General features: G+C 54.2%; 106 protein-coding genes (1 of these 106 cut by a window edge). 22 read left to right on the forward strand and 84 right to left on the reverse strand.

The window, feature by feature from the left end:
- Window positions 1-862 precede the first annotated feature (862 nt).
- The 4 genes from CKW37_RS21140 to CKW37_RS33740 all read left to right on the forward strand — a co-directional run bounded on the left by CKW37_RS21140 (window position 863) and on the right by CKW37_RS33740 (window position 4,548).
- Window positions 863-1,669 carry a ParA family protein gene (locus CKW37_RS21140; RefSeq protein WP_095158107.1) on the forward strand — a complete coding sequence of 269 codons (807 nt, stop codon included), beginning with the start codon at window positions 863-865 and terminating at the stop codon, window positions 1,667-1,669.
- Entirely contained in the window at window positions 1,669-2,634 is a 966-nt protein-coding gene (locus CKW37_RS21145; RefSeq protein WP_095158109.1) for a ParB/RepB/Spo0J family partition protein, read from the forward strand. Before CKW37_RS21140 ends, CKW37_RS21145 begins: the two co-directional genes overlap by 1 nt.
- 11 nt (window positions 2,635-2,645) lie before the next feature.
- Entirely contained in the window at window positions 2,646-3,761 is a 1,116-nt protein-coding gene (gene trfA, locus CKW37_RS21150) for a plasmid replication initiator TrfA (protein ID WP_095158111.1), read from the forward strand.
- A gap of 679 nt (window positions 3,762-4,440) precedes the next feature.
- Window positions 4,441-4,548, forward strand: a complete 108-nt coding sequence (locus tag CKW37_RS33740) for a hypothetical protein (RefSeq protein ID WP_371864321.1) — start codon at window positions 4,441-4,443, stop codon at window positions 4,546-4,548.
- Window positions 4,549-6,044: 1,496 nt separating this feature from the next.
- Here the strand turns inward: CKW37_RS33740 and CKW37_RS21155 are convergent.
- Window positions 6,045-6,530 (reverse strand): hypothetical protein, encoded by a 486-nt coding sequence (locus CKW37_RS21155; protein ID WP_095158113.1) that lies wholly within the window; start codon window positions 6,528-6,530, stop codon window positions 6,045-6,047.
- Window positions 6,523-7,446, reverse strand: a complete 924-nt coding sequence (locus CKW37_RS21160; RefSeq protein ID WP_095158115.1) for a hypothetical protein — start codon at window positions 7,444-7,446, stop codon at window positions 6,523-6,525. The genes CKW37_RS21155 and CKW37_RS21160 overlap by 8 nt, the downstream gene beginning before the upstream one ends.
- 721 nt (window positions 7,447-8,167) lie before the next feature.
- Between CKW37_RS21160 and CKW37_RS21165 the strand changes: the two genes are divergently transcribed.
- Together CKW37_RS21165 and CKW37_RS21170 are read left to right on the forward strand one after the other, a co-directional pair.
- Window positions 8,168-9,142 (forward strand): DNA replication terminus site-binding protein, encoded by a 975-nt coding sequence (locus CKW37_RS21165; RefSeq protein ID WP_177454458.1) that lies wholly within the window; start codon window positions 8,168-8,170, stop codon window positions 9,140-9,142.
- Window positions 9,143-9,200: 58 nt separating this feature from the next.
- On the forward strand, window positions 9,201-9,950 hold the full coding sequence (locus CKW37_RS21170) for a hypothetical protein (RefSeq protein WP_095158117.1): 750 nt from the start codon (window positions 9,201-9,203) through the stop codon (window positions 9,948-9,950).
- A gap of 126 nt (window positions 9,951-10,076) precedes the next feature.
- Here the strand turns inward: CKW37_RS21170 and CKW37_RS21175 are convergent, their stop codons facing one another.
- Genes CKW37_RS21175 through CKW37_RS21190 form a run of 4 tightly spaced genes read right to left on the reverse strand, consistent with a single transcriptional unit; the run spans window position 10,077 to window position 16,485 of the window.
- Window positions 10,077-13,739 (reverse strand): conjugal transfer protein TraG N-terminal domain-containing protein, encoded by a 3,663-nt coding sequence (locus CKW37_RS21175; protein ID WP_095158119.1) that lies wholly within the window; start codon window positions 13,737-13,739, stop codon window positions 10,077-10,079.
- Window positions 13,739-15,169 (reverse strand): conjugal transfer protein TraH, encoded by a 1,431-nt coding sequence (locus CKW37_RS21180; protein ID WP_256587819.1) that lies wholly within the window; start codon window positions 15,167-15,169, stop codon window positions 13,739-13,741. Before CKW37_RS21180 ends, CKW37_RS21175 begins: the two co-directional genes overlap by 1 nt.
- Window positions 15,150-16,190, reverse strand: a complete 1,041-nt coding sequence (gene traF, locus CKW37_RS21185; protein WP_095158123.1) for a conjugal transfer protein TraF — start codon at window positions 16,188-16,190, stop codon at window positions 15,150-15,152. Before traF ends, CKW37_RS21180 begins: the two co-directional genes overlap by 20 nt.
- Window position 16,191: 1 nt before the next feature.
- Window positions 16,192-16,485 carry a hypothetical protein gene (locus CKW37_RS21190; RefSeq protein ID WP_095158125.1) on the reverse strand — a complete coding sequence of 98 codons (294 nt, stop codon included), beginning with the start codon at window positions 16,483-16,485 and terminating at the stop codon, window positions 16,192-16,194.
- A 342-nt stretch (window positions 16,486-16,827) separates the two neighbouring features.
- Here CKW37_RS21190 and CKW37_RS21195 point away from each other — a divergent pair, with 342 nt between their 5' ends.
- Window positions 16,828-18,129 (forward strand): tyrosine-type recombinase/integrase, encoded by a 1,302-nt coding sequence (locus CKW37_RS21195; protein WP_095158127.1) that lies wholly within the window; start codon window positions 16,828-16,830, stop codon window positions 18,127-18,129.
- A 260-nt stretch (window positions 18,130-18,389) separates the two neighbouring features.
- Here CKW37_RS21195 and CKW37_RS21200 read toward each other — a convergent pair whose 3' ends face one another.
- From CKW37_RS21200 to CKW37_RS21355, 34 genes are all read right to left on the reverse strand, one after another.
- Window positions 18,390-18,788, reverse strand: coding sequence for a hypothetical protein (locus CKW37_RS21200; RefSeq protein ID WP_095158129.1), 399 nt, complete (start codon window positions 18,786-18,788; stop codon window positions 18,390-18,392).
- A 20-nt stretch (window positions 18,789-18,808) separates the two neighbouring features.
- A complete protein-coding gene (locus CKW37_RS21205; protein WP_095158131.1) occupies window positions 18,809-19,534 on the reverse strand; it encodes a hypothetical protein in 726 nt (241 codons plus the stop codon).
- Window positions 19,535-19,942: 408 nt separating this feature from the next.
- Window positions 19,943-21,070: a toprim domain-containing protein gene (locus CKW37_RS21215; protein ID WP_095158135.1), complete on the reverse strand. Its 1,128-nt coding sequence runs from the start codon at window positions 21,068-21,070 to the stop codon at window positions 19,943-19,945.
- Window positions 21,071-21,206: 136 nt separating this feature from the next.
- The gene (locus CKW37_RS21220) at window positions 21,207-21,995 is read right to left on the reverse strand and encodes a hypothetical protein (RefSeq protein ID WP_095158137.1); all 789 of its coding nucleotides are present in this window, start codon (window positions 21,993-21,995) and stop codon (window positions 21,207-21,209) included.
- A gap of 69 nt (window positions 21,996-22,064) precedes the next feature.
- Window positions 22,065-22,361, reverse strand: coding sequence for a hypothetical protein (locus CKW37_RS21225; RefSeq protein ID WP_095158386.1), 297 nt, complete (start codon window positions 22,359-22,361; stop codon window positions 22,065-22,067).
- A 38-nt stretch (window positions 22,362-22,399) separates the two neighbouring features.
- On the reverse strand, window positions 22,400-22,555 hold the full coding sequence (locus CKW37_RS32810) for a hypothetical protein (RefSeq protein WP_159985285.1): 156 nt from the start codon (window positions 22,553-22,555) through the stop codon (window positions 22,400-22,402).
- A 517-nt stretch (window positions 22,556-23,072) separates the two neighbouring features.
- The gene (locus CKW37_RS21230) at window positions 23,073-23,444 is read right to left on the reverse strand and encodes a hypothetical protein (protein WP_095158140.1); all 372 of its coding nucleotides are present in this window, start codon (window positions 23,442-23,444) and stop codon (window positions 23,073-23,075) included.
- Window positions 23,445-23,547: 103 nt separating this feature from the next.
- Window positions 23,548-23,865, reverse strand: a complete 318-nt coding sequence (locus tag CKW37_RS21235; protein ID WP_095158387.1) for a hypothetical protein — start codon at window positions 23,863-23,865, stop codon at window positions 23,548-23,550.
- 243 nt (window positions 23,866-24,108) lie between these two features.
- Complete coding sequence (locus CKW37_RS32815; RefSeq protein WP_159985287.1) at window positions 24,109-24,252, reverse strand: hypothetical protein; 144 nt, start codon at window positions 24,250-24,252, stop codon at window positions 24,109-24,111.
- A 63-nt stretch (window positions 24,253-24,315) separates the two neighbouring features.
- Window positions 24,316-24,492 carry a hypothetical protein gene (locus CKW37_RS32820; RefSeq protein WP_159985289.1) on the reverse strand — a complete coding sequence of 59 codons (177 nt, stop codon included), beginning with the start codon at window positions 24,490-24,492 and terminating at the stop codon, window positions 24,316-24,318.
- Window positions 24,476-24,769: a hypothetical protein gene (locus CKW37_RS21240; RefSeq protein ID WP_095158142.1), complete on the reverse strand. Its 294-nt coding sequence runs from the start codon at window positions 24,767-24,769 to the stop codon at window positions 24,476-24,478. The genes CKW37_RS32820 and CKW37_RS21240 overlap by 17 nt, the downstream gene beginning before the upstream one ends.
- Before the next feature lie 105 nt (window positions 24,770-24,874).
- A complete protein-coding gene (locus CKW37_RS21245; protein ID WP_095158144.1) occupies window positions 24,875-25,141 on the reverse strand; it encodes a hypothetical protein in 267 nt (88 codons plus the stop codon).
- 344 nt (window positions 25,142-25,485) lie between these two features.
- Complete coding sequence (locus CKW37_RS21250) at window positions 25,486-26,181, reverse strand: hypothetical protein (protein ID WP_095158146.1); 696 nt, start codon at window positions 26,179-26,181, stop codon at window positions 25,486-25,488.
- A 112-nt stretch (window positions 26,182-26,293) separates the two neighbouring features.
- Entirely contained in the window at window positions 26,294-27,178 is an 885-nt protein-coding gene (locus CKW37_RS21255) for a DNA adenine modification methylase (protein ID WP_095158148.1), read from the reverse strand.
- Window positions 27,168-27,407: a hypothetical protein gene (locus tag CKW37_RS21260; protein ID WP_095158150.1), complete on the reverse strand. Its 240-nt coding sequence runs from the start codon at window positions 27,405-27,407 to the stop codon at window positions 27,168-27,170. Before CKW37_RS21260 ends, CKW37_RS21255 begins: the two co-directional genes overlap by 11 nt.
- Window positions 27,408-28,071: 664 nt before the next feature.
- Window positions 28,072-29,613, reverse strand: a complete 1,542-nt coding sequence (locus CKW37_RS21270) for a DNA cytosine methyltransferase (protein ID WP_095158155.1) — start codon at window positions 29,611-29,613, stop codon at window positions 28,072-28,074.
- Between the two features lie 204 nt (window positions 29,614-29,817).
- Window positions 29,818-30,363: a hypothetical protein gene (locus CKW37_RS21275; RefSeq protein ID WP_095158157.1), complete on the reverse strand. Its 546-nt coding sequence runs from the start codon at window positions 30,361-30,363 to the stop codon at window positions 29,818-29,820.
- 58 nt (window positions 30,364-30,421) lie between these two features.
- On the reverse strand, window positions 30,422-31,102 hold the full coding sequence (locus CKW37_RS21280) for a hypothetical protein (RefSeq protein WP_095158159.1): 681 nt from the start codon (window positions 31,100-31,102) through the stop codon (window positions 30,422-30,424).
- Between the two features lie 178 nt (window positions 31,103-31,280).
- Window positions 31,281-31,634 carry a hypothetical protein gene (locus CKW37_RS32545; protein WP_143502067.1) on the reverse strand — a complete coding sequence of 118 codons (354 nt, stop codon included), beginning with the start codon at window positions 31,632-31,634 and terminating at the stop codon, window positions 31,281-31,283.
- A gap of 470 nt (window positions 31,635-32,104) precedes the next feature.
- Window positions 32,105-32,599: an NADAR family protein gene (locus tag CKW37_RS21285; protein WP_095158161.1), complete on the reverse strand. Its 495-nt coding sequence runs from the start codon at window positions 32,597-32,599 to the stop codon at window positions 32,105-32,107.
- A gap of 243 nt (window positions 32,600-32,842) precedes the next feature.
- Window positions 32,843-33,316: a hypothetical protein gene (locus CKW37_RS21290; protein WP_095158163.1), complete on the reverse strand. Its 474-nt coding sequence runs from the start codon at window positions 33,314-33,316 to the stop codon at window positions 32,843-32,845.
- Window positions 33,317-33,809: 493 nt separating this feature from the next.
- Entirely contained in the window at window positions 33,810-34,235 is a 426-nt protein-coding gene (locus CKW37_RS21295) for a hypothetical protein (protein WP_095158165.1), read from the reverse strand.
- A 113-nt stretch (window positions 34,236-34,348) separates the two neighbouring features.
- A complete protein-coding gene (locus tag CKW37_RS21300; RefSeq protein WP_095158167.1) occupies window positions 34,349-35,275 on the reverse strand; it encodes a hypothetical protein in 927 nt (308 codons plus the stop codon).
- Window positions 35,276-35,471: 196 nt separating this feature from the next.
- Window positions 35,472-36,299, reverse strand: coding sequence for a hypothetical protein (locus CKW37_RS21305; protein WP_095158169.1), 828 nt, complete (start codon window positions 36,297-36,299; stop codon window positions 35,472-35,474).
- Window positions 36,300-36,426: 127 nt separating this feature from the next.
- Window positions 36,427-36,849: a hypothetical protein gene (locus CKW37_RS21310; protein WP_095158171.1), complete on the reverse strand. Its 423-nt coding sequence runs from the start codon at window positions 36,847-36,849 to the stop codon at window positions 36,427-36,429.
- 72 nt (window positions 36,850-36,921) lie between these two features.
- Window positions 36,922-38,742 (reverse strand): VWA domain-containing protein, encoded by a 1,821-nt coding sequence (locus CKW37_RS21315; RefSeq protein WP_095158173.1) that lies wholly within the window; start codon window positions 38,740-38,742, stop codon window positions 36,922-36,924.
- Window positions 38,743-38,813: 71 nt separating this feature from the next.
- Window positions 38,814-40,055, reverse strand: a complete 1,242-nt coding sequence (locus tag CKW37_RS21320) for a DUF3150 domain-containing protein (protein WP_095158174.1) — start codon at window positions 40,053-40,055, stop codon at window positions 38,814-38,816.
- Window positions 40,056-40,332: 277 nt separating this feature from the next.
- The gene (locus tag CKW37_RS21325; RefSeq protein WP_095158176.1) at window positions 40,333-40,773 is read right to left on the reverse strand and encodes a hypothetical protein; all 441 of its coding nucleotides are present in this window, start codon (window positions 40,771-40,773) and stop codon (window positions 40,333-40,335) included.
- A 2-nt stretch (window positions 40,774-40,775) separates the two neighbouring features.
- Window positions 40,776-41,801, reverse strand: coding sequence for an AAA family ATPase (locus CKW37_RS21330; RefSeq protein WP_095158177.1), 1,026 nt, complete (start codon window positions 41,799-41,801; stop codon window positions 40,776-40,778).
- 201 nt (window positions 41,802-42,002) lie between these two features.
- Complete coding sequence (locus tag CKW37_RS21335; RefSeq protein ID WP_095158179.1) at window positions 42,003-43,019, reverse strand: lambda-exonuclease family protein; 1,017 nt, start codon at window positions 43,017-43,019, stop codon at window positions 42,003-42,005.
- Window positions 43,020-43,086: 67 nt separating this feature from the next.
- Window positions 43,087-44,262, reverse strand: a complete 1,176-nt coding sequence (locus tag CKW37_RS21340; protein ID WP_095158181.1) for a RecT family recombinase — start codon at window positions 44,260-44,262, stop codon at window positions 43,087-43,089.
- Between the two features lie 97 nt (window positions 44,263-44,359).
- Window positions 44,360-44,848, reverse strand: coding sequence for a single-stranded DNA-binding protein (locus tag CKW37_RS21345; protein ID WP_095158183.1), 489 nt, complete (start codon window positions 44,846-44,848; stop codon window positions 44,360-44,362).
- A 229-nt stretch (window positions 44,849-45,077) separates the two neighbouring features.
- Entirely contained in the window at window positions 45,078-45,269 is a 192-nt protein-coding gene (locus CKW37_RS21350; RefSeq protein WP_095158185.1) for a hypothetical protein, read from the reverse strand.
- Between the two features lie 115 nt (window positions 45,270-45,384).
- A complete protein-coding gene (locus tag CKW37_RS21355) occupies window positions 45,385-45,690 on the reverse strand; it encodes a hypothetical protein (RefSeq protein ID WP_095158187.1) in 306 nt (101 codons plus the stop codon).
- A gap of 440 nt (window positions 45,691-46,130) precedes the next feature.
- Between CKW37_RS21355 and CKW37_RS21360 the strand changes: the two genes are divergently transcribed.
- On the forward strand, window positions 46,131-46,784 hold the full coding sequence (locus tag CKW37_RS21360) for a hypothetical protein (RefSeq protein WP_095158189.1): 654 nt from the start codon (window positions 46,131-46,133) through the stop codon (window positions 46,782-46,784).
- A 50-nt stretch (window positions 46,785-46,834) separates the two neighbouring features.
- On the opposite strand, the gene traN is transcribed toward CKW37_RS21360, so the two are convergent.
- The 20 genes from traN to mobH form a co-directional block, all read right to left on the reverse strand.
- On the reverse strand, window positions 46,835-50,182 hold the full coding sequence (gene traN, locus CKW37_RS21365) for a conjugal transfer protein TraN (RefSeq protein WP_095158191.1): 3,348 nt from the start codon (window positions 50,180-50,182) through the stop codon (window positions 46,835-46,837).
- Window positions 50,183-50,190: 8 nt separating this feature from the next.
- Window positions 50,191-51,234: a TraU family protein gene (locus CKW37_RS21370; protein ID WP_177454459.1), complete on the reverse strand. Its 1,044-nt coding sequence runs from the start codon at window positions 51,232-51,234 to the stop codon at window positions 50,191-50,193.
- A complete protein-coding gene (locus tag CKW37_RS21375; RefSeq protein WP_095158192.1) occupies window positions 51,231-51,935 on the reverse strand; it encodes an EAL domain-containing protein in 705 nt (234 codons plus the stop codon). The genes CKW37_RS21370 and CKW37_RS21375 overlap by 4 nt, the downstream gene beginning before the upstream one ends.
- Window positions 51,932-53,083, reverse strand: coding sequence for a TrbC family F-type conjugative pilus assembly protein (locus CKW37_RS21380; RefSeq protein ID WP_095158194.1), 1,152 nt, complete (start codon window positions 53,081-53,083; stop codon window positions 51,932-51,934). The genes CKW37_RS21375 and CKW37_RS21380 overlap by 4 nt, the downstream gene beginning before the upstream one ends.
- Window positions 53,077-53,568 (reverse strand): S26 family signal peptidase, encoded by a 492-nt coding sequence (locus CKW37_RS21385; RefSeq protein WP_095158196.1) that lies wholly within the window; start codon window positions 53,566-53,568, stop codon window positions 53,077-53,079. Before CKW37_RS21385 ends, CKW37_RS21380 begins: the two co-directional genes overlap by 7 nt.
- Window positions 53,561-53,881, reverse strand: coding sequence for a hypothetical protein (locus CKW37_RS21390; RefSeq protein ID WP_143502069.1), 321 nt, complete (start codon window positions 53,879-53,881; stop codon window positions 53,561-53,563). Before CKW37_RS21390 ends, CKW37_RS21385 begins: the two co-directional genes overlap by 8 nt.
- Window positions 53,878-56,280 (reverse strand): type IV secretion system protein TraC, encoded by a 2,403-nt coding sequence (traC, locus tag CKW37_RS21395; RefSeq protein ID WP_095158199.1) that lies wholly within the window; start codon window positions 56,278-56,280, stop codon window positions 53,878-53,880. The genes CKW37_RS21390 and traC overlap by 4 nt, the downstream gene beginning before the upstream one ends.
- Entirely contained in the window at window positions 56,281-56,970 is a 690-nt protein-coding gene (locus CKW37_RS21400) for a DsbC family protein (protein WP_177454460.1), read from the reverse strand.
- A gap of 113 nt (window positions 56,971-57,083) precedes the next feature.
- The gene (locus CKW37_RS21405) at window positions 57,084-63,866 is read right to left on the reverse strand and encodes an Ig-like domain-containing protein (RefSeq protein ID WP_256587820.1); all 6,783 of its coding nucleotides are present in this window, start codon (window positions 63,864-63,866) and stop codon (window positions 57,084-57,086) included.
- A 69-nt stretch (window positions 63,867-63,935) separates the two neighbouring features.
- Window positions 63,936-64,277 (reverse strand): TraA family conjugative transfer protein, encoded by a 342-nt coding sequence (traA, locus tag CKW37_RS21410; RefSeq protein ID WP_218241334.1) that lies wholly within the window; start codon window positions 64,275-64,277, stop codon window positions 63,936-63,938.
- A gap of 36 nt (window positions 64,278-64,313) precedes the next feature.
- Window positions 64,314-64,838 (reverse strand): type IV conjugative transfer system lipoprotein TraV, encoded by a 525-nt coding sequence (gene traV / locus CKW37_RS21415; protein WP_095158201.1) that lies wholly within the window; start codon window positions 64,836-64,838, stop codon window positions 64,314-64,316.
- A 57-nt stretch (window positions 64,839-64,895) separates the two neighbouring features.
- Window positions 64,896-66,263 (reverse strand): TraB/VirB10 family protein, encoded by a 1,368-nt coding sequence (locus tag CKW37_RS21420; protein WP_256587821.1) that lies wholly within the window; start codon window positions 66,261-66,263, stop codon window positions 64,896-64,898.
- A gap of 9 nt (window positions 66,264-66,272) precedes the next feature.
- On the reverse strand, window positions 66,273-67,421 hold the full coding sequence (locus tag CKW37_RS21425) for a type-F conjugative transfer system secretin TraK (protein WP_095158203.1): 1,149 nt from the start codon (window positions 67,419-67,421) through the stop codon (window positions 66,273-66,275).
- On the reverse strand, window positions 67,411-68,046 hold the full coding sequence (locus CKW37_RS21430) for a TraE/TraK family type IV conjugative transfer system protein (protein WP_095158205.1): 636 nt from the start codon (window positions 68,044-68,046) through the stop codon (window positions 67,411-67,413). Before CKW37_RS21430 ends, CKW37_RS21425 begins: the two co-directional genes overlap by 11 nt.
- A 7-nt stretch (window positions 68,047-68,053) precedes the next feature.
- Complete coding sequence (traL, locus tag CKW37_RS21435; RefSeq protein ID WP_095158206.1) at window positions 68,054-68,335, reverse strand: type IV conjugative transfer system protein TraL; 282 nt, start codon at window positions 68,333-68,335, stop codon at window positions 68,054-68,056.
- A complete protein-coding gene (locus CKW37_RS21440) occupies window positions 68,336-69,148 on the reverse strand; it encodes a thioredoxin domain-containing protein (protein ID WP_095158208.1) in 813 nt (270 codons plus the stop codon). It abuts the gene before it with no gap.
- 121 nt (window positions 69,149-69,269) lie between these two features.
- Entirely contained in the window at window positions 69,270-69,923 is a 654-nt protein-coding gene (locus CKW37_RS21445) for a DUF4400 domain-containing protein (RefSeq protein WP_095158210.1), read from the reverse strand.
- 1 nt (window position 69,924) lies between these two features.
- The gene (locus CKW37_RS21450; RefSeq protein ID WP_095158212.1) at window positions 69,925-70,329 is read right to left on the reverse strand and encodes a hypothetical protein; all 405 of its coding nucleotides are present in this window, start codon (window positions 70,327-70,329) and stop codon (window positions 69,925-69,927) included.
- 32 nt (window positions 70,330-70,361) lie between these two features.
- The gene (traD, locus tag CKW37_RS21455) at window positions 70,362-72,233 is read right to left on the reverse strand and encodes a conjugative transfer system coupling protein TraD (RefSeq protein ID WP_095158214.1); all 1,872 of its coding nucleotides are present in this window, start codon (window positions 72,231-72,233) and stop codon (window positions 70,362-70,364) included.
- Window positions 72,234-72,238: 5 nt separating this feature from the next.
- Entirely contained in the window at window positions 72,239-75,916 is a 3,678-nt protein-coding gene (gene mobH, locus CKW37_RS21460; protein ID WP_159985291.1) for a MobH family relaxase, read from the reverse strand.
- 140 nt (window positions 75,917-76,056) lie between these two features.
- Here mobH and CKW37_RS21465 point away from each other — a divergent pair, with 140 nt between their 5' ends.
- Window positions 76,057-76,584 carry a hypothetical protein gene (locus tag CKW37_RS21465; protein ID WP_095158218.1) on the forward strand — a complete coding sequence of 176 codons (528 nt, stop codon included), beginning with the start codon at window positions 76,057-76,059 and terminating at the stop codon, window positions 76,582-76,584.
- A gap of 594 nt (window positions 76,585-77,178) precedes the next feature.
- Window positions 77,179-78,393 carry a hypothetical protein gene (locus CKW37_RS21475; protein WP_256587822.1) on the forward strand — a complete coding sequence of 405 codons (1,215 nt, stop codon included), beginning with the start codon at window positions 77,179-77,181 and terminating at the stop codon, window positions 78,391-78,393.
- Window positions 78,394-78,456: 63 nt separating this feature from the next.
- Here the strand turns inward: CKW37_RS21475 and CKW37_RS32550 are convergent, their stop codons facing one another.
- A complete protein-coding gene (locus tag CKW37_RS32550) occupies window positions 78,457-78,945 on the reverse strand; it encodes a PD-(D/E)XK nuclease family protein (RefSeq protein WP_143502071.1) in 489 nt (162 codons plus the stop codon).
- A 447-nt stretch (window positions 78,946-79,392) separates the two neighbouring features.
- Here CKW37_RS32550 and topA point away from each other — a divergent pair, with 447 nt between their 5' ends.
- The 3 genes from topA (at window position 79,393) to CKW37_RS21500 (ending at window position 84,142) form a co-directional block, all read left to right on the forward strand.
- Window positions 79,393-81,516 (forward strand): type I DNA topoisomerase, encoded by a 2,124-nt coding sequence (gene topA, locus CKW37_RS21485; protein WP_095158226.1) that lies wholly within the window; start codon window positions 79,393-79,395, stop codon window positions 81,514-81,516.
- A 90-nt stretch (window positions 81,517-81,606) separates the two neighbouring features.
- Window positions 81,607-82,173 (forward strand): hypothetical protein, encoded by a 567-nt coding sequence (locus CKW37_RS21490; RefSeq protein ID WP_177454461.1) that lies wholly within the window; start codon window positions 81,607-81,609, stop codon window positions 82,171-82,173.
- Between the two features lie 166 nt (window positions 82,174-82,339).
- Window positions 82,340-84,142, forward strand: a complete 1,803-nt coding sequence (locus CKW37_RS21500; RefSeq protein ID WP_256587823.1) for an ATP-binding protein — start codon at window positions 82,340-82,342, stop codon at window positions 84,140-84,142.
- A gap of 761 nt (window positions 84,143-84,903) precedes the next feature.
- On the opposite strand, the gene CKW37_RS21510 is transcribed toward CKW37_RS21500, so the two are convergent.
- Entirely contained in the window at window positions 84,904-85,431 is a 528-nt protein-coding gene (locus CKW37_RS21510; protein WP_095158234.1) for a hypothetical protein, read from the reverse strand.
- A gap of 191 nt (window positions 85,432-85,622) precedes the next feature.
- The gene (locus tag CKW37_RS21515) at window positions 85,623-86,510 is read right to left on the reverse strand and encodes a hypothetical protein (RefSeq protein ID WP_095158235.1); all 888 of its coding nucleotides are present in this window, start codon (window positions 86,508-86,510) and stop codon (window positions 85,623-85,625) included.
- A 174-nt stretch (window positions 86,511-86,684) separates the two neighbouring features.
- On the opposite strand from CKW37_RS21515, the gene CKW37_RS21520 reads away from it, so the two are divergent.
- Entirely contained in the window at window positions 86,685-88,154 is a 1,470-nt protein-coding gene (locus CKW37_RS21520; RefSeq protein ID WP_095158237.1) for a 3'-5' exonuclease, read from the forward strand.
- 11 nt (window positions 88,155-88,165) lie between these two features.
- Here CKW37_RS21520 and CKW37_RS21525 read toward each other — a convergent pair whose 3' ends face one another.
- The 7 genes from CKW37_RS21525 to CKW37_RS21555 all read right to left on the reverse strand — a co-directional run bounded on the left by CKW37_RS21525 (window position 88,166) and on the right by CKW37_RS21555 (window position 93,709).
- Complete coding sequence (locus tag CKW37_RS21525; RefSeq protein ID WP_095158239.1) at window positions 88,166-88,732, reverse strand: hypothetical protein; 567 nt, start codon at window positions 88,730-88,732, stop codon at window positions 88,166-88,168.
- A 125-nt stretch (window positions 88,733-88,857) separates the two neighbouring features.
- Entirely contained in the window at window positions 88,858-89,766 is a 909-nt protein-coding gene (locus tag CKW37_RS21530; protein ID WP_095158241.1) for a DsbA family protein, read from the reverse strand.
- Window positions 89,767-89,855: 89 nt separating this feature from the next.
- Window positions 89,856-90,458: a hypothetical protein gene (locus tag CKW37_RS21535; protein WP_095158243.1), complete on the reverse strand. Its 603-nt coding sequence runs from the start codon at window positions 90,456-90,458 to the stop codon at window positions 89,856-89,858.
- Between the two features lie 110 nt (window positions 90,459-90,568).
- Entirely contained in the window at window positions 90,569-90,976 is a 408-nt protein-coding gene (locus CKW37_RS21540; RefSeq protein WP_143502073.1) for a TraR/DksA family transcriptional regulator, read from the reverse strand.
- Between the two features lie 274 nt (window positions 90,977-91,250).
- Window positions 91,251-92,171 carry a hypothetical protein gene (locus CKW37_RS21545; protein WP_095158247.1) on the reverse strand — a complete coding sequence of 307 codons (921 nt, stop codon included), beginning with the start codon at window positions 92,169-92,171 and terminating at the stop codon, window positions 91,251-91,253.
- A 273-nt stretch (window positions 92,172-92,444) separates the two neighbouring features.
- On the reverse strand, window positions 92,445-92,798 hold the full coding sequence (locus tag CKW37_RS32555; protein ID WP_143502075.1) for a hypothetical protein: 354 nt from the start codon (window positions 92,796-92,798) through the stop codon (window positions 92,445-92,447).
- A gap of 485 nt (window positions 92,799-93,283) precedes the next feature.
- Window positions 93,284-93,709, reverse strand: coding sequence for a hypothetical protein (locus tag CKW37_RS21555; RefSeq protein WP_143502077.1), 426 nt, complete (start codon window positions 93,707-93,709; stop codon window positions 93,284-93,286).
- 258 nt (window positions 93,710-93,967) lie between these two features.
- Here CKW37_RS21555 and CKW37_RS21560 point away from each other — a divergent pair, with 258 nt between their 5' ends.
- Window positions 93,968-94,342 (forward strand): histone-like nucleoid-structuring protein, MvaT/MvaU family, encoded by a 375-nt coding sequence (locus CKW37_RS21560; protein WP_095158255.1) that lies wholly within the window; start codon window positions 93,968-93,970, stop codon window positions 94,340-94,342.
- 746 nt (window positions 94,343-95,088) lie between these two features.
- Here CKW37_RS21560 and CKW37_RS21565 read toward each other — a convergent pair.
- Window positions 95,089-95,904, reverse strand: coding sequence for a hypothetical protein (locus CKW37_RS21565; RefSeq protein ID WP_095158257.1), 816 nt, complete (start codon window positions 95,902-95,904; stop codon window positions 95,089-95,091).
- Between the two features lie 198 nt (window positions 95,905-96,102).
- Between CKW37_RS21565 and CKW37_RS21570 the strand changes: the two genes are divergently transcribed.
- From CKW37_RS21570 to CKW37_RS21585, 4 genes are all read left to right on the forward strand, one after another.
- The gene (locus tag CKW37_RS21570) at window positions 96,103-96,630 is read left to right on the forward strand and encodes a hypothetical protein (RefSeq protein WP_095158259.1); all 528 of its coding nucleotides are present in this window, start codon (window positions 96,103-96,105) and stop codon (window positions 96,628-96,630) included.
- Window positions 96,631-96,743: 113 nt separating this feature from the next.
- Window positions 96,744-97,025, forward strand: a complete 282-nt coding sequence (locus CKW37_RS21575; protein WP_095158261.1) for a hypothetical protein — start codon at window positions 96,744-96,746, stop codon at window positions 97,023-97,025.
- Between the two features lie 135 nt (window positions 97,026-97,160).
- Window positions 97,161-97,622: a hypothetical protein gene (locus tag CKW37_RS21580; protein WP_095158262.1), complete on the forward strand. Its 462-nt coding sequence runs from the start codon at window positions 97,161-97,163 to the stop codon at window positions 97,620-97,622.
- Between the two features lie 68 nt (window positions 97,623-97,690).
- Window positions 97,691-97,984 (forward strand): hypothetical protein, encoded by a 294-nt coding sequence (locus tag CKW37_RS21585; protein WP_095158264.1) that lies wholly within the window; start codon window positions 97,691-97,693, stop codon window positions 97,982-97,984.
- Between the two features lie 503 nt (window positions 97,985-98,487).
- Here CKW37_RS21585 and CKW37_RS21595 read toward each other — a convergent pair.
- From CKW37_RS21595 to CKW37_RS32560, 12 genes are all read right to left on the reverse strand, one after another.
- Window positions 98,488-98,892 (reverse strand): hypothetical protein, encoded by a 405-nt coding sequence (locus tag CKW37_RS21595; RefSeq protein ID WP_095158268.1) that lies wholly within the window; start codon window positions 98,890-98,892, stop codon window positions 98,488-98,490.
- 228 nt (window positions 98,893-99,120) lie between these two features.
- Window positions 99,121-99,438, reverse strand: a complete 318-nt coding sequence (locus CKW37_RS21600; RefSeq protein WP_095158270.1) for a hypothetical protein — start codon at window positions 99,436-99,438, stop codon at window positions 99,121-99,123.
- 12 nt (window positions 99,439-99,450) lie between these two features.
- Complete coding sequence (locus CKW37_RS21605) at window positions 99,451-100,935, reverse strand: ATP-binding protein (protein WP_095158272.1); 1,485 nt, start codon at window positions 100,933-100,935, stop codon at window positions 99,451-99,453.
- A 194-nt stretch (window positions 100,936-101,129) separates the two neighbouring features.
- Entirely contained in the window at window positions 101,130-101,609 is a 480-nt protein-coding gene (locus CKW37_RS21610) for a hypothetical protein (RefSeq protein ID WP_095158274.1), read from the reverse strand.
- Between the two features lie 122 nt (window positions 101,610-101,731).
- Window positions 101,732-102,805 carry a helix-turn-helix domain-containing protein gene (locus tag CKW37_RS21615; protein ID WP_143502079.1) on the reverse strand — a complete coding sequence of 358 codons (1,074 nt, stop codon included), beginning with the start codon at window positions 102,803-102,805 and terminating at the stop codon, window positions 101,732-101,734.
- Window positions 102,806-103,011: 206 nt separating this feature from the next.
- Complete coding sequence (locus CKW37_RS21620; RefSeq protein WP_143502081.1) at window positions 103,012-103,698, reverse strand: hypothetical protein; 687 nt, start codon at window positions 103,696-103,698, stop codon at window positions 103,012-103,014.
- A gap of 232 nt (window positions 103,699-103,930) precedes the next feature.
- Window positions 103,931-104,476 (reverse strand): hypothetical protein, encoded by a 546-nt coding sequence (locus CKW37_RS21625; protein ID WP_095158280.1) that lies wholly within the window; start codon window positions 104,474-104,476, stop codon window positions 103,931-103,933.
- Between the two features lie 1,086 nt (window positions 104,477-105,562).
- Complete coding sequence (locus tag CKW37_RS21635; RefSeq protein ID WP_095158284.1) at window positions 105,563-105,955, reverse strand: hypothetical protein; 393 nt, start codon at window positions 105,953-105,955, stop codon at window positions 105,563-105,565.
- Window positions 105,956-106,467: 512 nt separating this feature from the next.
- Window positions 106,468-107,106 carry a hypothetical protein gene (locus tag CKW37_RS21640; RefSeq protein WP_095158286.1) on the reverse strand — a complete coding sequence of 213 codons (639 nt, stop codon included), beginning with the start codon at window positions 107,104-107,106 and terminating at the stop codon, window positions 106,468-106,470.
- A gap of 434 nt (window positions 107,107-107,540) precedes the next feature.
- On the reverse strand, window positions 107,541-109,586 hold the full coding sequence (locus CKW37_RS21645) for a tandem-95 repeat protein (RefSeq protein WP_159985295.1): 2,046 nt from the start codon (window positions 109,584-109,586) through the stop codon (window positions 107,541-107,543).
- 430 nt (window positions 109,587-110,016) lie between these two features.
- Window positions 110,017-111,300 (reverse strand): OprD family porin, encoded by a 1,284-nt coding sequence (locus CKW37_RS21650; RefSeq protein WP_095158289.1) that lies wholly within the window; start codon window positions 111,298-111,300, stop codon window positions 110,017-110,019.
- Window positions 111,301-111,856: 556 nt separating this feature from the next.
- A complete protein-coding gene (locus CKW37_RS32560) occupies window positions 111,857-112,075 on the reverse strand; it encodes a hypothetical protein (RefSeq protein ID WP_143502083.1) in 219 nt (72 codons plus the stop codon).
- A 401-nt stretch (window positions 112,076-112,476) separates the two neighbouring features.
- On the opposite strand from CKW37_RS32560, the gene CKW37_RS21655 reads away from it, so the two are divergent.
- Window positions 112,477-113,583 (forward strand): DUF1173 family protein, encoded by a 1,107-nt coding sequence (locus CKW37_RS21655; RefSeq protein WP_095158291.1) that lies wholly within the window; start codon window positions 112,477-112,479, stop codon window positions 113,581-113,583.
- A 42-nt stretch (window positions 113,584-113,625) separates the two neighbouring features.
- On the opposite strand, the gene CKW37_RS21660 is transcribed toward CKW37_RS21655, so the two are convergent.
- Window positions 113,626-114,168, reverse strand: a complete 543-nt coding sequence (locus CKW37_RS21660; RefSeq protein WP_095158292.1) for a dual specificity protein phosphatase family protein — start codon at window positions 114,166-114,168, stop codon at window positions 113,626-113,628.
- A 272-nt stretch (window positions 114,169-114,440) separates the two neighbouring features.
- Here CKW37_RS21660 and CKW37_RS21665 point away from each other — a divergent pair, with 272 nt between their 5' ends.
- Both CKW37_RS21665 and yejK read left to right on the forward strand, forming a co-directional pair.
- Complete coding sequence (locus CKW37_RS21665) at window positions 114,441-114,791, forward strand: hypothetical protein (protein WP_177454462.1); 351 nt, start codon at window positions 114,441-114,443, stop codon at window positions 114,789-114,791.
- Window positions 114,792-114,975: 184 nt separating this feature from the next.
- On the forward strand, window positions 114,976-115,343 hold the 5' portion of the coding sequence (gene yejK / locus CKW37_RS21670; RefSeq protein WP_095158293.1) for a nucleoid-associated protein YejK. Its footprint extends 634 nt past the window's final position; the window shows 368 of its 1,002 coding nt (coding positions 1-368); the start codon lies at window positions 114,976-114,978; the stop codon falls past the right edge of the window.

Raw genomic sequence — 115,343 nt, forward strand, 5'->3', positions numbered from 1 at the left:
CTGGGGGCCGTCCATCTCAGCAAGAGGGTATCGACGGGGTCGGCGGGGAGGGCACGTGCAGCTCCCATTCCCATCGTGGGAATACCCTGGCAGCGCCAGGTCAATAATGCTGGATGGTGGGCCGGGCCGGCTGCTCGATGAGGCCATCGATACCGGAACAGGCCGCGGCCATCGCCGGCAGCCCTGGGGGCCGTCCATCTCAGCAAGAGGGTATCGACGGGGTCGGCGGGGAGGGCACGTGCAGCTCCCATTCCCATCGTGGGAATACCCTGGCAGCGCCAGGTCAATAATGCTGGATGGTGGGCCGGGCAGGCTGCTCGATGAGGCCATCGATACCGGAACAGGCCGCGGCCATCGCCGGCAGCCCTGGAGGCCGTTCATCTCAGCAAGAGGGCATCGACGGGGTCGGCGGGGAGGGCACGTGCAGCTCCCATTCCCATCGTGGGAATACCCTGGCAGCGCCAGGTCAATAATGCTGGATGGTGGGCCGGGCAGGCTGCTCGATGAGGCCATCGATACCGGAACAGGCCGCGGCCATCGCCGGCAGCCCTGGAGGCCGTTCATCTCAGCAAGAGGGCATCGACGGGGTCGACGGGGAGGGCACGTGCAGCTCCCATTCCCATCGTGGGAATGCCCTGGTAACAGCGCGTCACCGATGATAAATGGCCCGTAACGATCATCTCCGGGGCAAAACCACACGTGACAAGAGAATTTCGCGGCTACACTCCAAGAATTTACGGATCAGTCTAAAAACGAAACACCCAAAAAAAGACAAAATTTCAAGGTAGGCGCCTCTTGAATATTGCATAATAGAAAAATGATGTATGACAGGTGTGAACCTGGACCTCTTAAGGAGCAAGCAATGGCACAACGTGTCGTTAAAACGAAGATTATCGCCATCGCCAACCACAAGGGCGGCGTAACGAAGACAACCACCTCGATCAACCTCTGTGACAACCTGGCTCAACTTAATGAGCGCAACACAGTCGTTCTGATCGATATGGACCCCCAGGCAAATGCCTCAAAGCATATCGGCCTAGACCACCCGGCGAAAATCACGTTTAACCTTGCAGAACTTCTGGTGAATCCTACCGCCGATCTCAAAGCATTTCTGTACGAAGATACCCAAATTGAAGGAGTGACCTTGATCTATGGCTCACTCAGCCTTGAGACCGTTCCAGATATTATTAAGCAAGAAGACCCTCGCCCTAACGAGGTCCTCAAAGCACGAATTGCTCCGCTAGTTGGTGTAGTTGACTACATTATTTTGGACTGCCCACCAAATCTTGGCTTGCTGACAATGAACGCTCTAGCCGCAGCGACTCATTACATCATCCCAGTGGAGTCAGGGGCTGCTTATGGTTTGTATGGGCTCGCTGATCTTCAAGAAAGGATCAATCGAATCAAGAAAATCAATCCAGAGTTAAGTTTTCTGGGAGCCCTATTAGTCAAACATGATTCGCGTCTCACACTTTGCCAGGACAATGAGCGCGACGCGATCAGCATGTTTGGAACTGTGGTCCCGGTGAGGATTTCCCAGACAAGCAAAGTCAATCAATCGATTGCAATCAGCAGAAGCTTGCGCATGCTAGATCGAAACAACAAAGTGACGAAACAGTATGTAGAACTTGCAGCTTACGTGGCCGAAGCGACAGGAGGGTCTAAATAATGACGGGAGCAATTGCGCCTTCAAAGCCGACGCGAAAAACTAGCACCAAAAACCCTGAGGCTAGAGTGAAGCGCCCATCGTTAACAGATCAGCTTACGGGATCACTTAGTGCCAACCTGACGCTCCACCGACAAAACATCGAAGAGGCCTCAGTAGTTGAAGCAGAAAGCTGGATAGCACGACCAATCGACGTATCCCTTATCGACCCAAATCCATACCAACCACGCAAAGTCTTTGATGGTATCGATGAGCTGGCACAGCTCATCGATGAGCAAGGGTTGATTAACCCTATCGAAGTACGACCAGCTGCTGATAATCGCTATCAGCTCGTTTCAGGCGAGTGCCGACTAAGAGCTCATAAAAAGCTTGGCAAAACTCGCATCATGGCTCACGTGGTCAACATTACCGATCGCGAAAGCTCACAAAGAGCAATCGGTGAGAATAAGGGCCGCACAGACTTAACTGACTACGAAAACGCTTGGGGAATGATTCGACATCGGAGACTTTTCGGCAGCACAAGCACCACCCATGAAGAATTCTCGATGACCTCGTCAACATACTACCGGTTCATGGCGTTTGAGAACTTGCCAGAAGCGGTAAATACCCTGCTGGATAAAAAACCTGCTTTAATCACAGCAGCAACTGCAGAGCGAACTGTAAGAATCATCAACGAAAAGGTAAATGCAGGGCATCCTAAGGAATCACTTGAGAAAGCACTAATTACGATTCTTCAAGCTGGTATGTCGAAGGGTGCTCCGATTAGAAATCTTGCGAAATTACTTGAAAAAAAATTCGCAACTGCAAAGTCCTCCTCAGAAAGTAAACAGATTAAATACGGAGAGACAACTCTGGGGCAGTCGAAGCTAACCAAAAAATTCTATGAGGTGAAGCTGGTTCGAGCTGAACTATCAGATGAGCAAATTCGAAAAATTGAAGAATTCCTAGTTAGCCTCAAATCGGCATAGGAGACCCAGGTGTGAAAGACACGAAACCGGATGAGCCAACCAATGGGGATCTCTTCGCCAACCAGATTGGCGAAGTGGAGGGGAGCAGTCCCCCCAAACCAGGCCACGGCCTTAAGGCGGCTCGCCGCCGAGCTGAAGCTGCCAACAAAGCAGCTGAGCTCACGGAAGATTCTTCCATGCCCTTCGGAGCTGACCAAGATGAAAGAAACCGCAGTACTGGTGCACATTCGGCAGGTTCGGCGCCCGACGTGAAAAAAGCGGCCGAACCGACACCAAGGCGTCAGGGTGATGGATTAAAAGCTGCCCAGAAAAGAGCACAAGAAGCACAGGAGAATGCTGAGAAACGGTTGAGCAAATGGGCGGAAGAGCTCAGGGAAGCACCAAACGAAGCGTTACGCTGTGCTCTATTCACAGCAAGAAACCGCAACGTCAAAAGAGAACAGTTGAAAGCGTACGAGGTCTCAAGCTACGGAAACTCGAAGGTATTTTATACCGGTGAAGAGTTGAGGCAGGACGACCTGGATGTGTGGTTGCAGGTGCTTCATCTCGCCCGTCTCCAGGAGCTTGGAACGCCAATTCGTTTCAGTCCAGCTCAGATGAAGAAAGACCTGAAATGGCCATACGGCGTGAAACACACTGCACGGCTTATGACCATTCTCACAAGATTGAAAGCAACAGCAGTTCAGTTTCACTCCGAGCGACTGGCCAAGGGCGTCTTCCTTTCGCTAGTACGGAAATTTGAATACACCGAAGGCTTCGATACGCCTGGTAAGCGGGGTGATGACGAGTGGACGGTTGAACTTGAGCCTGAAATCGCAACGCTGTTCGGTAGTGGGTTCTATAGCACTCGCTTAGAGTGGCAACAGCGCATGGCTTTACCCGGAAACCTTGCCAAGTGGCTGCATGGGTTCTACGCATCTCACAGCGAACCATACGCCCTTCACGCAGAGACCCTTCTAAAGCATGCTGGATCAAAGGTATCCACGCCAGGAAAGGCAAGGCAGATGGTCAAGGAGGCGCTAAACGAACTCGTTACGGTGGGCTTTTTAAAAGAAGCGCATTGCGACCGATCAGGCAAGGTGACGGTCGAAAGAAACAAAGGACTATCCAAAAAAACCGCCACCTAGTTGGCGGTTTTTCACCACAAAAAATGCATCAAGAAAACCATCAATACCGCGATTCGACTGCAGAAGATTGCTTTCAGATCCGCCGCCGGCGGACTTCAGTGACCCAACAATATTTCCAATTTGCCGTTGTATCGACTGCCATTCCCGCCTTTAGATCTTCCTCAATCTAGTACAACAGGTTCCGCGAGCGCTACTGTCTCTGGAGCGCCATGGTGGACGTGGTCATGCCCAGAAGCACAGCGCCGGCAGATCACTGATCGCACCCGTTTTGACTGGCGAACCGGGGAGATCCCTCAGAACCAGATTTTCGTAGCCGTCCTCGGCGAGTCCAGCTACGCATTCGCCGGATCAGTTGGTCGCAAAGATCGCCTGACGGACTGCGCTTGCACGTTAGCTGTATCGCTTTTCTGGGCGCCACATTGCAGATCCTGGTACCGAACTATCGACGCAGTGGCGTGAGTAAGGCTCATCGCTACGAACCCTGTTGTCGCAACTTGCCCGGGCATACGGCGTCGAGATATTGCCTGATGACTCACGAAGAACCAGAGACAAAGCCAAGGTCGAAGACTGCGTCCAGGTCGTTGAACGCTGGATCCTGGCAGTGCGGGCTCGATGGCGAGTACTTCAAAGGCTGCCCAGCTTAGGAGGCTGAGCCCTTGAGGACCTAGACCAGCCGGCGCTGCCAAAGCACACCCTACGTCTACACGAATGGGAAAAGGTACGCGTCCAAGTCGACTACAACGTCGCGGTCGATGGCCACTTCTACTCGGCGCCCGACCATTTGTGAAGCAACTACTCGAGGTGCGGCTCAGGGCCAGCCCCGTCAAGTGCTTACACCCCGAGAATCTGCGCTTACTACAGAGAGGTGGCCACCGCACAAACAGAGCACATGGCCAGGAGTTATCAAGAACAAGCCGGATGGACAACACAGCGCCTAATCACCCTGGCCAGGACAAACCAGGTGCAGTACCGCAGGTGTCATTTACCAACATCCTCGAATACCGCGGCCAGGCATGCAAGCTGACAGATCGCAGAGACGAACGCGAAACGATTCACTTGAGAGCCGCTCGGCTGCGCCACAACGTTTTGCACGGAATTCGTCGACAACCGCAGGCCTCAATGCCAGACAAGGCATTCATATGCCGAACAAAACTCGCCTGCTCGCTACTGCCCCACAAGGCCAGCAGCTTCGGCTACTGCAAGATACCTGCACCTGTCCGCCTGTAGGAGAAACTGGCTTTACCCACTTTAACGATCGCATCGCCAAATCGATGGCCTGTTATGCCAAACCAAATTTATTGATCGTGGACGATCGGAGGCCTGGTGCGCCTTGCCGTGGACCAACGCCTGGCCAACCCAAACTGTTGGATGACAGCTCAACGCTGGTGACCTGCGGAATTTCGGTGGAGGAGGGGGGCGTCCCGCCGGCGAGAAATGGCCTGCACTGGCTGACGTGGGCCTGCCTACTACAGCCAGTGCGGGGGGCCTGGTCGTACTACAGCTCAAGTCGACGCCCAATGTATCAACCAACGATGCAAGATCAAAATCGACACATGATGCCACGCAATGGGAACAAGCTTTGAGGGTCAGTGGTGTCTTCTGAGCATCAAACTGCTACCTGACTTAGGGGTAAATCGGCATGTGCCATGAACTGACTAAGGGGTACGAACAGGTCGAGTGCAAAAACCGTGGAGCTAACCAAGGGGTAAAAAAACAGAAAACCGCAGTAAAAACGCGCTCATAAGGCGCGAAAAAAAACAGCAAAAATTCGTTAAAAAGCGCTACAACGCCTGCTGTAGCACCGTTCAGAACCCTGGAATCAGGGCGAATACACCACTCATAGCTAGCCCAGCACCTTAATATGTCGAACTTTTTTACCCCAAAATCAGTTACGGGGCCTGCCGAGACGCCACAGGAATAGCAACGAGCCTAGAAAGGTATTTTTACCTTGTAAATCAAAGACTTATGGTAGGTTGAGAAAGCTGCCTCAGAGAATACCCCATAGTCAGATAGTTTTACCCCAAAATCAGATAACAGGAAAAAATAGAGAAATCCTTATTAATCAATGACTTATTGGTATTTCATAAGGTTGTTTCGATGGAATAATGAGCGCTTACCTCATGATCAGGTACAGTTACCTCATAGTGAGGTACAGTTACCTCATAATCAGGTAAAAAAACCTCATAGTGAGGTAACAGTCATTAGGCTGAAAGCCTTGTAAAACAAGGCCTTGAGCGATATTGCTAAGCCCCTTAACCGCTTCTAACAGTTGTTTAACCGCTCTTAACCGGCACTGCCCACCTGGGCTTTGTGATGATAGAAGCGGGCTGCAGTAGCACGCAGCATCGTCAGGCACGTGGCAGGGTCGAGACTAACCTGGGCTGACAGAACACGCATTGTCAGGCACCCAAGCTCGAACACTTTGTCCGGTGTGATCGGCACGAGAACCGATCGCTTAGGCGCCTGCATCTTTAGGAACAGCACACCCTTGTCGAGCTGATTCTTCAACGTAAGCGACTTCGACCGCTTTGAGCCGTGGTTTGCCGCTTCGAAGGAGGGCACCAGGCCCATCACCGCACATAGGAATAAGGTTGTCTCCCTTGGAGTCACCTGGAAGATCAGCTTGTCCGCCCAATCGAAGGACTCACCTCCTTTGTTAGCACCGTCAATGCACAGGACCGTTTCACCGGCTGCATTCTTGCCGAGCTCAAATTTCAAAGCACAAGACCCGCCGTAAACATGAAAACCGTCATAGGATGAGTCAGTCATCGTCACCTCCTGAATTGTTCAATGGGACGATCAAACCTAACCGCTCATTGAGTGCCGCAAGTTGGGCTCTATAAACCTCAGCTTCTGCTTGGCCCTGGATGGCCTTTGCTTCGGAAGCACTCAGGTCAACACGCAGCCTGGTTATGTGGAGAAGATCATCATCACGATCACGCTGCAGCTGGAGCAGTTGACCATTCACAATGGCCTCTCGCTCTCGTGAGCCCTGAGCATCACGGCGAGCATCCAGCAACTGACTCTCCTTCTGCACACCGGCTTGCAAAAGCCCTTCAACCCTCTCCCGCAGTGCAATGTTCTCAGCCTCAGCCTTCCCCAGCGCAACCTGGCCATCCTCAAACTTCGCAGATATTGCAGCCGTTGCATCAGCGGCTTTATCAAATTTTTGAGTCAGCTCAAGCAGTGCAGAAGAATCTTTTTCGACGGTCGCCTTCAACCCGTCAACACAAGCCCGCAGCTCAGTTCGGTCTTGCTCCGATTGTTCCAGCAGCTCCTCCAGTTCCTCATTACGTTGCTCGAGACGGCTCACCAAAATTTGTGCGTCCGCCAATGCAACCTGTTGCTGATCAACAGTTCCGCGGAGGGATTCAAGCTCAGCAAGCACAACTGAACGGCTGTCGTGCTCCAGAACGCTACAGAGTTCAAGCAACACCGAGCTCAAGGCAGCTTGAGTCTTCTTCAGGTGCGTGGCGATCAAGTCGTTCGCTCGTGCGGGCAAAATGGATCCACCAGCCTCACCATTCTGAGCAAGCCCATGCTCAGTCCAGAGGCGAAAGAGCCGATCAGAACGACCACTCCCAATCTGCATTCTCAAGGAATAGGCCGTGACAGCCCGACCAGCGGCCTGGATAGCACGACCCGCGGTGAGGACGTCTTCGATCGTGATCGAGGATTCGCGCATGAGCGAACTCCATGAAAAAGGGTGGGGACATTATAGAAACAAACATACAAACATACAAACATACAAACATACATTGAAATGGAGCGAAAGCATGCGAGCCATCCGGTACCGCTCGGCCAGAGAAATAGCGGTAGCCCAATACATGGTCGATCGAGCCACCGGTGGCGCCAGGGCCGCCATAGGGATACCCGACCACAGAAGGTCCGCAGAAATGAAAGCGGGAATACGCGGCACTCGACCTTAGATATGAGGAGACAGGTGATGAACTTTTGATGCGCAGTGAGGTGAGGCCCAGGAGCCAGGGCAACCAACATGACAACGCCACCTGGGCCACCAATGGACGCAGGAAAATGCAATCGACAAAGGGACGACAATCGGGCGAGGAACGCACAGAGAAAGAACACTTTTATACCACCCCTGTGCACAAGGAACTGCATCACGTGCCCATCCTGCGCCATCCCATAACGGCAACCCCCGCTGTGACCGCCTCAGGAGCCCCGCCAGGCATTAAACCCTCAAAAGCAAGGGATGAGTTCACCCCCCACCCTGGTCGACCCGCGCGCAGCGCGATGTAAGGGAAGAGGGAGGTAAAAGGAAGGTAGGTGTATGTGAGGGAGAAGCGGCCAATGGGAAGGTGCGGTTGTATGAGGTAGATCGGTTGGGTACAAATGGCAAAGCCATGCAGGGGTGGTATAATGCGTGCGCAATCAAAGGAGGCCCCATGTACGAACGTATCCAGTATGCATACCAAGCCCTAGCATCTGCCGTAAGGGTGTTCAACGAAGCATGGCCCCCGCTGGTGGTCGATGGTGCTGTCTATCTTGTGCCGCTACTCAACGAGCAGAAGACCCCCGACATACTGCAGGTCGAGGAAGTGACGGGAGCCCGGGCTATCAGCTTGGCCACTGATGCATTTGGCGCCTTTGAACGCGACTTGGGTCAGGCTCCAGGAACCGTGATGCGCTTGCCTGGCTATTTCATCGTGGCCAACTCGGTTCTCGAGCACGTGCTCGCGATCAATACATGCAAGCAGATGCTGGTCGACGCTATAGAGGCGGAGCGCCTCGAGCAGAACCTCACGCCAGAAATGCGGCCGCGGATCATGCGGCGCGCACTCGGTGCCGGGTTCAATACGAACCAGTTGAAGCGCTCCATTCATGCCTTCGACGGAACGACCCGCAAACTTACCTTCACCTGGGCCGGGCATTCACCAGGTAACGAAAGGGTGACCGTCGCGAAAATTCGGGCCCAGCTCCAAGCCAAAGCAGAAATCCGCGCCGGCGCCGAAGACATTCCCCTTGAAAAAACCCCAGAGTATTTCGACCTCAGCTCGATCGTTCACCTGGCGGAGGACCAGGTCCTGATCAAGCACAAAGTAGTAGCCCCCCATCCAAGGTGCATGGTGTGGCTTTCGGGGAGTGCTCGATGGGACGCAATGATCAAGGCCAACCTTCCGGTGTTCGTGTTAGCCGGAGAAACGCCCCCTAAGGTCAGCGGACTCAAATGCTTCGATCGTCAGAAGCGGCGGGCGAAGCGAGTGGATGAGAAATCACGGCAGGAAGTTCTGACAGGGCGGGACATATACCTCCCCACTGAAAAGGTCAGTCCCAACCAGGTTGAGCGTGATGGGGCACAAAATCGGCAAGAAGTCGCGTCGACGTATCGCTTGGCCGGCCAGACCTACACGAACCAGTGAGGGGGTTGCACATTCTGCAGGTGCGGTAGGATGTATTCATCAAAAGGGAGAACACGGGATGAAGATAATCATTCAGGCAGAGGTGAAACGTGCTGAGGCGCTGGTCGAAGGCTACATGGGACTGCCGCCTGAGACGATCACCCTGGACAGCTTTAATACGGATGCCTTGCGGAATGCACCTGACGACTTAGCCAAGGCCCTCAAAGCGCTTAATCGGGTGGCCCGGGCTCAGAACCCTACACAAGAGCATGCTGCCTATGCCGTGAACGTGGTCGACCTCATCGCTGAACTGGCGCAGCGCCCAAAGTTGCCGGCACCGATCCAAAAAATGTGGGAGATAGAGGAGGGCATTCGTGACGCCGGCGCTGCGTGGACGTTCAAGCACCTGGTAACTGTCTCGCTTGCCTTTGCTGGCGTCCTGGTCGGCACGAGTAAGACGCTTCCTCTAGGGTGGGAGCTGTTTGCCTATTTCGCGTTGGTGGTAGTGGTGGCGTCCGGGGCGTTGCACCTTACCCACGGCAAAAATGCAGGCACGCGCGTTCCAATCTACACCGTTGGAGGTTTGAGCATGTTCTGTGTGCTCAACACGGTGTATGGACCAGCGATCGGCTTTCTGGTGCTGTTTGTCGGTGCGACCATCTTCATGGCCGGGTCGGCACTGAGCTTGCTGGGCGCAAACGACAGGGCAGTAAGAAACAATGCACTGCAAGACGACTTTGAAGTTATGCCGATGGAGACTGAGGATTACAATCTGTACAAAGTAACAGTTGGCAATGACATTACCCAGACGATAAAAAATCTGCTGTAAACAAAAACCGGCCTCGAGGCCGGTTTTTTGGTTGGTCGTCAGAAATTGGACAAAAGGTAAAGCCAGAAGGGTCTGAAGGCCTGAGCGCCCCAGGCTAAGCCAGGGGCAGCCTGTTACACAGAAACCTTAATGCCCGATATTGTCGCGTTTACTCGCTTTCAGGATGTCCGAGAGGTGATCGCCAGAACCATTGTCATGTAGACCAGCATCAACAAGCTGTTTATACATGCCATCACTCTGAGCCCTATCCATGTTCGCCGAATCGGCATAATGGTCCCAGCGCTCTTTAGAATTGCCATTAAGAGATCCAGATCTAGCAGCAGCAAACACATCGGATTGAGCTTCATTCAAGCCAAACCGCTGCCCCTCGTGCATAAAGTCATCTCGTGTAGAATGCGCTCCGACCATTTGGTCTACACCGGTGGAGACCGGTCCAAGATTTCCCTGGTGATTCTCTGCAAAGGTTTCCGGTTGATCAAACCGCTCAATTGAGTTGTCGGCCAGGGCCCCTTGGGGTTGATTCAACGCTAGATGTTGCACTTCGGGAATGAAATCTTCTCGTGAAATACGCGGTTCACCCGTTTGGCCTATACCGTTTGAGAAGGAGCTCGATCCCAACTGTTGCCCTTCACCCTTGTTATCTTCTCGTGAGGCACGCGCTCCGACCATTTGGTCCATACCGTTAGAGGGCGACGTTGATGCAAAGTGTTTACCTTCGCGCATGTGGTCTTGCCGTGGAGCACCGGCGCCAACGTCCTGGCCTACACCGTTTGAGACCGATGAAATATTGTCACGCTGATTAACTGTAAGGATGTCCGAGAGGTGGCCGCCAGAGCCATTATCATGCAAACCAGCTTCAACAAGCTGTTTATACATGCCCTCACTCAAATGCTTGTCCATGTTCACCGAGTCGGCATATTGATCCCAGCGGTCTTTTGAATTGTCAGTAAGAGCCCCAGATCTTGCAGCAGCGAACACGTCTGCTTGAGCCTCATTCAACCCCAACTGTTGCCCCTCGTGCATGTAATCATCACGTGAAGCACGCGTGCCAACCATTTGGCCTATGCCATTAGAGGCCGCTGAAAGGATGCCGTAAGATGACTCGCCCTTGTCATTGACTTCTTTACTGCTGTTTCGGATGCGATCGGCGGCCCTGTCGGCTATTGGATCGAGTGCCTGCTTGGCGTATACCTCACCATCGTTTTTAACGATGCCATGATTACGCTCATGCTTCTGGCCGATGTTGGCATTGGTCAAAGCGTCAGCCTTTGCATCCTGGTACTGGGAGTCAAACGCTTCAGCGTTAACTCTGTGACCTGCATTGCCGGTTATCCCCTCGAGATTTCCAACAGATGGCGCTTGGAGGTTTGCGTTTTTATTGTAGTCAACCGTTGTACCAGCTAAGGCGTCGAAGTCATGGTTCTTGGCCAAGGTATACAACGCGGCCGCGGTACTCGCTCGATTAGGGTCAAGCATGGTTGAAGCAAACATTTTCTGGTTTTCTTGATACTCTGGTCCGTACTTATTCATCGCATCGTTTACGACAGCACTCTCGCGGCCTTCATTGATGAGCTTGCCTGCGAGCGAGTCAAGCTTCATGTCCTCCGAATAGCCATAGGAATTGGCCAAGCCGCTGACCTTCTGGTAGGCAGCCTGATCACTAATGGTCTGCTGGGCTGATCGCGAAAGGCTTTCTTGATCAGCGCTCGAAAGTTTTGATTGATCCGAACTTTGGAAGTTCTTGGCGAGAGTAGTGCCATCGGTGCGTTGAAGTGCACTTTTCACAGTCTCTCCAATACCTGAAGACTTCACAGCCGAGAGGGTATCGTTATAAGAGGAGCCATCAGAGCGGGTAGACTGATCAGCTTTGCTTACAGATGCCCCCCCAGTAAGTGCTGCCCCTGCCGAAACTGATCCGTTGGCACCGGAAGGAATGCCGTCAACACCAGCTCCAGCTTTCGCTCCAACATTACCGTTCACACCGCCATTGAGCGAAACCGCAGCAATGGCCGAATCAATGTTACTGGTGCTGTAACCCTGTGCCTGGAGTGCGCTGTACTGCTGCTGGAATGCGGCGTTGTTCTCCAGGCCAAGCGACGATTGAAGCGAATGACCGACATTGGCAGCCTCACCAATGGATTTTGAGTTCTCAAGTGACCGCCCAAGGGTGCTTGTGAGTTGTTGAGAGAAGCTCTGTGAAGATCCTTCTGCCGTCATTCGAGAGCTCTGCACCGTATCACTCAGCATAGAGCCGATGTTGATGTTCCCCCTCTGATTCTCAGATCCGTTGATTCGAACACCTTTGTCGAAGTCACTGGAAGCGTACGGGGTAGTCTGCAGAGCTGCAGAGGGTGTAATGACATCAGGGGCGGCAATCTTCTCGTTGATCGTATCAGAGCCATTCATCCGACTTGCAATGCCCGAAGCTGCAACTGTCGCTCCGGTTACCAGGAACAAGCAGATAGCTGGGATCGAGGAGGCCATCAACCCCGCAACGCCAATAGCCTGCTCCAAGGCTGGCGTCATTTGCTTGAGCATCTCAAACGATACCCCAGTACCACCGGCATCGAACGAGGACGTCTGCAGGATGGCTTCCATCGCACTTGCGGTCGAGGAGATAGAGTAGAGGTTCACAATCGCCAACGCCGGCATCCATAACATCATCCAGACCAGCATCATTAGGTATTTGCCGATCAAGTTGATGCCGAAGCCACCCATGGCGATCAGGAACGCCATCAACGGTGTAATGGCGTAAATGAGACCTTCGAAGAAGGTCATGAAAGGCCGGACGTACTTGGTGAATTGAGTCCCTTCAGCGGCCCATTGCGTGTTCTGTTGGGCCATAGCCTGGCCCATCATCACGCCATATGACCCTTGCAGATCCTCCACTGCCTTCTGGCCTGGTGCCTGCAAGAAGATCGGATAGAGGATGGACGCCATGGTGTAGGCGCGAGCATCGGTCGCAGACATGTTTAGCGCATAGAGCGAGTCACCAATGCGAGAGGTAACTGCATCGGCGTCGACATTCTTTCCTGGGCGTTTAAAACCAGCCGTCGCGATTTCTGCCATTACGCCGTCGGTCGCGGAATCCGTCAGGTTGACCAGAGCTGTATGCGCGTCAGAGCAATTGAGCGTCCGGCCACCAGGTGTTCCATCGAAAATCTGCGTGTAATAAACGCCACTGCTAAAGCGTGATGCCCCGATAGGGTCGTTGGATCGGAACAGATCGGCATATCCGCTCAGGTCAGTCCCGAGGCTCGGCAAGGTGCATTCCCGATAATAATTTGACCAGGAGTTGACAAGATTTTTGTTAGTGCCAAGTCCATTCGTAAACGACGGAATAGACATGAGATTGCCGGTCACAGACCTTACTTTCATCAAGGTCTCAATCGGATCAGCAAACCCATATTTGGTCATTGCCGGAGTCGAAAACGCCTGCTCAAAAATATTTGTGATGTTGTATCCGATATTTGAAACTATAGAGCCAACTACCAGTGGACCAAAAGGCACATTATCGACAACTGCGACCTCACCACTATAGACATCTTCAATTACTGCGCGACCAGATGGGCCGTACAAGGCCAAATAAAGAATGAGACAAACAAGAACCTTCTGGAAGGAGATTGCGGTGTTGTTGAAAACCGCTTGAAAGCCCAACAGCAAGGCTCCAATCAGGAATCCGATTTTAGCAAGGGACTCAACATCACCAGTGCCACAGATCATGGCAACAGAGTTCAAAATCTCTTCTAGGTAAATAGCAGAGCCAGTTGAGTAGATCGTGAATTCCATCAGTTTGGCCTCACCGGGTTCGAACCCATAGTAGAGATGAAGTTAGGTGGCGGCATTATCTGCATCCTGACCTGATAGTCTTTCGCCATGTCGTTTTCGTTGCCATACTTTGAAAGTAAGGCCTGATGCTCAGCCGTTAGGCGTACACGGGCGTCGGAAATAAAGTCTCTGCTGGTTTCACCAAGCTGATCAACCATTTTGCCACTCTGCAGTACATCAGCAGCGGCTGTGATATACGAGTCCGCAAGAGAGTGAGCACCTTCAAGCGCCAACATTCTGGAGTGGGCGCTGACAAATCCTTTCGCCATGTATTCGCTATGCTGTGCAATCCGCTGAATCATTCCTGAGAATCCAGTCTTCTGGAGAGCTGCAATAATCGATACTTCTTCAGCGTTAAAGGTGCCGGCGTTATTTGCCCATTTGTATACAATCCCCGGAGAGTTGGCACTTCCGTTGAATGCCAAAAGTATTTTTTGGGCTAACCCGTCGAAAGCGATTTCCTGGGTTTTCATGGTCATGCAGGTATCTTCATCACCAGAGCAGTCGTAGATAGTGACGGTATCCTGCTTGCGACCTTCAACTACATCTTGAAGGGTGAGAGAGGTTGGCCCAAACCTCTTAGTTACCGGTACCTTGCCTTTACCATCATCGGCGTCTTCAAGGGCAGTGATCAGAACTGTGCCGGTTAAGGACATGATCATTTCATCGGTTTGACGTGAGCCATAGGTGAAGAAGCTTCTCGCGCCGTTTTGTGCCATTGCGCACCACAGGACGTTACCCACATCTTCACATGACTTCGAAAGACCAGCATCACTTTGCTGTTCCTTAGGTGACTTCGAGGTCAGGCTCCCTGGCATAATAGAAGAGAATGCATCGCCTATGCCGCCGGTGACGTTGATATTAGCGGCGCGCATAGTTTCTTTGGAGGTGAACGAGCTGAAGGCGTCGGTCACTAGACCCTGAGCCAATTGGCACGAGTTCGACATCAAGCTGTTGATGTCCTGCATCACCTCTTGAAGGTTCTGAATCACGTTGTGCACTGTTGGCCCCATTGCATTCAACGCAAGTTTGAACGCATAGCCAGAGGCGACACCAACAGCGTTTGAAGCAACAGACCGCAAAGCCTGCACAAATTGCTGCGCATTAATAAACGAAAACGAACCAGCAAACATGTCAATGCCGCCGCATCCAGCTTGGAATGAAGGCGGGCGGAAGTTGACAATCGGGGTATTTGAAATTTTATTACGCACACGCAGTGAGCCGCCCGTAATCACTCCACGAGTTGCAGTTTCATAAGCGCCTGGCTCAGTGGTATTCGACATGGATGTGAACATGGAGTCGAGTTGTGACTGGATGTCGGCGTGCACTCCAAGCGGCGCCATGGCAATGGCAAATGTCAACACCATCGATTTACTGTTCAGTCGCATCATTCACCTCCACGTCAATTGCCTTCCTAGCCAGTTTTGCTTTCATAGTCTCTACAAATTTTTTCGGATCGTTGAGAAGGTCTTCATCAACGCCGTCAGAGTCGTCGATCGAGAGAAGCCCGTTGTCAAAGAACGGTTGAGTACTTGCAAAGGTTTTGTGATCGATAATCTCCGCGTCTCTTGACGCGATTAAAATCCGGTTGAACAACACATCCAGTGTGATTGCACCGTAGCCAACAATGGCGGTTTCCTTTGGAGGCATTGCCAGGGCCAAAGCAGGTGTTTGAAAAACATCTAGCTTTTTTGCTTGGCCATCATCAATGCGATACTCCGGAAACGCATCGTTATCGAGCGGCCCACCATCAATAGAGATTGGGATAATGTTTATCCCTGTTGAGGTGGTCAGAGACTGAAGAACATTCGCCTGCTCGGCACAGAGCATGCAGTTGGACTTGAAGAAGAAGAAGAGACCTACCTTGTCGGCAAGGCCTCGAAGCACCTTGTCCTTATTTGCTGTTACTTCGCGATTCATAGCATTCGCGGCATAGGTAGCTACTGGACGACGGCTATCTTCATCCAGGAAGGGGTCCTTCATGATGGCGCGAGACGAAGCCTCAGAAAACTTCGACGCCTTGTCCATCATCACCCGCTGCAGGTAGTAATAGGCCTGGACGTTTTCATCTGTAGGGTTATCGATCGCCCGATCACGGTACTTAGGTAGGTTCTTCTTGATCCAGGCCACACTGAACACTGCCGGCCCTTTAGGGGCTGTAGGCTCAGCTTTCTCTGGTGGCGCCGGGGGAGGGGGAGGAGGAGGAGGGGGGGGAGGCGGCGGTAGTTCTTTCTTCGGCTCCTCTTCTTCTTTAGGTGGGTCCTTGTACCAGAACCACCCCTCGGCCTTACCCTTGTAGTAGTTGCTGCCGCCAGCAGCGGGCAAAGAAGAGTCTTCTGGTCTGTCGTTAGCACTGGCAATCTGAGCCATGGCCACGAGCGCAATAGTGATGAGGAGAATCGGAGGTCGCATGTCAGTTCCCCTTATCCAGGAAGCTTGCGACGGCATCAGTACGGTATACCCAAAAGCGCCCACACTTTTTTCGCGCAGGGTTGATTGCCTTCACCCACTCGAGGTGCTGGTAGTCGGCAGCTCCGATCTTCTTCCGAAAGTAAATCACTGAATAGTTCAGCTCTTTGGCCACCTCGGTGACGGACATATGGGCGCCATACAGCCGGCTTAACCGCTGATGGGTGGTCTCGTTTTTTTTCTTGGCGCCGCTTCCGGCTTGTGACCGCCGGCCATGGCCCTGCGAGATCTGAAGCATCTCAACTCCACTCATTGAAATCTGATGTTCCAATGCTAGGGCTGAAGCCATTTAAAAGGCGGCCAATCCGGCCCGATCTGGGGGGCAGTAATTGTTACCGCCCGTCGCGATTCGAAAACTGCTTGGACGTGAGCGCTAAAATGTAGGAACGATGAAATCGCGGGTGAGCCTGGAGACTCCACGACTATTCTGTCCGCGAGCCACCGCGATTTGGGCGCCTTGTTATCTGAGGCGGGGGAACTGCTATGTGTAATTTCCGATAATAGGTAGACCCGGATCTTGCACATAGCTTCTTCGTGCGAGAGGATATGGGTCACTTTAATTGGAATTTGGACTGTCTCTATGTCGGCAGGAATCGTAAAGCCATTCCCACTCTTCGACTCCTATCCTGAGTTCCGACAGTTGAACTTCAATGACCTGTCCAAAGAACGTCCGGTTATCCTGGATTTGCTGCGCCAGGCTGACCAGTCCACTGACCCGACTGGCAGCTATCTCGCAGTAAGAGATTTCCTTCATTCGTATGACGGCAACGAGGGGACCTTCAACTCGTACCGTACGCACGTTGAGCGATTACTCCTGTGGTGCATTCTCGTGGCCAAGCAGCCGATTTTGTCCATGCGCAGGACCGATGCTGAGGCTTTCATGGAGTTCTGTTTGAAGCCGCCGGCGCACTGGATTGGCCCAGTCGTGAAATCCCGCTTCGTTCGCGTTGGCGCCCGGAAAAAAGCCCCCACCGATGTCTATGTGATCAACGACGCCTGGCGCCCGTTCAACCTGACCCAGCCAAAGGTCGTTCGCAAATTGGCTGACGAAGCGAACGTGGAAGCTCCCGCACCCACTGCCTATAGGATGTCGAGTGGCTCGGTCGCGCAAGTCTTCGCCGCCTGCCAGAGCTTCTTTCAGTTTTGTACCGACGAGGATCTGGCGGACGCCAACCCCTTCAGGGCAGTCAAACAAAAATCTCGGTTCACACAGCGCAACACGCGAGAAGTGCGTGGGCGATCCTTAACAACGCTGCAATGGGATTTCGTGATTGAGACCGCGGAGCTGATGGCTGACGAAGACCCAGAGCATGAGCGCACCCTATTCATCTTGGTGACCCTGTTCTCGCTGTATCTCCGGATCTCCGACTTGGTGGGCCGTGAAGGCTGGGAGCCGACGATGGGATCCTTTCAAAAGCAAGGTGACGATTGGTGGTTCCATGCCATAAGGAAGGGCAACAAAAAGGACAAAGTCAGTGTACGACACGACTACCTGGCGTACCTGAAGCGCTACAGGGCTACGCTCTCCCTTTCCCCGCTTCCATACCCGGGTGAACAGGCCCCTCTCTTGAGAACTCTTAACGGACGAGCGGGACTGTCTGATCGACATGTACGAGCATTGATCCAAGGCGTGTTCGATCGGGCCGTCGACAGGATGAAGGCCGATGGTCAGCCTGAGGACGAAATCACTAACCTCCGGGCTGCGTCACTACACTGGCTCCGGCATACAAGCGCGACGTTTGATGCAGAGTTTCGAGATATGAAAGACCTGCAGGCGGACCTTGGTCACGAAAGCCTGTCCACAACCCAGGACAACTACTACGACTCCCTGGATGGGAAGCGGGCCTCATCGGTGCGGAATCTCCGCGTCAAAGGGCACTAGCTGCTGCCGGCCGGTGGTGGCGACACTGGTGCCGAGCAGCGCTCACCTGGATCTTGGCCAACGATCGGCGTTACACCCCATGCTCAGCCAATGCCCGCATGCATCGGTAAAAATGCCACACTCTAGGCCTCGAGGGCTTCGACTGTCGCAGGACTGAGGCGACTGCCGGCCGTTCTGGGGCCCAGTGTAGGCTCTGGCAGGATGCTAGGAAACCGAGAGAGGGATGTAGCTGAAAGCCGAGGCGGCTGGGACCTGGCGGCTCAGTCCAAGAGTTCAAGCAATTCTGAACCTAGAAGTTGAAGCCCAGTTTCCATGCTTGTGAACTCTTCAATTCTTCCAATATGACCAGCCTTTTTTTCGTCCAGGCCATCCTGGACACCGATTAACCCAACAGTCAGCGGCAAGCCTCTCTCATCGAACGTGACCTGGCATCTGATCAGGCGGAAGATCAAGCCGTCACGCGACCTCTGCAGGTAGTGGCCTTCACCGAACCCGGCCTCAGTCAGGATACGAAATGAAATCGCCTGCATGACCTTTGGTCGAGCCAAGAGAAAGGGCACCAGCTCGGCTCGGGAAAGATTCTTCGCGTGTTCCAAGCTCACTGGGTCGTCATCTAACAGCGCAAGAAGCTCTGTTTTCATCCGCTTCACAAGCGCCATACCCTGCTCCACAGATTTTTCTATTCGGTTCGCTGGTATACCGTAAGGGCCACTAGGCCCATCCCATCTGATGTTGGTCGGGTAACGATTTGCCAGCCGGATGCGGTACCCAAATACCTCACGCCGACTTGCGACTCACCATACCGCCGGGTCTTGTGGGCCTGCTGCTTGGTTGGAATCACAGGCTCTCTGTCCGCTTCACGAACAATCCGCACAATCCGCGAGAAAACATTGTCGAGCTTGCACCCACCTTTCGTTTCGTCCAGGTATTCCATGACGCTATGGTAGGTCAGAAAGATGCGGCCGAAGGTCGGGTTTTCGACTGAAGGTTGCGGTGGAGGTTTACCATCCCATTTGACGCAGATACCTGGATGCTCCTCTGCAGTCCAACCCTTCCCTTTCTCCACCGAGATGTTATCCAGGCCCAGCAGCTGGGTCCGAAGGGCATAGGCATACTGGTAAAGCTCTTCCTTGGAGCTGGCCACGAGCAAGAGTCGCTTAACAGCGCCGCGGGACACTATGAGCTTCAAGTTGCGGGAGGTACGATTCGATCCAGCGAGCTCCAACCAGATCAGGCAGCACCAGGCCCCATAGAGCTCAACGAAGTCGAGGACATTGGGGCCAAGGTCCTTTGACACGTGGATGTCGATGGTTCGGAAGAACCGATCATCTCCATTGAACTTTACCTGGTAGATCCCAGGCGTGTCGGTGGCGGTTGTGCTGAGCTTGACGACTTTGTATGTCATGTTTCGAATCTCAATAGCGATGCTTGCAGAGTCGCACGTGTTGCTGAACTGCAAGCGTGCGATTCTACCCCACTCCAGACCTTTTCCGTGGCGATAAAAAAAGGGCCGGCAATTAGCCGGCCCTTCTCACTCCTTGTTTGTGGTTGCTTGCGACAATCCTTTCAAGAATGTCGGCGGCCTCCGCCATATAGGGGCCCTCGAAGAGGACGTTGTGTCCATCCTCAAGGGCCCTCGCTTGCGCCAGAATGTAGAGGCGCGATGCCGGTACACGGTACCGACTTACCACCATAAGCCGGTACTCGCCCCTGGACCCATTGAATCCGCCTGGCGGAGAAAATGGGTCCAAGTCACTGGCACCAGGTGTAGTGACAACCTTCACTGGGTCGGCAACAAATGGTGAAGTGCACATCAAGCCGCCCTCCTCGCTTGTGGGAACCCCATTCGACCCAGCTTGAGCAGCACATCGTTCCAGTCGACCGATTTTTCACCCTCTAGCAGCGGAAGAGATGGGGTCAGCAACTGAGCCTGAATCCCCATTTCCCACAGCCGCTTTTTCAGGTTCAAACCTGCTTCCTCACCGCGGCCCGAACGGTCTTTGTCGATCCAGATCCGAACGAGCTTGGTGCTTGGCCCTGGCTCGAAACCTTCCAGCAGCGTCGCGTTAACCAGAGGGTGCACGCGCACGGCAAAGTTGGTTCCAGTCTCGATAGCCCAAGCTGTTTCCAGGCCTTCACAAACGTCGACCACCACTTCATCCCAGCTCCCTATGAAAATGCCACCACCTGTTACAAGCCGGTCGGTAGGGTACATGCACATTTTCTTTGGACTCTGAACCGGTGCCTTCTCACCCTTGGGGGTAAGAAAGTAGCGGTGAAGAGTGATCGGTTTACCCGCTTTAGTCACTTTCGCGACCATGCCCGGGAAGTCACCCTCGAACTCACCATCCTCGTTGTAACTTGCGAGACTTGGATGGTACCGAACCACTTTGTCGACCCCCACACGATCCCAACAGAGGATTTTGCGGCTGGCCAGATACAGTCGGGCCGGTTCAGCATCTGGGTGTGTCAGAGGAAGGCTTGCCTTCCAGAGCTCGTTGAGTCGCTTGCTGTGGTAGAGGTTTGACGCAGCCTCCTTATCAGCGATTTCTTTGCGCCGAGCTTCCAGCGCTTTCTCGTTGGCCCGGTTTACCTTCGCCTGCTGATTTTCATCTGCAGTCGAGTGGATCCCCAAGAAAGCGCCTACTTCAGCAACAGCATCAGCAAAGCCATAACCCTTCAGCCACATGAGCATCTTGAACCCATCGGGAAACGTCCCGCAGGTGTTGCACATGCCGCCGCCAGAATCCTGGAAGTCTTTGCGGAAGAACTTAAAACCATCTCCGCCACGCCCAGCTACCCCATGAACAGGGCACTTGGTGTGTCGGCCAGGCTTCTGAAATGCTCTGTCATCGATCTCAGGGCACAGTTCCTTCAGTATTACATCCCAGCCTCTTAGTTTTGCAGCATTGCGAACCACTTCGGCCTTCAAATTTCTCATGGTGCACCTCCAGGTAAAGCCCGAATCGGGACTTCCCCAAGCCGCCGAAACGGAAGCTTGGGGAAGCCCCGAGCCGGGGGATAGGGTCGCCTAGAGGTACTCCGACCCTGAGGGGTAGAAGCCCCCCAGGGGATGATTAAGCTGCTTGCCGCAACCGCGGCTTCAAAAGTTTCAGGTAGGATTCGCGCGCTTCAGCGATTGCTTCGCGCACCATCTCTCGCGTATCACTGCAGAGCCCGTTGATAGCGGGATCACGGGTTAGCCCGCCAACATTACGCTCAGCCAGAACAGCAATAACATCTCCGTTCTCGCCGAGCATGGCGACCTTCACTTTGACGCAGAAACACTCGATCTCCTCACTCAAGACTTGCTGAATGGTATGGTCGAGATATTCGAGATCAGTATCCGATTCAAAGATGTCGTAATCCTCCTCAGGACATTTAGACACCTCTACACGGAAGTTTTGAGTTTCAAATCTTCGCAGAGAAGATTCTTCTGATACATACGCATCGAGAAGTTTGTAGCCCTGCCTCGCAAGTTCGGCGCCGGTACTGACAACATCGTCGACCAGAGCGGTTACCAAGCGGTGCAAAGCTACTTTCTGAGCTGGCCCACCGAGCTCTTCGGCAGGAGTTAGCTCTACCTGCACTGGATCGATACTCACAGAGGTCGAGCGCTCATGAACGTAGCGACATCCACTGTCTCGGGTGATTTCCAGCGCGTCAGAAAGCGTCAACCCATCCCAAACTGCAGGATGAATCTCAGGGGCCAGCCGCGCCGCAAGTCTCTTAACATCCAGTCTTCCGATGAAGCTTGCACCATCCCCTTGGCAGTAGCCAAGATCGAAACGCACCTCATCGGCGGGGTAGCCTTGCAACACCAGATGGCGTTTCATCAAGGCACCGATTGCATTGTTAATAGACATTATTAGAACTCCATTAGGTTTTGGAGCTCAATACCCCCATGGGGCATGTAAGCCCCGAGAGGGTTTGAATTAGCGAACTTGAATTACGCAGAACTTGGAAAGAAAAACCTCCCAGGCCAGGTGGCCATGAGAAACAACCTTTCCATCATCGACCAAAACCCGGCGCTTACCGGTGAATCCAAGATCGATGGCGTAAACAGTCTTGTCTAAGGCTTTGGGGTAGCGAGCGCTAATACCACGAAGCGCTACATAGTGCCGGAGTGCAAAAGCACGACGGACAACACGTTTTCTGCCCCCGCACCTCAACACAGCTTCAGCCTCAACGCCACGCGTCAACGCTTCAGCTTCGCCCCAGGTGAGATTCATCGTCTCGCGTAGTACCGTTATAAGACGGGTATAGGACCTCATTTCTTTGCCCTATCCTTCTTGACCGGCAAACCGCAGATGTTGCTCATCAAGTCGATAAAACGCTCATCGGAGAGAGCTTCGAAATGGTGGGCAACTCGATTCTCGACATTTGGCTTGACTGGGACTGGCTGGGGCTTCTGAGCATTATTCATGCGCTTGGCTCCCGGCTTGAACAGACAAAGGCGACCGAAGTGTAAAAGTCATGAGTACCTCCAAATAGGAGGTGAGACCCTTACCCCTGACGGGGTAAGTCCCCACCAGGTGGTTTAAGTAGTCACAGTACTTCCGAGGAAGCGTAAGACCTGAGCAGGCGTGAGTTAAAGCACGTCGAACACGAAGTCGACGATGATAATCACGAGATTCAGTAGATCGGACATATTGCACCTCAATTTTTGGATTTTAGTGCAAGGTATCCCCCAACAGGGAGAACCCCTGCAGGGTTGGTTTGCCGAAATGGCATGCTGCTTTAGGTACGCGCAGCTGACGTTATCTCCGAGCGCCACATGGCGTTGGGAAGAATCTTTGCTTGGGAAAACGCAGGCTTTCCAAAACAACCTTCTGATCAACGGTGGCCTGCCGGCCGAGAGGATGCTGTTACCAGCTGAACGAAATATAGCACCACGAATTTTTAGATGGAAGCGGGGAGGAATACCCTCCCCGCCAACTCACCTACGCACGTTTCTGGAGCATTTCGGCACCCATTGCCCGAAGCAGGTCCAGGTGATAGCGACGAAGCTCAGAAGCCGGAATGCTGGTGCACTCCGCCGAGATCAAGTGAACTAACTCAATGAATTCACGAAGATGCGCCGTGGTGGTGATCCCGCGCCCTGTGCTGTTGGCATTCATCTCAAGTTGAGAAACATCTGCGCGACATGCCAGGTAGATGGGACGGTCTCGTTCATCCAGTAGCAGAACGTCTGACACCCCACTGGAACCACCCTCAGGGAAGAGGTTCTTTTTTCGCTGCTCAATAATTTCTTCAAATTGAGAAAGCATGAGCTCCGAATAGTAAGAGTGTTGTTCAACTGCAGAATTTTTCATGAAGCCTCCGACAATGAAGCCGGGGCTATCCCCAATCGGGAATAGCCCCGACCGGGAATGCTGCTTACGCAGCGTTAGGGCACCACAACAGTGGCAACCTTGATTAGCACGACTCCTCGACCGCATCCATCATCGACTGCAAACGCAGCAGAGACAGTGTGCTCAACCAAGCACGTGATTCGGTCGTGGTTCTGACCAGCAAGTTAACCAGTCGACCATGCTCGTTGAGTTCAGCGACATTGGCCACCTTCGCAACTCGCATCTGGCTTTTGACCCAGCGATACTCGTCGCGCTCTGCCGTCGTCAGTAAACTCGCGTCATCGCATTCGAACCCGTTCAAAAGCAGAGCTTCTTTGCGGAAGAAAAGCGCTTGAGCGATTTCATCGAGACCAGCTTTTTGAAGCTGCAGGGAAATGTTCATATGTTGCCTCAGGAAGCTCGAGACAACATCCCCAAACGGGAGTGTGATCCCGATGGGTTGATGGCGATCGCCAAATTTATGCTGCATAGAGTTGCAGCTGACTATCGTCCTGGAACACAGTTCACAGGTGGGATTCGGTTTAAAAAACGCCCTACCGAAGAGAGCTTTTGAAACCGAACTTCCTTGAGCCGCACTACACCGCTGGCGCAGAGATGCCCCTCTTTCGAGGGGCAAGCGCAACGGTTATTGACCTTTACTCGCTTGGTTTCGGGCTTCTTTTACGGCCCCATTGAGTGGGGCAAAGTAGATCGCCGGTGCAGCTTTCGCTGCACTGACAAATTCAGCCGTGAAACCCTGGATGAAGTCCTTCAAAGCTTTGCGAATCATGATCAGCTCCTCACCTCTACATGATCCAAGCATATACCTTGATCGAACATCTCTCAACGCGAATTAGGCCGCTTTTGGGGTGCCGCCGCCAGCATCATTCGCCTGTAGCTTACGCCACTGACTGATGACACCCATGATCGCACCACGAATGGGTGCGAAGTAGATAGCCGGCACCTGGCGAACTGCCTTCACAAATTCCGCAAAAATAATCGCCAGATGTTGCTTAATGGTCTTGTTCATTACGCATCTCCCGGATTGCCGACCACGACGTGATTCCGATGAAGCATAGGAACGTGAGGGCGTCAACCAATAGAATGGTGTGTTCGAGAAACGTCAACACGCTGAGCGTAAACTCCGCAACGTGGTACTCGCGAAGTTTGTGAACTAGCCATCCAAGGAACACCGAAGGTGCAGCAATGATGAGAAAAATTCCGCTACCGACAAGCGTGTGTGCCAGGAAGTGCACTAAAGGTGCATACCAAGGCTTGTCGTGGGGAGTTTTTTGTAGCTTCTCCATTAGGGTCACTCCTGTTTCATGCGGGAGGCCCTATCCCGCAGGGATAGTGGCTCCCCGCGGTTGGTGGATTGCTGAAGTTGAAGTGCTCAGCTGCACCTTTGCTGCTTAGACCTGTTGGATGTCCTGAATGGACTCAACAGGGATTTTGATCCCGTAGTGCTCAGCATCGTGGTACAAAATCGAATTGCGATCGTCGATGAAGCTCAGGTCGTCCACGACCCAGGTGGGACTGCCACCCTCGAGAAGACAAACACGCGTACCTTTGGGAACGGTGACAGTGTTTTTGAGTTTGGAGCCCGAAACACCGAACTCGACCACCAATTCTGCAGCGGTCTTACCAGTGTGGGTGTGTGGGGTTTTATCAGATTTCATGCGCGCTCCTTAGAGCAGTACACCCCAAAACGGGGCATAACTGCCCCAGTTGGGTTTAGTGGGTATTGCCAATGGTGCTGACAGACTGATCAGCTTCAAATCTCCACAAGGTCGCATGACCGAGTAGAAGAATCTTCTTTCGACAAGGATGCCTGTCGGAAAAAGACTCAACAAGAGCAGTAAGCCCAGAACCATGGCCTTGCCCATCGTTTCACCGCTGCACACTGCCATATCCCGAATCTGGATGGAAGCCACCCCGCTTGCATAGGCAAACGGGGTGACTCTCCTACGTTCCTTCCCGGGGGACCGACCACAACTCGGAGCGGCCCTGAAAATGAACCTTTTTAGACGGCGTTGGCGGCTCCCAGACTGGCGTCCAAAAGCTTGCCTTTGTAGTCGATCCAGTTGTTGATCGCTTCACAAAAGTCGAGATCGAAACCTGACTTCGCGCCAAATTCAACCAGCTCTTTCACCAACCCGGATGTACTGCCCTCCTCCACATGGCCACCCAATACAAACAGTTCCTTTGGAATGATGTCGGCCGCGTGGCCTGAAAGCTCTTCGATCACATCACCGTGATTGCCGAATGTGTCTTCGACAATCCTGACCATATCGTGCACCCGCGGGTTGTTCCCTGCGAACGCTTTGCCCTGGTCAGCAAAGATGTGCTGCAGCAGCAGATCGATCAGATCAACGATACCCGGCAGGCCGGCTTCGCAGTCGCGGACAAATAGTCGTGCGTCCACAAAAGCACCATACTCGCACCGTGAAATGATCACCTTGTCATCGATCTCAATGTTGTTGTCGCTCTTGGCGGCGTATATCTCACGCGCCGCTCGGGCGAAGGGATTGGAACTGGACTCGACCCCGAAATGGTTGAGGCAGTCAGCAAACGTCAACCCTGCTTCGACTGCATCCTTGAGGAGATCCAGCGGGGTTCTATCGGTCTGTACCAGGTTTGAATCATTACAACTCGAGTCCATCGCAACGATGCGAGGGCTCATCGATTCATGCCCGGTCAGGGTGAGTTGATTGTTCATGATGTAAGGCTCCTAGATGAGCCAAGCATGCCCCCGTCCGGGGGCATAGCCCGGCAGGGTTTGTGAGTACTTTGTCGCCTTGGACAGGAGTGTCCAGGGATAGCAGGAATGATTACGCAGCTAGGCGGTAGGTGCCAGGTGCAACACGCTCGAAGTAGCGTGCATCCTGAACCACCTGACGAACCTTAGCTTCCCAGTGCTGATTTTCGCGCGTGCCGGCATAGGGGGCGATCAGCTCGTTGATTTCCTTTAAGTGAAGAACTTTTCCTCCCTGAAGAATGCGCCGAATCGCCGCCCTCCAAGTCGTTCCCACCCACGATGCCGCCCGGCGATCGATCTGCCCGAGGAAGAACAAGGACTCTTTGTTCTTCTTGAAGACCAGTAGTTTCTCGTGCGCTATGCGTACGATATTTCCACGGTACTCCCGGCTATCAGAAACACAGTTGTGCTGGATCTTGATGATCTCATCCACCAGTCGGCCGGGCGCAACACGCTCGACCAAGGAGGACAGGTTGAAGTACTGGCCATTACGGCGAAGATTCCCCATGAGGATCCCGTAATGACCATTTCTTTCCATAGCATCGTGGATGTTCATGATCGAGAGTTCCAGGGCTTCAGTGAAGTCCGCCAGCGCCATTCGACTCATGTCCCATCTATTTGGCTCACCCCAAACCTCACCGCTGTAAACCAGCATTGAGGCGTAGGGGGCATGCCACCAGCAGGTATGCGCCTCCTCGCCAAGGAAGCTGCGCATATCGTCAAGCAACAGGTTGGTGCCCTGATGAAGATCGGTCCCTTTGAACCGCAGTGCCATTTCAGCGGCCACGTCGACAGAGGTACCGCCACCGATGCTTGGGTCGAACGCAAGCCCATCCTTTCGGGTGTGATAGGTACCGAAAAAATCTCTAACGATCGCGCCCGTGCAGTTGCCACGGTATCGACTGTCACCCCAGTGCCCGCGCTCCGGATAGCTCACTACAGAATTTTTAAATTTCATGGTGCGACTCCATATCGGAGAGCACCCGGGCCACGTCAGTGGGTTGGACGTCGAAACGCTGAACCCACATTTCCTTGCCATCCACGAGAACAGCTGAGTCGCTCTCAATATCCCAGTCACCTGAGTAGTCGTCTTCCAGGTAAACGACCCTGACAGCGTGACTACTCTCGACAAGGATCTCACCGTCTTTAGTCCGGCGAACGATGACGGTCGGTTTTTCAATATTCATGGTCTAACTCCTGGTTGGAGCGAGGCCAAGCCCCTGAGGGGCTAGAAGCCCCGCGGGGGATTTAGGTTGCTGTGAACCACCAGCTGGTTATCTCACCGCCTTGCATAAGGCAGCGAAGAACTGAATGCTTTCGCAAACGTTGCTTGGGAAAACATTCACATGAAACGGAAGGTCGGTTGACCTGGAAGAAGTGCTGTTTCAACAGCTTGGACATGCGGAACCCGCATCGTGGTGCGTAGCAACTGTACGACAGTACATTATTGCTAGGTAGTGCACCACTTCACCGACACATAATCGCGTCGGTGAAGTGATGTTCAATCAAGCTGCTGCATGTCGATTAGGGCTGAAGACATTTGCGCGCCGCTCGTAGTATTCGAGAAGCGCGTCGAATTCCTCCGATCGCTCGCGAACGCTTACGAAATGCGCGGGAGCTTTCGCCCCCTCATGTCGCAAAAGCTCCAGCGTCTTACCATCGCTGAGCTCCCACAGAAAAATCGTGTTTCCCGGGGTTTTGGCTGTCCCCTTTCGCACGATAGTTCGGGTCCCCATCATACGTGCAGCTTGAACGATAACGTTAGTCATATGGTACCTCCGAGCGTACGGAGGACATGCGCCCCTGACGGGGAACATGCCCGCCAGGGTTGGTTATGTGGCCTGAAACGCTCTATACGAGCGCCAGCGCCTGTTGCTTGCTTGGGACGTACTTTGGTGGCATTTCGGTGGTCGCGTCGACGCCGTTATGACACAGCGGCTCCACGCCACACATTCCCCCGCCACATACCTGTTGGCAGTAGCTATCGATCCCCTCCTCCTCGAGGGCAACATGGTCAGGGTTGATAGCCTGATGGGTCAAAGCACGACCCAAGGCCTTGCCGACCTCCACGAAGACATTGAACACGACAGACTGGCCTATAGCCTCGTGTTGAATGGTCTCGGACATCCCTGCAACCATCGACTCAGGAATGCCTTTCAACCGGGCGTGCTCAACACCCGTGAACAACCGACTCAACTCGGGGTTTTCAGGATGCTGCAGGAACGGTTCGGTGGATCGTCCTTTAAAGTAGCCGCGGCCCAAGGTGCCTACAGTGGCACTTTCAGACGTAACCAACTGCCGTTTAAAGCCCTTACCAGCGGCGATATCACGCTCTTCTTTCGCCGCAAGGTAGTCGTAAGACTTCCACCGAGGCGAATCAAGCGGGATATCCTCGAGGATGTCGCCAACCTTTCTCGGAGAGTGTCTACCCGGGATTGGAAATGAAAAGCTCACCTCCAGACCTCTGGTGACAGCAACCAATACCATCCTCTTCCGGTCCTCGATGGCACCAAACTCGGCACCACCGAACACGGTCTCGTGTAGCTCGTAGCCCAGCGAAGTGAGTACGCTTCGAATGACCACCATCGACGTCGAGTCGAGGTAGTCCGGTACGTTTTCGATGAGACAAATCGCTGGGTTTGACGACTTCACGAAGTCCAGAAAATCAAAGAACAATGTCCCAGCCGTAGAGTGTTCCTCTGCACACTGAAGCTTGTTCTTCGCTTTACCGCTCTTAGATGCCCCGGTGCACGGAATTCCGGCAAAGACGCAGTCCAATTGCGGTACCGCACCAGAAAGAGCCAGGTCGCGGATATCGGAGTTGATAGCGATGGAGTCCTCGGTCCAAAGCTCAGGATTGTTAGCCAGCGAGGCATCTAGGTACGCCGACTCAAGCTCGACGCCGACTTGGATGAACGATGCAACCCCCGCCGCCAGCAGTCCTGTGTGGAGCGCTTTGTCCAGGATGCCGAGACCATGGAACAGCGATCCCCCGGCCAGCGCAGTTTTTGCCGCCAGCTTGCGTTTGATGCGCTCCACACGCTCCTTGATCCTCAAGTCCACCTGCAGAGCGGTAACGACAATCCGACCACTGCGGATGGCAACACGAACCTTTTCGCAGCCTTCGAAGAAGGTCTTGAGCAGATCTGTACGCACCTCCAATAACGGTGATATCACACCATTGCGCTCGCGCTTCGAAACGGTGAAGTCGCCGGCTTGAGCCGACTCGACAGGAAGCGGAACCAGTTCGAGGCGGTTGAGTGCCTTGTCACTGCGAAGCAAATACTTGCTGCCGATTTTGACGCCGGCGTGAAGCAGCTTCTGGCCCTCCAGCCAGAGGCGAGCGATGTCACCTTTTGCTTTACCGATCGTAGTGTTGATAACTGTAGTCATGTGGTACTCCAAGTAGATTGGAGGCACCACCCCCACTGGGGATGATTGCCCCCAGGTGGGTTTGAGTTGCTTGCTGGTTACCACCAGCTGGGTATCTTGGCTCCTCACATGAGGGTCCAAAGAATGCTCGTGACTGAGTCCTGCCAGGCGCCACTCAGAAGCATTCTGAAAGCAGCCAGCCCTATCGGACCGGCCACCCCTGCATCAGATAATCGCCTGGAGGTCAGCCATGAAAGCCGCGGGCCTCATTTCGACATTCAAGCGTTCAACCAGATCGTCCACGTCAGATTCATCGGCAGACGTCAGCTCATCGTCGTTGGTGCAAAGCCGGTGCATATCGTCAGAGCGATTAGCCGCCTCGCACATACCCTGCTCCTTCCAGAAGCGAAGCGCCGCAATGATGGTGTGCAAGTCCTCATAATTTTGAATAAACACCAAGCCCTCTTTAGAGGCTAAAACCGGTTGAGTCGCCTCACTCGTATGCTTGACGACTTCCAGTTTGCCGGTGGCGCCACGCACGATCTCCACCGTGTGCTCTTCAGCGTCATCGACCAGCTCCGCATGTGAGCCATAACGGCTGCCCTGAGAGAGATCTACTTCGAAGCACTCAGGGTCAATCGTTTCGAATCGCATACTGATAATGTCCTGAATTTCACCATTCGTGATGTCAGCAGGGACCTTGACCACCTCCGTATGACAGCCAATGAACATGGTGTCGAGCGAGATGTGAAGCTTGGAATTTGTAGCCATGTCGTATCTCCAAAGTGAGGTACGGGGCATGCCCCATCGGGACAATGCCCCGAATGGGTTAGATCAATTTCGCGACTTGGGAAAACTTGGCCAGGCGATCCACCGAGGGGGTCACATTGCGAACGTTGTTTTCCACGATCCCGTTTTGGTACACCAAGCCTAAGAGACTCTCATCCTGGTAGTAACTGACACTCTGCGGATGGAGCACATCAACAACGGTGACCAATGTCGAAGAGGGCAATCCAAAAAGCTGGACATCAACTGGTGATCCGTCCTTCATGATCATCAACACCTGGGGACGAAGATTCTCGATTGGTGCGTGGTTGCGCACTACAGCTCCGATGTATGAATCACCCACTGGGGTGAGCATACAGGCCGAGGTTCCGAGGTATGACTGGAGGATAGTTTCAAGATCCCCCAGCTTGGCCATCCTCCCCTCCCTGTTCGCCAACCAGTAGGGCTGATCAGCTTCTACCAGGAACATATTGTGGTGGCCGATCAAGACATCACCATCGATGATCTCGCCAAGGAAAGTGAGCTCGTAACTCGCCAGCTTGACTCCGCTTAGCTCGCCTGCGTTGAACTCACTCAAAGCAAGACGGAACCCGTCGAAAAGGTTCTTCGTACCTTGCACAACAGCTGCCATCCACCAATCTTCACCGCCGACGTGAGGCTGGCCGGCGACAAACACGTTGATGACACCATCACCGCTTTGTTGGAAGTATGCGTAAAGTTTCATCATGGAACTCCAGTTGGAAGCGAAGCCATGACCCCAGTGTGGGGTCATGAAGCCCCGCAGTGGGTTAGTAGTGCTGGCGACACCAGCTGGTTTATCCGGAGACCTCAAGGTCGCCGAAGAATGCAGATACAAACGTTTTTTTGAGCACTTCAGGTGGATATGTCGTCAACAGCACGGCTTATCCTTTCTGTCCGAGGACAGTGACGGCACCAAGTCGATTGGCAAGGAAGCCTCTGAAATCGACCAGTGAGAGCCACATGGCTTCAGCAATCCAAATTTCTCTTTCTAGCTCGTTCTCTACGAACTCAGCGATGCGGCGTTCCTCATCAAGCATGTCCTGTTTGGTCATACCAAAGGACTGTTGAATTGGTTCGCAACAAAAGCCGCAAGTACAAACACCACGACTGCTCGAACCGGAGCAAACCGCCACAATTCCGGCGCAAAAAATGCAGTCGCAGGTAGACATTTGCTGCTCCCCTCGGTAGCTGCTGTTGAAAGCAAAATCGGAATGATGTTGGGTTTGACGATTCATGGTTTTCTCCAGATTGGAGTGGAACCATTCCCCACAGGGGATAGGCCCCGCAGGTTATGTTGGAAGCAATCAGCACAGACTGACCAGGGTGACACACGCAGATGTCAATTCGCTGCGAGTGTATTGATCGAGAGTACGATGCATAGAAAATGCTCGATTGGTTCGAGCGAGAGCCCAAGCGCATGAACACGCCGGGGTATAGGAATTGCTGGCATACCAGCTTTTTTTTACCGAGCAGCACACGCGACTGGGTAACTGTCCGGGATTTTGCCTCGGACAACTGCGGCGTGCAACCTTGACATTCTGCCCGACTCCGCCGACGAGCAACTTACACCCTCCGCCAAGGTTGGACACAAAGCCCCTCCATAAGGAGGGGCCCGTATCTCGCTGCCACAAACAGGCCGGCGAGAAGAACCACTGCTGTTGCGCTGGCCATGAAATGCTCAAGGGATTCAGCCTATCACAGCAGTTTATGCTGATGCGCCGGCATGCAGTTTGGCCCGCACATCTGTCAGTGCAATACCAAGCAGGTTCAAACCTTTCCACTGGCTGGGATCAAGGACTCGCGGGTCGTGCTCCGCAAGACCGACTCCCCAAATGCAATCATATGGACTCGCCTCGACCAACACCGTGTTGCCAGTAGCCAAGAGAGCATCGCGTAAGACTAAGCTCTGACTGAACTTTGCGTAACAGCCACGGGCGACAATTCGCCCCCTGCGCTCACTCCATGCATCATCGTCGTAACCAACCACGCAACGACCGAGCGCCTTTTGATCCCGGGGATGAGTAGCGGCCATGATTTTGCTTGCCGTCAACTCGTCCCCAAATAGCTTCGCTTTGCAAAACATCATCATTTGCTCAACACAGTTGAAGCGCACACCTTTGACCTCAAAATCTGAAATATACCAGTTTGAAAACTGATCCTTTGCAGAAAAGAAAATTGTCATGTTTCCTTTGGTGAGCATCTGGCTAACTCCTGTATGAAGCGGGGTCAATCCCAAGCGTGACGGACCCCGCATGGGATTAAGTTGGTGAAGACCTGAATTGCGGTCGGCAGAACTGACAGTGCTGGTGGAGCACCTGGCAATGAGCCGCTAGAGGGCTAACGAGGCATGAGCCTTCAGCGTAAAGCATGGGCTACACATAGAGCGGTGATCGAAGCCCCCGACCGCGTCCCCTCCCGCGGGAATATCGGGCCGACGGATGGGTTAGTGAACAACGGTCGGGTCGATTGCACAGTCTTCAGGAATGCCGGCAAGCGCGCGGATTTCAGCGAAGTCGTGCAGGCGAACCCAGCCTTTGGTTCTGTCGTACGCAGCCCCCACGTAGACGTGGAAATGCTCCGGTATGTGACCGGCGTACTTTTCCGGCTGGCTCAGCATGGTCTTCACCTGCTTGTGCCAATCGTCGAAGCGCAACCGATTGAAAGTGGCCACAAATTCTTTTGTGAGCTTGGAAGATTCGCCGTGGGTCACATAGCCAAGCTGGCCGTTTTCCCACCGTTCAAAATCCAGCTCGCTCATGTTGCAGTGCGCTGGATAAGCCTCCCTGGAAGCTCGAACCGTGACACGAAATTCACTGCCCTCGAAAAAGCAGTCGTACTCCTGCTTCCCGTGGTACGAGAGGCGCCAGGCCACACGCGCCCGAAAGGCTGGATTGTGGGGTTCTGTCGAAATAGTCATGGGTCGTCTCCAGTGATGCGAACCCACGCCCGAGCGGGGATGGTGCCCGCAAGGGTTTTGAAAGGCCGAAGCCTGTGCTGCAAGTGCAGCTGCTTTCCTCTCCAACTCATGCTGGGAAGGGAAATCACATTCGACAGGGGTCTGTTGAATGTGATCTCGGAATTACCATCCCTGGCATGGCCAAGGATGGTCGTCTCATTTGTGAACGCTAACGCCTCGCGGATTTGTACGCGGCAATAGCATCTAACGCAGCGGGATCATCAGGTAGCAGCGCCACCCAAACCAGCCTGTTGTAGCGGTCGAGCTCGGCACGATCGACGAGCAGCACTCTGGTCGAATGAGGGCTCACAAAAACCGAGAGCTGCCCCACAAAGCTGATCGGGGCTGGCGAGTTTGTTCCTGGATGCATATTGACTCCCATACCTCATGGTGCACCACTCTGGGGATGCACTTGAGGGGATAGATTGATCGAAGAAGCACATCAAGCAGCTGCTTACACAACGCCACCTGCCCTTACCCATCCCTGGCCCTGCTCATATCGAACTGGGACAATCTCTGGATACGGTTGAATAGACGGATCATCTTCCGAAATGACGCCAAACCGCTCTGGCTGGCTGCGTAAGCGCTGCACGCGCTCGGCATGCAACTTACTGCGCCATTGGTTGAATGCGGCCACAAGGACCTCATGAGGCGCCGTACGATCCATCAGCGTTACGGTGTTCGTACGCCCCACTACATCCCGCTCATACTCCTCATCGGACAAGCCGCTGAAGAGGTCTCGTTTGCCGCTGTACGAATCATCCCCGACTTCGATCTGGAAATACTCGCCGTCGACCCACACGTCGTGAACCCAGACACCGTTGTAGCGAAGTCGCTGGGCAAACTTGATCTGAGTGCTAGAGGTGATTTTCGTTTTCATTGTACTGACTCCAGTTAGTGCGCGGGGTCAGCCCCAGACGGGGCTCGCCCCGCATGGGTTGTTAGCAGATGGCTTTGGTACCGGCTCGGCCGTAAAGCACCGGGCCTACCCCGTTACTGAGGTGCACAAGCAGTGCGAACGAAGCGATCGACGATTTCGCTTTGCTCCGCGGCACTGTGTGCATGAAATCGCAGGTCCCAGTGAGTCGCCGCGTACTTCCGTACCACGGACAAGTCACCGATGTAGATAGCGCAGGCCGGCAACTTTACCGATAAAGTAATTTCGCCACCGCTGTCATCCTGCAGATCGCGGGTTTCCAGTTTCAGGTTCTCCGGAACCAACTTGAGGTCTCGAAGTAAGCGCTCGGCGCCGTCATACGTCGCTTCATCCGGAATGCCGTACTTACGTGCATCAGGGTGAGCTACATGCATCAGACGAACCGGTGCACCTGGAAGCTGTCCTCGATCAACCAAAACTCGCTTCCCACTTGCAAGCACCGCCCCGCCGTACTGAGGACCGTCCTGGATGTCGAGACTTTCGATTTCGATGAGCACCTCCACTGTGCAGCCCGTGAGAGGCACTTCGCCCTCTTCAGGAATCACGTCGTATGTAACCAGTGCCGACTCCAAATCATCCAGGACAGAACCCATGGGCTGGCCAGATCGGCTCAGGAGTACAGCTTGTGTGGCATGGTCGACAATGTCTGATACAGCTGCTGCAGCCAGAGGCAACGACCGTTGAGCATATGGGTCACCATGACGATCAAAGATCGACAGGGAAACTTCAACCGACGGCGGATTGGCTGTGGCCCAATCATCACGAAACGCGTTCGCCAGCTCCGAGAGTGCTTGCACCTTCTCTGCGTCGACGACGGTCGACTCACCACAACACCCTGTGGCGTCGGCGGAGTTAATCAGATCAACAGCCCGATTGAGGAACTCATGGAGGGCGTCTGGCAGTCTTTTCAGTGAGCCTGGAACAGTGATCCCATGAGCTTCTGCAGACGTATAGAGGGATTGCAGGTTCTGGGTAATGAGCATGGTTCTATCTCCAAATCGGAGTGAGGCCATACCCCCCGAATGGGGTATGAAGCCCCACTGGGTTGTGTGTGTGCTGAGAAATCAGCTCAAGTGCGCCGGATCACTCCGGTGCCATGAATCTGTACAAGATAGGGCTTGCCCCTATCGTGTAGAGACTCAGGCCAAGGCCGCCCGAAGGCGGCCCTGGATGAGTGTATTACGCTTGTGGTTTGTCAGCCCCACGTGAAAGGACGCGTGCAACCCAGGTGTTTCGACGCACCGTCTTTTTCTCGATTACGATCGAATTGTCAGGCTGCTTCACTTTCACCTCCACCTCGACCGGCTGCTTACCAATACACTTCAGAAGGACACGATCGCCCTTCTTGACCTTGTGTTGGTTAATGGCTCGCTCGAGATCGATGCCCCAGACATACTCATTCCGGCCAAGCCGCACCAGGTACGACAATGACTGGTCTTTATCGAACTTGTAGTGGTAGCGTCCGAGCTGCGACACAACCCCTTCCTTCGCCCGGGACCAATCGATGTTGGTGTCGTCGGCTAGAACCTCCGCCGGCAACTCCGCAGCACTGGCGCCCATGGAAAAATCACTGTAATCCCCAGGAGGAACCTCCTCGAAGGAGGGACCCGACTGTAGCCCGTCCATACCATCAAGGTATGGAGTAGGCTCCAGGCCGTAATCACCGCAGTCGCTGATTGACGCCAAAGGCGCATCGTCGAACACGTGATGACTTGCGTGTGTCTCCATCTCCCTGGCGGGGTGGAGTTGCACACGTGGCGCTGGTGGCATCTCGTAATTGCATACTGGTTCAAACAACTGAGCTGGGAAAGATCGAATCGACTCATTCCCGGCCTGCCTGAACACTGCTAAACGCTCGAGGAATTCGCTCCGCCGTTCCCGTTCAAAGTGCTCCAAGCTTGCGGCCTGGTTCACGATGTCGTGCTTTGTACGAGGGCCTTCCGATGCCCGGTATGGGAACAGCTCAACCATTGGTTGAGCGATTTTACGTTCTGTGTGATAGCGCATGTTGCCTCCAGCATGTGAGGGAGGCACCACCCGCTAGGGAGGTACCGCCCCAGCGGTTTAATTTTCTCGAACACCAGGTTGTATCAGCCCCGGCGATCATGATCTCCCCATGTAGGGGAGAGATTTGTTATGCAGCAACCTGCAGTTGACCAAGCACCCCTTGCCGGCGGCATAGATCGATCAAGCTCTCACGGAACCTGTCGCAGTCGACACCAGCTGCGCTGATGCACACCTTGAACGAGAACGGCGAAAGCACTTCACTCATGACCCATGCCCAGCGATCCTTCTGAGTGCTGGGTGAGGCACGCTTGTCTAAGAAGACACTGCAGGCCTCATACAGCAACTTTTCCCTGAGAACGTCGATATCGTCATCGGTCCACACAACAGGCCCAAGCTCTTCCTCCGGTAAAGCCAGGAGGTCGAATATTGAAAACTGTTGAACCTCGCCGGCGCTGATCGATGGTTGACGACGCGCACGGCGGACTTTCTTGCAGAGATTTTCAGGAAGCTCAGCGTGAGAGAGTTCAGCGAACGACATGGCTAATTGCATTGGTATACCTCCAGGTGGAAGGAGGTACGCCACCCCTAGGGGGTGAGATACCCCCTGTGGGTTGATTCCGCGTTATGCGGCTTTTGTTAGAACCTGTTGGACCAGGCTGTTCAACGCGTTGCGCAATTCAGCCAGGTCACTCAAGAACTTCCATTTGTCGGCGCCAAAGATCTGCTGGAGACTCGCCTTGTTCGCAGTCCCGAAGGCAATTGCGAACACATCGATACCAGTAGCCTTGCAGCGATCGACCATAGCTTTTGCTTGCTCCGGGCTATCAGGATCGCCATCGGTGATCACGATCATCACCTTGCGCTCCCCTTTTGCCTTGAGCAGATCACCAGCAGCAGGCCAAATAGCGTTCGCCAAAGGCGTAGTGCCAGTTTCGGTCAGGCCAAATCGCCCCTCCTGAATTGCACTCATCAATCTCTGGTCGTGCCGTTTCAATATCCCCACCGCGGTGCCACGACCATCATTGCGAGGAAAAACCATCGCGCCGGTTGAGACGCCTGGGATGCCTTCCAATGCGGTCAGAATCGCCAGGGTTGCCTCTTCAGCAACTTGCATTGCCGTCTTTGCCCTCTGGGTAGCAGAGCCAGGTCCCTTTGGAGTCCCGGAAACTTTCGTCCCCATTGATCCAGAGCCGTCGAGTAGCAGTTCGATTGCAGCGTTTGTCCGTTGCACAGGTTCTTGTCGCCGGAAGATCCGGTTTTCCCCAACCCGAACCTGAGCTAAGCGAGACGAATCGATCTTGCTCCCCGTACGACGCAAGCTTACGCGTGCATCGCGCGACCCTTGGATCAGTCCGTTAAGCACCTGGCGCAGCCCCATGGAAGCCAGCTGTCCGTTGTTAACGACGACCGAACCCAGCAGGCTGGATCCCATCGCGCCCTTCACTACCGAAGCAGGTGTAGGCGTTGTACGGTCAATGGCCGTTTTGATCAGTTTTGCTGCTTCGCTGCCAAGGTCCGAATGGGCATCAGCGAGCTCCGCATCAGACGCAGAAAGAACCTTCTGCTTCAAACCATCGCTCGGACCCTTACCTGCCGTAGTTCCAGCGGACTGAGGATCACCACCACCCGAGTCATCGGGATCGGAGTGACCACCACTGCCGGAGCCTGCATCAGGATTAGAGGTATCAGTACCGCCGGTGTTTCCATCGGGGGAACTGTCATCTGAACCATTGGCTGGTGAGCTTTGGGACTGATCACCCTGGCCGGGAGAGCTATCCCCTTGACCAGGATCTGGTGTTTGCTGACTTGGGTTCTGACTATGTTGGTCTTCCGGCTCCTCCTCATCCAGAACATTCAGGATGCGGTGAGTCAGTTGATAAACAGCTTCAGTATCAGGAAGACCTATCACCTGGCTGAGCAAACCAAAAATTTTGGTGCTGCGGCCGGGACCAAAAACCTCACGCATTTTGTGCATGAGGTTGTCGGCTTCTCGCTGGATTGGCTGATTAAGCAGTTTCGCCCGCCCAACCATCAAGCAGCCATTGAGCAGAAGGACCGCTTCAGAAAATCCAGAAAGATCGTGGTCACCACCCAGGACTTCCTTGGCCATCACTGATAGCGGTTGGATCGTGGAGTAGTGATCCAACATCATCCGTTTCTCGATACGAACATCTTCAAGCATGTTCATGAAGCGGACCACAAACGGCTGTTCGAGAGCCGCCTTGTCATAAACCGACGAGTCGGAGTACTTGATGTGCGCCGATTCGTGAGCCGTGAAGCCCAGTGCAACATTGAGCATTACCGGCGACGGTTCAAGCATCGGCATGTAGATGATGTTGTCCTTTGTGCACGGCTGATCACCGCCCCAAACAACTTTTACGCCCAAGTCATCGCAGTAATAGCGCGCGATGATCGGGAACGCATTGTGAAGAGAATTTTTCATGGTACTGCCTCCAGGTAATTTTGGAGACACACCAACCCCGACGGGGCTGATGTGCCCCCGAGGGGTTGGTATTACATGCAGAACTGGATACCGCCATCTTGCTGCTGAACCACTGGCGCCACAAAGTGGGCCACGGGCAAAGCGCTAGTTACAGCAACGGGCTCAGGTTGAACTGCATTGGACTGGATTTGGTTCGCCAACTCCGACAACTCACCAATGCTCATCTCGCCCTCGAGGGCGCTATCAGTCATCAGATCATTTAGGGTGACACCAGGATCGGTCTGTAGGAGATCCGCGGAACCAGAGCTTGCCAGCACGCTTGCGCTAGCCAGGTCAAACGCTGTTTCGTCATCATCGATCAGCTCCGGCTCCGTCGACGTGGCTGCAACCTGACGGGGCAGCTCCACATCCACAACTTGCTGAACCGAAACCTGCGACGAAGACTGGACGTCAATTGCAGTCTTCGAGAAGACCTCAGCCATTCTGAGAATTTTGGTCTCGTCGGACAGGTTCATGATCAATGCCATCAGATCTTGAAACTGCGAACCCTCGTAAGGACCATTTTTCGGCAGCTTACCGATCACGGACATCATGTAATCGGCTACGTCTTGAACCTTGGGATTCAAGAATGCCAGCGAGCTGAGCTTCTTGTGCATCTTGAGCATGGCACTGACAGCCTTACGGCTAACCGAACCTTTGCCAACGAAGCTGTTATCAAGAAGATCTCCAGCTGCATCGGCAATTTCCCGGAACAGCTGCCCCGACAACCCCTGTACCTCATTCTCCAACCCCTTGGACAGGGCGGCATCTGACGCATCAGGAACCACTCGGCAGAGGGTAAAGCGAAAGCCCAGGCGTTGTTCCACGACAGCTTTTGGGGTAATGGCATTCTCGATCGCTTTACGCCATTGAGCATTACCGTTCCATTTGTCCATCCAGTCTTTGCAGATCTGATCGTACTTACCGATGAAGGTCTGTATTTGCTGCATGAACAACTGGCGGATTTCCTCCAGCTCGGCTGCAACCGCTGGTGCCACATCATTGGGTAGGCCATAGCCGCCCATGAAGCGAACACCGTTGGATTCAAGCAATCGAATCGCACGACGCTTTAGCCGATCGAACTCTTTGATCTCATCCGGATCAGTGATCCGCTTGCTGCCCAAGGAAGCAAGCTCCGAAGGTGGCAAGTTGAGATCCAAGCCCAGGTCCTCTGCGCGCAATTTCTTGCGGCCAGACCAGATACTTACATTCAAATCCACCAACAAAAGCTTGCTGAGGATTTGAGTTTCTTGAACGAGATTAGAATTTTGCATGACGCACCTCCGGGTTGAGGAGGCGGTCTGCCCCTATGGGGAAGGACGCCCCCAATGGGTTTAGTTAAAAATGCTGCGGATTTAAGTGAGCAGCTATCACTTCTCACAGGTCGCTCACATGAGCAACACTGAGAACCTGTTTTGCTATAGGCGAACTATAGCAAAACAGGCTCGAAGGCGGGAGCCAGTGGCCCCCGCGATCTCACCAATCAAAAAATCCAAGTTGGGCTCCATATTAGGACGGAGCCCGCCCCTAGCGGGACAAGCCCCATTAGGGTTAGAGACAGAATGACCCAGCCTCAAAAGCGTTCGCAAGAGAAGTTAGGTCCAAGGGTTTTGGCAGCACGTCCAGGCTTATCAAGATTTCGACCCCTGACTTGTACTGCTCAGGGTCCAACGAACGCTGGAGGAAAGCATCGCATTCCTTAGCGTTGTCCAGGGCGATGAAATCACCGCTTCCACTAGCAACGTGTATCAGCGGTGCAGGGGTTTTAACCGCACCAAGGTTGACACACACAGCCGCCAACAAAAGACACTTTTCAAAGTCCTCTGTAGGTTCCAGTTCGCCTGAAGCGAGCGGTCTTTCGAAATGCTCGGCCAGTGATTGGAGTGACGCAGAAAGCCCCAACGAGGCAGCTGCAGAGTCAAGACTCTGCAGTGCCTGGCGGATGGGCTCCCGCTCTGCCTCTGCAACAGCACAGGAGAAGAAGATGCTCATAGTTATGCCAGCACCGGGTCTGCGCCCCAAGCGGCTCCAAACGCGTCTTTGGCAATGGTATGAACCACCACTCGCATCGCTTTATCTGCACGGTTGGTAAGTGCTTCACGCAACGCTTGCCCCATCGTAGAGGGGAAGGCTACTTGAGCATTTTTGTTGCTGCTGTAAGTAGCACCAATACGTGCCCAACGCAGCAGGGAGCGCGTGGAGAACGTAATAGTCAGGCCAGGCTGACCAGGCTTCAGTTCCATCTCGGGGTTGCCAATGTATTGCTTGCGCACATCGTTGGCGATGTCGACCATTTTTTCAAGGATGACCTTGTCTACCTTCGGCATCGTTGAAGTCATGATCAACATCTCTTCCTGCTTGCTCAAGTAAGGAACCTCAAGCATCCGGTACCGGTCCCAAGTCGCAATATTCTGCGCCATGGTACCGCCGTGCAGGCCATGCTCATCACCCTGACCACGGGTGTTACTCGTAATGACCGCGCGGAAGTTTGGGTGAGGGTAGATGACTTCGCCGCCGTTCTCTGCGAGCACCAACGCACCACCTTCAAGCACCGCGTTAAGGCCTGCAAACACCGCTGGATCGAGAACATCAGCTTCGTCCAAGACGAATATTGCACCCTCCCGCATTGCTTTGGCCAAAGGGCCATAGCGGAACACGGTCCGCTGATCACCAGTAGCTAAATCACACTCAAGTCCAATGGACCCTACCAACTCCGGGATTTCCATCCTTGAGTGAGCACTCACCTTACGAAACGGCCAGTTAAGCCTGGCCGCAATCTGCTCGAGCAAGGAAGTCTTACCAGAACCGGTAGGACCTACGAGCGACAGAGCATCGCCACCTGGTGAGTAGAGAAAGTTCATTACCGGCATCCGCAGGTGAGTGCGGAAGAAGTAATGAGGATTGAGCGATGGAACAAGGTCCATCAAGTCGTGATCTGGAGGGAAGCCGGGAGCCATTACGCTTGCCTCGCTTCCAACAGTGCCAAACACGCTCATTGGGACAATTTCTTGAAAATTCATGGTGCAACTCCAGTAAGAAGAGGCACCACTCCCCTTCTGGGGAATGGATGCCCCAGAGGGTTTAAGGTTTGCTGTTAGAACGAACAGCTGCGTTATCGCTCCATGCCGCATGGCGAGGAACAAATCCAGAAAGCTCTGGTAAGGGCTGGCTTACCGCAGTTTTCTTGAGAGAGAAACCGAGGGCCGACTGGCCCCCGATTTCTATATGCAAAATGCCTGAGTACCTCCGTCCAGGTCAACTGTTTCGGCCTCGAAAAGGTGCGCTAATGTCGCATCCGAAAGTGGCGTTTCAGAATCTATCGTCATTCGAGAACGCTCAGACGCTGCTGCGCGAAACGCTCCCAAAAGACTCTCTGGGTAGTCCGGGTGAAGACTCGCAAAAAGATCCTTCCACCGCACATTACCCGCCTGCTGGTACCGGCAGATTCGAACGCCCTCCGCCTCAGCAAGCATGTGATCCCCCATGAGGGAAACAAGGCCTTTCTGAACGCCTTCCTTCTGCGACTTCAACAACTTCAACTCGGCCTCCAGCTCACTGACACGACGGTCAATTCTCCGGGCCTCGGCTGCATGCTTGACCCAATCCGCAAGCACTTCACCCTCGGGGATGAAGAAATCGCGTAAGGGATCCTTTTCTGGCTCTGTATCAGAGACAACCAACGCCCAGAACTGGAGTGCCGCCCTGGTTATCAGCTTGATCGCCGGGTCGCTACGAAGAATCTCGAAGACGATCGGCACCTGCCGGGTGTGGTAGAAAAGCAGAAAGCCCTTATCTGCCCCCGATACAGCCATCTGATGCTGGACTTGCCACCAGTAGAGCTTGTAGTGCGATGACAACTCGCCCTGGTTCTTAACCTCATCGAAGTTCGTGTCTGAGAGGACCTTTACTTCGACAGGACGATTCTCCCCGTCCACACCATCAAAGCTTGCCCGGAGAACCGGGTGCGTTGACGATTGGCCGCAGAGCGGGAGCAGGACGGTATCGTAGCGATCCTGAAACCAAGCGATAGCGTGCGGCTCAAGCATGATTGCCAGGCGAACCTGAGGAATCATTGAAATGTCGATAGAGGCAACCCTACCGGTCAATTCCGCCCACAAACGCCACCGTGTTTTCTCGGGATGATGTCCCAGTATGACCGCGGTGGACGTTGCCGATATTCCTTCGTTTCGCCAGGCATGCCACTGAGGGCTCCGTTGGCGCAAGTTAATGACGTTCATCGTGCCTCCAGGTGAGGAGGAACCTGCCCCAAAGGGGCAAGGCCCCCTTTAGGGTTAGGTATCTTCATCAAGCAGTCTTCTGTTGCTTTGCCTGGTACTCGGACTGCCCCTTACGGAACACTTTCTGAGCATGCTCGAGCAAGTCGCCTTTGAGTTGGGCATGAGCCCAATCGAAAGCACTTTGCCAAGCACCGGTGCGCATCGAACGATCGTGCACTTGCTGGATTCGCTCCATGAGCACCGCGTTTTCATCACGACCGGCCGATCGAGCGTTGGCCGTACCTTCGGTTTGAATCGGGCCCTGGTTACGAGCCGGATCCTGGCGATGGTCGTAAACCTCCCCCGCCGACGCCGGCTCAGCACTAGGCTGAGGCTGCCCCATTGGAGTTGGCTCATTCTCGTATACAGCCCCCCCGTGCAAGTTGACTACAGTGCCCTGGGAGGCCACCGAAGGACCATTCATCTCACGCGAAGCGGTATCCAGCGTAACGGGCGCACCCATGAACCCTTCACCACCTTCCTCGTTGAGATAGGAAATGACGTTATCCAGGACAGGGCTTGTCATTGGCCAGTACTTGCGGGCCGCTTTGATGCCCGTCTTGATCGCCATGGCGTCAAAGTGAGTATCCCAAGGGCCCTTCTTTTTGGTCGGGTCCGTGTTGGTCCAGGCACTCGACAACTGACGAGCAGCGTACACGTCTTCAGCGCTAACTGGATGAACCAGAAGCTTCCCGATCGACAGATAGGCCTTGACGTAAACCCCACGGAACTCGCCACGATCATGCTTTGCGAGAAACGGATCGTAGATGTGGACTGGCTCGTCATTGGCACCGTTGTAGCTAAAGGTGTCGAGACTGTAGACAGAGCACGCAACAACCAGATCAACCGCGCGGCTGTCAGTGGCGATCTTCATCAACCCCCGGTAGGAGATATCCGCGATCACCTTCCCTTCACGCGGCACCAGGTAGGCCAGCCCCATCGCAGGATTCAGCGTCAGACCCGAAGAGGCGATCTGCTGCATCGCCAAGGCGAAGCTGGGTTTATTGTTGATTGCAACTGACGCGAGATACGAATTGCCGAGCATAGCCTGGTAGGCATACAGCGCCTCTTGGGCAAAGGTAATTCGACTGTTCGTTGCCGCGACAATGCTTGCAAATTCCTGCTCCGTGCTTCTGACCAGTTGTGTGATCTGTTCAGGCGCGACGCCGGCTTGCTTACTAGAAACTTGTTTGCCATAAGCCATTTCAACCTCCAAGTATGAGAGGCGGAGGCAAACCCCAAACGGGATTGGCACCCCGCGAGGGTTAGTTGCTAGATTTCATTTAATGCTGAAGGTTTGGTTATCCCTTCCTAGAACGGTAATCGTCACCCTGCTGAGGGGCCGGGCGATGTGGAGCCTGTTGCGGACGCTGAGCCTGTTGGCGCGGAGCCTGCGGTGGCGCCTGATTGTAGTTGTCACGCGGTGCACCGCTGTCCTGGTTCTGCGGACGGCCGCCGAGTAACTGCATGGTGCCTTGCATGTCAACTATGATCTCAGTGGTGTAACGCGTGATGCCGTCCTTTTCCCACTCACGGGTCTGAAGTTTGCCTTCGATGTACACCTGAGAACCCTTACGAAGGTACTCACCGGCGATTTCGGCAACCTTGCCGAACATCGAAACGCGGTGCCATTCGGTTCGCTCTACCTTCTGGCCAGTCTGCTTGTCTGTCCACTGCTCACTCGTAGCCAAGCTGAGATTTGTTACCGCATTGCCGTTGGGCAAGTAGCGGACTTCTGGGTCTTGGCCACAGGTGCCAACGATGATTACTTTGTTTACGCCACGAGCCATGTCGTTCACTCCACATTGATTCGGGGCGCACCTCCCCTCAAGGGTCGAATGCCCCTGGGGGGTTGTAAGGAATGCTGGGAAAGGCAGTCCAGCTACTGCATCCGAAGGTCAGCAATGACCATCAGGAATTCAGGAATGGGGTTCAGAAGATTCTTTTCAGTGGGCTCAGTGCAAGGCCACTGAAAAGAAGCTTCAAGGGGGAGTCACCTCCCCCGGCTATCGGTGGAATTTACATCGAGATCCCGATTTCCGCGGTTTCGGGAAGAATCCTGTTGTGTACGGCCCACCGCTTAACGTAGCGGATGTCCATCACCTCAGGAGTCACCGTCTGGGCGATATTGTCAGGCACACGTACCGTCTGACCGCCTAGCAGTAGCTCTTGTAATTCCATTAGATAGAAAGCTTGTGTTGGATATTGCATGGAGGGTTCCTCGCCAGGTGGTCCACCAAAGCTCTCGGCCAGAGGGCTTTGGTGGACCACCTGACGGGGCGGCCCTTGCAGCACTGCCCACTCCAAGAGTGGGCAGTCCATCAGCTCAGAAGCTCAACTTGATGTTGAGCCGCTCGAAGGTCGGCTTGTCATAGACCGAGTAATCGATCGATTTCGGAAGCCGATTAGTGCGGGTGGCGCCACGCAATGCGAGGCAGTCCTGGGCGCTAAGCCCGAGCGAAGCAGTTGCTGCTTTTGCATGCGCGGCCTGGGGAGGCGACGCAGACAGATCATCTACTTTCTCATTACCAAGCTTCGGATCCTGGCGAGGAACGACTTTCTTGGAACGAGTTAGGTAGAAGTAGAGGACAACAGCCAGCAGAATGAGCACCACGATAGGGGCATTATTCATTTGCTCTCCTCCACGTTAGCCATTACATGGCAGACGAAAGAAGTGAAAGCATGACCGGTGTCTGGGGACTGGACCATGGCCATCCGCGCGAGGGCGGAAAGGATGGTAGAGATAAAAGCAGTTTTCATGGAGGCCTCCAAAAGAAAGAGGAACCTCCACCCCAAAGGGATAGAAGCCCCTCTGGGTATGATCACAACCGCGAATCGTGATCGATTAAGTGCTGGGTATAGTGCCCAGCTTCACATAACCCCAGCAGGTAGAACCCGCTAGGACAACACTCAAGCACATGCTTGGGTGGTGATTAGATTCGAGCATAACTGCCCTTTTCTCGGGTGTAAAGCGACCAGGCCAGTTTCTGACCCCATCAAAGGGTCAGATTCAACCTACCTGGTGTGTCCCAGGGAATATTGTGAAGGCTCCCCAACCCAAGGATCCCAACAATGGCAAACGGACACGATTTCAAACCCGAAGGCACCTACTCCAACGCGACCCTCGAGTCGACCTACACCCTCTGCACTGAACAAGCCCAGCGTGTTCATCGACGGTGCTTCGAAGGGGCGGCCCGTGCCCTGTTCACCGTGGACGTGGTCGCACGCGCCATGTCTCAATCGAACAAGGCGTTTAACTACGACGAAGTCATCAACGCTGTCGGAACGATGATGGTGAACCTGGAAACCGAAATCATCAAAGAACGCGACCGTTACACGCACATGATCGTCGCGGCCGGCCAAGAAGGCGTGGTTGCCAGGTTCGACAACGCCCAAGAGTACAAATTCACCGTATCGACGCCGGCCATCATGCGATTCGCGCAGATCATCCAGGCGTTTGACCAGATGCTGGTCCAGGCCCAAACTGCCTGGCTGCTCTGCATTCTGCCGTCGGACAAAAACAGCCTGGTGGCAAACGAGCGTATGCGTCAGGTGATGAAAGTCATCCGCAAACTGCAGAACATGGCCAGCGAAGCTCGCAAGAAGGCTCGCAAGGAGCCGACCGCATCCGACATCGCGAAAACCCTCGGTGACGCCGCGGAAGAATCAGAAGTTGACACCTCGACGGCGAAAGCGATCGCTGAAGAAGAAGAGCAAGCCGCATAGCCTGCAACTCTAAATGAAAATGAAAAGGCGCCAATATGGCGCCTTTCTTTTTACTGTGAGAATTTACCCCTTAGTTTGTCTTCAGCCTCTTTTCGAGAGGCCCCAAAATCGTGGTCCTCTAGCCGGTCCTCATTTCGCTCTAGCGTGTTCTTCCGATCACCAGTGATGTTCAGGGCAGTGCCCGACCCTGTGAGATTCTCAAGAGTTGACTTCGACACCGTCGGGTAGAAGTTGGTTACCTGAAGCAGTCCAATCCACTCCGAAATGTCGATCTTGGACCAATCGAGCTTACTGAGGTCCTCGACCTCCAAACCCTCGCACGTTGGGTTCTCTGCCTCGCCCCAACTTTTGCCCAATTGAGGCCTCGCTTGCTCCTGGACGATTCGCCCAAGTGGAGAGTTGAAGCAGCAGTAGGATTCACGCTTCTCAATGCAGCCAAAAGCCGACTTCGATGCGCAGTAGCTACCGACAAAGTGACAAACCTGAGTCTCTTTTTTGGCCCCAAGCTCGAACTCTTCCGGCTCGCACTCATAGATGATCTGCACCAGGATATTGGCGATCTGGTAGATCAGATAGGCAATCATCACCACCGAGACCACGGACGCAAGGCTAGAGGCCCAAGTCGCGTTTGCAGCGGGTGTCACCGCTCCTGTAGCAGCGTCAGTCGTAGCATAGGCAACATCACTGGCACCGTTGGCTGCAAATCCACTGGCAAAGACCATATTCGCAGCGGCAGGGCCAAACGTCTGCGCCGTCCAGTTCGCGGCATAGTTCATCATCTGCTGCTTGAAAGCACCGATGACGCCAAGCTGGGCGGCGTTGGTGATGGCAGCGTTGGTCGCGCCGGCCGCACTCCACGCAGCATCCCAACCGCTGGAAACCAACGTTTTACTGAAGGCCCAGGCGCTTTCAAGGGTCGGGGCATAATCGATGATACCGACCTTCTCGCTCAGCTGGATCGTGTTGTAGACAAGGGACACATAGTCCATGACCGAAATCCCATCGGGCGCCTCACAACAATCCACCCAACCACCGACCGCCTTCTTACATTCCATCGCCTCGCCTTTCCAAACCTTGCAGGTGTGGTCGGACGTCGTGCCTGTGGGGTCATCGCCACAGTCAAGATCATGCTCTGCAAATTGAGCTATCTGCAGGGCTGCTGCTGCATAGGCGAATTCGGTGGATTTCTCATCTACCGGGTTGAAGCACTCTGTCCCAAGGCAACGCACGGGCCCGTCGCACTGATAGGAAGAACTTGTCTCAGTAGCAGGAACTTCGACCTCATATCCACAGTCCCATACCTCCTCAGTTACATAACACTGGCCAGAGCTACCAGTTGCCCCTGAAACGCATTTCTGAGAAATGAAGCCACACGACTTATCATCCTCGAACTTCTGGCATGAGTTAAGATTTATACCCCCTTTAACACACTCACCTTCCACCTTTAGGTTAAGTGCCAGCTTATCAAAGCCCATTACTGGAGCCGGAAGCATAGCATTATACATTTCGTCGCCTGGACAAACTTGAATTCCGTTAAGTGGCAGGCAGCCCGAAGTAACGCCCTTTGTAACCGAGACACTTCCACCAGTTTCACATTGTCCGTTCTGAATCTTATTGGCAGCATCGATACAGAATTGCGGACCGTAGCTCTCAGCATTAACCCGGACAACCTTAAACCTGAATTCATGCGCATAGAATGAACCCGGCGTGCCACCACCAGTGTCTTGGATGTCGGCCACCATCTTTAGTCCGTTCTCACATGTAGGCATCTGGACAATATTTACAGAGTCAGACACCAGCGTATTAGGAGCAAATTTGTGCCCATTCCAAATACCAATAGAAGAAACGGCAATTTTCTGGGGGAGTGACTTTCCGCCAGGGCCACCTTTACAGATCGCATCGAAAGTGACTTTGTCAATTGAGCTATCCGTGCGCAGCGCACTCGTTGTGTTAGCGAAAGAGCTTGCGAGAAAATCAACCACTACACGATTATTCTCACCCGCTCCAGGTTTATCCTCAACAGCAACCTTTGCGGCAAATGGAACTTCAATGACGTTAAGGCTATGAGTGACTGAGCATATTTTGTCTGAGTTTACGGGGCACTGCTGCTGTCCCTGTGCATCTGTGTAACAATCCATTTGACCTTTGTAAAAATTACACTGGTTATCAATTGTCACTTCTTGGCATAACGGGGAGACACCTGGAACTGGTGAGTTTTCAAATGAGCTCTCACATACAGAAACACCATTAATCACCGCACAGCCGTCGTCAGACACCGCAGGCATCTTGGTGCAAACGAAATTACCTTCGCACGCACCGTCCTTTACGCTGGCAAGCGCGTCCAATGCTTCTTGCGGGTACCATTTTTCATCACTAATTACTTTGGTCGGGTCATAGTGAACGCGCATTTTGGCATAGGCTTCACCTGAGCCGGTAACAGACGCTCGTATTTTGAACTGAAGAACACCCTTTTGTTTCACAATGGAGGTCATGTCAACATCGGGGTTTGCCGCCCAGTCTGTAGCGAGCTCACATTTACCGGCTGTTTCCGGTGGGAAGAGTCCATTCGGCCCAGACCACACCTTCGTACCACCAACCCAAACCTGCATGTAGTCATCCCACTTCGCATAAACTAGCTTTGCATCGATGACAGCCTCAGGCTTGATGACTTCGAACTCCATTTGATTTTCATATATCATGCAATAGCCAGACCAGTAGTTGTCCCCAACTTGACCAAGCCAGATGTCAACACAGCCAGTACCACAGGACTGAATGTTTGTAGGACCGGATGCATACCTGATCACACCCGCATCGTAATCGTGTTTCAAAACAAAATTCCCAGAGCGATCTGTCACTCGCTCACAGGTTTTCATCTGAGAAACGTGCTTAGTCATTGTTGTATTCTTGACATCTACTACCTGCTTACAATCAGAGAATTCTTTATTGAAAACGTCTTGATTGTCGATTGCCTTGTCAGTATTGGTCCACAATGGGTCATTGGCAAGGCTTGGCCGAGCGAGGGTAGAAGAGCCTTTTAATAGCCGATAGGCATCTCCGCTCATGGAGTTTTCAGTGCCGAGCGCTGTGTTCGCTTTTGAACCCGCGCTCAACGTCCCCTCATCGTCGCCATAGAGCTTTGTGAGGTCTTCATTACCTTTGTTCTCCCCAGCCCCTGGGAAGAGATCAGATAGGTTGATGGACTGCTTATCAGCCCCGGACCCGTAGCTAATTGCACTATCTGAAACCGATGGTGGCTCCCAGGCCGACATCGCTTCTGTCGCAGTCGCATTACCGGACGAAGCAGAGGCTGCAATGTTATCGGCCCAAGCGGGCAGGAAAGATGAGTAGGTGTAGAACAGAAGCGTAAGCGCCGCTGTTGTTCTTCCAGCGATATTCATTGACAACCTCACAAAGTATTACAGCAGTCGTTCCAGCGGAACAGCATGTACAAGGCATCCTCACCAACCTGAGGAATAACCCGGCCCTCCCCTCCCTGCCAGGTCAATGGGTGTGAGCCTATCCAATGGCTGCGCTTTGCTTCGGCGCGTGGATAGAACATTGAGATCTTGTACTGTGACTTTGGAACTGTTGGAAATATTGAACCGCGACAGATTGTCTGGTCACCCATAGTCAGGTGCGCAAGACCTCGCCGATGCTGGGTTGCAAGAGTACGTGTCGCCAGAAGAGAAGTCGTTCGACCGAAATCGTTAGGTAGTGCAGTTCCGGCCATCGGGTAGATTTCACCCCAGGTCCCTGCGCACCACCACAAAGATGATAATGGCTCCTGGCCTATTACACCGAGTGCAGCATCAGCTGTGCACGCAGCCTGAGCCAATGGGTTGGCAACGGCAGCCGCCTCTGGGTTAACAAAGAATGCCAGTTCATCATTGGTCCAAGTCGGATCAATTTCCGAGAGCTGGATGATGTCAAAGTCTGCGTACCCATCTGGAGAGCAGCGCTTGGGCATGTACATTTCTAGAATCGAAAGAAGGGGGAATGCATAGTAATGAACGTTGTAGAACGACATTCTTTCTTTGGTAATAGAGTTACCCGCCGTCGCATCCGAAAGCGTGCCCCAGAGTCGCTTGTCCCCAATGGGCAAAGTAACTCCACCAAGCGCCAAGGAACACCCAGGTTTGCGCACTACTTCGATAAGTCGCGCCGGCTCCCACATGGAGTTGACAATGCCAGGCATGAATATCCCTAACTTGTCCTCACACATGCATAGGCTTTTGCTTGAAGCTCCGAAGGGTGCCTCACCTGGCGTGATACTTACACCAGCAATTCGGATTGGGAAAAGGCACGCCCAGCAAAAATCCGTGAACAGTTTCGCACTAAACAGTTCAGCATTAGGGCATGAAAGGGAATCAGTTACAGTCTGATCAGCCCGCCCCAAAGGAGAAAGTAGAAGCGCTGACAGTAAGGTGAAAATAAATAGAGAGTTTCTCATGACTCGGCCTTACTCAACGACGCACGCTCTGCGAGCGATTCCGCTTGAAGAATGAATGGCATGGATACTGCAAAACCCTGAACGGCAGCCGCGCTCAAGGGTTTAAGTAGCCCATTTAACAGTTGAGTCGACTCGAGCTTCTCTAGAATCAGACCTATGTTATTGACTGCGCAGTAGTCCCTCACCTCAATTACCCAGTCAAAATTACTACTATCCCAAACCGCAGGAAGATCAACCTTGCAGAAATCCCAAGGGTACGAGGTCAAACGGCTAAAGTCCGACCAATCCTTGCCATAGTCGTCAACTGCCAAAAGAAGCCCATGGCCTCTAATCAAATCTAGACTTTGTAGTAACGCCAAACCTTCAGCGTTAAAGGTTTCGGAAACTTCGATACACACTTTTATTCCAGACCGAACAGCCTTCGTTAAAGTCTTGCAAACGAACTCAAGGGCTGCTGTTTCTTCCAGGGTGTGTGCGCTGAGGTTCACAAAGGCCACACCGCGGCCGTTGAGCATCTTCGAGTGTTCAACCAGGAGCTCCGCCACTGCGTGGTCCAAATCGATCCAGGAGTGAGCATCGCACCCCTTCATGAACGCTCCAGGCCCCACCCATGAGTTACCCTCGGCTTCACGCGCGAGCACCTCATGCCCAAGAACCGAGCCGTTAGGTAGGTGGATTGCCTGCAGCGCAATTGCTTTCATTTGAGGCCCCCTGCTGGGAATTCTTCAATGTAGAAATTTGTCGTATCGGCGGTAACAACCGACGGTACGTAATCTATGGAGAAACGCGTACGAACGTCGTCTTGGAGCAGATATACAGCCCGACCAATCTGGTCCTGGACGGTTGTGAATCCATCCCACCCCAGCGCTCTATCAACTCGAGTGAGAATCACAACCACGTTTTGATGGTCTGCGTTCTTCTTAATTTGTTCTTTAGCGAGAGCCACTTGTACAGGGTCAACAGGATCAATAATTACGAGACGCTGTGTAAATGGACGAATTGAAAGCGGGTTTATCTGCTCTCCCGCCCTATGAATCAGCGTTCCATCACTCGCCATCATGTCTTCAGGCACAGTGATGGTTGGATTTAGCCTTCTCACCCTGTGAGTGGTAGCTGTCGGCAGGTCTACAAATGTCTGTTTATCCCAGAAACGCTTTGTCGCGTTTTCTTTCAACTCGTTAAAATCAAGCTTGGCCAGACGCTCTTTAAGAACTTCAATTAGATCGCGCTCAGCAATATTCTCAGTTGGGCCGATCGATCCGAGATTTGTTTTCGTTCGCGCGTTGAATTCGTTGTCTGCGGCCGATATTGAGGTTGTACCTGCCACAAGGTAAATTACTTTACCTTCCTCAAGCTTCCTGATTTGCGGAACTACAGTGACCGATGCCTCACTGAACACTACCGGATTGATCAGAACTGGCGTATCTGACTTAGTGTCTAACGCTAGCTTCTGAAGTTTTGCCAAAGCTTGTGGAAAGGGCATACCCTCCGGAATGCCGCGGAACACTAGCTCAACCGATTTATTTCCGTTGTAGCGGACCAACATGTCCTTAACTTCGTGCTCGCCCAGAGACCACGACACAAAGACCTGGTAGATCACCTTACGGCTGTCAGCCACAGGCTGTGCGTCAGTTCCTGATGACTGCGGGGCGGACTCTTTGACGAAAGCGAAATCCTCGTGCTTTAGCGTAAAATCAACCCGCTGGTCTGTCCTGTGCTTGATTTGATTCAGTTCTGAAGAAAACTGTTCGATTGCAGCCCTTTCCTGCTCGGCGAAATTCAAATCAGCCAGACAACCTGCCGTGGGCAACATCATAAAAAGAGACAGTGCAATTACACGGGTCACCATAAAGGGTATGCCTTCCCGATAACGTCACTCTCCATTACATAGCCCCAGTAGCGCGAATCGAAACTGTCGTTCGAAGTACCCATGAACCAGTACTTATGCCCAGGAATGATTTCATCCCGGATATAACGTGATTTCGGCATCCCAAGAGCATCAGACAACAGGAGGCCAGCGCCCTGCTCTTTACCATTGATCAGAACTTTCGAGTCGTTTACTGCGACTCGATCACCAGCAACCCCGCGGGCATACTTGATAATAGTAGTTCCATTCTTGAAGAACGGCTCCATCTGGGTCGATCTGAAGGCATAGATACTGTCTCTTTCGACGACAGTATTATGCTTATCAATTAGGAAAACTCGCCAATCAAGGCAAGTATTCTTCTGCGGATCAACACCAATGCCGAAACGCGTGGTTGCGTACAGGCTTCCCCCAACCATGACCAAGGTAAGGGGCAATGCGCGAACCAAGAATCGCACGTGACTATTCATCGTGCGCACTCTCAACCATTTGATCCTGCTCTACCGGAGAAGGCACCTCCAGATCAGGCGGGTATGCCGCCAGAGCTCGCGAGTCGACCACCACATATCCTGCCGCAGCAAGTTTTGTCGCAGAGGCGTTCAACCTGGCGAATGCCTTCTCGGTCTTCTCTGGAGTATCCAGGCTGGCCTGTGTCGTAACAACATCGTAGTTCATCACAGCGACCAAGGTACCGTTCTCATCACCATAGAATCGGTCCTTCATAGTCACCACTGCGAGAGCAACAACGAATGAAACTAATGCATTAAGCAACATGGCTTTCAATGTACCACCTCACGATCTCGCATCACGCAGTTGATAGCCTCAGCAGTATTCTTGCCTTGCTTTATGTAAACGTTGATGTCGCTAACGTCCTTGGGTGTGGTTGAGTACAAAAGCTTAGAAAAGTCATCCACGGTCAGGCGACCAACACCGGATCCCTGCTCCGTCTGGAAAAAGATCTCAGAATATTGCCCACGAATGGTATGGACAGATTTGAGAATACTGAAACCACCTTCACTAAGCGCTAACTTCCCTTCACGCTTAATCATGTTGATGGCGTCGGGCTTTTGACCCAACAGGAACGTGTTAGCGGAGTTTTCTGCAATAGCCCTTCCTGTTGGACTGGCGTACAGGTCGTTAACTGACTGGGTGATAGTGATTGCTGCGCCGTTGTACTTCCGGAAACGGCGATATCCGTGCTCGATGAACTTTGCAACATCCCCTTCAGTCAACAGCGACCATGCTTCGTCGATCACAACGATTTTCTTGCGATCCCGGTCACCCAGGAACATCGCTTGTTGAATTTGATAGATCAGTTGAAGCAACACAACTTGCTGCAAGTGCTTACGCCCCTTCAGCTCTTCCAGTTCCAAAACGGTAAATGGGTTTTTGAAGTCAACGTTATTCTTGCCGTTGAAGTACTTACCGTACATACCTTTCGAAGTGAACGGGAACAGCTGTTTGCCGATGTCGACGATACGAGAGTCGCTATCTTGCAGCAAGGACTTCTCAACATCGTCTACAATCATTGACTTGCCTTTCTCGGCCCATACCTTGCCACAATGTTGCCGTAGTCCGGCAATCTGCAGGTCGATAAGTGGTTGAGTAGGCGCAGCCATGGCACACAGGAGCCCAATCAGGACGTCTTCTTCGTCCTGGTAAACGTGGATCAGTTCGAACGGGTTCAAGCAGATGTTGGACTCTGGTGTGAACTCGATGAAGTCACCGCCAAACGCCTTCGACAGCTTTTCATACGAGCGTCCAACGTCAATTACCCACACCTGAGCGCCAGCTGACACGTACGCAGTGATCAAGTAGTTCGTTAAGAATGACTTGCCGCTGCCCGACTGTGCGGCCACTGTCGCGTTATAGTTTGTTTCCGAGTCGAACAAGCAATACGACATCAACTGCCCGTTGCGTGAAACCATCTGCATGATTGGCGACCCGGTCCCTTTCCAATCCCCGTAAATTGGAAGCAGGGGTAGCGCATGGGTGATCGCCATAGTTTTGTAGCGGTATGTTTCGTCGATTGCGTTTCGGTCGGCGCCAAATGGGAGCGCATTTAGAAATAGCGGTAATACAAAGTATTTGTCCTCGAGCAGTGTGAACTGCCGAATTCCCAAATAGTTACGGGCTTCCGACGTAGCCCGAACAAGTCGATCGCGATCATTGGCGAAGATGACAACGGTCATGTTGCACCTTACAGCTGCCTCGCCCTCCTCGAGCTCCTTGAACAGATCATCCATACCTTGTTTTTTCGCACCCAACTTAGGCACGAACTTCAACAGTGGCCCGTAGGCTTGGTTATTTGCCCATTGGCGTTTGGTATTAAGTTTGTCCTTAGCAGCCTGTTGCTCTGGAAAGTATACGGTGAAACTGATCATGCAGTTTTCGCGAATCCCGTTAGCACCGGTGAGCAGATCTCCGAGGTACCAAGCTGCAGCACCCTGGAGTGTGTGGCGCGGGAACTTCTTCACGCTCAAAGTTTTTACCAGTGTCTCGCCGATTTTGAGGTGATCACTGAAAACTTCCACCGTACGATCATAATCAAGTATCTGGCACTTCAACGGCTTGTCGTCTTCTGCTTCAACCTGCATACGATCGCGCCAGGAAGCATTTTCGCCCTGGTTTAGGACCGATGACATGATTTCAAGGTAGAGGTGATTGGTCAGTGCCTGAGGCGCAAACCCAATGCTCTTGAATGTCGAGTCGAACTGTGCCCGTAGCTCTGACATCGTTTGAATTTCTTTATCAGATGCAATCACATCAGCGATTGGCATCACGACTGTAATTAGGACGTGTATCTCTCGAACCTTGATACCTGAATAGTCGTCGATTGGCTTCAAGGTGCCATTCATCAGATATCCGGCACGGCTTTTGATCGCTTGGTGTGCAATGTTGTCCTCACAGCCCAAGCGCATCCTCAGCATGGCGTTGACTTGGTTGTTAATATTCTGGGAAGGGATCAGGTTGAAGTTGATCGTTGTTCCCGCCGGCCAAGCCTGCTTCATAACTGATTTCAACTGATCGCCTTCTTTGCCGTCGCTTCCGGGCAATGGGCGACACAAGAACGAAAACCCTATCGAGTTGTCGTCCAAGGCGAAGTAGTATTTTTCGGGATCATAGGCGACCACACTCAGCAAGTCGGCTAGGGGGAAGTTGGCTTTCGATTGAGCGGTCACTTATTTCGCCCCCGCCAACCAGTTCGAAAGAGTCCCCTTTTCGTACCCGTGCTTGATGAGCCCATCGTCCCGGATCATAAAAGGGACCCCTTTCACGCCGAACATTTGGGCCGAAATGATTCGCTTGCCAATTGGCGAGGTGTCGCAGTCGTTACCTCGCTGGTCGACTACCCGCGGCTTGCTTTTACCAGTAGCGATGCCAAAGGCTTCTTCCTTGTCCTTGGCACAGAGAAGGCTACGGACAATTTTGGCGCTGTCGTTACCCAGGGCTGGTACTTCAACGATTTTGAAGTTGTAGCCCTCGATCTTCTGAAGATCGGATATCAGGAGGGCACAGCTCGGACACAGAGGGTCAGTAAACACCACGACAGTCCGTGCACCGGTACCTACGGTAAAGGGAACCAGATCCTCAATATTGAACTTGAGTTTCTTGAGGTCGATGTATTTGGAGGCTTGTTCTGCCTCAGCCAGAGTTGTCACTTCTTGCTGCGACCAGGTGTCGTACATGGAGCCGCGAAATACGAATCGTCCGTTATCACTGACAAAGGCCAGCTTTCCGTTCTTGACCGCAGCGATCATCCCGTTGATTGGCATCGGAGCGGTCTGATTGTGCTGGCTGTCAGCCTGGTCGGCTGCTGATACAGTCGCTGCCGTACTTGCCAAGAGGGCAAAAAAGATTCTTCTGAACATGAGGACACCTCTATATCGATGTCCTCAGGCTAGAGTTTTTGACCAAGATCAGGGTTCGAATCTGACCCTATCGCAGGGTCAAAAATAAAGGGCGCCTAGCGCCCTTTATTGCATCACCAGATAACCGGCGGTGAGTCTTCGCCCGAATCGTCGGTTGCGTAGACCACAATTTTCGGTGCTTCTGGGTAGGTCCGTTTGGAAATTGTGATCATTGAGCCACCCAGGCCCTGAAGCTTGTCATCGACATACCAGTTGTGCCGCGCGATCCTGCCATCAGGATCCACACACTTGGCTACCGCCGTCCAGGTCGAGCCGCCCTCCTTCACCTGCAGCTCGCAGGTAGGCGGCTGATTCTTTTTCACTTCAATATCGACTTTTCCATCCGAGCCCTTGTTCATCTCGGTCTCGATTTCCAGGCCGACCTGGTACTGCCCCTCTGTTGGCAGAGTCGCCCGTGCGTACCGCGATCCACCTGTATCGATTTCTTCCCCGTTCAGCTTGTACTTTAAGCTGGTGATTCGGTCCTTGGGGTGGCCGCCGGCAATCTGCGGCCGAATCATAATTCCCAACGGGGCCCGCGTCGCATTGTTGTCGCCACTCCACAGCAAATTGATTGTCCAGGGTGGCGGTTCTTTGAAGGTCATCAGTCGCTCGACCATCGAGTAGTTACCCCGGGCGTCGTAGACGTGGACTCTAAAGGGGTACACGGCCGGCTCAAGAATGTTGAGCATCCTGAGGACGGAGTTATCGTCCTTCACGACTTGATACCCAGGCATAGCCGGCAGTTCCCAGTCGTAATAAACCCCTTCCACCGCCTTGAACTCGCCGATGTTCCGCACACGCAGCGTCAGATCTGACGGCGCGTACTCTGCGCTGAAGGTCGGCTGAATTGCCCACGCAGGCCAATCGTAGACCCAAAAGGTAATTCGCTGCTCGGTAATACCCTCGCCGCCTCGATCCCGGTAACCGTCAATCCAGGCCCGGTATTTCAGGTACGTTTTTTCATCCGTTACGTCCGCATCAACCGGCGTGTACTTTGCTTCCTGGCCAGGCACGATAGTCGTGCCATCGGGCAGGATGAATTCACCGCCCATGCTCAGGTCCATGTTCGGGTATGGCATCAACATGTTCGCCACCCATGTCGACTCCTTACCAACCTCAGGTCGACGAGGGCCAATAATCTGCACGCGAGGTGGCCGAACCTTCCGAAACGCAACACCGGACCTCAATACCTTCCATACCCTATCATCCTCGACTGGGGCGTCCTTGTAGCGCATCCGCCCATACACGTAGACACGCTGCTCGGTACTACGGCTCTGGACCATCGTGTCCGTACCAGTTGCCCAGGTCTTACCGCGGTCCAAGCTCCATTCAACCTCGATGTTGGAAAGGTCGATGGGCTTGGCGTCGAGCTGCAGGATCCTGAAGCTGGCATCAGCATCCAGGAAGGTGTTTCCTGGTCCTTTCAGATAACCCTTAGGTACGTTGTAGGCGATGACTTCGATCTCGTCGGTCATCGATTTCGCACCAGAGTTTTTGTTTGTGAGTTCTGCACGAATCTTGTATTTGCCCTTCTGTAGCGTCAGCGCAATACGTTGAGTCGTCCTACTCTTGTTTGGCAAATCGACATAAGGACCACCTTCAGTCGACATCTCCCATCGAACCGCCCCTAGGTCCTTTGTCCAGGCCCGATTGGTCACATCCGCAAACAGGGTAATGCGCAGAGGAGCTTCACCTGTCAGACGAAGGGCTCGAATAGAACCGTCGAGCGCAGCACCGTTTAGGATGACGAGGCTCAGGGGCCGCGGGGAAGTACGGGTCACCTTGTATTCGTCTACCGGTGATATCACTCGGGCTTCCGCGTAGATCCGGAGTGTCTTGCCAGCTAACTCCTCGATCGGAATTGCAAACGATGCGTGGCCGCTACCATCAGTCCTCGTCCAAGGCGCCAGTTCGGTCACCGTGTTCCAGGTCGGCTTAAGCACCAGGCGCACTTCCCATTCACCCATTTTGTCCGCCGAGTAGACTTTGGTTCTGTCATAGGCATCCCCCATCGTCACCCCAACCTCGAGGGTGTTGGTCGAAAGGATCTTGTCATTCTCGTTGTCGATGATAGGGACGACGCTTTCGTCAGGAACTGCCAGAACATCAATTTCAGCGCGGGTCGCGATGTCAGGCAGCACCTTGTATGCCACGTCTGTATGCAGCCTTCTCTTTTGCCACAAGGCATCAAACTGGGCCGTGTAGATCCTGCGATAAATTTTGCTGATTGCACCATAGGCCGCTGGCGTGTCTTCTGACTGCTCAACTCCAAGGTTGAGGTTGTGCTTGATCAGAAGCCTCGCATTCACGGATTGGATAATGGCGTCACCGATGTACGCACCTGCCAACGGGGAAGTCAGGAGGGTATCACTGACCTTCGCGCTTGAATCGTAGGTGACTGTGGCCTTTGCTGGCTCGACTGCAGTGAAATTGAACTCGTCCGGGCCGAGATCAATTTTCTTCCCAGACGGCGAGAAAACAGACAGTCTCCAGCTTGATTTGTTGAGGCCGATCATGATGGCCGTACCCTGCAGGTAGGGCTTTTCCCAATTAGGGCGAATTGCCATTCCACCAGGGATATCAGCCCATTCAAGTAGGCACATCGGCTTCGTTGAGTAGGAAGCTGCAGCGCTGATTGCCCGACGCTCAATAATCGTCAGGTCACAGGGTGGGCCGGCTTGCTGCACATACTCAACATCCAGCTCCTCGACTTTGTAGTAGGCGGTTGTGAATGGGTACTTCGGCCCAACTTTCACCGAGCCGAAAGCCGTTTGGAAGGTGGCGTCCGTACTGTAGACACCCAAAAGATTCTTTTCTCCATCGGCTCCAACGATGTACGACGAAACCTCGATCGGATAGGTACCGACGTCAGTTGCAGTGCCTGACATCGCCAGGGTTGAATCACTGGACAGGTCCTTATACTCCGGCAGGCTCTTGGTGAACTCCAGAAGGCACACAGGATTGTCATAGGGGTTGCCGTTGACTGCCGAAGCCTGCCGCACTGTGTTCAAGCACACGGTATTCGACGGCGCAAACTGCGCACGCACGGGCTGTAGGCCAAGGGGGACAGTGCTTGCGGACGTCTTAACCGCCCCCTCCAGTTTCCACACCTCAAAGGGAATTGCATAAGCGGTACCGGTGAGGTCCGCCCTCATGAGAAGTACCCGGCCCTTTCCACTTACAGCATTCTGGATGCCTGCCAAGGCAGAGCCGATACCGTCCGCGGCAACGTAGTCCACGGACAACCTTGTCCCCTGGTTCGGTTCGACTGGCCTCCTGCCGATCTTAAGGCCAACAGAGGAAGTCTTCTCGACGACTGCCACGATGTCAGTGCCCAATGCAGCAATGGCATCTTTGTCCAAGATCAAGAAGCCCGGGCGGCCATCAAGGCGCGGGAAATCTTTGGTGATCGCGGGGGTCGATATTTTAGAGTTGGCGATCTCCTGAACCGGCATTTGGTCGATGACTTCTTCAATGCTCTTGGGCACCAGACGAATAGGTGCAACGACAGACAGTCCATCCTGATCCGTCACCTTTACGGTCATAGAGGTCTCAGTCTTACCGTCCGTTTTGAAATTCAACTCGTCGTTGTTGAACCAGGCGAAGCCATGACCTGGTTGTGCCTGAACCTCAATGGTGTGAGAGCCCCAGAGGTTCTCATCAAGCGCAGTGAGCCGCTGCTTGCCACCAATGCCCTCATAGAAATACAGGACGTCAGGCTTAGCACCTGTTGGAGGCGTGTTCTTGCGAAGCACGGCCACCTTGGCAACGCTTTCGACGTAAAGGCCCTGGGAGTCGACGACACGAAACACGAAAGCATCATTGCCGGTGTATTTTGCAAGCGGTGTGTAGACGTATCCATTTGCCCCCACCACCACTGTCCCATGCTCAGGTTGAGCTACGACTTCATAGGTAAAGTGATCCCAGGCATTAGGGTCGAAGACAGTAGGAGCGGTCTCTGCCGAAGGCGTGTTTTCAGACGTCGAGATCGTTAGGCTCGCTGTCTCCGGCTGCAGATTGTTCTTGTAGACGTTGAGCGCAATCGTGCCTTGTACAATCAGCCCACCAAGGTCTTTGGCTTCCACGGTAACTGTGTCGTCACCGATGAAGTCCTTGGCCGGCGTGAAGACCAGGCGATTATTTTCAAGTACTACAACCCCGTTCGCCGGCTGGCCCTTAATGGTCAACTGGTGCTTGCCGGCGTCGTACCCGTTCTTGTCAGTGACGACTGGGTAGTATGGGGCGCTTGTCGTGTTCTCCCGGATAGAGATAGTGCCGGAAACCGCTTCAGGTGCGACGTTGGACTGCCGCACATTCACATATGCCATCCCCCCAACCCTCTCCCCCGCTGCATCGAAGGCCGAGATAGCAAAACGGTCCACTCCCACCCAGTTCGGGTAAGGGGTGTAGACGATTTTGCCATTAGCGACGGCCGCAGTGCCGCCTATCGGATTAGAGTCGACCTTATATGTGAAGGTATCTGCAGGGTTCGGATCGACAACGACCGGTACGCCACTTACTGGTGTGGACTCTAGAGTGTCTAGGTACAACTCCACTGAGGTGGGTGAGTAGTTCTTGGGCTGAACGCTCACTGTGGCCAGGCCGACTACCTCTGCACCAGCGGGATCCCTTGCGATAAAACTGAAGGTCAGGCTGCCGCTTACTCCGTACGGGGCACGGTAAACGATCCTGTTGTTGACAACTTCCGCAACGCCGGTCATGGCTTGAATCGGAATGCTGAAGGTGTGTAGACCCGCATCATAGAGGTTTTTGTCTACTACAGTTGGGACTGCCGGCGCAGAAGCCTCGCCCTCATTTACGCTGATCGCCACTGCGGCAGACGTCGGGGCGTAGTTGGTTTTTAGCACCTCAACTGTGCCTTGACTCACCTCCGACTCCAACCCCCCAGCGTCCTGGACCTTGTAGGTGAACGTGGCAGTGCCAATGAAACCTTGAACCGGCGTGAATGTGACTTTCAAACCATCGACACTTATGACGCCGGCGGACGGGTCAGGTTGCTGAACGATGATCACCGTGTGGCTATCCGGCGTATCAGGATCAGTGGCAATCACTTGGTCAGCCTGAACAACAAACGAAACAGCTTTAGGTGCCGATGCCAGACCACCTGGATCTGTTGCAACCACGTAGGCGGTCGCCTTTCCGACAAAGCTGGCCGTAGGCGTATAGGTCAGTCTGTTGCCCGAGATAGCGAGCGTCCCAGCTGCCGCAGGAACCGTTTGAGCGATCGAAAAACTGAGCGGCGTATCGTGGTTTGGATCAGTAGCGGTAAGCTCCAATGAAACGGGCGTCGCAATCGCCGTCGTGGCATGGGCGCTGTCGACAACCGGCGGCTTAGCCACGGGTAGGACTTTGATGGTCAACACCCCTGGGATCGACTCCAATCCGAATGTGTCCTTGGCGGTGTAGGAGATGGACCTAGTGCCGACGAAGCTTGGGTTAAGCGCTACAGTCAGCTTCGAACCCGCAAAGGTAAAGGTCCCAAATACAGGATCCTGTGAGGACGTCGAAGCGAGGCTGTAGCCATCGCCTGCGTCGGGGTCGGTAACAGAGGGGGTAAATGTTGATGTGTCACCCTGATTCAGAGTCAGGGTCCTACTTTCCACCACAGGGGGATCAGGGACCGGTAGCACTGTGATGCCAACCTTGGCCGGCAACGATGCACCGCTGTCAGCATCAACGACTACAACAAAGCACTCTGTAACACCGTTCCAGTCCTTGGCCGGGGTAAAGACAACTTCATCGCCCTCAATGCCGCAGCCGCCCATAGATGGGGGCGGCTGCTTATCAATCAAGAACCTGTATGGAGCTTTACCATCCGGGTCCGAGAATAGGATTTTGGCTCGGCCTTCAGTGTCTTCGTTTGCCACCATGGCGATCGGAGCAACCACCGGCGCATCGTTTTCCGGCTGGACGATAACCTTGACGGTCGCAACCGGACTTTTGGCGCCTGCGCCGTCCACGGCAGAGATCTGGATCGTGTCCTCCCCGTACCAATCGTTGTCTGGGACAATTTTCAACGAGTGCAGATCAGGTTCAACAGTAGCTTTTACGTTTGTTCCCTGGGCCTCAACCACCAGGTGGTAGATGTCTACGCGGTCGGGGTCTTGAACGACAGGTACATACACAAAAGGCTTGTCTTCAACCCCGATCGCGGGATGAGCAATGACCACTGGGGGATCGTTGACCAAACTGGTAACAACACGAACGGTAGCCTCATTGGAGTAGTTGCCCTTGGTGTCCTTGCCGCGGTATCTGAAGGAGGCAATACCGCTCCAATGTGGAAAGGGCTTGAACGTCACCGTCGCCCCATTCAGCAGGAACTGGCCAATGGTTTCAGCAGGCATATCCAGGAGCTCGAAGGACTCGGCCTGCACTCCATCACCGGAAAGAGTAAGAAGGATCTCCAGGGTTTCATCTTCGTTATTCAAAACTTCCATATCTTCAGCGAGAGGAAGATTCTTTTTTTCCTCGACTATAGTCTCGGCAATCGCTTTGCCGACGCTGATGACTAGGGGTCCAGTGAATCCAGCGGGCAAGGTGGCCACACCTTTACAACTGAACTCCTCCTTGGTCCTAACACCTTCACACTTCCCGATAGCTGCGCCTTTGGGCGTACCCACGGTGATCGGTAGACTGTAGGAACCGGTGGTGGCACACCCCGCGCGACTCAGCGTGTAATTCACGTCGAGTGTTTCGCCAACCACAGAGACCACTGGATTGATCGTCAGCGCATCACCGCTCTCGACGCACTGTGAAGCCGCGAAAACCTGTGTCGCGAAGACCGCCGACACCAACGTCATCGAAAAAAGGCCTGTCGATTTTGTCCAGTTCACATTGAGTTTCCCGATCCTGGTGTGAAAGCCAAAAAGCCGGCGATGGCCGGCTTTGCTCCTGCGCGTTACTTACATGATGGAGTGAGCGACCGGGAGGGTGGCCGTCATGATCGACTCGATGATGGTTGGCGTGTTGTAGAGACCAACACCGCCACCGACGCCGGTGGCGAACGACATGATCGATTGGCGCACGATGCCGGATACGATGCCCACGAGTACCATCGAGCCCGCGACGACCCGGCCCAGGGTGCCTTGCATCCAGTCGGTCAGGGTTACCCAGATCGAGTCGAAACTGTCACCGCCGGTGCCGGCGAAGGCATTGCTTACTGCGAAGGTGAGCATCAGGGCTACACCGAATTTGATCGATTCCTTGGTGCGGCGAACTTGGTTTGGGGTCATGCTCATATGCATGGGTTTTACTCCTTGATGGTGCTGGTTGGGGTACGCTTAATTTGCGGGTGAAGCGGGGGTTTTCCTCGATTCAAGCGGGCGAATCGAGGGGGTTGGCTTTGCCGCAGGGGTGCCGATTTCCCAACGGCGTGGTTCGATCTCCGTGTAAATGAATCCCGGGACGTTCAGGTCGCCAACGTCCGACTCCCAAGGGGCTACCCAGACACGCATGACAGTGGCTTGGGAACGGATGGGAATCGGATTGCGAGCAGGCTTAGGCACCACGTAACGCTCACCTGCAGCGATGTGGGGCTGGACAGCTGGAAGAACCTCATCCATTGATTTCCCCTCCTTCATCGCTTTGTCCCTGGCGGCCTGGCGCGTCTCTACTTCCTGGCGGAAATTCTCGTTGTCGGTCAGTTGGTACACATCACGTGCCGACATACAGGTCACACCGTCTGGCATCCCTTTGCAGGAATATTCGGACTCGCCGATTTGCAGGAACGAGCAGCCGGTGACGCCCGACGCTAACGCTGCCAGGGCCAGAATTCGGAATGCATTCACAGCTGAAATCGAGTTCATGTTCGTAGTATCCAAACTTGTAATTGGGTGCAGGGGCGAATCCGCCCCTGTTGAGGGTCAGCGACGAGGAGCCTTGGTCATAAGCTTCAGCTGTACGCCTTTCTTGACCACGAAATCGACTTCGCGGGCAGCATCCACCTCGATTACCGGGTAGAGGTTCTCGGCCATTTCCAGGTAGAAGTCGGCGATGCGCTCCAGTGCCTTGCCGGTGCCGCCGATTGCAGCACCTTGCAGTGCTTCTGAGTTGAAGGCTTGTTGGTAGACCGGATCAACTACCCCTCTCTGGCCGCTACCGGAGCCGGAACCGGAACCGGTGATGTTGATGCTCGGTACCTGGCGAACACTGAAGGCCTCGCTCACGCCCTGCATGAAACCAGCCGCAAGAGACCGCGCCAGGATCGCGCCCTGCTTCGAAATCAACCGACCACGGACGCCTGCTTTGCCATCCTCGCCCGACGCATATGCGTCCAGGCCCGTCTCGATAACGCCCCCGTCATCCCGGACACACGAGATGGTCTCAGCGCGCATGTAGGCCCGCTCAGAGGACATGTCGCCAAAGGCGCTGGCGATCAGGAAGCACTCACGCACATCCGCCCTGAAGCGGTTGGGCAGTACGGCCTCTTTCTTGATCCTCAGCAAAACCGGGAACGGGTCTTGTCGCGCCTTGGAGCCAGTCGGCGCGTCCAGACCGGTGATCAAGGCTCCCGACATGATCGAACCCGCCGGTAAGTAAACCTCCTCCTCTTTCTGATTTTTGGGGTCGTCTTCCTTCGGCTCTTCATTCCCGATGGAACGGATCGTCAGCTTCTCCTCCTTCTTCGCGGCCTGACCAGGCTTCACTGGGTCTTGAGCCGGGGCCGGGGCATTTGCGAAAAAGGCAGCCTGGTTCTTGTTCGGATCATTAGCGACAGCGTTGAACTTGGCGGCCGACACCTGTTCACTCTGCAGGCGGGCCTCCTTCTCCTTGAGCTCAGCCTCTTTCTCAGGTGGCGGGGCTTTGGCCTGGGCATTCTTAAGCTCCTCGGCAAGACGTTGACTCTCCAGCTGGGCTTTATCGGCCTGCTCCTTTGTTAGAGCGACTTGCCCCTGGATTTCAGAAAGGCCTTTTTGCAGGGTTTTAATCCCCTCCTTGAGCTCCTGCTGATTGGCGTTCTGCTCCATCAGCGTCTTGAGGTTGCGCTGGACCTCATCGATGGACTTTTCCTGGTCTCGCTGTTTCGCGTTGAGCGAATCGATACCCACCGACCGTGGATCTGCGTCAAACAACACCCGGCCGATGGCTTGCTTACCACCCTGCTTTTGCTTTTGATCCCCCCCGATTGAGCTGAGGAAGTAGACAATGCAGAGGAGCACCGAAACCCCGCCAATAATTGCCACCGCTTTTTTGTTCTTCGGACTCAGGCCCGACCACATTGACTTGATCATACCCACCCCTTAGTTCAGCAGGCTCGGCCTGGAAGAGTCTTCTGCAGGGGCGTCACCGACCCGAGTGACGATGTAAATCTCTGTCGCCTGACCTGGTTCAAGCATGTTCCGTGGCCATGCTGCAGCTGCTGCCAGCTGAGGGTGCGTGCACGAGGTCTCATCGAACATGACCGGCACAGAAGACGCGTTACGCGCTACGCCGATCACAGCTTTGAAGTTGTGCCCCATGACAATTTGTGCCCGCGAAAAATCGAAACTAATACCGTCCTGGAAGCAGGCTGGAATCGTGTCTGTGCGGTTCAACTTGCCCATTGAATAGCCCTTGGGAATACCGCCCAAGGCGAGAGCACGCATGATCCCCTTGATGGATTCCATATAGGGCTGGCCCTCCTCCCACTTCTTAGCCTGCCCCGAATAGCGGAACCCACCCTGCCCTGCCGGCACGCCACTTCCGCCGGCACTAGGCAATTGCCCGATGATCAGGTTGGCTTGAATAGGAGGGATCTTTCGCGGCGCCAGTGTGAGGCTGATGGCCACCGACTCATCGTTACTCGGCGTGATGTACATGGCGATCGGAGATGGGTCTTGAGTCGAGATGTAAACGACGTTGCCCTTAACCTCGAAGACGCTCTGCGAAACCGTCTGCACGATTGGCTTCTCAAAGGGAGTGACGATTCGGTTAAGGTGCCCGACTGCCACAGGAACGATGGTATTCACGCCAGGCTGGACGACAACGTCCTCCAGCGAGGAAACCGTCGCCGGCGACTCCCCGCCCCCTGCCGAGGTTTTGGCTACTGATGCTGGAACCTCCTGCAAGTCACCCCCACGGCCGCCGCCAGAAACCTGCATCAAGTCGCCGTCCTTCTTCGCCGCAGGACTGGAAGGCTTTACTGGAGCTGGAGCTGGAGCTGCAGCAGCAGGCGCCGGATGTACTGGTGGGTTTTGTGCAGGTGCTTCTGCAAGGGCCGCCCGCGCAGCCGCCTCGCCATCCTCCATGCCATAGTCGGCAGGGTTTACTGACCGCGGCGAAGCTTCGACAACCATCGTTTCCTTCGATGCACTAGGCATCTGAGGGATCTTAAGCTCACGCGCATGGACCGATTGAACAGCCGCAAACGCAGTGATTATCAGGGCCAGTTTCACTTGTTTACATTTCATTCGTTTGTTCCATTCGCTTGCGTGCTTGGGCTGTTTTCTCTTGTCGGCGAATTACGTCTTCTGTTTTGGGCTTACCTTCATATGTATCGATGTAAGTAAGAACAGGCTTGTAATTTTTAACTTTCAAATCCAGCTCGTAAGTGACGTTCTTCGGAACAGGCTTGCCATTCGGACCGGTCATGAAGGAACGACCAGTCACGTAAAACTTTTTGTTATTTTCACGATCGCGAAGAACATCTTTGGGCTGGAACCGAAGCGTTACGCGGTCCTGACGAATTTGCAGGACCTGAGCTTCGATTTTGTTCACTACATCCTGATAAATATCAGTATCCAGCAACGGCTCGATCGACTTACGAATCACCTTCGAAGACGAAGGTGTAACGTTCCCAAGTCGATCGGCAATATAGAGAGCCCACCCCTCTACGAATTCATCAGAAGCAGATGACTCATCTACCCAGGCACGCTCCGCCAAAGTTGGCGGCTGCATATCGATCACGGTATTTTTGTTCAACCAGCCAACAATGGCTAGCAGGTCGATCGCCAACAAGGCAATGACCATCCCTCGCAGGAATTTGTTTTCCGACACCGTTCCTCGGAACGTACGCTTAAAATTGTCAATCAGCATGGACGCCTCAATGGAACTCACGGATAAATGGGTTAGGGATCGTACGGGACTTCGCACCAGTCAATCCGGTAAACCAATAAATCATGTGCACCATAAAACCATCAGGATGATCATCGCGGTACTTTCGATACCAGCGGGTCAATAAGAACCCGCCGATAGTACAAACCGCCGCGTAACCAGTGAACATCCCAAACACAAGGCCAATGCCAATTGGTGCAACTTCATCAGCCTGCCAGAAGAGCAAATGGGGAGGATCGTCAACATATTGAGGAATGCGAATTGGCTGCATTTAGTTGTTAGCTCCGGAACCTTGAACAATTTTCGTCATGGTTTTCATAACTTCTTCTGGCGTTACCGCACCAGGGAGGATGACCTGTTTGCCAGTTGGGTTATGGCGAACAATTGTCGTCGGGGTCTGCTTTATATCGAGAGCGATTGCTTCTTGAAAATCAGATTTAACTTTTTCGTAGAAGTCTTCGTTGTCCATACACTTAGAAAGTTCGGCCCCATTCAGGCCAATACTTTCGGCGATCACGCTCAACGGCTTTTCAGTACCCGTTCCGTTACCTGGTGTTGAACTGAAGATGGCCCCGGCCATGCGGTAGAACGCATCATTCCCGCCCTGTGCCGCTGCGCACTCTGCCGCGAATGCCTCGCGCCGAGATGCATCGCCGTGGATAGGAACGTGCTTGAAGACAACTGAGATGTTGCCTCTGGAACCGTCTGCCAGTGCTTTGGGGACGGGGAAATACTGCTTGCAGAATGAGCACTCGAAATCCGAGTACTCGATCAGCGTGAATTGCGCGTTAGGGTCGCCATAACGGCGGTCAATCTTTGCCGGCTGGACCTCTCGCTTTTGCGGCCGACCAGGCGTCGAAGAATCTTCTCCACGCAACGCTGCTGCAATACGGCTCTCTTCGATAACCAAGTCGAGCGCATCACGCTTGAATGCCCAGGGCTTGATTTTGGCGAATTGATCATTGACCTGGTTAGAGAGACCCACGGCCTGTTCAACCTTGTGATTAGCCAGGGCGAGGGAAGCCACGGACACCACAAGGGCCAGGGATGAAAGGGTGAGTGCTACGACGATTTTTTTTTCCATGAGATACCTCAGCCATTGAGATCATGGTGAGGTCCACCGCAAGCGTTTTGGGCTGAGTCCGACCCACTCGAAGGGTCAAAATAAAATGCCCCGCAAATCAGGGCATTTTTACAACTGCACATCACAAGCGTTTGGGCAGATTGCCTATCAAAAGCCCGCAGGCGATCGGCAGCATGGTGATGATCACAACAGGGATGATCATTGGCGGAATGGGTACAGGTGCAATGAAGCTCACACACAAACTCGCGACAATGAAGGCGATGATCTTTGAGCTGTACGTGTTGAGAAAGGGTGACGTATGCCGGAACGTGTACCTTTTTATGTTCCAGCTCATGTAACCGCCGAAAATTGACGGGAGAATAATCACTGCCATATAAGGCAACCACATCAAAAGCAATAGTATCCGGTAATACACATGGTATATCACCTTCGAAAGAGCCTCGCCACGGCTTTCAATAAAACTGAACCACACCCTACCCAGGCCCTCCCACGCCTTTGAACGCTCGCGCTCTTCGGGTGTAGGCACGAAAAAGCTCTTCACCATTGAGTTGAGGCCTGAGTCCAAATTCACCTTTGTGTAAAGAGCATTGGTTCTACCAATCAAGTTATCATGCTGCTCTTTACCCATAAGCGCCTCCCCCCAGTCCTGCTCCATAATGATTGCAGTATCGATGAATTGGTTTGGCACCAGGCACACGATCAGAATAATTTCGATAAAAATGAAGACTATGGTTGTCCATAGTCCCTTAGGCATTTTCTCTTCAACATCTGCCACTTCAATCTTCCTTAATGGCTTGCCAGACTCTACCGATAGAAGAACCTTCTGGCATGAGGATCTGTTCGATCCTCAACCGCGCATCGGAGTGGCACTCACTTTTCACAACGCCATCCAGCAAACCCTTGATCTCTAAAACTGTATCCGTCGGCGTTGGCTCTTTAAGGAGAATGGTCGTAAGACCGCTCAAAAATGGGTCGAGAAACGATATCAAGCGCGCCCTGTCACTCTCACCCAGGTACGATTGGTAGGATGCCAAACACCGCCTCAGGAGCTCTACACATTCCGGCGTGGTTGACTCCAACCCGGCCAACTCCAGTGCCTTGGGGACAATATCTACTGCAGTCGGCCAGTCCGCCTCCAGGATATTGAGGATGAGTCGTGCTTTTTCATCCTTGGAAACCATGTTTGTCACTGTTTTAATACGCGATCGCACGATTATGCAGCCTCTTTAACTAGCAGCTTTGCGCGCTCAACTGCTTTATCGTAATTTTTAGGACGGGTCAAAACAGGAATCTTCCCTTTCTCGACTCTTCCGCCGGCAAGAATTGCCAAGAACTCAAGGTTTGGAATCTGTCCAAACAGTTGCGACGGGAACAACTCACCCTCTTCATCCATCAAGCGCTCACCCACATTAAGTGAGTGCATGTGCGGATCATCTTTAGTTGAGTTACCCTGAGTCCTCATGACGTACTTGTAGTATGTCGGCGGGATCATTTTCGCAATATATTCTTGTGTCTCTTGGTCAGTAATACGAAGTGCAATTACATGGTTAACGTTACCCAGCACTTGTCGCGCTTTTGCTGGCGATCCCATCCGAGCCTCAAAGTCCGCAATTGTCTGGGTAGCGACACACAACCGCATGCCCGCACCACGGCCTTTGTTCAGAAGTTGCACAAGCTGGTCGTTTACGGTTTCTGCTGCTTCATCCACGAAGATATTAACCGGCCTGCGCTTCAAGACCTCTGGGTCTTCGAAGTTGTAGCGCTGTCCGGCAACCGCCGCCAAGTCAGCCAGGAAAATAGAGCCAATGGCCGAACCGACCATGTTGTCGGATAGCGAATCCAGACCCATGTAGAGCACTTCAGCGCCCTGGATAACCTTGCTCGAGTCTGTGATGTCACGCTCGTCTTCAGGGTCATCCATGTTCGGAGATAGGATGGGGCCCATGTGTCCGGCAGTCAGCATGTTCAGTACTGGCAGCAGCGAGGCAATCATCTTGCCGAAGTGCGCCTTGTCATGTTCGAACATGGAGAGCAGCCCTTCCAGGTCTGAACTCGGCGCAAGCGGAACGATTTCAGTCCGATACAGCTGCAACAGAGCCTTAGCTCGCATTTCGTCTGTTTGGGCTTTACTCAATGCAAGCCGGGCTAGCACTTCATAATGAGGGTGCACCCTGGATCCATAAGCCGTGATAGCGAGGATCACTAGCGGTGCCAGACCACCTTCGAGCGTGCGTCGGAGTTCAACCAGTGTCGGCAGCGTCCCGCACAACAACTGAGCCTGGATAACGTTGTTGAGAGCCATCTGCGCAAAGGCCTGGAACGGATCCCCGCCCTCGGATTTCATGAGTGCGGCAATGCGCGATGCCACCTCGGTAGCCCGACCGAAGTTTTTGGTTGGCGAGATCCGAACGCTTTTCTCTGGGAATGCTGGGTGGAAGTATTTGAACCGCTCCGGCCGCCCCGAAAGCTCACAAGCCCGCTTGGCGTTCTCCGCAAGTTCTTTATCCCCTTTAGGGTCGATTATGATTACAGCCTCTCCGCGCAAGATGGCCTGGCTGATCAAAATATCGAACTGCCGGGTCTTACCCGAGCCTGTGGTGCCGGCAATCAGCATATGAAGTGAGGAGAGGTCTTCCTTCAACTCAATAGGCCTATCTGGTTGCATCGAGATGCCGTGAATCCATGACGAGCCCATGAAGCCTTCGGGCACCTTGGGCATCAATTTCGTGATGTCGCGCTTGAGCAGTTCAAACACCTGCTGCCCTTCACTCTGCGTCCACCTGAAGCCTGTGCCGAGAAAGAGGCTCCCGCGCTTTGTGAGCATCTGCTCAATTAACTCATCCTGCCCCATCATCACAGCAGGTTTCGCTTTCAGTCCTTGCCTCACCCGGTAGAGATGTACGGCAGCCGGAATGCGCCGCAAGGCAAAGCCACCCATAACAAACATCGATAGATAAAAGGGCTGCGGAGGAAGATCAGTGAGCAGGTGCACGGCGCTCGTCGCCGCCATGCCCAGGACCCAACCGCTCGCCTCAAAGGCCTCAAAGTTAGGCCTCCATGGCATCTCATACGCCCATTCACTCATCGCTTTTAGTCCGCCAATTCAATGACGTGATTGTTCCTGACTAAGAGGTATTGATGGGTGGCTATTAGCGCCCTCTTTAGGGTCGGTTCATCAACTTGGAGAGCATTCGAAAGCTCGCTGAGCTTCCTCGGCGGTATGCTGACAACCCGCCTCCCATTGAGCTCAGACTCCTTGCAGAGCGCCAGTGCAGCTACAGCTATACGTCTAAGGTTTTGCGCCTCAACCTCGTTCCTAGCAGTTGCTAAAGAATGTTGGTACTTACCGTTAGTGAGGTACTCAAACACCTCCCCCAAGTAGCAATTGAGCATGACGCTTTTCGGCGCCTTGCGATTCATGGTCCCGGTGAAGTCATCCCAAAGCCACATAGCCTTCTGCAACCTGGGCAAATCATCAAAGATAAAACCCGGGCCGACGAACTCGAGGTTTGGTTTGAAGCTAACCATCGATACGTTCTTGTCCAGGTGCTCTGCGTACCATCTCAGCGACCTGGTCAGCTCTGGCGTGAGGGCGAGAAACTCCTCGTACTCGGCGGCTCGTTGTGCCGAGCACTCATAGCCATTGAACGGTCCAGAAAGGGCTAAAGATTCTTCTGGCAAGGGCACAATATCGACGGGGGTACGCTGAAGCTGACTTCGAGGCTTCCTTGGCTGACCTACCTTGATTGCTGTGGATGCTGCAGCGTTATCTTTTGAAATGCTGATACCTGGCCCAACCCCAGACTGGGCCACCCTTTGTACCGTTTTGGGTTTGGTCGCCTCTCGAACCGGAGCCTTGCCCCCAAGCTCTGGTTGCGCCACCTGCAGCTGCACCACATCAAACTCAAAGGCAGCTTCCGGTACCGGTTGAGGTGGCGGCAGTTCCATTTTGAGTGGGGCGGCGACAGGCTCGGGCTCGGGCTCGGGCTCGGGCTCGGGCTCGGGCTCGGGCAGCATCACGCTGGAGCTCATTACAGGCAAGTCGAACGCCCCAATCGGGCGTTGCTCCTGATCGAAGCCTTCAGCCCCGTAGAACCCCTCAGGCGCCTGGTCATGGATAATCGGTGGATGGGCCAGACTCACAGCAAAGATAGGCTCCTCGTGCACAGTCTCCGCGCTCACATCCGACGCATACAGCAACCGCTCCATGTCTTTCGGCAAACTGACAGAAATTGGCGATCCGGCCGGCAGATCGCCAAGATGATCAAGTGACACGTCGAGCGTGAGGTCTCCGAACGTAAATTCGTCCATCCCAGCAAGCTCAGCTGGAATGACCATTCGTACGTCGCTCTTTTGAGTCTGCTGCGCCGCGGGATGGACAGGGCGCTCGACCGGAATTGGATTTTCCAGCCCTCGCTCCTGCGGCCCCGTGCTGGAATGCACCGCAGTTGTCCTGGACGCAATCGCAGCATGCTTTTCAGCGGACTCTTTCTCGGCCGGGTGCTGTACCAGGCTTCGATCTGGAATTGCCATCCCCGCCATCTCAAGCACGTCATCATCGATGTCTGCGAAGTTGTAGGCGTACTCAGCATCACGCGCAGAATCAGAATCAGGTCGTGCAGCACCCGACGACACCCTGCCCATGGCCGAGGTGGTGCTGTAGGCAGATTCGATTTCATCTGTCTGTGGCAACGCATCCTGGAAAGGTGCAGGCAGTCCCGACCACTCATCATCCCCAGAGAAACGCTGAGCATCGTGGTCACCAATCGACGGTAAGTCTGCCAATTCGCCTGCAGGTCCGTTGACCGGCTTGTTCTCAGTATTGTGGACAAGCTGCGGAGCGCTTGGCTTCTTATTACCCGGGCTTGGCTGTTTGGCCTTTCCGACAGATTTGGCGGCAACCTCCCGACCTCCGACCTTGATACCGTCGGCGCTGGGCAGATGTGTACCAGTCACCACGATACCAGGCAAAGCTGTTTCAGCTTTTGTTGGGGCTCCTACAATTTTGATCTGCGGAGCTGGTAGCGCCCCCAACGCCACTCTCTCAAGCGTGGCGCTGACCGGCTTTGACCGCTGGTTTGTCTGCGCCGGCGGGGGCGCCCCTGTGGTGGCGGTCGATGGACGCTGTCCTGGTACTGGAACTGGTGATGGCACTGGTGTTGGTGTTGGTGTTGGTGTTGGTGCAGCTGGGGCTGATGCCTTTGGCGGCAGGTTCCCAAACGGGTCGGGGGCCCCTGTAGGAGCAGAGAAATCCGGAACAGCCAAGGATGGTGCACTGAAAATTTCAGAGGCTGGCCTTGGAGCAAAGGTATCAACCGTAGCGCTGTCCAAGGAGAACATTGGCTCCATAGATACAGGAGCGCTTGCGCCGGGAGCCGGGAATGCAACCCCTGAATCGCCCGCCTGCAATGGCAGCCCGCCTTCGCCCGACACACCAATGCCTGCGTTTGAATTTGCCTCGAACCTGAACTCATGCTCCCCCTCACCCACTACACCAGAAATGGACTGTGGAACTGGCTCGAACGGGAATAGCAGGTTGGAGGCCGCCAACCTGACGCACTTCAGCTTGATCGGCTTGCTTCCGCCCTTGCTGAGCACGTCTGGGAACACTGGCCAGTAAATCGACCCATCAGGCGATCGCTCCAGAATATTATGGTCAAGCAGCATCTCACCCAGTGCATCTGCACTGCGTGGCACGGCTTTTACGCCCTTCTGGTACAGCTCCTCAGTGATGTCCTTCACGCCTGCCACCCAGGCGACGTAAATCCCATCACCCAGAATCCAAATCCGACTGCCCGGCTCGTTGGCCAACCAGCTGCCATTGCTCTTGAGGTGGCGCATTGTGTCGACGACCAAAGAGGCAACCGGCACACCGATGCCCATCGCAGATTGACCTGATGCGTCGCCCCCGTACTTTCTAAGATCGGCCGCCACGGAGGTAGAGTCAGCCTTGATCACCAGGCCGGTCAGGATGCTTTTTTCGTCCTGGCACGCTATGGCGTTGATCATTGCCAGGTACAGGTCCTGACCACCCTCCATGAGCCATAGCCGCAAATCTTTGTGCAACAACCGGTCAATCATGGTCGTCGAGAGATGCTTATGGACATCGTGGCGATTGGGGTTCCAGCGGAAAAAGTAGCGGTCAACGTTATTTTCTTCAGCCCACTCAGGGATCGTGTTGGCCACGGGCTGCCAGATCTTGTCCGTGGATGCATCGGTGACCTGCAGGTCGAACAGCGGCTTACCAACGTCATGCAGTAGCGCAGCGAGCACGGCGGCAGCGCTCCATTTATCCCTTCGCTTGATGCGCAAGGCCGGGTACTTATCATGGTCAAAGACAGTGACCTGACAAGCGTTGAGAGCGTGGACTGCCACTTCGAGGGAGTGAGCGAGCAAGCCGCCTGAGCCGCGGTGGTGATGCGCCTGGGACGCCGGGAGCATGTGTGCGAAGCTGGCGAATCCGTCTAGGACAGGCATGATCAGTCGGTTGAATTCGCTGGGTGTTAGTCCAATACCGCTGGAAATTGCTCGTACCTTGGCGGCATGGTTGCTTAGCAGGTACTTCCCCGGAACTCTGGCCGGAAGCCCCTTCAGAAACGGAGGGTACTTGAGCAAGGATTCGTCACCATGCATCAGATGCTTCTGAAGTTCCGGGTCCTCGAGCTCCAGCTCTTGCATTTGGCTAATGGAAAGACTGCCTTTGCCGTCACGCTCAGTGTTTACAGGGGCCGGAGAAATCAACCCCCTTAAAAATTTTAGAAATTGCATTGCAGTCCTCCTCATGCATGCATTTTGTCTACAAGTTGGATGAGGAGAGCCTTAATCCATACCAATTCGCGGGTCGGACTACGCCCACCCTCCCATGCTCTCCCCCACATAATCCCTCTCACACACCACGGGAGGGCGATATGCTCCGGACTAAGGCAATACTGATCGCGGCAGCTGCATTTCTTGCGGCTTGCTCCAGCTCGCACAAACACCAATATGACCATGTGACCGATAACGCCGCGGCCTACGTACCGGTTCGAATCGCCCATGAGTTCTACAGCAGTTGGGGTCATGACGGCCGTGGTGGAGCGGCTCTGAGAAAACCGGCCTATCAGCATGTGATGGGCAGCGAAGACGTGGTTATGACCACTCAGGGGAACTACGCTGAGCTGCGATCTGGGCAGGGCAGCAGTGTTGTGGTCACTGCGCTGAATCACGGCTTGAACAAGGCCATTGACCAGGCCTTGATCATCTCTCCCGCGGCGAGTGCTCCAGCGCCACGGGTTGCAGCACTAAATTCCAGCCAAGATGAGTACGAGCGGGCCTATCGGAAACTTTGCCGGGGTGCTGGAATGGAGATGACCGAGCGAGAGTGGGAAATTGTCGCTCAGGGCGGCCCTAAAGGAATCCCCGCATCCTTGCGAGGTAAATGCTTCCAAGGCAAATGACACCCGGTACCGCACACCGCCCCGAAAGGGGCCCTCTTATCCTGGGATCAACCCGATAAGCCGCCAATAGGCGCGTGAGTCGAAGGTTGCCAACCCGAGCAAGACCCCGGCCAAGGCCCCGATCACCATAACAACTACCAGCAGCTGCTTGATAGGCACCCCCCAGAGCAACTGGCCACTCCACGCCCTTTTCAATCGCTCCGCAAACCTGTGCCAACGCCCGTCAGGGATCAGCAGGTCCAGGGAAGCCATGCGTTTACTGCTGACCGCATCAGCAGTGACCATCTCTTCAATAATCCCGAGGGTTGCTTTGCTGCCCGTAGATTCCTCATGAGCCCTAACCAAGGATCTCAGAGAAACCCTCACCTTGAGTGGTTTCGGATGTTTTACAGCCACTCCTGCGCGTCCCATCAAAGCACCTCACCTGTTGTGTTTCAGGGACCGTAACAAAAATCAACCCCGTAATAGTCTCAATTCGCCACCATTCGGGGGTCCGAAGTGGCCCTTGCATATACAGAATTGACGGTAAGGTTGGCCGAGAACCGAAGAAGCACTTCGATGGCTCCCCGCGCACGCTGAGATGACCGGGACTCGATGAACATCGCTCTCGTGTTCGGCCCAGTGGATTTGATTCCACCTCACGCCGCCTCACATTTACATAAGCGAACTACGACGATGACGGATCTTGAACAGTACGACGAAGACAGCGTAGAGCACGGTGAACAAGCCCAGCTCGCTAATGACTTATCGACCTTTTGCGAAGCAGCTGTCGCAGGAGGTAACAGCGGAAGCGTTGGGGAGACCAACCTCACCTGGTTGGCCTTGGAACTGATCGAGGAACAAGAGGGTTTCAACCTACGTGACTACAGCCGGGAGGACACAATACAACACATCGAACGTTTGGCTGCCGCGTGGTCGCGCAGTGAACAGTTCCAGCCTCTGGAGGTAAAGATTGTCAACGGGCACTGCTACGTCCGTGACGGTCACTGCCGGCTGCGCGCAGCGAAACTGGCGGCAGAACGCGGGGCCCCAATCAAACGGTTGCCGGTCATCGAACTCAAGGGCAGTGATCAGTTGGCCACCGTTCGCATCCTGACTTCGAACGAACAGTTGAAAATCACCATCATCCAACGCGCCAGAGGGTATCAACGTCTGCGTGACTTCGGATTTTCTGATGGCCAGATCGCAGTGTACGTCGGCAGGACCGACACCAGTGTTCGCGAAAGCATACGCTTGCTGCTCTTACCTGAGTCAGTCCAGGAACTGCTTGAAAAGGGGATCATCAAGCCATTCCTTGCCCTGGATCTCTGGCGGAAGTATGGCAGCGCGAGCGAGAAAATCATCCTCGACGCCTATGAGGCTCGCCAGAAGGAGCAGGCGCTTTTACTTGCAACGACACCACCCTCTGCCCAGTCCACAACTGAAAACGCGACCACCCCGAATGGCACTGAGAAGGCTGGTAACGAGCCCGACCAGGCCGCCCCTCCCCAGGCTGAAAACTCTGCTGAACCTGCAGCGCCGGTCCTACCGCCAATCCGACTTACCAGTCGCAACATACAGGCCCCGACGAAGCGCATCGGCAAAAAGCTGATCACGAATATGACTACCACCATGACCGGCATTTCTCGGCACATGCGCGAGTCAGCGGTGATCAACGCCCAATCGGGGAGCGTTTCGGTTCAAATTCCGATCGAAGAGTACGAACGCTTTATCTCGATCTCCAATGAGGTGTCTACGCACCGCGATGATGGCGGTGCACCCGCCGTGGGCGAGGATAAGAGCCAGCTGAATATGAGCCTCGCCAGCTAAACCGGAGTGACGCAAAAGGGGGAGCCAGAAGATACTTCTGACTCCCCCTTTTTCATTGGCAGGTTATCGAACCCTGCGGCCTACCGGGCACATTGCCTTTTTCGAGCAGCCCGCACAGACAGTCTCATTCGGGTGTCTTGGCGCGGCCCGAAGGCCTTCGCAACGCAGCGCCCAATACCTGTTCCATAGCGAAATTATTTGAGCGCTGTTGAGCAGTGCTACAGGTTTGTAAATCGTGCGCGAGGGGCCGGCGATCCGGATGTAACCTGTACCTGAAACGGGTAGATTCCTCCCGAACAACGCCTGTGACTGGCGAGCTAAGATGAAGGCATAAACGCTCAGCTGGATCACGTCCTTCATGTAGACCATCTCCCGCCGCCTGCGCTTGGTGTCCACAGGCACCAGCCAGCCATTAACCAGAAACACCTGATCCCCACGACCGTGCAAAGGCACTGGAATTTCGGTAGCCAGATCGCGTTCGGACAGCACTACCCGACCACCACGCAACGCGTCGGGAAGGTTCTCACTCCATGCACCGATTGCACGATTCATACACTCACCAATTATTTCTTCACACCACTACAGTACCCCCTCTTCTGAAAGTGCAACCCCGCGGGAGCGGCCACCAGCTGAAAAGCTTGCTTATCTGAGAAGCATGAGAATCTGTACAGGTGACAAATGAGACCATGAGGTGATTTATGAGCGGGAGACGCAACGGTCGCCATCCAAAGTCTGTATCGGCTACAGAGCTTTCCAAACTGGGCCAATGCGAATTGATGGTTGCCCTCAACCTGGCAGACGCACCGACCCAAGCGATGAAGGAACTCAGCCGCCAAGGCGAGGTGGAGCATGACCGATTCCATTTGAGGGCTGTCCTCAACGCTGGCACAGCCGACGAGGTCGCTCGGCTGCGCAAGTGACGTCAACAGGGGCGAATCGGCGCCCCTCAGCATTATCCGCAAGGCACTGTTGCACTAGGTTTCCTAGGAACAGAATATCGTGTTCGATCTCGTCATAGTCGAAAGTCCGAAAAAGATAAAAAAGGTGCAAGAGTACCTTGGTGAAAATTACAAAGTTGCCGCGAGCGTTGGGCACTTCCGTGACCTACCCCTTCGGCGAATGGGAGTAGAAGCCCCGAACTTTGTACCTGACTATGAGGTAAATGAAGACAAGAAATCGGTCGTGGCAAACCTGAAGAAGTTGATCAAGCAGGCTCGCATGGTCTACCTGGCCACCGACCTTGACCGAGAAGGTGAAGCGATCGCTTGGCACCTGAGAGAAGTCCTAAAGCCAGCGAAGTACCGCAGAATCAAGTTCAACGCCATCACCAAGAAAGCCCTTACGGAATCCATTTCCAATGCCGGCGACCTCGACATGATGCTGGTGGCTGCTCAGGAAGCCCGGCGCGTCCTTGACCGTATCGTGGGTTACACGGTCTCCCCCCTCCTGACGGAAATATCCGGCGCCGCTGTGAACCTGTCTGCCGGCCGCGTTCAATCGGCCGCATTGCTGCTCCTGGTCGATCGTGAACAAGCCATTGAGCGGTTCGTCTCGGTCGAACACTACAAGCTCAAGGTTGGCTTCCCCTGGCCCGGCAAGCAAGCGGTGTGGCACGCAGAATGGCAGCACCAGACATTACAAACAGCGATGGGTGTTGAGGCCACCGACTTGTTCACGCACGCACCGTACATTGCCAGTTTGGCAGAGGCCATCAAGAACCAACCTGCTTTCATGGTTTACAAGGTTGACCGCCGGGAAGAAGACAGAAAAGCGCCAGCTCCCTTCACGACATCCACCCTCCAGCAAGCTGCAAGCGTGAAGCTTGGAATGGATGTCGACCAGACCATGAAGAAGGCTCAGGCACTCTTCGACGCGGGCCTGATTACTTACCACAGAACAGATAGCCCCAACCTCGACGAGGAGTCGGCGGAAGAAATTCGTGCCTGGCTTACTGGTCAAGGGCACCCAGTGCCAGCGCAACGGAATACATGGGCGTCGAAAGCTGACGCACAGGAAGCACACGAAGCTATCCGGCCCACTGCCGTTGATATCACACCCACCGACTTTGCGCCTGATAGCGACGAGATGAAGCTCTACAAGCTGATCTGGCTTCGCGCTGTAGCAAGTCAAATGGTCCCGGCTCGATATGATGCGACCAAGGCCCTTTTACTTTCTGCCGTCCAGGTGAAGGGCTCGAATCTTCAATTCCTGGCCAAGGGGCGAGTACTACTGAGCCCAGGCTGGATGGCTCTCACCCCAGACGATGCGGTTGAGGATAAGGAAGAGGCAAAGGACGACGAGGACGACAAGTCGCTCCCCGACCTGCAGGAGCAAGCCCGGCTACAGTGCTGCGAGGTGACGCCAATTACAACCGCCACCAAGCCCCCTCCTCGACTGACTGACGCCTCACTGACAAAGCTGCTGGAGTCCATGGGCATTGGAAGGCCCTCTACCTTCGCCTCGATTGTGGCCACGCTGTACAAGCGCGAGTACATCCGCAAGGAAAGCCGGAAGCTCTTTGCGACCCCACTAGGCATGGGCGTGATCTCGATTCTCAGGGGCCGATTCAGCTTCATCAACTACGACTTCACCAAGATGATGGAAGGCGCTCTCGACCAGATCGCCACAGGCAAGGCGTCCTATTTAGCCGTCGTGAGCTATCAGCACCAGATACTCACTGGTGAGGTTGAAAAGATCAAATCCGATCCGGCCATAGCCGCCGTGGTTTCCGAGGAGAAGGCCAAGATGTTTGGCGACCAGGTCAGTTGCCCTATTTGCAACACTGGAGTTCTTCGGCGCCGAACTACATCCTCAGGGGCATTCTGGGGTTGTACCGCGTACCCGGCCTGTACGGCATCCTGCAATGAAACCAAGCCGCGCGGTAAACCGCCTGAACCTGATCTCTCCACCATCCGCACCAAGGACACGACGCCGGACACTGACGGCCCCAAACCGCCGCGGACCCTTTCGGTGGATCGTTGCCCTAAGTGCAAAAAGCACCAGATGTCCTTGAGGACAGGCGCAAAGGGTAAGTTCTGGGGCTGCCTTGGGTATCCGAAGTGTAAGGGCACTGCGCCCTATGAGGGCGTTGATTCCTCGGAAAGTGCACCCCAGGAGGTCTAAATTCGCCCCTGTTTGGGGGATAGATCTAAGTCCCCCTGCACCAGGGCGTCTGGATAATGCTCCGATTGGACAGACGCTCATGGACTTTTTATGTGTATTGACGGCGCAATCGCGGTATCCAGCTACTCATCAGCTGATAAAAGGCTGCCAATTGAGATCGGCATCGCCACCGCTACGAACACATTGAATGTGGTGATCGGGCTTATGCCAGGGATCATTGAGCTTCACCCCGAGGATGAGCTAAGCGCCGGTTTGAGCTCGCTGGAAATGGAAGCCGTCGGCGTTGCGCCGCACCGGGCATGCGAGTTGATCAATGATTTCCTGCTAGGTGGCGTCGTAGGATGCCAAGAGGAACGCGTCAAAGTAGCCTTGCAGCAGCTTTACCACATCGCCGGCTGTGAAATGGAGTTCACCCTCGAGGAACTGGGCGACCTGAATGTTTCGGTGCCCACCCTCGACATGGGAGCGTGCGTCGAGATGGAGGCTCGCCGGCTAGTGTTCATTGCCAAACAAAAAAGTAACGGGGCCACATCAAGTGTTCACCAACGACGACATTCCTCCAGAGGCAAGGGAAAAACTTCAGCGCCTACTGGATCTAACCGCCTCGCTCGAACGAGTCAATTCCAAGGTTCTACACGGCCAACAGCCAACGACTGAAGACTTCGAACTGCTGGGTGAAGGGAGACGGGAATTTGGGGATCTGGTAGCACTCTTCGGGCTCCGTCCCCCTAGCGGATCACGTTCGTAGGGTCACCCTGAAGGGATGACGATCGCTAAACACTCGGTGAACAAATTATGGAAACCCAAGACAGCGCCCCCCCCAATGACTCGTGCTACTGAGCAGCGTAACTTCAACGTCCATCCAGGAATCATCCGGCACCTAATCAAAGAGCAGGCCGGCACTCTCGTAAAAGCAGTTACCGAGCTGGTCATGAACAGCGTTGATGCTGGATCCACCCAAATCGACCTGCATTTCCGCAGTGACGGAACGTTTACCGTGAAGGACGACGGGAAAGGCTTCCGTAGTCGGGATGAAATCGAAAAGTTCTTCGAGACATTCGGGACACCCCATACCGAAGGTGACGCACAATTCGGGCGATTCCGCATTGGCCGGGGCCAAATCATGGCCTTCGCTCATACCACGTGGCGAAGCGGCCAGTTCATCATGGACGTTCGCTTTCTCGATGACGGCGCCCCTCTCGGCTACACCCTCGTGGAGACTGACATCGAGCACGCTGGATGCCTGATCGAAGGTGTGATTACTGACGAGTCAGCACTTAAGGAGCTCCAATCATCAGGACTTCTGAGTGAAAAACACGATGACTGGCATTACTCAGGCCATGATTCTTTCGTCCAATCTACACAATACATAACAATTCCGATTTACTTAGCTGGGAAGCAGCTGAACACCCCGCCGGACTCATGCACCTGGAGTCAAGAAGATGAATTCGGCTACTACTTGTTCGACTCATCATCAGAACTAAAGATCTACAACCAAGGTATTTACGCATTATCTACGAAGCGACGAGAGTTCGGTGTTGGCGGAACTTTCGTCTCTAAAGGTCCTATCAAGCTTAACATGGCACGCAATAGCTGGCTGTATGGGTGTCCCTACCTAGAGAACATGCGAGCTGTTGGGAAAAAGGCTTTCCGTACCTCCATCAGACAGTCAGCCCAGATGAGCGACAGAGACCTTGGAGCGCTGGTCTTCAAGATTGCGAGGCAACATCATTCCATCGAACCCGCAGAAGCCGAAATACTGTGTGATATGCGCTTTATTCTCGACCTTGCAGGCAAGCGCGTATCCCCGCGCGAATTCTTGTCCAACTCCCGCTTCAGCTTGTATGACGGAAGGTCGAGCCTCATAGCTGAACGTGCTGTTACTGAGGGCCGTTTTGCCATTATGGTTCCAAGGATGTTCGACTTGGCAGAACTGGAGTGTAACGAAGATGCAGCGTATGACTTCCTTTGCGTAATTTGTCGGCTATTCGATGTGTTCATAACAGAAAACTGGGATCGACGCTTTATAAAATTTGAAAAAATAAAAAAGAGCTACGCCGGCACTACAAAGTCGGTTCTTGATGCTGATCTTTCACCACGCCAACTTGCAGCTCTTCGTGCTCTCAGGTATGTAGCAACGGACATTTCGCGACTGACCAACGACCCCTCCTCACGGGTCAGGAAAATCTCTGCCGGCCATTCAGATTTCGCCAATGGCTGGACAAATGGGTTCGATTTCATTTGGATCAATGTGACTGCACTGGATGATGCATTTACCAATATTACAGGCTTGGTTTCCCTGGCCGTCCATGAGTTTTGCCACCAGGGTGCTAGCTCTCTCGATGAACACGAGCACGGGCTTGAATTCTACAAGCGGTTCCACGATGCAACGCGGGATACATTGTTTGGTCGGGTCGTGCGTGAGTGCCACCTCAAGTACATGAAGATTCTCCTAAAGAGCGAAATTGATATCAGCCGGCGGGACCGACTCACCGCGCTCGACATGCGCCGGTTAATCGCTAAATCGGATATCGCCAAGGCCCAGGAGGAAATGGCCAGAAAGAAGAAATGGTTGTTGTTAAAGAACCAGCCCACAACGGGGTCTGGTGATAGCGATGAGTGGTAATGATGGGTGAAGCCGACGTAGAACAAAAATCAGTCATAGCTGTCCACCCACGAGCACGTAGGGTGGACTTATACGTCGGAGCGTTTCATTGGATTTCACCCGGGTGTGTCGCCCCCAGGCAAAACCGCTTGAGCACCTGAGGTACACCGCTACTCGCCAGCTGAACATACCCAAATGGTCCTCCACGCAGCCCTTCATCGCCAGCGTGAGAGAGATCGACACCCAGCTTTGCACCCACCCCTACCCAGCCGGTCAGGGGTCCACAAATCGACTCCACCGTGAATACCGAGCCTTCCACAGAGCATGAGGCGCGACAGTAAGAGTCGATGTGCCATTTGCCTCGAACACCTGCAACCACGGCAAAGTGAACCATGGCCCCGACTACTAGCAGATACCCTCGCGCCTCATACCCTGGATACCCAGAGGTATCAATCCCGAAGGACCAGCAACGGCCACTAGCGTCCACAGGCAGGTCCTGGTGCACCAATCCGTGCATGATCCAGTCGTTTGTGTGATCGCACAGGGGCGGGGCCTCATGCGCCCACAAATACGTACACCTTGACTTGAAGTCCGCACGTTTGAACCTGTTATCGAAGGTCGAAATGGCCCACTGTCCAACTCCCTGCATAACCAAGAGCCACCCAAAAAGCAGTACCAGCCCCGCAATGGCCATGACCACAGGAAATGCCGGCGCCAGCATTTGGCACAACATGTAGACAAGCGTGGTCAGGCCAATAATGGTGAACCCTAGCTTCACGCTCTTAGCCAGGCTGACAAGGTGATCCTTCAAAAGCAGTACCTCTTGTTCTGTACAGTTGAATCCAGCGAGCACCGTCCTGTATACCCTCAGTCAAGTCACTCCCAGCAGCCGCCAGGCGCACCAACTGGGCAACAACATCCGCGTTCCCCTCGCCATCGACGTACTGCGCGACCTTTGCCCACTTGGCCGCCTCCTCCAGTGCCTCGACACTCGCAGGATTGGTTGCTATCGCTACAGCTAGGTCAGCCGCGGAGCTGGGTGCCCCACTCTCCGCACCGAATCGCAAAAAGGGCTTCGCCTTCTCTACATCGCGCTCAAAGAGTCCGTTCCCTAACAGGTAGAATCGCCCGACCTTTGCAGCGGCTATAGGGTTACCGCTGCAAGCCATTTGCTTCAGCTCGGCCAGCGCTACGCCGGCGGCATCCAGATCGCCTTGCGAGACGGCATCAGCGATTCCAGCTTCGAGCGAAACCGGATCACTTGCTGTAACGGACATCGAAAGCAGCATCAGAAGGACTGCAAACCGCATGGATGGCACTCGCTGTGAAGTTCTGACGAATATAGGGAGTACCTGTACTGATAGGTCAGCAAATAGCCCCCTGGGCAGGGGCGAACTGATCACGGCTTTAGCGGGGACACAGATTTATCTCGCTCTACCACCTTCTGAAATGGAACCGGGGCCCTGAGCTCCATGGCAACCAGGGTGACAGAGCACACGACTCACTCAGAGCCTGATAATTCGCCCTCTACGGCCGGCTTCAGATCGTGTGCGGCAGACCTTCGTTGACCATCGCTGGGCGATCGCACGCGCCTGAGCAACGCCACGCATGCAGCGGGCAGGACCAAAAGAACTACCAGCCCTGCGACAGCCGTGACCGTGACCAGGGTCACCGCGTAGATGAACCACTCCAGCGCTACCATTCCCCAGTGAGTCGAAGTCGACTGAACTACTGACAAGACAGTGTTCATGCTGCTTGGGAGATGGTCACCCAAGTCCATCGTGGAAAGGAAACTGACTCCCAGCGCTCCTGCCAGAAGGACCAGTCCTCCCCTGAGGGCTAAGCGGATATCAGCCCATGAGGGAATGCAATGCATGGCGATGACAAGAGCTGCCACGCTCCACAGGAAGCCCTGTCCATCAGCAAGGAAGTTACCCACCACCAGGATCCAGGCCCCCGCTACTCCCTCGAGGACTACAGAGCTGCCATTCCCCCAAGTCGACCACGGGGCAAGGGCCTGCGGTGAGGGGAACACGAACTCGAACAAAGCGAAGGCCGCGAACATTGGGGCTACTCCCTGCACTACCAGTCCAACTGCGTGAATGATCGATGCAGGCCGATAGGCAAACTCCACGTATCCGAGTCGGCCACTGGCCGGGTCGGGCGAATAGAGCCGAAGCTTGGTTATTTTCAAACCGAACGCCAAGCACGCTAGCACGTGTCCAAGCTCATGTACGGGGGTACCGAGCAAACCTGTGATCGCATAAAACCGGAATAAGTTGCGCACCAGGGTTCGTACCAACCTGTCGATGATCAGGATGGACAGCGGTGGTATCAGAAAGGCGTAGGCCAGGTACAGTGCGACCTGCCAGTTGGACTCGTTGAACATTCTGGGCTCACAGATATTTGACTAGCTTGATTCTGGGCACTGGTGGCGAGGCGCGGTTGGCTAATCGACCCTGGGTCGGGCACTGGCAAGCACGGCCCCTCATATGGCTCGGTCTCAGCCCATCAGCTTAGGGCGGCTTGGTAGATTGTCCGGATTGAACCTAGGGGATCGGCCGTGGACATTAACTGGACATCGGAACAACTGGTGTTTCTCGACTGCACGGCGCCACTTATCCGGCTCCGCGCGTTTGCAGGCGCATCCAAAACGACGTCTCTGGAAGGCTACTCACGGCGATACCCAAAGCTGCGCTTCCTTTACCTGGCGTACAACAAGTCGATTCGTGATGAGGCAAAGAACCGATTCCCAAGCAATGTCTTCTGCGCAACGACCCACCAGCTCGCATACAGAAGCTACAGAGCGAAGTTCGAACACAAGCTTGAGGGGGCACTTCGCCTGGGAGACATGGCTAAGGTTCTGGAAACGAACGACTGGACCCTTGTACGAGCTGTTGTCGACATGGTCAGCAACTTTCTCTGCAGCCCCCTTGATGTCTTCCATGAGAGCCACATTCCCATCATCAATCGCAAGCCCGGGTCGCAGATGCCGCCGAGCTTCCTAGAGGTCCTCTTCAAGATGGCCGAGGACCTCTGGGCCCGAATGATCGACCCTGAGGACAGCTCTGTACCGATTTTGCACGACGGTTATTTGAAGTTGTATCTACTCAGCAAGCCAGACCTCAGTAGGCAATACGACGTCATCCTTGCGGATGAAGCTCAAGATCTGAACGGTTTGACTCTTGAGCTCATCAAGATGCAGAGCTGCAGGAAAATTTTCGTTGGTGACCGGCACCAAGTGCTCTATCGCTTCAGGGGTGCAGACAACGCGCTCGATGACCCAGAACTTAATGATGCTGTTGACCTGAACCTGACCAGGTCGTTCCGGTTCGGCCCGGCTACTGCCTCCCTGGCCAACATGATCCTGAGCTTCAAGGGCGAAACTCTGAAGGTCGTTGGAGCTGGTGCACGCACCAAAATCAAGACAGCGCTCGACAGTACAGCCAAGCGTCCAGCATTACTTCATAGGACTGTCATGGGGGTCATTACTTCGGCCCTGGACTTCACCGCGGCCGGCCGAAAAGTGTACTGGGTCGGTGGGATTGATGGTTACCAGATCTCGAATATCGAGGACCTCTACTGGTTCAGTGAAGGTCAGTCCCAGAAGGTCAAAAACAAAAGATTGCTCAAGGAGTTCAACGACTGGGATCAGTACTTGGCCATCGCCGAGGAGACGAAAGACCGCGAAATGGTCAGGGCTATCAAAATCATCACTGGATCTGATGACCTTGAGGGCAAACTTCGGCAGATGCGTGCGATGACCGTGAAAGACGAGAGCCTGGCAGACATTACTCTGGCGACGGCACACCGTTCAAAAGGCCTGGAGTGGGACAACGTCGCGCTGATGGACGACTTCCCCGATCCATTAGATCCCCTGATGGACCATGGATCTCGGGAGGACGAGCTAGCGCTTTTGTACGTAGCGACAACCCGTGCCCGTCACCAGTTGGCCGTCAACCAGGTGGTTATCGGCCTGATGCGCGAATGTACCTACAGGCAGAGATTAGCGGCCAGCCAATCACAGGCCTGACCACTCCGATTTCACATCGCCCGGCGTAGCGGCACCAAGTGCTCGGGCGGGGCTCCACAGCGCTTGCACAGCGACTCGTAGCTTGCGCCGTATCCCAGGCTCGACATAGTACAAAGTACTTCGATCGTCGAGTTCAGCGTGGCCAAACAGAGGTCGTGGCTATGTGGGACCAAACGAAAACCGCGGGCCTTCAGTTCTGCCTCGAGCCCGCCCCAACTGGTTGAGGTTTTGGTCAGCACCAACAGCTCGTTTTTTTGCAGATCCGTCAGCTCGCCTTTCAGCGGAGGTAGCGTACGAAGGTTCTCACGTGGATCGCGCTGGAGCGCTGTGACAACGTTCGAAGCCTTCCTCCAAAGCCACAGAAGTGCAACCGCGAGGGCGTACAGACCCCAAATGAACGAGACGGCGATCCCAAAGCCACGTATAGCCTTAGCTGGCCATTGTACCCCGTGATGCAACAGCGCCGTAGGCAGCAGCCCCGCAACGGTGGCGTAGACAATGGCGGCGATTACCAGGTGGAGAAGAACCCGAATCCCCAGACCGAGCACTTGAGGGTTCGACGATGGAGCGTTCTTCATAGCTGAGCTCCAGTTCCCAGGATCGCGATGATGCATTGATGGACCATGAACCTCTCCTAACAAAATGGCCCTCCCAGGTACACCTGAGAGAGCCATACGGACGCCCCGGAATCAGATCTACCGCCCTAATTGCTGTCTTCCGCCAAAGGCTTTTCCTCTTCCACCGCTGCACCATTCTGAGCGCCGAAGCCCAGAACTTTTTCGGTCACCACCGCACCACCGTCGACCTGTTCGCCGCTCTGTTTCTGTTCTTCGGCTTGAGCGTCTGCTCGTTCGCTGACCATCATTCTCTTCATGATGGTGATGAAGGCGCTCGCTGGCTGGGCGCCCTTCACGAACTCCTTCTCCCCGGTGAGGTTGTCGATGACCATCGTTGCGGGCGTACCCGTCGCGCCGATCTTCTCGCCCATCAGCATGTGCTCGTTGATGCGATCTTTGTGTCGTTCGCTAGCCATGCACTCGGTGAACTTGGCCTTGTCCCCTCCCAGGCGTTTTGCGACTTCCGGCAAGTCCTTCACGCCACCACCGTTGCCCGCCGAGAGCTCGAATACTTGGTCGATGAACACCCAGAAGCCCTTGTTACCCTTCTGTTCTGCAAAGCATTCGGAGGCCTTCGCCTCGTCGTGCGCGGCCGGGTTATGGAACTGCAATGGGAGGTGGCGCCACTGCCAATTCACCGCACCGTTCGAACGATCAACAATTTCCTTCATTGTTGGATGGAGGCGTTTGCAGAACGGGCACTCCATGTCAGAAAACTCGACCAGGGTGAAACGCGCTTTCAGATCGCCATAGACCCGGGCGTCGTTTGGCACTTTGTCGACCGCGTTGGGGAACCGGCTGAACTGTGCATTCGCGTAGGCGTCGATCTCCTTCTGCTCACGCTGCTCGAGCACATCGTCGACTGCGGCCGCGACCTTGTCATCGAAGTAGTGGCCACCATGCCAGGCGTTGAATGCAGCGAACCCAGCGACGGTCACTACCTGCGAAAAGAAAACGGAAAGGGCGATCGTCTTCGTGGTCTTGAAGTTGAGCATTGGCTGTTCCTGCTGTGGTATCTAGTGCAAGGAACGATACGCAGCGAGGGAAGTGGTAAGGGGCCAATCAGCCCCTCAAAGTGGCTCGGTTACCGAGAGGCAACCAGTGTAAGTGGACCAACAGCAGGGTGCGCCGGGGCAAAAAGCTGGGCGGCCTGACGCGCGGATTGTTGGGTGGCGATCAGATCACCGCGGCTGGCGAGAACACATGCCTGGAGTGGCCCCATAACCCCACGGCTAAACGCGGAAGAATCTTCGGCTTTGTAACGAGTAACCAACTGAAAGAGGGGCGAAGTCTTCCAGGCCTCACCCGGCAAGCCCTGTGCCTTGGCGCTTATAAGTGACAGTCGTTGATCGATGGATAGAAGGGGCGAGAGGGCGTCCATCAGCTCGATCAACCGGTGACCATAAGCTGCGAGCGTTGCTGCAAGGTTTTTCATCCGCCCCGCGCAGAAGCGGCTTTGCGTCAAATGGCTGTGGTAGATGTAGATCTCATCCCTGGGAAGGCCCTGCCCTTTCCCCTTCGCGTCGAGAATGCCCATCGCACGCTCAGCGGCGCGGAGCTTCTGACGCTCGTCCAGGAACAACTGAAGTACGCAGCGTGCCTCTTTGCGCATCAGCAGAAATTCCGCGTTGAGATCTGAGTATTCTTTCAAATGAATGGTCCCGTGGTCTAGCCGTGAAATTGTCATTATCAACCTCTTGCGAACTGTGCCTGGGCGAGTTTGCCCCTTTGTTGTGGACTGATGGCTACGCGAATTTCGAGCTGTGCGAAGCCATCATGGGGTATGAAGCTATTGGGTCAGTTCGCGCATCGCGCGTGATGTCGTTCGCGCGATTCACGCCGCTCCTGCTCCTCCACGCAAAGCCTGGCGCTGGGGAGCACTAGCAGCCGCTGCAGACCGATTTGAGCCCCTGATTCGCAATACCCGTAGGATTGATCCTGGATCCGGTTCAGCGCCTCTGAAAGTTCAGCAAGAGCCTTCGAGTCCCTATTGATTGAGCTGGTTACTTTTTGCCGCTGCTCTTCAATCGTCGCGGCGTCGCCGGGGTCAGGCACAGTTTCCAAACGCTCAAGCTCAAATCGGCTTTCTCCAATTCGCATCCGCAGTTCACTGATCTGTACATTGATTAGATCTCGGAAGAACTGCAGCTGCACTTCTGACATGTAGTCGTCAGAACTCATCGATAGAAGGTCTTTTTTGTTCACGACATAGGGTCCCAGAGTGATTATTTCTTCACCTGGATGATGCCCCGACTTTCAGATATGCAACCCTCTATCCAGCCCCTAAAGGCGGGCGACCCATAGCAGTAGATGACTGCCAAGGACAGCACCATAGAATCGAGAAGGTAGGAACCGTTGCTATGTGAAGGACCAGGACTGCCTGGCAAGCGAGAAGAATCTTTTGCATGCAGCGCTGAAGTTGGCCGGCAACAAAAAACCGCTTCCAACTCGAAAGCGGTTTGGATTTCTCGGGTTACGGTCAGTAAACAGATGCTGGGCCACGATCCCGGTCTGGCAAGTAGAATGCCGAGTCTTTCGGCAAGTTCTTGGCCAGGGCGGCAGCCAGTTGTTCCGAGGTCACCTCACCGCGGGATTTGAACAACATGGTGTCAATGAGTGCTCCCGACGAAGACCCGTTGGTGGTCTCGTGGCCCACTGGGATAGCTACGATTCGTGCAGGGAAGCCACCGCGATCAAGAGGTGCAAAACCTTCAGCGGCAAGGACGCCCCGTCGGCCGGTGAACACCTTCGCCGCTTTCAGACCTGCAGGCGTATCGATCTTGCCCAGTCGGTACTCAGCGTTAGGCAGCACGTAGGATTTGCTGATCTCTTTCATGGTCTTATTGAACATTGCCTCTACCTTGGCCCCACAACCGGCCACGGCCGCTGCCATGTCCTGGCCTTCAACAGCAGGCATGAAACAGATCACGAACCCGACGGTAACTCGAGGATCGACCTTTGGAGAGCCGCCAACCAAGTTCAACGCCATGCCGGCGCCACCAACGTTACCGCCGATTGCGTTCAAGCCAATGGCTTCCAGATCCTTACCGGTAGAACTGTGAGAGGCAGCGTCGCTGGACATGTAGCGAATGGTTTCTTCCCTGGTCGATTGAATGAGCTGCCCACTGTTGAACGTACCAGGAGGAGCGGCCTTGAGTGAGGGCATACCCAATACAGCGAAGACCTTGTCAGTTGCAGTGGCCGTGCTTGCGAACTTCTGCGGTGCACTATTGGCATGCTTGATCGTCATCTGATCACTTGCCCTGAACTCGTAATCAATCGCCGCTGACTGCGCTGTCCCGACCCCTTCGAATTGCGCCATTTTGGCATTGTCGTACGTTGCGCAACCGCCGAGGGATGCCATTGCCGCAGCGATCAGTGAAAAGCAGATGGATTTCATTCTTGGACCTCTTCTTGGTTTCTAGATATGAGACTACAGGTCTGGTGCAGTGCAAATATGCAAATTGCCGCCCTGTTATGCACATACCCGACCTGGTCCTCATCTACTTGTGTCACGAGGTGGCGGGCCGGTGGTGCCATCGAGCCTCATGGCCAGAACAGCCCTGCTCCTACGGGCAAAAGTAGGCCAAACGAAAAACCCCCGACCCTTGTTGAAAGGACCGGGGGTTCTCCGCGCTGAAGTCGCCTATGGGCTTAATTCAGATTTTTCCAGTTAGAACACGATCCGAGAAGTTGACGCTTGAACTGGGATCGCCAGTTGGGGTGTCAATTTAACCCAGCGGCAGTCATAGACGCCGCCGTTCTGCTGGCATACGGGTGCAGTACTGGCTTCGACCTCTGGTGGAATACGCCCGATTGGACGCATCTCAATACAGCCAGAAAGAACGATGCCAGCCAGAACTAAAAACTGAAAATTTTTCATTGAGAGGCTCCAGAGTAAATCACGAGCCGCTCCCCATGCGGGAAGTGACCCGCAAGGGTTGATCTGATTGCTGTTGAACAGCTGATGGCCAAATGGCCGCAAGCCGCAGTTCAAACTGTGGATTGCTTTAGGAGCTGCAAGCATAAGCGGACCTCATGGCCTGGTCCAGTGCGCTGGCTCGAATCCAAAGGTGGGTTTTGATTACGGCACCGGCCTGTTTCATTTCGCTCTCGACCGTGAGGGATCCATCGCGAAGTAAAACCTCGAAGCCAGTGGCCTGGGCTGTGACCTTGGACTGATCTACAACTGCTGATACGCGCTTGAAGAGATCCTGGCGAAGGGCCGTTATTAGGCCGACTGTCTCAACAGTCCCATACACCCCATGCCCAACATAGAGGCTCATGTCGAAGCGAAGTGCATTGTTGCGATCGGTCCGGTACCGGACTTCAGAGAAGACAACATCGCAGGAAATGCTGCGCCCTCCCCGTGTGTTTACCCTGGGTACAGGTTCCCCACGGTGCACCTTGTGCCTGGCATGAGCCACCTCAAGAACCCCTTTGACCTTGGCAAGAAGGTCAAAGGCTGAGTCCGTGTAGTCAGGCCAATCATTCGGTGTGTTTGGCTGTTGCTCAAGCATCATTTTCTGGGACCCATTCACTGGCAGGTACGGTTAATTGTTCCAATGAAAATGTCCCGCCGACTTTGGCCGAATCGCATATCCACTGGATGAAATATTGAATAGCCTGCAGATGCCCGCCCAGGTTCGAATCGGCTGGCCTATGGGGTGGAATATCACGAGCCGCAGGCCCCGCCAACCTTTCGATCGCAGTCACGGCCAGTGCGGCATGCCTTTCGCCGAGCTCAATTGCCTTGCAGCGAAATACGGGGGCACTAGCTGCGACAAGCGCTGAACCCCCGGCTTCGAGCTCATCCGCTGTGAGATAAAGCGTCGGTACAGCCCATATCAGGATCTCAAGGCCGTGGTAGAACACACCCGTCATCATTTCTACCTCTAAAATATTGGTTGGATGATGACACCAGTCCCAGATATGCAAGCTTGCGCTCGCTCCCTACCGTCCCTGCACGTTGCACATCGATTAAAACGGACAGCAGATAATTACCTTGCTCCACGCGGCTCTTTGGTCAATGCCACCCCTTCTATTTGTTTTGGGTCTCAGCGCTGACTAAGGTATGGCAGCATCTGTCCTCGTGTAGACTAATGCCTTGACGCCACACCTTTACGAAGCTGGAAGCGGACCGCTGCACTTAGAGCCTACTCACGTCTTCCTGTACAAATTCAAGGAGCCTGACTGATGTCCCTGATCAACGAATACCGCGCAACCGAACAAGCAATCAAAGAACTACAACAGCGCCTGGAAGACATGGGCAACAACGATGCCTTGAAGGTTGAAATGAAGTTCGAGGAGGAGCTGCGCGTCTTGATGACGGAGTTCGGGAAAAACCTGGGCGACATCATCGGCCTGCTGGATCCTGACCGGGCTAAGCGCTCGCCTACTGCACGCCCCCCAGCGAAGACCCGACGCGAGCGCGTGGTCAGCGTATATAGCAACCCTCATACTGGTGAAAAAATTGAAACCAAAGGCGGTAACCACAAGCGCCTGAAGGAGTGGAAATCCGAGTACGGCGCCGAGAATGTTGAGGCCTGGCGCCATCCTGCCCAGGTGTAACTCTGATCGTAAAATCAAAACCCTGAGCCAGCTCAGGGTTTTTCGTGCCACCGGATCTGCGTCCTCAAAACAACCCAGCTCTCTTCTTGCCTGTTCTGTTCACCGCTGGCATGATGGCGACTCTTCCACTGATGCTTGTGCATCAGTTCGGCGAAAGCCAAGCTGCTTGCAGCACCTACCCGCGGTTCTCGCCGCACATGGCACCTCCTGAACACCTTCGAGGTCGCTAAAAAGTTTCTTCTTAGCTGTTTGACTCCCCCTGCATAATGCCAGTCGGCTCAAGCAGACAGTCGTATCATCATCCCGGCATCCGGTCGTTTGCTATTGCAATAGCAGGCTCACCGTGCTGGTTTCTATGGTTCCAAAATAAGCAATGCTTCCAGATGGAAGCTCTGCTCCTGCGCCAGCAGGAACTCATTCTAGACGTTCAGAAGGCGGCCACTGCCACAAGTGTGGGAACTGCGCTTCGGCAAGGTTCCAGGTCAAGAAGACGTTGTACTTGATCAGTGAGGTCCGCAGTCGGTGCCTCGGGAAGCAATTGATCCCGCAAAACAACTGCAGCTGCAGATGGTATGAGAGACAGTTACATCAAGTAGGGGTTTCCCGAACGAAAGGACTAGCTCGCCTCCCTCTGCACTGCAGAGACTAATCCAGGCAACTGGCATACCAGGCTAAAGCAAAAACTTCGCGAAAGCGGGGTTGAAAAAAAACCGCTCACAAGGCGGTTTTTTTTCGCCTGCACTTTCTCAACGATCTGCCGGCACTAAGTCATTTGCAGCTGAGGCCAGAAGGCTGCAATACAGCAACCAGCCACAAATGCTAGTCAGCAAAAGAGCAACCCCCAGCGCACTGGTCGAAGCGTCCACCCATCTCGCCGAGGCTTGCAGAAGAACACCGCTCAGCACCAGCAGCCGCATGGGGCTGAGAATGAATTTTTCGCGTCTCGTCAGGTTTGCCTGAATCGCCTTGGCCTTCTCCCAGGTCAATCGACCTGACATCATCGCCGCGACCAGGTAGGGCTCCACCCTACCCCCCATGATGACGAACAGGGGCATTATGCTGAGCTGCTGCTCAACAGCACTGGTGTAGAGGATCACGAGTAAATTCCGCTTTCCCTCATCAAACAGATGGTCTGGTACTTCAAGTCGCGGGAGCGAACCGGACTGCCAAGCCAAGATGTCAGAGCTGAGCATCGCACCAACAGCAATGAGGTTGAGCAGGCCTCCAATTACCAGTGCCAGTGGCGAGGCCAACCGGAAAAACTGGCGCCAAGGTGAACCCGGTCCGATCGCCCGAGCTGTGACCCCACGCCCTTCTAAAACGCCTGTCCGCCACAGGCACATGGCCAAGACGATAAAGACCAAAGGGCTTGCCAGGCTAAAGATGTGAAACGCGGCCTTGCCTAAGGTCAGCAATAGCACTATCGCGATCATCGCCGCAAAAGTGGTCACCACGATGTAGAGGGGAAGTACTCGGAAAAATATGGGGACCGCACCAGCCAGCCATGAAATCCAGCGGGCAATCGTGATATCTGAGGTCAGGTTGTGCTCGATATTTCTCAATATGCGTTCCTTCGAGTCCAGGCGGTATGCTTCGTACTCAGTGTTGCGAGCCTGCCAGGGCTGTGCCGGCCTGTTTACCATCTATCAAACTGTGGGGCAACGACCCCAAGCGCCAACTGGCACACCTCGTAGACGCCTTGCATCTGGGAAATACGTGGGAGGGTGGTATCACAGACTACCTCTCGAGGATTTCAAACGATGGCGCACACCACCACCACCACAGCTCAGCCCTACACCGTCCTTCCTACCACCCCAGCAACGCTCCACCAAAAACTGGGTGCCTACTGCGTCGCCTGGGAGCGAACTGTGCTCAATGCAATGCGCGGGCTTCTCGGACAGGCCTACGAGGGTGGGTCCTATGAAATCCGGCAATACCTCAATGGCGCGATCGCAATGGTGCTCCCAGAGGAAGGGCCTAAGAGCGTCATCGTGCTGGGGCACAATGCGGAAGAAATTACGCTCGAGGCCGCATCGTTTGTCGCGAATCTCATCGCCTTCTCGGCCTGCAATGCCACTGCCTTCGAGAACGATGACGCCGAAGGCAATCAGACCCTGCATGACCTGTACTTCGCTCTGAAGAATGCGGTTTCCGGCCGGTACGACTTTGTTATTGACGCTAACGCGCCGGAGGGCACCCGGCCACTGAACGAAGCGGAGATGGCCAAGGTTCTGGTTGAAGTCAAACCGCACCCCGAATCGGACGCCATCTTGCGATTCATCGACTGAGCTACAAGTTCAACCGCGGTCTCCATCTGCGGCCCCGGATTGGCGCAGACTCGCACCACTGTAATTTGGGCAGTCTGTAGCCTCGAGGTCGTTGAATAGACGAGGCCTTCGATATGGCTATCAAGATAAAAATCGCAACTATGGGCATTTCGGCGCTGCTGGCGCTGGGGTTTGCTGCAGTCATCAGCACCGGCCTGATGGCCGGACAGATTCCTGGCTCGCTTTATGGGTTGAGGGATGACCCCAAGGGGTGTTTGACCAAAATTGATGAGAAGGGACAACCGGCGCAGGAGATGGCGCTTGCTCAGCTTCTCAGCTATCACCACCGGAATGTGATTGACGGGTCCGCTGGCGGTTATTGCTACACCCCCCCCACACGCCCGGCCCGATTTTAGCCGCAAATCTCAACCAGTACCCGGTCGCGCCCGCTCCCGGAGTTTTAACGCCAGGCCTATCCAAGCCCAGCCCTCGCTGGGCGGCGGCAGTCGAAAAGAGCAATTTCACTACTTGGTACCAACTGGAGCACATCGATGAATAACAACGATCCAGCCGCGCTTGTACTGCAAGAGCCGGTGTTCAGTGGCAAAGGCAAGAGCCCTATCGCAGATGCTTACGAGCTGACCAAAGCCGCGCTTGTGGTGTATCAAAATCTGTTGGCCGATTCGTTGGGCAACGAAGCAGACGACTACGAGCTGGCCTGTGCTTCCGTGGTAATGGGCCGGAAGAACGTTGGTATTGCTTTCAGTGTGAAAGACCATTGCGTCTATGTTCTGGTTTCTGATGATGGCCGACCAGATCGGAACTATTTGCCGACTTGGCTGCTGGACATGGCCAAGTGGCTGACAGAATCCTTGCGGACTTTCGTGGTGCCGGATCAGGGGAGCGAATTCACATACTGGGGCGACAGCGAGCGCGGTCGTTTCCTCGTATACAAATTCAAAATGGCCGACTCACCGTCGAACGTTGTGCCCGCAGGCACGGCCCCGAAATAAGCAGGGAAACGCGGCATCACTGACGGGACGGACTGCAGGAAAGCTTACCGTGGCGAGGAGGTTTGTTTATGAATACCAAAGAAAAGACTCAGGCCGTCGCTGAGAAAGCCTGGCGCATGGAGCTTGACCTTGAGGAAAAGCTGGTTGCCGCCGGCCTTGGTTATCCGCTTTCGAAAGAGGAAGCAGTCAAGGCGTACAAGGCAATGCTGGAGCCGAGGACAGACACCCCGGAGAACGCAGACTGCGACTGGTGCTACGGCGTTGGTCACGACTATGAAGGTGATCCATGTGTTGGGTGTTGCTTCCCGACTAAAGCGCAATTGCCCGCAATGAACTCCACCTATCACGACCCCCAAGCGTGAATTAAAACAGTTTTCGCATTCGCGAAACGGAGAGGTAACCCGAAATGGGGAATTTTTTGTTGCACCTGATTCTTAGTTGTGTGGCCGTGGCAGTGGCAGTCGGCACAACACACCTTTTGGGTATTGAGTTGCCAGATACCGTGGCCGGAGCGAAATGGGTTTTCTACATCGGAGTCGTCTTCGTCATTGCCATGCAAATGCACAAGTTGGACATGGAAGAGCGCTAGCCCTGAGTTCAAGGAAATCGCTCAGCTATACCCCAGCCCCGGCGATCGGGGCTGAGGACGTAGAGAAGGGTGCGATGCACACCAGGTAGACGCAGTGCCCAGCCAGCGATCTGGGCAGCGACAAAATCCAGGTTGCCCTTGTGGAGGCTGCCAGGGCCCCAATCGGCGCACAAAAAAAACCGCCAGATCAAAGTGCCGGCGGTTTTTTATTTCTCCTGACCCTGGGCGCGGTCAGCGCCTAGATCGAGTCACAACATGCGCAAAGCGGATCTGAAATCACGTCGACTTTACATCGAAATGCACTCCACGAGCCCCGTAGAGGCTCTGGAACCGTTCAGGGGTTTCTCTGCGATGGCAAAAATCGATGCAATCCACGCACAGACCAAAACCATCGTCCCTGTTGTGCCACTGACGCCCGATGGTGACTCCTCCACAGCAAGAACACAGCATCCGTCGGACAGGTAGTCGAACCATCACCGCGAACTCTTGCTTGCCAGCCGCTCCATAAACGCGAGCTCCTCGGACCAGGCGAACATCCTGCCCAGCGAACAACGCCAAGGCTCCCACATCCGTTTCCACAACAGTATTGAGGATCTTATAGCCGGCCAAGGCTTGTGCCGGAGCTGTGCCGAAATCGCAGATCTTGGCTTCGGTGTCGTTGAGGGATTCGGTTATTTGCATGATTTGCTCCATAGGTAGCTACCGCGGAGCAACCCCTTACGGGGGTAGCCCGCGGGGGTTTTGAGGTGTGCTGGTGACCACCAGCTGGGTTTTCTCGTACCTGGTCAACCAGGTTCGAAGAACTGGGGTGAGTCTACAGCGCTCCAAGAATAATGGATATCAGCCAGGGCCATGGACGCCTGGGCTGACGACCAGGCCAGAGAACACGTAAGTGCGAGGCCCACAACCTCACATCTTAAAACGCGTTGGAAGTGACTGCTGAGCCGGCGCCTGCACCGGGCTTGCCGCATGCTCAGCTTCAGAACGGCACAGCGGCTTATTCGCCTCATTGGTCAAGGCGACCAGCCGCGGGGCTTTCTCCCCCTCCATGACGCTCCACAAGCAGCCGTGGCGGTCCTGCAGTATTGCCCCCTTCCCGATCGGCAAGGCAATCCGCTCAAGCCGGTCGAGCACTGCGGCCTCGGGTACCGGCTCCTTTACAGGGGCCTGGCCGGCGCAGGTCAGAACCGGAAGTGTTGAAAGCACAAGAATGGAGAGCATTTTCATTGCATTGATCCGTTAGGCTATGAGGCACCAGGCCCAGTCGTTTTGGGTTTCGCCTTTCATTTTGAGTTGGACAAGCATCGTCTTCGTCGACGTGATCCACGCAAGCGCGTCTTCTCGAAGCCGTAGCTTTGTTGCTGAGGGCTTCCAGTAAATCTCGTCGATACCCAGCACGATCTTTGTGGCCACCGAAGCGACGAAATCCTCAGGGAAATGGGTCGGGCTTTGCGACGCGCATATCAGACTAATCCCGAACTTTCTCGCCTCTTTGGCAATGGTGTTGATCGGATTGTCAGGATCGTCGTCAGCGTAAATGTGGGCCTCGTCCAGGATGATGATGTCCTGGATATGCTCCTGTGGTCCTCGCTCCACGGCCGCCATGAAGAGCTCCTCGAGCTTGAAGAGGACGAATAGCTTCCGCTCCTCCATGGACAGGGCGTGAATGTTGTACCGCCAGATTGGATTGCGTGGGTCGAACGGTGGCGACGCAGGCTTGAAAATCCCGATCGCGTCGAGATTCTGCAAGCGGTCCACCACGGACTTGAGGACGTCCGTGCTGTCGTACTTCATAAGGGAGATCAGCTCACGCCCGGTCTCAATCGACTCAACGTATGTCGAGAACGCGTCGATCGCCTTCTTCTTCGCCTTGTCCAGGTCAAGTTTCTCGGCCTCCTCTGCAAAGTTGGCCTCACCCTTACGGAGGGCTTGAATCACCTTCTTGCGATAGGACTGGGCCGCGCGGTTTGCAATCTCCAGGTAGGTCACAGCGTCTGCACCAGACCCCAGGAATGACTGCTGAAGGATGTTCTGCGCCATCCGCAACGCGTCTTTGATCGACGGATGGGTCCTGGCCATGAGTTTTGGCGGCCAACGGGTCAAAGCCCCCTCATACTGGTCCTGATTGATGTACCAGGAGTAGAGCGGGCCACCGCTCCAACGCGCGCCCAATGCCTTTGCCTCATCCTTCTCGGCCTTGGGCACGTCGAGAAATAGCCTGTTCTCGTGCCCGTCACTCATCATGACGGCGGTCTCGTCCTGGACGTACCAAGTCGAAGGGTCATCTTGTTTGAACCCATACTGGGCATAGACGTCGGTCAAAATATTGCGCAGCGCAGCCTCTTGCTTTGGGCCCATGCTGCGCATCGTCCTGTTCATGGTGGTCATGAACGCCTGGATTCGCTTTCTCACACCACCGAAGTGCGGATCCGGATTGACCTTCAGTGGGTTGAGGCCCCAGCGGGTTTGCTCGGAAAACCGCACCTCAGATGCGCCTGGTATCTCCAGGTCTCCGTGCACATCGAACATGTGCACTCGTGGGATATTCTCCCCTGCGGTTCTCAGTGCCTGGGAGATCATTTTTCGCAGCGTGAAGGTTTTGCCCGAGCCGGACATGCCGACCAGCAGACTGTGTCCATTCACAAGCTTGGAACTGTCCCAGACGATCGGAACATTGTTCCCCTTTTTTAATTCTTGGGCGTCAAGGCCGAATCGAATCTGCATCTACGAGGTTGCCTTTTCACATTGTGCCTAGCGATGCTAGACGGCTGGTGTAAGCAACTGTAAACACTCGGACGGTCGAGGTGTTCTAGGTTCGCACCTGATCGAGGATCAAACTTCGGCCGCTTCAAAGCACCTGGCAAGGTAGCTGTGTGAAATGCTTGATAACTAAGCCGGCGAGAAGATTCTTCGACCCGTTAGGCAGCACTGACCAGGCGAAGTCCGCGGCTCATGTGTGAAAGACGAATCTGCGATTGTGCGAGGGGCTCGCCAGTGCTCGATGAAAGCCTGACAGCGTCCACAAGGCCAGCACCAGTAATTCGCCGCATGTCATCCGAGGCTTTCATCAAGGCCTCAGCACAGGCCCGCATGAGGTCTCCCAGGACCGCCTCAGAAAGCTTGCAGTCGACGCCGAGGTAGAAGCCTTCCTCGCCATCCGAATCCAGGCAGACCAAGCGCCCGACGCGCCTCAGCCAATCGGAGTAGACAGCCATCGCGGCAAACGAGTGCACATGCAGGTCATTGCCGCTGATACGGTAGAGAATGTTGCACCCACCCTGTTCCAGGGCTTCGATGAACAGCGACTGCAGCTCATCACCAGTCACAGACATCACATCCATCGAAATGGCAGCAGACAACGCTGCCAAGTGTGGCGCGAGATTCAAAAAAGGGGTCATGGAAAAGCTCCGCAAAGGTATGGGCTGACGATACCGCCTAACCCGAAAATGCAACCGACGGACCTTCGAGTGTATATTCGGTCGACTTCATTTCTAACGTCGAAGGCCCACAGCCAGCCCGCTTATTGCGGGATCTCTTGGCTGGCATCGAGCAGAGCTGCGGCTACTACTGAGACCTCTTCCCGGTTCAGCATCGCAGTCTCCCCGCTCGGTACAGCCGTCACCTTTACGTGGTGTTCAACCACGTCGACCTGGAGGGCAACCACGGGCGTAGCACCACCTTTGCTGGCAAGCTCAATCGTCACAGGACCCGAGGAACGCCGGCGGGCACGTACAAGCGCTTCCTCAGGCCCTAAGGTGGTTGGCGAAAGCAGGTATTGCTTGGTGAGCTCGGGCAGTGAGCCGAATGCAAGTTCGTTCACCCCGAAGCGTTGGCGCATTTGCCACCCTTGGACATGTGCTCGGTGCTCAATGAAGGTTTCGTCAACAGCCATCCCAGGAAGCCCTACCAGATCTCTCACTGGTAGCCAGAGCCCTTGTGTGAGGTCGAGCCGGTACACCAGTTGAGGCTCGCGGTGCACCGATGCCGAACGGGTCTTCTCCTTTGGAATTGGCCCACCGGCCTCGTCGTAGCGCTCAGGCCAAATCTGCTCTGGCTTCACCCCCAGGCATTTGGCGACCAGATGCTGCAGGCTATCCAGACGAGTCATCCCCAGGTTATCAAGCGCCGAGCGTCGAATGCCCAAGAACGTCGTAAGAGCTCCCAGCACGAAGCCTCGCTCCCGAAGGGCAGACTTAACCCATACCAAGCGAGCCGGCTCTTCAGTAGGTAGCTCGCTCAGATCAGCCGGGCTCCTGGAGTGTGAATCCAGCTGATCGGCGAAATGACGCTGGATAGGTTCTGCGCCTGGAAGCCCGAAAAGTCCCGGCATCAGCGCTTCAATCTGTGATTGGAGTTCATCAGTCCAGCTTACGTTATAGCGATCCGGGAAAAGGGCCCGCTCGGAGACTCCAAGTGCCTTTGCGATTTCAGCTTGAGCCGCTGGGTAGTTCTTCTTGCCGGCTGAGGCGATACCGGTCACTCCCGAAGCCTTTGAGAGTGAAGAAAGCGTTATGCCTTTCGCAAGCAGGGCTACCTTGATCCCATGCCAACGAATTTCCTGCGGGAACTCGGGGTATAGTTCTTTAGTTGTCATACCAAACACCTCGCGTATTTGGTACGACCCTCTCACGAGGCTCTTAATGTGCAAGACCGGGCTCCACTACGGTGTAATAGCCCACCATTGCGTCCTGCAGGCGGATCGGTGCCCTAGTGTACGATTAAGCACCGTCGTCGTCGCAGGAAAATCGCCCTACCACATTTTGACGATGAAAATCGTTAAACTCCCGCAAAATATGCCTATTAAGGCTTCTTTTTCTTCCAAGCAAAAACAGCGAACCCAATGCAAATGACGGTAATTCCGGTCATAGCACTCGCGTACCAGATCTTACCATCCAGTGATGAGTTAAATGCGTCAGCAGCGGAAATGGCGGCCATCACCAAGAAGGCAAACGGCGATGGAAGCACTCCTCCTTTACCCTTTTTCCACTTGTTATTGCCCCTCGCCTCAGAAAGAAGCTTCCTCGCGGGGCCAATCAACTCCCTAAGGTTTTCGCGACTTCGATGGTCATCTCCTAGAACGTTGTTCGGTAGCTCCTGGAGAGTTGCTGCAATCGACTCCACGAGCTCCCGATCGGCGCTGGCCGCAATGCGGATTCTGGCGAGCCCCTCATGCAGCAGGTGAGCTGCCTGGCCTCGAAGAACCCCAAGCTCAGTTTGACCCGTCAACGCATTATCGATCATGGGTCGGGCAAGCCTGGCAACCGCTTCCTCCCCACCCCACTCGCCCAGGACCTGCTCAACCTGAGCGGGCTCAAAATCTGCACATCGAACGAAATACCCCTCTCGCCGAGCAGCAGTGCACAGGCTAGCGATTGCCGATATAGCGCTCTTGCGGTCTTCTGCAGTTGCGGCGAAATGGTCCTGATCAAGGATGACGACATCCAGCCCTGCTTTCTTGAGGTCGTTGAACAGCGATTGAGTCGACACGTGCATGCTCCAGATATCTTTTCACAAGGATCACACTAGAGCGCCACGCAGCAGCACCCAATCTGACCGTACCACTGGTACCAATTGTCCGATTGCCCCTGCCCACTGACCCTTGCTTAACCATGGGGAAGCTCCCCAGGCACTGGACTACTAATTTCACGGTCGAAAAAAAACCGGCGCCAGGCGCCGGTTTTCTATAACTAAGAACAGTACTGTGGAACCCTAACAGGTATCACAGCGCTACAAGATTGTAGTCATCCAGCACCGTACTTTTATTCTTGCGAATCGTGGCTTGGATTTCTTCGACAGTTGGATTTTTCATCCAGAAGGAGATGGAGAAATCATCTCCCCGAGCTGGATGTATCCATGCATCGATTCGATGCGTGCACCCCTGCTTTTTGTACTTTGCATCCAGCTTGGCAATCTCAGCGTTCTCATTTTGAGTATCCGCATCCAATTCAGCTCGAAGTTCGCGCATGATGCAGCTATAGCACTTCCCGTCCTGATTGGTTTTTACCGAGGCTGGGTCAAAGCACGAACTATCACATGTTTTGCACGCCAGCAACCGCACACCACTAAGCATTTTTTGAACATCGTCAGTGGTTGCGGTGTTAAACGATAAAGGCTTGTTATTCAACGAGCCCGTACTACCATTCTGAAGCTTGACAGTGAGCTGAACACCGTACCCAGGATACATCCAGGAACAGGGGTCGATCGTCGCGGTAAACTCAACACCGTTATATACAGCGGTAAAAGATTGGTCTTTAGAAATTGTCATGGTGTTCTCCACATCAAGTAGAGCACCTGCCCCAAGGGGACAGGTAGCCCCGAGGGTTTACATTTCGTAGGGTTACGCCGGCATAACGAACCCCAAATTGAAGTGCTGCGAGCAGCGTTGGTGGCAGATAAACTGCCCTCGATTAGCCTGGAGCATTCCAAGCTAATAGATAGTGAAAACCCACTAGCACGTGTAGAAGGTGATTAGCGGATCTTAGCCTGGTGGTGAAGCCGTCGACAACACCCAGGAGAGAAAAATCAGATCCAAGTTTGGTCGGCGCAAGCGCGGGGGACGACTTCATCTGCATCCCCACCAGGTGGCGCTGAGATATCCCTCGCAGTCGGCCGGCTCAGCCCACGGAGTCTAGTGCTCTTTCAAGCGGGAGATCGCGTCAGGAACACGCATCTGTCGAACACGTTTACCCCATAGTCAGGTGACGATTCCCACAATGGGAATGGCACCCTCCTACAACTCGATCAGCTGCGTGTCATAGCAATGGTGCACACCGCGCCTTTGCAGAACTTCACTGATCACTCTTTTGCTTGGATTACGCATCCAGAAGACCACTTCGGCTTGTCCGATCTCATGCAGCATCCTAACTTGGACTCGATGCGTCATGCCCACACTCTTGTAGAGGCGGTCGTACCTTACCTCGCGGGACCGGGTAGGGTTGAGGCAACCGGTTACCAGGTCTCGCTTGTTGGGCATCTCTAATCCAAACGCGCATCCAGGACTCTTTACGTTCAACTCACTTGGTGCAGCCTTGTGTGCTGCGCTGACAAGGATGCCGGCAACCCAGAGCCGCGCAAGATGAATCGCACGTTTTGGCCAGCTTACATCAGCCCCACGGGCTGCAGCCCAGCAGTGATCGTGCGAGTCAGTGGGCGGAGCGAATTGCGCGAGGTTATTCACGATAGCATCCTGCTTGTTTTGACTTTCATAGTGCAGTGGATGTCGGCCGGCAACCCTTCCAATCCGGACCCAGTTCTGGGGCGGACCTACGAACCCAACAGGACATCAAGGTCAGGGCCAGGCGCCGCAGATGGCAGACTGGCCCCCTTCACAGGCGAGGCGTACTGGGAAGTTCTACTCACCCCGTTCCACCAGTTGCTCCCAAGCTATGACGGCCGCGGAATAGAACAGGACGAGGCTGGTGCCCAGAAGGACAGAGATGGACGCGACCACAGTCAGCAGATTCAAATTGCTCAAGAGCTCCATACGCCCAGCAATTGCGTAGAAAGCAAGCCCAATCGCCCAGGCCAAAACCGCGATGGTCAAAAGCTTGAGCACGATCAGCAGTCGGGTTCCATTGAGACGATGCGTCAAGTACAAGCCGCAGATGATTAGCAATGCAGCAACCAGGTATTCGATCCATCCTGCCGATAGGTAGTAGGTGCCCCCCTGCCCGCCCCTGATTGCAAGCAGTTGGCTCAGAACATAGAACGATGAGATGCAGATGATTGACTTGACGTACTTCATGACAGAAAACTCTACTCACCCTGGATAGGGGATAGAGTCACCGATAAGGAATGGGTTATGGCGTGAATCAGCCCCTAGTTGTGGCTCAAAAGCAATCGAGCCGCCAGCCAAGGACAGCGATTTACCCCATAGTTAGATTCGTAGGTATTCGGAGGCTCCGGATTGGCCGCCAAAGGCAAATGTGAGGGCAAAAGTGCTGGTTTTACCGGTCTGTACTGATTTTGGGGTAAGCCCACCATCGCGCTGATGGGATCCTTGCCTTTCCTCCACCGACCCTCACCGAATCTTGGGAGATCAGATTGCGCACACCCAGCATGTCGCGGTTCCAGAGAGTGAAAAAGCGCAGATCCCCACCGCAACGAGCGCATCGAGCACCGCCAGTTCTGCGTGCTATGGATCCAGCTCTGAGGCAGTTTTGCAGGCCGAGCCCAGCTTGCAAAACGCCTATTACTGCTTAGCCGCCCCCCACCCATTGAAACCGAAAGATTCTTCTGTGGCGCTGGCGAGCATGGTCAGCCCGCTGTGCAGCTAACCTCGCCGGTTTCCAGCCCAGGTGATTTAAGGGGCAGCTCAACCGACACCGGTTCGGCAATAGCAGCTTTCAGACTCTCACGAACGTAGCCAATCGACTCTGCAGCAGCCCTCGGGTGGTTGAGAAGCCAGTATCCAATCACCGATGAATTAGGCTGAGGATTGTCCCGACATTTAGACCCGCGCAAGAGGATTTCCACGTCTCCACGAAGGCTGTAAACATCGTACCCCTGCTTTTCAACGTCTATCCAGTAACTGGCACTAGCCACCTGAAACATCATATCGAGTACGCGAAGGACCACCCCAGCCAGAGGGTCAGGAGATGCCTTGAGGACGCTCATCAAAGGCCCCAAGGCCCGGAGGCGTTCGATACGGATACGGTTCCCCCAACTGATTGCGCCGGTGGTGCGACCGATCAGTTTGGGCAAAGCCACCTGGTGGAACCCCTTACCGCTGTAGCCAAACCAATCGTCAACCTTTTGCCCGCAGGCCCTGCACAAGGTCGAGCTCGCATAGTTCAAGTCGCTGGCCCGACCTTGCTTGCCACGGTAGTGGAACGTAAATACGTCGGTGTGCCCGCACACCCGCCGAGTTGGTGCGCCGTGATGATTGACGGCCATAGTGCAACCCCTGATTTCGAAATGTGAATCCAGTGTCACCCAAAAATTCAAAGTGCAAGGGGCACCCCTTCGATCCTGCTTACACCTGAAAGAGTGGCTGAACCAAACCATCTGAAATCTGCTGGCGCGGGCCTCATCGAAAGCTAAAACGCCAAAAAAGGTAAGGTCTAGGGCTTGTTCCCCACGGAGTCCGTGTGCGTAAAGCTAAGCGGCCGACTGAAGAAGTAATACCTGGACGGCGAAGCTACACCATTGCCAAGCCGTGGCAGTGAACGCAGATCTTGAAGTCACCCCTTCCCGCCACCTGGACCGGAGCGCGGTTCACCTAGCCGCGGGGTCAAACATTACTGAGCGGAATAACAACAGGAACGCCAAGCATTTAATAAAGCGAAGCCCGCACATGGCGGGCTTTTATATGTTGCTAGATCATGTCCCTATTTAAGCAACACAGTAGCGCGAACAGTGGCTGGGAAGCCCTCATTCGTTTGTATCTTTAACCCACCAACTTTGACGGGGCGGTCATTTACCGGACGGACGACAATCGTAACAGTCACAGGAAGGGACCAGGCACCAGCATCGTCTTGGGCACGATAGGTCAAGGATGTCGAACCATTCCAATCCTGCGCTGGATTAAACGTAAGGGTTGATCCAGAGAGCGTTGCAGTGCCGTGCGAGGAATCCGGAGGGGTAACGATCTGGAAAATAGTTGGAGCTGGCGAATCGATATCGGTGGCTGTCAGGACGACGCTACCCGGCGTATCCTCGTCGATTGTAAGAGATTTTGGTTGAGCGACTGGAGGGTCGTTGACCGGATTCACAATGATCGTAACCGTTGCCGGCTCGGACCAAGCGCCAGAACTATCCTGGGCACGATACGTCAGTGAGGTGCTACCGTTCCAGTCCTTCACGGGGGTAAAAGTCAGCGTCGAGCCGGAGATAGAGGCTGTTCCAGTGGCGGCATTAGGGCCGGCAACAATCTGGAACACGCTGGGCGGCGGAGAGTCGATGTCCGTCGCAGTCAGAACAACACTGCCTGTGGTGTCCTCGTCAATAACGAGGTTCTTCGGCTGAGCTACTGGAGGGTCATTGACCGGATTCACAACGATCGTGACCGTTGCCGGTTCGGACCAGGCGCCAGCGCTATCCTGGGCACGATAGGTCAGTGAGGTGCTACCGTTCCAGTCCTTCGCGGGGGTAAAAGTCAGCGTCGAGCCGGAGATAGAGGCTGTTCCAGTGGCGGCATTAGGGCCGGCAACAATCTGGAACACGCTGGGCGGCGGAGAGTCGATGTCTGTCGCAGTCAGAACCACACTGCCTGTAGTGTCCTCGTCAATAACAAGGTTCTTCCCCTGAGCGACTGGAGCGTCATTGACCGGATTCACAACGATCGTGACCGTTGCCGGCTCGGACCAGGCGCCAGCGCTATCCTGGGCACGATAGGTCAGTGAGGTGCTACCGTTCCAGTCCTTCGCGGGGGTAAAAGTCAGCGTCGAGCCGGAGATAGAGGCTGTTCCAGTGGCGGCATTAGGGCCGGCAACAATCTGGAACACGCTGGGCGGCGGAGAGTCGATGTCCGTCGCAGTCAGAACGACACTGCCTGTAGTGTCCTCGTCAATAACAAGGTTCTTCGGCTGAGCGACTGGAGCGTCATTGACCGGATTCACAACGATTGTGACCGTTGCCGGAGCGGACCATGCGCCTGCGCTATCCTGGGCACCATAGGTTAGCGTGGTGGCGCCGTTCCAGTCCTTCGCGGGCGTGAAAACCAGGGTCGAACCAGAGATGTAAGCGGTCCCATGCGCAGCATTAGGGGCGGAGAAAATCTGGAAAACTGTGGGAGGTGGTGAATCTATGTCGGTGGCCGACAGAACCACACTGCCCGTTGTGTCCTCGTCAACAATGAGGGTTTTAGGTTCGGCCACAGGCGGGTCGTTGACCGGATTTACCGATATTGTGACCGTGGCTGGCGCAGACCAGGCACCAGCGCTGTCTTGCGCTCGATAGGTGAGGGATGTTGTCCCCGACCAGTTTGCCGATGGGGTAAAAAAAAGCGTAGTGCCGGATATATATGCAGATCCAAATGCCGGATTTGGAGGAGTGACAATTTCGAAAACTGTCGGTGGAGGTGAGTCAGAATCGTGAGCAGAAAGCGTAATGCTACCTGTAGTGTCCTCATTTAGACTCATGACCACATCTGACACAGTAGGAGGAGTATTTGAAACTACACAATTTCGATTAAATGTTCCATATTTATAGCTGGTCTGCTTTTCCAAATAGTAGTTAATATCATTTTCGCTCTGCCCTGCCTCCAATAACCTAGCGACTTCTGCGCTTATTGCAGGGCATTGATCCCTATTAGTTTTGTATACTCTGTAACTAAATGAAATTGAGCCTGCATAACCTGCAGGGCAAGCAGATGCACCAGTACATGTATACGGAGAGTCGACACCACTCCCTCCGTCCGCATTGACGTAACTCATGAAAGGCCAGATAAATGTCACCAGCAGGGTGTATCTACAGGCGCTAGCTATCCTTCTCATCACATTCGGCATAGACAACCATCCATTTACACAAAATTGGCTCAGTCTATTTTTCCCGAATGCATTCGATGAAGGTGCTCAATTCAGCCCCTAAACAGGGACAGGATAGCTATTGTTAAACACAGGTGAGACCTCATCCGCCATCCGCGGACGGATTCGTAATCACAAGGGCTCACGGTCATCCGATCACCTTGACCCGCCCGTCGCCTGCCCCACAAGCTGGCCAGCACATGGTTGGAGTAGAGTGACTTGCAGGAGTACGGGTGCAGGCTACAACCGTAGCCACGTGGATCGCATCACCGAACAACGCCATGCCTAAGTCAGAAATGGAAAGCCCCGAATTAACGGGGCTTCGAGTAGGCTGTGCAGATCAGAAGACGTCGATCGGGTAATCGACGAATACGCGCAGCTCGTTGCCGCTAATGTTGTATTCACTCGATTTCTGGGAGACGCGCAGGACAGAGCTCCGCACCTTGACGGACAGGTTTTTAGCCGGGCCACTCTGAACGACGTATTTGACCTGGTTGAAGATCTCACGCTCTGTGCCACCCTCGCTTGTGGAGGTTGTGATGTTGTCGCCACGCACATAAGCGAAGTTGTAGCTCAGGCCTGGGATGCCAACCGCAGAGAAGTCAAATCCGTAGCCCAGTTGCCAGCTGCGCTCGTCTTCGGCGTTGAAGTCCGACCAGTACGAGTTAGCCAGGTAGATCGTGTTACCGCCATCGCCAACCCGCCGCTGGTCGCGCTGGTACCCGCCATAGGCATAACCCAGGTTGCTGTCACCGGTGGAACGCTGATGAGCAACCGTGAAGGTATGTGGACCAGTCGCGAACGTTGCCGCCAAGCTCCAGATCTTGTTGTCGTCGCCGGTCAAGCCATTTTGGCGAACGTAAGAGTCTTCCAGCTTGGTGCGGTAGCCGTTGAAGTCGAATGCCAGCGATTGCTGGTCGTTCAGCGGCAATACATAGTTGGCACCCAGGTACTGCTTTTTGAGTACGTCTTCTACGTCCGAGGCGTACAGCGAGGCCTTGAATTGATCGGTGAACTGGTAGCTGCCACCGAGGACATTGATCGATTTCAGGCCGCCACTGTCGCGACCTTCGGCGCTTTTACGCGACTCAGCAGTGAAGCGTCCACCGTTCAGCTCCAGCCCTTTGATCTCCTTGGAGGTGATCAGAGTGCCAGTGAAGCTTTCTGGGAGAAGACGGCCGTTGTCGTAGCTCAACACCGGGAGACTTGGCATCTGGTCGCCATACTTCAATACGGTGTTAGACACACGGAACTTAATCGCTGCCCCACCTTTAGAAAGGTCATCAGGCGCGTTGCCACTGTCGCCAGGCTTGAAGAAGTCAATGCCTTGAGCACCAACACGACCTTTACCACCATCGAGACGGATGGCGTACAGGCCGAAGGCATCTACACCAACACCGACAGTACCCTGAGTGAAACCCGAGGAGAATGTACCGATGAAGCCCTGCCCCCACTCGGCCTTGTCGGAAGCATCCTTGTAATCGCGATTGATGTAAGCATTTCGCAGCAGCACATTCAGGCTGCTATCTTCAACGAAACCCTTGGACTCTGCTTGATCGTTAGCCAGAGCCTGTGCAGCCCCCATGATCCCCAGCACTAACAGACTTACTCGCGACTTCAACATCTTGTTTTTTTTCCTTTATACGTTTAGAGGCGCGCTGTGGTCGGCTCAGCAATCGAAGCGTGGCATCCGAAAATGAAAAAGCCCTGCTCCAGGACGAGTGTTGCGTTTCACTCAAGCTTCTCAACGGGAGACTTAGCTCAGGTTGATCTTGAAGCCCAAGTAAAGACGACGCGCCCCCTGCACAGGGGAGCGCCGCTTTCCTTTGAGTGACAGCATTACGTCGAGGAGTAGGGCCTTTCGGAAAAAGTCATCGCGCACAGCCACAGGCGTTGAATGGATCCTAAACCTAGGATGCTGTATACGTCAATTTTGAGTAGTTCTCCTCCCGCTGCCGCAACCTGGCTGTGTAGCCCCTGAGGCCGCCATCTCAGTTCGCGCCACAGCAGCCATCCCACCTCCTTCTCCGGCCAGGAAGTCCGGCACCTGCATCACTGTGGGGCTTCTTGTTATACGAGGATTCGGAGATAAAGGTGAACTAGCCCGAGATTTTCCGAATACAAAAAAACCCCTGTATCCTTAGGATGCAGGGGTTTCAATAGTAGCGGGCTTTGACGTTTTACTTACTTACGAAACGCGCACCGTCATTACGACTTTCGGCACGTTTTGGATTCGGGACAAGCTTACCATCCTTCCAAAGGAAGTGAGGAGCTGGCGCTTTGGTACTGTAGCCAAGATCATTTTTTGGGTTGCCGCTTCCATTACCATCAGCATTTGCGCCAGAGGCGATGACGAGAGTAACGATTGCGATTGCGAGCGATTTTTTATTGATAGCCATGAGTGTTGCTCCTTTGAAAATTGATCAGAATTTTGTCTAGTGAAGGCGTCTTTGCCCTGGTCACGAAACTAATCTAACCCCCCTCGCCCTACATGCAACCCCCTAAAAATCAATTTTTTAGAATTTTTTTTCACCCTTGAAAAACCGGACATGACCACCGCAGAACAGCTCGACGCATGGCCATCCCTCCGAAAGGCTGGACCCAATGAATCCCGAACGAATACACCGCGACCGTCAAGGTGAGCGGCCCCACGTTCCGAATTACGTCGGCGAGAGGGGGGAAGAAATCCGCACTCTCCGGGTATGGTTGGGGCTTGCCATTCTTTTTGTGTATCATTCCCGGGGAGCACAAGGAAGGCCTGCACACGCCATGCTTGTGTTTGTAATGATGAGGAAATCAAATGCAGAACCGTCGCTACCCCATATCCATCCAAGGCCATATATTTTCCGTCGAAGAGCAGAAGCGATTTTCATATTCAAGCCTGTTCGGTGCAGGCAGTAATTCTACTGATACGCTTGAAGCCGATTGCCTCTGCAACGCCGGCAAGCAAAGCGGCGGAAAAAAAAGTCCTACAGTCCTTATAAGTCGGCGTATCGATAGGAATGGCTTCTCCATACTCAGATCCCCAAACACAGGGGAAGCCCATAGTATTTTTTGCATATTCAACTCCATTCCAAATATTTACACTGGCCTGCAGGCATACGACTCCAAGGTTGTTGAAGAAACAGAAGATGGGAACATTAAAATAATCCTCAAAAAAAAGTTGTTCCCCCACATAGATAATTCTTACGCAACCAAAACCAGCAGCGACAAACTCATGTGCCTTTCCTTGAGGGCCGTATTAGACCTGATCTGGACCGAGTCAAGGTTGAATCGTTGGTTCCCTAGCCCAAAATGCGAGAGGCGCCTTGGATTGGTGTGTGCGGAGATCTCTAAAGCAGCTTCGAGGATCTACTCCCAGGAAACGCCGCTGAGTCGTAACCTTCTTCTTCATGCGCCTATAGGATCAAACTTAGAGGCTAAAAATTCTGAGATTGTCAACTCCGCATTAACCAATGAGAGTAAGCTGCTAGTCATCGCGCCCCTGAAACCATCACACCTCGTTCGAATAGGGGGGAAGCCGAAGCTTCCTGTTGTTGGAAACTTTGGCTTGAAAGCCATGTTCCTACCTGAGCATGTATGGAACAAAACATTGTCCAGATTCTCTACCGAAATTCAAATCTGGGAAAAAGGCTTCAATGTAATTGCCTTAGCTCGGATCACACCTCAGCAAGATGGCGATTTTAATTTCGCAAAAGTAACCGAAGTAGCATTAATGGCTGTAAGTGAAGCCTGGACGCCTGTGAGTTCGCTCGACGACATCGATCAAGAGGCCTCATTCCGTAGCGAGTCCCAAAGCTATATTAAACCTTTAAAGTATGACTACTTGCCAGGCAATGAAATACCAGCTTTCATCATCGCCTCAGACGATCATTATCGTGTTATCAAAAAGCCTGAAATCGATTGATAACTTTCCTTACCCGCCTATCAGTAGTCAAAGGCGAACGATTCAGTGCCCGGCCGGCCGCCATAACCGAAGCAACCCCAGCAGTTTTTTGACAGCCCCCGGACTGGCTTCGGAGATTACTGGCGGAGGTGTCAGCGACTCTCGGTATGCCGCCAACAGGAGGCTATCCCTTCGCAACATGCGCAGCACAGTCTGATTCGCACCTGGGGTGTCCTGGTTCAGGGAGTAGCCGTAAGTTTCGTTGATAAACAGTGATACAGCAGCGCTTCGAGAGCGCCCGGCCTGACAATTCACAACGATGTCGGCGCCAGTAGCGACCAGGCGCTCGATGGATGCACGCAGACGATCAGCCTTCCGACTCAAAAAATAGTCGCGAAAAAGATGTTCGAACTGATTCCCAAACATCTTGATTTTCTCTTCATCGAAATCGCCATCGACGAAGTGGTGGAATTCAACACTTTCCCAACACTCGCAGTTCACAATCGCTTGGTCATCCTCGCCGTCCGAAATGGACAGCAAATGTGCCGGGCGGGTGGGGATGAACCGTTGAACTTCCAGCTTCGAAATGAATTGGACGGTGGACATATGCGCTCCTTGTATAGGTGCGACGCTGTAGCGCCAAGACAAGAATGATCTCAGGTCTCCAACTGGCCGGGGTCGTAATCCGCCCCAGGCATCAGAAACCCTCCCGCCTTCTGTGAGTGCTTTCCACGCTCGCAAGCGCTGTGGTCGTCTCCATAGGCTCTGCGGCGCCGTGTTGCTGGCGGGCCGGTGAACGGCCCCAGGAACTGTGAGGTTGCACTTGAAGAACTCCGTGGACAATCAGATCCGAAGAAGCGATGAGTCCGGAGTTGATTATGGAATCCAAGCAGCACCAGCCACACCCCGTTGAAGCTGAAGGCAGTGGCGCACTTCAACCCAAGCAGTCCTTTTCGCCCAGCAAACCCAACCAGGTTTTCAGGCGCCTTCCTTTAACCCGACAACCCGGCCTTGGCCGATACAACGCAACGCTCGAAGAGTGGAAGAGAGCCTACCGTCACGCGCGAATGCGGCGTCAGCAGGAACCAGACTCGACATCCAGCGGGATTACCTGGAAGGCTCAGCTCATCATCACCTTCGAGCGCAGCGTCTTTCTGGACCCACTGGAAGTCCCTCTGCGTGATCGGCTGGCCGCAAAAAGACTCATTGATGAAATCGTTGGCGTGTAGATCGCCCAACCGTAACTGACTGTAAAACACCTTCAAGAAGAACCTTCTGGGGTGCTGGGTCCAACTGAAGCTCCCCATGCGCGGGGTCGCTGCACCGTGTTGGATTCGCTATTTAGCTCAAATGCCCCTCCCATGGAGGAGCATCTGTGAGAGCCTTCCATCATTCCTCAACCTGAGAAGAACCATGCCCATCCGACATTGCGTGATTCATCACATCGACAAAAAGCCCGACGGCACCCCTGCGACCCTGCATGCGCGTGAAAGCGTGATCGAACCGAGCCAGGCCATCGACGACCTGCTGGCCGACCTTAACGACAGCTACAACGCCAAACAGGGCAAGGCCTGGGGCATGTTCCACGCCGAGTCGGGCGCCCACCCGCTTAGCGGCTGGCTGAAGAAGTACTTGGACGGCGGCAACAGTTTTATTGCCTTCAGCCGGGTGGCCGTAGAACACCTCCAGACGCTGATGATGGAATCCAACCTTTCGGTCGGCGGCCACGTGCTGTTCGCCCACTATCAGCAAGGCATGACCGACTACCTGGCCATCGCCCT

The sequence above is a fragment of the Pseudomonas sp. Irchel 3E13 genome, assembly GCF_900187455.1.
In the GTDB taxonomy this organism is placed as follows: Bacteria; Pseudomonadota; Gammaproteobacteria; order Pseudomonadales; family Pseudomonadaceae; genus Aquipseudomonas.

Bases quoted from the DNA above. Each gene is read 5' to 3' on its own strand.
- CKW37_RS21300 (WP_095158167.1), bottom strand. From the start codon at position 35,275: ATGCTCATTACCCAGAACCTGCAATCCCTCTATACGTCTGCAGAAGCT.
- CKW37_RS32555 (WP_143502075.1), bottom strand. From the start codon at position 92,798: ATGCTTGCAGCTCCTAAAGCAATCCACAGTTTGAACTGCGGCTTGCGG.
- CKW37_RS32820 (WP_159985289.1), bottom strand. From the start codon at position 24,492: ATGAACAAGACCATTAAGCAACATCTGGCGATTATTTTTGCGGAATTT.
- CKW37_RS21475 (WP_256587822.1), top strand. From the start codon at position 77,179: ATGAACATCGCTCTCGTGTTCGGCCCAGTGGATTTGATTCCACCTCAC.
- CKW37_RS21335 (WP_095158179.1), bottom strand. From the start codon at position 43,019: ATGAACGTCATTAACTTGCGCCAACGGAGCCCTCAGTGGCATGCCTGG.
- CKW37_RS21165 (WP_177454458.1), top strand. From the start codon at position 8,168: ATGTACGAACGTATCCAGTATGCATACCAAGCCCTAGCATCTGCCGTA.
- traN (WP_095158191.1), bottom strand. From the start codon at position 50,182: ATGAATATCGCTGGAAGAACAACAGCGGCGCTTACGCTTCTGTTCTAC.
- CKW37_RS21600 (WP_095158270.1), bottom strand. From the start codon at position 99,438: ATGAAAATGCTCTCCATTCTTGTGCTTTCAACACTTCCGGTTCTGACC.
- CKW37_RS21170 (WP_095158117.1), top strand. From the start codon at position 9,201: ATGAAGATAATCATTCAGGCAGAGGTGAAACGTGCTGAGGCGCTGGTC.
- CKW37_RS21355 (WP_095158187.1), bottom strand. From the start codon at position 45,690: ATGAATAATGCCCCTATCGTGGTGCTCATTCTGCTGGCTGTTGTCCTC.
- CKW37_RS21250 (WP_095158146.1), bottom strand. From the start codon at position 26,181: ATGAACAATCAACTCACCCTGACCGGGCATGAATCGATGAGCCCTCGC.
- CKW37_RS21295 (WP_095158165.1), bottom strand. From the start codon at position 34,235: ATGAAAACGAAAATCACCTCTAGCACTCAGATCAAGTTTGCCCAGCGA.
- CKW37_RS21350 (WP_095158185.1), bottom strand. From the start codon at position 45,269: ATGCAATATCCAACACAAGCTTTCTATCTAATGGAATTACAAGAGCTA.
- CKW37_RS21280 (WP_095158159.1), bottom strand. From the start codon at position 31,102: ATGAAACTTTACGCATACTTCCAACAAAGCGGTGATGGTGTCATCAAC.
- CKW37_RS21145 (WP_095158109.1), top strand. From the start codon at position 1,669: ATGACGGGAGCAATTGCGCCTTCAAAGCCGACGCGAAAAACTAGCACC.
- CKW37_RS21425 (WP_095158203.1), bottom strand. From the start codon at position 67,421: ATGAAATGTAAACAAGTGAAACTGGCCCTGATAATCACTGCGTTTGCG.
- CKW37_RS21155 (WP_095158113.1), bottom strand. From the start codon at position 6,530: ATGACTGACTCATCCTATGACGGTTTTCATGTTTACGGCGGGTCTTGT.
- CKW37_RS21635 (WP_095158284.1), bottom strand. From the start codon at position 105,955: ATGAAGTACGTCAAGTCAATCATCTGCATCTCATCGTTCTATGTTCTG.
- CKW37_RS21180 (WP_256587819.1), bottom strand. From the start codon at position 15,169: ATGATGCGACTGAACAGTAAATCGATGGTGTTGACATTTGCCATTGCC.
- CKW37_RS21655 (WP_095158291.1), top strand. From the start codon at position 112,477: ATGCAGAACCGTCGCTACCCCATATCCATCCAAGGCCATATATTTTCC.
- CKW37_RS21625 (WP_095158280.1), bottom strand. From the start codon at position 104,476: ATGACAATTTCTAAAGACCAATCTTTTACCGCTGTATATAACGGTGTT.
- CKW37_RS32815 (WP_159985287.1), bottom strand. From the start codon at position 24,252: ATGATTCGCAAAGCTTTGAAGGACTTCATCCAGGGTTTCACGGCTGAA.
- CKW37_RS21240 (WP_095158142.1), bottom strand. From the start codon at position 24,769: ATGGAGAAGCTACAAAAAACTCCCCACGACAAGCCTTGGTATGCACCT.
- CKW37_RS21270 (WP_095158155.1), bottom strand. From the start codon at position 29,613: ATGACTACAGTTATCAACACTACGATCGGTAAAGCAAAAGGTGACATC.
- CKW37_RS21255 (WP_095158148.1), bottom strand. From the start codon at position 27,178: ATGAAATTTAAAAATTCTGTAGTGAGCTATCCGGAGCGCGGGCACTGG.
- CKW37_RS21440 (WP_095158208.1), bottom strand. From the start codon at position 69,148: ATGGAAAAAAAAATCGTCGTAGCACTCACCCTTTCATCCCTGGCCCTT.
- CKW37_RS21380 (WP_095158194.1), bottom strand. From the start codon at position 53,083: ATGGTGACCCGTGTAATTGCACTGTCTCTTTTTATGATGTTGCCCACG.
- CKW37_RS21285 (WP_095158161.1), bottom strand. From the start codon at position 32,599: ATGCTCACCAAAGGAAACATGACAATTTTCTTTTCTGCAAAGGATCAG.
- CKW37_RS21645 (WP_159985295.1), bottom strand. From the start codon at position 109,586: ATGAGTTACGTCAATGCGGACGGAGGGAGTGGTGTCGACTCTCCGTAT.
- CKW37_RS21545 (WP_095158247.1), bottom strand. From the start codon at position 92,171: ATGAAATCCATCTGCTTTTCACTGATCGCTGCGGCAATGGCATCCCTC.
- CKW37_RS21325 (WP_095158176.1), bottom strand. From the start codon at position 40,773: ATGAGCATCTTCTTCTCCTGTGCTGTTGCAGAGGCAGAGCGGGAGCCC.
- CKW37_RS21400 (WP_177454460.1), bottom strand. From the start codon at position 56,970: ATGTTCAGAAGAATCTTTTTTGCCCTCTTGGCAAGTACGGCAGCGACT.
- CKW37_RS21360 (WP_095158189.1), top strand. From the start codon at position 46,131: ATGGCAAACGGACACGATTTCAAACCCGAAGGCACCTACTCCAACGCG.
- CKW37_RS21660 (WP_095158292.1), bottom strand. From the start codon at position 114,168: ATGTCCACCGTCCAATTCATTTCGAAGCTGGAAGTTCAACGGTTCATC.
- CKW37_RS21420 (WP_256587821.1), bottom strand. From the start codon at position 66,263: ATGATCAAGTCAATGTGGTCGGGCCTGAGTCCGAAGAACAAAAAAGCG.
- CKW37_RS21610 (WP_095158274.1), bottom strand. From the start codon at position 101,609: ATGACCCCTTTTTTGAATCTCGCGCCACACTTGGCAGCGTTGTCTGCT.
- traF (WP_095158123.1), bottom strand. From the start codon at position 16,190: ATGCGACCTCCGATTCTCCTCATCACTATTGCGCTCGTGGCCATGGCT.
- CKW37_RS21330 (WP_095158177.1), bottom strand. From the start codon at position 41,801: ATGAATTTTCAAGAAATTGTCCCAATGAGCGTGTTTGGCACTGTTGGA.
- CKW37_RS21275 (WP_095158157.1), bottom strand. From the start codon at position 30,363: ATGGCTACAAATTCCAAGCTTCACATCTCGCTCGACACCATGTTCATT.
- CKW37_RS32550 (WP_143502071.1), bottom strand. From the start codon at position 78,945: ATGAATCGTGCAATCGGTGCATGGAGTGAGAACCTTCCCGACGCGTTG.
- CKW37_RS21315 (WP_095158173.1), bottom strand. From the start codon at position 38,742: ATGAAAAATTCTCTTCACAATGCGTTCCCGATCATCGCGCGCTATTAC.
- CKW37_RS21310 (WP_095158171.1), bottom strand. From the start codon at position 36,849: ATGCAATTAGCCATGTCGTTCGCTGAACTCTCTCACGCTGAGCTTCCT.
- CKW37_RS21595 (WP_095158268.1), bottom strand. From the start codon at position 98,892: ATGCAAATAACCGAATCCCTCAACGACACCGAAGCCAAGATCTGCGAT.
- CKW37_RS21225 (WP_095158386.1), bottom strand. From the start codon at position 22,361: ATGAATCTCACCTGGGGCGAAGCTGAAGCGTTGACGCGTGGCGTTGAG.
- CKW37_RS21560 (WP_095158255.1), top strand. From the start codon at position 93,968: ATGTCCCTGATCAACGAATACCGCGCAACCGAACAAGCAATCAAAGAA.
- CKW37_RS21175 (WP_095158119.1), bottom strand. From the start codon at position 13,739: ATGGAATTCACGATCTACTCAACTGGCTCTGCTATTTACCTAGAAGAG.
- CKW37_RS21650 (WP_095158289.1), bottom strand. From the start codon at position 111,300: ATGTTGAAGTCGCGAGTAAGTCTGTTAGTGCTGGGGATCATGGGGGCT.
- traL (WP_095158206.1), bottom strand. From the start codon at position 68,335: ATGCAGCCAATTCGCATTCCTCAATATGTTGACGATCCTCCCCATTTG.
- traA (WP_218241334.1), bottom strand. From the start codon at position 64,277: ATGCATATGAGCATGACCCCAAACCAAGTTCGCCGCACCAAGGAATCG.
- CKW37_RS21585 (WP_095158264.1), top strand. From the start codon at position 97,691: ATGAATACCAAAGAAAAGACTCAGGCCGTCGCTGAGAAAGCCTGGCGC.
- traD (WP_095158214.1), bottom strand. From the start codon at position 72,233: ATGAGTGAATGGGCGTATGAGATGCCATGGAGGCCTAACTTTGAGGCC.
- CKW37_RS21230 (WP_095158140.1), bottom strand. From the start codon at position 23,444: ATGAAAAATTCTGCAGTTGAACAACACTCTTACTATTCGGAGCTCATG.
- CKW37_RS32810 (WP_159985285.1), bottom strand. From the start codon at position 22,555: ATGAATAATGCTCAGAAGCCCCAGCCAGTCCCAGTCAAGCCAAATGTC.
- CKW37_RS21260 (WP_095158150.1), bottom strand. From the start codon at position 27,407: ATGAATATTGAAAAACCGACCGTCATCGTTCGCCGGACTAAAGACGGT.
- CKW37_RS21515 (WP_095158235.1), bottom strand. From the start codon at position 86,510: ATGTTCAACGAGTCCAACTGGCAGGTCGCACTGTACCTGGCCTACGCC.
- CKW37_RS21500 (WP_256587823.1), top strand. From the start codon at position 82,340: ATGACTCGTGCTACTGAGCAGCGTAACTTCAACGTCCATCCAGGAATC.
- CKW37_RS21220 (WP_095158137.1), bottom strand. From the start codon at position 21,995: ATGTCTATTAACAATGCAATCGGTGCCTTGATGAAACGCCATCTGGTG.
- CKW37_RS21190 (WP_095158125.1), bottom strand. From the start codon at position 16,485: ATGCTTCAGATCTCGCAGGGCCATGGCCGGCGGTCACAAGCCGGAAGC.
- CKW37_RS21320 (WP_095158174.1), bottom strand. From the start codon at position 40,055: ATGCAAAATTCTAATCTCGTTCAAGAAACTCAAATCCTCAGCAAGCTT.
- CKW37_RS21290 (WP_095158163.1), bottom strand. From the start codon at position 33,316: ATGACTATTTCGACAGAACCCCACAATCCAGCCTTTCGGGCGCGTGTG.
- CKW37_RS21305 (WP_095158169.1), bottom strand. From the start codon at position 36,299: ATGCGCTATCACACAGAACGTAAAATCGCTCAACCAATGGTTGAGCTG.
- CKW37_RS21615 (WP_143502079.1), bottom strand. From the start codon at position 102,805: ATGACAACTAAAGAACTATACCCCGAGTTCCCGCAGGAAATTCGTTGG.
- CKW37_RS21385 (WP_095158196.1), bottom strand. From the start codon at position 53,568: ATGAATAGTCACGTGCGATTCTTGGTTCGCGCATTGCCCCTTACCTTG.
- CKW37_RS21345 (WP_095158183.1), bottom strand. From the start codon at position 44,848: ATGGCTCGTGGCGTAAACAAAGTAATCATCGTTGGCACCTGTGGCCAA.
- CKW37_RS21370 (WP_177454459.1), bottom strand. From the start codon at position 51,234: ATGAGAAACTCTCTATTTATTTTCACCTTACTGTCAGCGCTTCTACTT.
- CKW37_RS21450 (WP_095158212.1), bottom strand. From the start codon at position 70,329: ATGGTTTCCAAGGATGAAAAAGCACGACTCATCCTCAATATCCTGGAG.
- CKW37_RS21580 (WP_095158262.1), top strand. From the start codon at position 97,161: ATGAATAACAACGATCCAGCCGCGCTTGTACTGCAAGAGCCGGTGTTC.
- CKW37_RS21535 (WP_095158243.1), bottom strand. From the start codon at position 90,458: ATGACAATTTCACGGCTAGACCACGGGACCATTCATTTGAAAGAATAC.
- CKW37_RS21665 (WP_177454462.1), top strand. From the start codon at position 114,441: ATGGAATCCAAGCAGCACCAGCCACACCCCGTTGAAGCTGAAGGCAGT.
- CKW37_RS21465 (WP_095158218.1), top strand. From the start codon at position 76,057: ATGCTCCGGACTAAGGCAATACTGATCGCGGCAGCTGCATTTCTTGCG.
- mobH (WP_159985291.1), bottom strand. From the start codon at position 75,916: ATGCAATTTCTAAAATTTTTAAGGGGGTTGATTTCTCCGGCCCCTGTA.
- CKW37_RS21200 (WP_095158129.1), bottom strand. From the start codon at position 18,788: ATGGCGCTTGTGAAGCGGATGAAAACAGAGCTTCTTGCGCTGTTAGAT.
- CKW37_RS21140 (WP_095158107.1), top strand. From the start codon at position 863: ATGGCACAACGTGTCGTTAAAACGAAGATTATCGCCATCGCCAACCAC.
- CKW37_RS21375 (WP_095158192.1), bottom strand. From the start codon at position 51,935: ATGAAAGCAATTGCGCTGCAGGCAATCCACCTACCTAACGGCTCGGTT.
- CKW37_RS21530 (WP_095158241.1), bottom strand. From the start codon at position 89,766: ATGCTCAACTTCAAGACCACGAAGACGATCGCCCTTTCCGTTTTCTTT.
- CKW37_RS21195 (WP_095158127.1), top strand. From the start codon at position 16,828: ATGTCGGCAGGAATCGTAAAGCCATTCCCACTCTTCGACTCCTATCCT.
- CKW37_RS21510 (WP_095158234.1), bottom strand. From the start codon at position 85,431: ATGCGGTTTGCAGTCCTTCTGATGCTGCTTTCGATGTCCGTTACAGCA.
- CKW37_RS21525 (WP_095158239.1), bottom strand. From the start codon at position 88,732: ATGAAGAACGCTCCATCGTCGAACCCTCAAGTGCTCGGTCTGGGGATT.
- CKW37_RS21235 (WP_095158387.1), bottom strand. From the start codon at position 23,865: ATGAACATTTCCCTGCAGCTTCAAAAAGCTGGTCTCGATGAAATCGCT.
- CKW37_RS21490 (WP_177454461.1), top strand. From the start codon at position 81,607: ATGTGTATTGACGGCGCAATCGCGGTATCCAGCTACTCATCAGCTGAT.
- CKW37_RS21215 (WP_095158135.1), bottom strand. From the start codon at position 21,070: ATGAGAAATTTGAAGGCCGAAGTGGTTCGCAATGCTGCAAAACTAAGA.
- CKW37_RS21160 (WP_095158115.1), bottom strand. From the start codon at position 7,446: ATGCGCGAATCCTCGATCACGATCGAAGACGTCCTCACCGCGGGTCGT.
- CKW37_RS21205 (WP_095158131.1), bottom strand. From the start codon at position 19,534: ATGACATACAAAGTCGTCAAGCTCAGCACAACCGCCACCGACACGCCT.
- CKW37_RS21605 (WP_095158272.1), bottom strand. From the start codon at position 100,935: ATGCAGATTCGATTCGGCCTTGACGCCCAAGAATTAAAAAAGGGGAAC.
- traV (WP_095158201.1), bottom strand. From the start codon at position 64,838: ATGAACTCGATTTCAGCTGTGAATGCATTCCGAATTCTGGCCCTGGCA.
- CKW37_RS21575 (WP_095158261.1), top strand. From the start codon at position 96,744: ATGGCTATCAAGATAAAAATCGCAACTATGGGCATTTCGGCGCTGCTG.
- CKW37_RS21430 (WP_095158205.1), bottom strand. From the start codon at position 68,046: ATGCTGATTGACAATTTTAAGCGTACGTTCCGAGGAACGGTGTCGGAA.
- CKW37_RS21245 (WP_095158144.1), bottom strand. From the start codon at position 25,141: ATGAAATCTGATAAAACCCCACACACCCACACTGGTAAGACCGCTGCA.
- CKW37_RS32545 (WP_143502067.1), bottom strand. From the start codon at position 31,634: ATGAATCGTCAAACCCAACATCATTCCGATTTTGCTTTCAACAGCAGC.
- CKW37_RS21640 (WP_095158286.1), bottom strand. From the start codon at position 107,106: ATGGCCGTCAATCATCACGGCGCACCAACTCGGCGGGTGTGCGGGCAC.
- CKW37_RS21340 (WP_095158181.1), bottom strand. From the start codon at position 44,262: ATGGCTTATGGCAAACAAGTTTCTAGTAAGCAAGCCGGCGTCGCGCCT.
- CKW37_RS21570 (WP_095158259.1), top strand. From the start codon at position 96,103: ATGGCGCACACCACCACCACCACAGCTCAGCCCTACACCGTCCTTCCT.
- CKW37_RS32560 (WP_143502083.1), bottom strand. From the start codon at position 112,075: ATGGCTATCAATAAAAAATCGCTCGCAATCGCAATCGTTACTCTCGTC.